We start from the raw sequence: 115,343 nt of genomic DNA on the forward strand, positions 1-115,343 counted from the left end.
CACTTCAGAATGAGGACGTGCTGAGCTGTCTGTATCGTTATAAAACCAATGATGTGACTAAAAATCATCCTTTGGCAGATGCAGTCAGTATCGTTCAGCATTTACTGGCTGACTGTAAACAGGCAAATCTGTTTACGGCAGATCAGGAATATCAGTTTAAAAAGAACAAGAAAAAGGCCATGCTGACTGTGAGTAAAAAAGCCTTTGGTGCAGCACCATCATCGAACCGTCCAGATCCGACTGTGCAACAGGGACATGACAGAACCAAACACCGTTATGTGGATCAGCAGAGTTATTTTTTACAGCCTTTAGGGATTACGGATGCTAAAGCACAGATCATTCCGAGTATGGCGCGTAAATGGAAGCAGATTAATAAGTTTGTAGAGATATTTTCAGGTGCGCTCAGCCAGATAGAGACTTCAGATGAGGCTCTGAAAGTGGTTGATTTTGGTTCCGGTAAGGGTTATCTGACTTTTGCACTGTATGATTATCTGGCAAAACAGGGGCAGACGCCGTTTGTGACCGGGGTTGAGCTGAATGAAAAAATGGTGGGCTTCTGCCAGGATGTTGCACAGCAGTCTGAATTTGCTCAGCTGGACTTTTTTCAGGGCGATGTCAGGACATATCATCCTGAAAAACTGGATGTCATGATCGCTCTGCATGCCTGTGATGTTGCGACAGATTTTGCGATCCATACAGGAATCCGCCTGAATGCACAGATGATCATGTGTGCGCCGTGCTGTCATAAGGAACTTCGCCCTCAGTTGCAGAGTCCGAAAGTGCTTTCTCCAATGCTTCAGTTTGGTATCCATGCTGGGCAGCAGGCTGAAATGCTGACAGACACAATCCGTGCGCTGCTGTTAAAAGCCTATGGTTACGACACCAAAGTATTTGAATTTGTGGCACTGGAACACACCAGTAAAAATAAAATGATCCTGGCAACAAAGCGTAAAGATTTTAAACAGGTGGATGAAACGGTTCTTGCTCAGATTCAGGCTTTGAAGGAAATGTATGGTATTCAGAAGCATTCACTGGAACTGTTGCTGAACGATGCCTGGGATATGCAGGGCATTGGATGTAAATGCTGAGCAGTACAGATCTGCTTGTGTGCTCTTAAGGCTGTCTGAATATGATATGGACAGTAAAGTGGTCTTATTTTTGGAGATGAATAAGTAATGAGCCGTGAAATCCGTGCAGGAAAGTGGTCAGATCTGGCACAGCATGCCATGCAGATCCGTGAAGCGGTATTTATTCAGGAACAGCAGATTGCTGCTGAAGATGAATGGGATGAACAGGATGCAGTTTCACTGCATTTTGTAATGTATGAAGATGAGCGGCCTGTTGCAACAGCCAGGTTGTTAATGGACAACAGTATTGGTCGTGTTGCGGTTCTGAAGTCCAGTCGTGGACTGGGACTGGGTAAGGTGCTCATGCAGGCTGTCATAGATCATGCCAGGGCTGAACAGCGTAAATCTGTCAGATTGTCTGCTCAGGTTTATGCGATTGCATTTTATGAAAGCCTGGGTTTTACAGCTTATGGTGAAGAATATCCTGATTGCGGTATTCCTCATCAAGATATGTCAATGGAACTCTGAGCATAGCCTGATCGGTTTGGGCTGAAAGTGAGTGAGGAATGAAGCAAATCAAAGCGGTTCTTTTTGATCTGGATCAGACCCTGTTGAATCGGACAGAGACGCTCCGCAGATTTCTGAACTGGCAGATCAATTTTTATCAGCTTGTTCCGGCTGTGCATAAAGATCAGTTTATCCACAGATTTCTTGAACTGGATGCCAATGGTTCAGTATGGAAAGATGTGGTTTATACACAGCTGATTCAGGAATTCAGTATTCGCCATTATTCAATGGCGCAGTTGCTGAAATGCTACATTGAGGATCTGAATAAATTTTCAGTCGCATTTGAGGGTGTTGCAGCAGTAGTTTCAGAGCTTTATCAGTCGGGTTATCAGATCGGGCTGATTTCCAATGGTAAAACTCCGTTTCAGGAACATAATTTTCAGGCTCTGGGATTAAGTGTGTTCTTTTCAGTCATACTGGTATCTGATGCTGTTGGACTGAGAAAACCTGACAGGGCTATTTTTCATAAAGCATGTCAGCAACTGTAACGGTCAGCAGAGCAGTGCGTATTTGTAGGTGACAATGACATTGCAGATATCCAGGGAGCGAACAGGGCAGGTCTGAAAAGTATTTTCTTTCACCCGGATCCGACTGTGTATTCCTCATGTGCAGATCTGAATATGCATCATTTCAGTGAGTTGAGTGCTTTAATTGATCTGCTGGGCTGAGTTGCTGGCTTTACTTTCCTGATTTGGTAGCGGTAGAAATTTAAAAAAATAAATGCGGTTGAATAAAGTAAAAAACCATGCAGTTATGCGTGAAAACCTCTTTGCTCTAAGCATGAATATTTCGGATAGTCTGAGTTTTTATCTGAAAATATGAAATACAGGGCAACAAAAAAGGGCATGACGCCCTTTTTATGTTTCAGCAGAAATCAGTGTGCATGTTCAGTATGCGCTTCGCCGCGCTGCATATTTTTCATTTCAGCATCAGACATTTTCATGTCTTCATGTGCATGTGTGGCAGCAGGTTGCTGGGAAGAATCAGTCTGTTTATTTTTCTGACTCGGCATATAGTCAGGTTCATTGCTTACTGCAAGATAAAAGAATCCGAGGAAAAATGCGCTGAGGATAAAACCGATCAGCAGACCTTTCCAACCTTTCTTTTCATTCGCAATTTTTTCAGATTGAGCAGCATCAGACATGGGAGTATTCCAAAGGAAAAAGAATCAGAACATGGTGCTTTTTATAACATGATTTTTGACTGTGAGTATAAAAAATATGTAAAAGCCATGAATATTTTATGGATTTAATCTCAGGCAGAAAAATGCAGAAAATCTGCATTATTCAGTCAGCTGAACTCACTGAACATCATTTTTAAAGCAAGCCCACTCATGATGAGTGCCACACTTTTTAAGAGTAGCCGTTGAATAAAAAGGTTGTTCATATACTGTTTGAACTGAAATGAGCAACCGATATAAAAACTACCAACCAGCACTAAGACGGCACAGGTGATGAGATAGATCTTGGCTGTGAGTTCAATGAGAATCTGATTGCCAAAACTGACAGGAACCAGTGCGAGGTAAAATGACATGGTTTTGGGGTTACACAGCGTCAGCCAGAGTCCGTGTATATAGCTGTTTTTCGATTGCTGTGCTGTTTCAGGCAGATCAGCAGGCAACAGGTTCTGGTTAAAGTGCCAGTATTTCCAGGACAGATAGAACAGATATAGACAACAGAGCATCATCAGCCCTTTAAAATAAATCCCTTGCAAAAAATCGCTGGATTGAAACAGACCGAACAGCGCTAAACTCAGATAGATGAAATCGCCCGTGATCAGCCCCAGCAACATCAGACAGCTTTGACGCCATCCACGACTGAGCGTACTGAACAGTAAAGCGGTCATGCCAGGCCCTGGAATGAATGCAGCAATACCGAGTGCCACTGCATACATAAAAAGTTGAGAAGCTGAGTCCATGAGAAATTACCGTAAATATTTTTACAGTATTGTTCAGTAAATCTCAGGGTGAAAATGGTCTGTTTTGATTGTATTTAAACAAATACAGGGTATATATTTTCTTTATTATTTAATAAAAAGGTTAAAACAACCCTTATGCAGACGGATAAAACAGATGCGAAAATTCTGGAGATATTACAGAAAGATTCGCGCAGTACCACACAGGAGATTGCCGATCAGATCGGAATGTCTGCATCGCCGTGCTGGCGTCGGATTAAGCGGCTTGAAGATGAAAAGCTGATTCGGGGGTATGGCGCTCAGCTGGATCGTAAAAAAATTGGTCTGGGTGTGATGGTGTTTATCAGGGTGTCTATAGACAGTCACAGTGAAGCTGAAGCACGAAAATTTGAAGAAAAAGTAGCGGAGCTGGATTTTGTGGTGGCATGTTACAGTATTGGTGGAGATGCAGACTTTTTACTTCAGGTGGTGTCTCCGAGCCTGGATACTTATGCTGATTTTTCCATGTCGGTCATTCGCAGGTTACCTGGTATTAAGGAAATGCAAAGCATGTTTGTGCTTAAGGAAATCAAACCTTTTACATCTTTTCCAGTGTCGGCTACGGCATAACATCAGGGTTAATAGTCTGAACATCTGACGATTGATTTAAAAAAATAAGGGGCAACAAGCCCCTTATTTGAATGACTGGAGATTAGGATCAGTCAATTTTACCGCTTGCAACTTTGTCTTTGAGTAATTGTGGTGCTTTGAAACGCTCACCATATTTAGCTTCCAGTGTATTGGCACGCAACAACGCTTTTTCTAAACCATACTGGTTTAAGAACTGAATCGCACCACCTGTCCACGGCGCAAAACCTATCCCGAAGATCGAACCGATATTGGCATCCACTACAGATTCTAATACATTTTCTTCATAGCAACGTAAAGTATCGAGTGCTTGAACAAACAGGATACGGTCAATCATTTCCTGTTCAGAAATATCTATATCTTTCTTCCAATGGCTCAAACCATCCCAAAGATGTTTTTTGCCACCTTCTGGATAATCATAGAAACCTGAACCTGCAGCTTTACCTTTACGTCCAAACTCATGAATCATGGTTTTCAACACATCTTCCGATGGTGAATGTGGTAAGTCTTTACCTTCAGCTTGCAGTGCCTTACGGGTTTCATTGGTCACATGCTCAGACAAGGTCAATGCAACTTCGTCCTGAATCGCCAATGGACCTACAGGCATACCTGCTTTAAGCGCAGCCATTTCGATACGTGCAGGGTGTACGCCTTCAGCAAGTAAACGTAGACCTTCATTCACAAAGGTACCAAATACACGGCTGGTGAAGAAACCACGGCTGTCATTCACCACGATTGGTGTTTTACCAATTTGTTGAACATAGTCATACGCTTTCGCTAAAGTTTCAGCAGATGTATTTTGTCCTTTGATGATTTCAACCAAAGGCATTTTGTCGACAGGGCTAAAGAAGTGTAAACCAATAAAGTTTTTGTCATCTTTAGAGGCTTTTGCTAAACCTGTAATTGGCAGTGTCGAAGTATTTGATGCAAACACACCACCATCAGCAAGGAATGCTTCTGCTTCCTGAGTCACTTTGGCTTTGAGTTCCTGATTTTCAAAGACTGCTTCGATAATCAGATCACAGCCTTTCAGATCAGCAGCATCAGCCGTTGCAGTAATCAGGCTCAAGACTTGATCACGCTTCTCAGCGGTCATGCGACCTTGAGACACTTTTTTGTCCAGGAGTTTTTGGCTATAGGCTTTGCCTTTTTCTGCATTTTCAACAGAAACATCTTTCAGAACAACAGCGATGCCTTTTGAAGCTGTTGAATAGGCAATACCTGCGCCCATCATACCTGCACCAAGTACACCGACTTTGCTTGCTTGCCATTTTGCAACATCTTTCGGACGGCTTGCTCCTGCTTTAATCGCATTCAGACCATGCCAGAAAGTACCGATCATGTTTTTCGCCACTTGCCCTGTTGCAAGATAAGTGAAATAACGTGATTCGATGGTCAGTGCTGTATCCACATCGACCTGAGCACCTTCAACCGCAGCAACCATGATCGCTTCAGGCGCAGGATAGCAACCTTTGGTTTTATCACGCAGCATTGCAGGAGCAATCGCAAGAATCTGAGCCACAGCAGGTGTTTTAGGATCACCACCAGGGATTTTATAACCTTTCACATCAAACGGTTGTTGTGATTTCGGATTGGTTTTGATCCATGCAATTGATTTTTCCATCAATTCGTCAACAGAATCCGCCGTATCATGGATTAAACCTAAAGATTTGGCTTTATCAACACCAAACTGCTTACCTTCCATCAGGAATGGGAATGCATTTTGTAAGCCCAACAGGCGCACCATACGCACGATCCCGCCACCGCCTGGCAATAAACCTAAAGTCACTTCAGGTAAACCAAACTTGGATTTTGGATCATTTAAGGCAATACGTGCATGACAACCGAGTGCGATTTCCCAACCACCGCCAAGCGCTGTACCGTTCAATGCTGCAACCACAGGTACACCTAAAGTTTCGATGTAACGCAGTTCTTTTTTCATCAGCTCAACGATTGCCATGAACTCTTTGGCATCTTCAGGACGAGCCTGAATCAAATCATCCAGATCACCGCCTGCAAAGAAAGTCTTTTTCGCTGAACGGAAAATCACACCTGTAACACCAGAATCCGCTTTAAATTTTTCTACAGTTTCAGTCAAGGCTTTTTGGAAATCTGCATTCATGGTGTTTGCAGATTGGTTTGGAGAATCCATAGTCAGAATAACAATGCCATCCGCATTTTTCTCAAATTGAATTGCGCTCATTCTTATTCTCCTTATACCAACTCAATAATGGTCGCAATACCCATACCACCACCCACACACAATGTTGCTAAACCACGTTTTTTGCCTTGACGTTCAAGCTCATCCAGTAAAGTACCTAAAATCATTGCACCTGTTGCGCCCAATGGATGCCCCATGGCAATCGAGCCACCATTTACATTGACTTTTTCCACAGGAACTTTTAATTCATTAATGAAACGCATTACCACAGAAGCAAAGGCTTCATTCACTTCAAATAGATCAATATCATCAATCGTTAAGCCAGCTTTCGCCAATGCTTTACGTGCAGCAGGCGCAGGACCTGTCAACATAATCGTTGGATCAGTACCGACCAATGCAGTCGCTAAAACTTTGGCACGTGGTTTTAAACCTTGTTCTTTCACCGCTTTTTCAGAAGCAAGCAGCACCACCGCAGCACCATCCACGATGCCTGATGAATTACCTGCATGATGTACATGATTGATCTTTTGCGCTTCAGGATATTGCTGTAATGCCACAGCATCAAAGCCCATGCCACCCATCATTTCAAAACTTGGGTTGAGTTTTGCCAAGCCTTCAGCAGTCGTCGTTGGTTTAATAAACTCGTCTTTGTCTAAAATCACCACGCCTGCTTTGTCTTTTACAGCCACGATGGATTTATCAAAATGACCTGCCGCTTGTGCAGCAGCTGCTTTGCGCTGTGAATTTGCTGCAAATTCATCCACATCGGAACGCGTATAACCATCCAGAGTTGCGATCAAATCTGCGCCAATGCCTTGCGGGACAAATTTTGATTTTAAATTAGTTTCAGGATCAAGCGCCCACGGTCCGCCATCTGAACCCATCGGGATACGTGACATGGACTCGACACCACCTGCTACAACCACATCTTCCCAGCCTGAACGGACTTTTTGAGCCGCCATATTTACAGCTTCAAGACCTGATGCACAGAAACGGTTGATCTGCACACCTGCAACATCATTGTCCCAGCCTGCGGCAATTGCAGCAGTTTTGGCAATATCCCCACCCTGGTCTGCAATCGGTGTCACACAGCCCAGTACAATGTCGTCGACTTTAGAAGTATCTAACTGATGACGATCTTTTAATTCATTGAGTAATGTTGTGAGTAGAGTAATCGGTTTGACACTGTACAGTGAACCATCTTTTTTTCCTTTTCCGCGTGGTGTGCGAATGGCATCAATGATGTAAGCCTCGCTCATAGCTGTTCCTTTTTATGACTTTAAATTTGTTATGGTGCTTCGAGTGTACTTCATAAAGTACAGAGTTCAATGACGAGAACGGGAGAGTCGCCTGATATTTTTGGTCAGTCGGGCAAATCAGTTTCAGTCAGCAGCAGGAGGGAAACAACAGGTGAATACGTATGGCTAAAAAGACTCTGCATTGGCAGTAAAAGGCATATTTATAATAATTTTATATTCCGCAAATAAAAAACAAGCCCAGTCATTATGACAGGGCTTATTTTTGTATACTGGAAACAGCTTGATTAATGATAGCCATGTAACTGACGGTACAGCCCAGGTGTAACCCCAGTCCACTTTTTAAATGCACGGTGGAATGTACTGGTTTCACTGAAACCGACCTGCTGTGCCACATCTTCAAGGGTCAGTCCTGGGTTGAGCAACAGGTGAATGGCTGCATCACGGCGTAAAGCATCTTTCACGCCCTGGTAGCTTTTCCCTTCAGCAGCAAGACGGCGACGCAGTGTCTGTGGTGACAGATACAGCATGGAGGCAACATCATTCAGTGTTGGCATTTCCTCACCAATCTGACTCTTCAGTACATCACGGATACGTGAAGTCAGGGAGTTGGTATTTTTAAATTTAACCAGTAACTGAGCAGGTGCAGCTTTCAGGAATTCTTCCAGTGCGGCTTCATCCTGACGGATCGGTAAATCCAGATAATCCGCTGCAAAGGTAATTTCTGTACGGGGAGCATCAAACTGCATCACGGGTGCAAAAAACAGTGCATCATATTCTTCTGCATGATTTGGGCGAGGGTAACCGAAGTGTACACGCTCAAGTGGCAGGCGGCGTTCAATCAGCCATGAGGCAAGACCATGCCAGATCATGAGCATACTTTCAGTAATGAAGTGATCAGGGTCCATGGATTTTGGAATCAGAGGCACCAGGCGGGCTTCATGTTTATCCCGTTCAAGGCTGACAGACCATTCATCACCAAAGAGCTTGTAGAACTGAGAAGACAGCTCCAGTGCATCTCCGAGCGTTTTTGCATGAATAATCAACTGACACATAATGGCAAAAGTGCCCAGGCGTCGAGGCTGAATGTCAAAGCCGACGTGTTCATCCTGGGTGACCATCCACAGCATTTTAATGAAGCGGGTATATTGTTCAGGAGAAATCCTGGCTTTAGGCTGGCGAAGTAATTCAGCTTCAATGCCAACATGGGACAGCAGGGTTTCTACATCCATGCCCAGGCGTTTAACCCCGGTAAGAGCTGCATTGACGAAATGGATACTGATCGTATCGCGGCTCATGTTAAATCCTTCAGACTCTTTTATATTCACTTGGGTTGACCTAAATGACGCTAAAAATAATTCAATTGGCAATTTACAATAAAGGTTTTGCCCTTTTTACATGTTAAATTGCCGAAATGATCAAGGTAAATGGCTGAACATGACATTGTTCAGCCTCATTTATATTTCTAATATGAGTAAAAAATCAACATTAAACGAGTGTAAATTAGTATGACATCGGCTTTAAACGGATTGAAAGTTCTCGATTTTTCTACATTATTACCAGGTCCATTTGCAACTTTATATCTGGCTGACCTGGGTGCAGAAGTGATTCATGTTGAATCGCCAACCCGCCCAGATCTCGTGCGTCTACTGCCTCCGTATGCAAATGGGCAGGCAACTTCACACAGTTATCTGAACCGAAATAAACAGTCTGTTGCACTCGATTTAAAAAATCCTGAAAGCATTGAACTGATTAAACAGAAAATATCTGAGTATGACATTGTGGTCGAACAGTTCCGTCCTGGAGTCATGCAGCGGCTGGGTCTGGACTATCAGACACTGGCAGAAATCAATCCACGACTGATCTATTGTTCCATCACAGGCTATGGTCAGTCAGGTTCCTATAAAGATAAAGCAGGGCATGACATCAACTATATTTCTCTGTCAGGAATAGCGGGGCACAGTGGTCGTAAGCAAAGTGGACCACCTCCTATGGGGATTCAGATTGCTGATGTTGCCGGTGGTTCTTTGCATGCAGTGATTGGAATTCTGTCTGCGGTGATTGAGCGTCAGATCAGTGGACAGGGGCAGTATATTGATATTTCCATGACCGACTGTGTTGTGACCATGAACAATATGGCAGCGTCTGCCAGTCTGGCAGGTGAACAGCATCAGCAGGTGGAAAATGAACACCTGAATGGTGGAACATTCTATGATTATTATGAAACTCAGGATGGTCGCTATATGTCAGTCGGCAGTCTGGAACCTCAGTTTATGGCGGGTCTGGCAACGGCACTGGAATTACCTGTTTTAATGGCAAAAGGGGCATCTTTTGATGCTGATGACCGAAAAGAAGTGAAACAGACAATAGCTGAGAAAATGAAAACACAGCCATTTGTCTACTGGCAGTCTCTATTTTCAGGACTTGATGTCTGTGTGGAACCTGTTCTGAAACTGGAAGAAGCGCTTGATTCACAATTGGCAAAAGAGCGTGGTTGGGTCGTGAATGTACCTTTGAGTGAAAATTCTGAGCAGACAGAAGCACAGCTGGCATGCCCGATCAAATTTTCAAGATCACGGTTAAATTATTCATTTATTGGACAAAAACTGGGCGAGTCAGAACTGTGATTTTTCTGTTCTGAGATCAAAGATACAAAGTGCAACAAAAAACACACTTTTAAACAAAAACATCGAGCGTAACCTGTATGTATTAACAGAATAATATATAGGTTGCGCTTTATGGATAGAGTATGTAGAAAATTCTGTTCGGTGATCAGCGTTCTTGCGATGAGCTGCAGTTTTCAGATTACTTTTGCTGCAAAACCATTTGATGTTCAAAGTCCCTGGATGTTGGGTGACTGGAACGGTAAGCGTACAGAATTACAAAAACAGGGATACGATTTCAGCCTGGGGTATACAGGTGAAATGGCAAGTCTGCTCGATTCAAAACATCATTCCAGTCACGGTACTGAATATACAGATCAGTTCGCTTTGGGTGCACATTTAGACCTCAGCACAATTCTGGGCTGGCAGGATACAGAAGCTCAGATCACCATTACAGAGCGTAATGGACATTCTCTTTCTCAGACCTCTGATGCACTCGCAGGACACCTCAGCTCTGCCCAGGAAGTGTGGGGGCGTGGTCAGACCTGGCGTCTGACTGATCTGTGGATCAGGAAAAAATTTCTGGATCAGAAACTGGATATTAAAGTGGGACGTTTCGGTGAAGGTGAAGACTTCAACGTTTTTGACTGCGATTTTCAGAACCTGGCACTGTGCGGTTCTCAGGTCGGCAACTGGGTGGGTGATCAGTGGTACAACTGGCCGGTGAGCCAGTGGGCTGCCCGGATCAAATACAATCTGCAACCTGACCTTTATGCACAGCTGGGTGTTTATGAATATAACCCTGAGAACTTAAGACGTAGTAAGGGATTCAACTTAAGTACAGATGGCTCACATGGTGCGATTATTCCTGCTGAAGTGGTCTGGCAACCGAAGTCCGCAATAGCACAACTGCCTGGTGAATATCGGTTGGGTTATTACTACAGTACCGCTGATGCAGCTGAAATAGAGCATCCTTCCAGAACTTCCCATAAGCAGGGAATGTGGGTTGTTGCAAAGCAACAGCTGACCTCACATGCAGATGATGTCCGCCGTGGACTGAGTGGTTTTGTCAATCTGACAGTACATGACTCAGATACCAATAATGTCAGCAATATGCAGAATATCGGTCTGGTCTATAAAGGGCTGCTCGATGCCCGCCCTGAAGATGATCTTGGCGTGGGTGTAGCACGTATCGCCATCAATGATGATGTCCGTGACCTGCAGGCAGCGAATGGGCTGGCACAGCAAAACGAAGAATACGATGCTGAAATTTATTACGGTATACATGCAGCAAACTGGCTGACGGTACGTCCAAATATTCAGTATATCCGTCATGTCGGTGCTTATAAAAATGGTGAAAGCGCCTGGGTGGGCGGTATTAAATTACAGACAGCATTTTAGTTTTTAGCTTGAAAGCCAGTGCTTTTGAGGGATGTGAATGCTGGAAAATGGGTGTATTCACAGTTTTGAAAAGAACATGGTTTTTTAACTGAAAATAATTAAAACAGCCTCATGGTTTCTATGAAAGAGCACTGAGGATTCAATACATTAAAATATAGGTGGTCATTATGAATTCTCCATCTTCGGCATCAGGCTTCCGGACACTGACCGTTGTTATTGCCGCAGTCGCTGGACTGGTTCTGTTTGCAGGCGGGATTTATCTTGCCGTACTGGGTGGCTCCTGGTATTACATCATTGCTGGATTACTCTTCCTTGCGACTGCATTTTTGCTTCAACAGCTGAAAAGCTCCGCCTTGCTGGTCTATGCTGCACTGGTACTGGGGACAGTGATCTGGGGGCTGTGGGAAGTGGGTTCTGACTTCTTTGCACTTGCCCCACGACTGGATATACTGGGTGTATTTGGACTGTGGTTGCTCATTCCTGCTGTGACCCGTGGTTTCAGGGACAGTAAAGGTGCAAAACTGGCACTGACAGGCACACTGGCAATCACAATTGCAGTCATGATCTATTCCATTTTTAATGATCCTCAGGAAATCCGTGGGACATTAAGTGCAGCACAGCCTGCGCCTGCACCGATTGAAGGAATTGCTGATTCAGACTGGCCTGCCTATGGGCGTACTCAGTCAGGGTTGCGCTATTCTCCATTGACTCAGATCAATGAGAAAAACGTTAAAGACCTGAAAGTCGCGTGGGAATATCACACCAATGACTTTAAAACAGATAAGGATTCAGGTGAAACAACCAACCAGGTCACGCCAGTTAAAATTGGCAATAATATGTATATCTGTACAACGCATCAGTTCCTTGTGGCACTTGATCCGGCAACAGGTAAAGAAAAATGGAAGTTCGATCCGAAGCTGAAAGCAGATCATACTTTTCAGCATCTGACCTGTCGTGGCGTTTCTTATTATGATGCTGCCAATACCACAGGTTTTGCTGCAAGTCTGGAAACAAAGAAATCGACTTCCACAGAATGTCCACGTAAGGTCATTTTACCTGTCAATGATGGACGTCTGGTTGCTGTCAATGCTGACACGGGTAAAGCCTGCTCTGATTTTGGACATAATGGTGAAGTGGATTTACAGAAAGACATGCCATTTCCGTATCCAGGGGGGTACATTCCAACCTCTCCGCCTGTGGTTACAGGAACGACTATTATTATTGCGGGTTCAACCACAGACAACTATTCAACTGAAGAACCGTCTGGTGTGATCCGTGGCTATGATGTCAATACAGGTGCATTATTGTGGGTGTTCGATACAGGTGCAGAAGATCCAAATAAAATTCCAGGACCAGGTCAGAAATATGTTCAGAACTCTCCAAATGCCTGGGCACCTTTAGCTTATGACGCTAAACTGGATATGGTTTATGTGCCGACCGGTGTGGGCACACCCGACATCTGGGGTGGAAACCGCACACCTTTGCATGAACGTTATGCAAACTCCATGCTTGCGATCAATGCAACAACAGGTCAGCTGATCTGGAATTTCCAGACCACACATCATGACCTCTGGGATATGGATGTGCCAGCACAGCCAACCCTTGCGGATATCAAAAACAAAGCAGGGGATACCGTTCCTGCTATTTATGTGCTGACCAAAACAGGGAATGCATTTGTACTGGACCGCCGTACCGGTGAGGCGATTGTTCCTGTGACTGAAAAACCTGTACCACAGACCGTGAAACGTGGTCCACAGACCAAAGGTGAGTTCTATGCTGCAACTCAGCCTTTTTCAGACTTCAATCTTGCACCGAAGGATAAGCTGACTGATAAACAGATGTGGGGTGCCACCATGTTTGATCAGCTGATCTGTCGCGTGGCATTCCATAAACTGAACTATGACGGTATTTATACACCGCCTTCAGAAAATGGAACTCTGGTTTTCCCTGGTAACTTAGGGGTGTTTGAATGGGGCGGAATGTCTGTCAATCCTGATCGTCAGGTTGCCGTCATGAATCCTATAGGCTTGCCATTTGTGACCAAGCTGATCCCAACTGATCCGAACCGTGAAAAAACTGCGAAAGGTGCAGGGACAGAATCAGGTGTACAACCCATGTATGGTGTGCCTTACGGTGTTGAAATCAGTGCATTCCTGTCACCATTTGGACTGCCTTGTAAACAGCCTGCATGGGGCTATGTTGCAGGTGTGGATCTGAAAACACATGACATTGCATGGAAACGCCGTATTGGGACAATCCGTGACAGTCTGCCAGGTATCCCATTACCGCCGTTCAAAATGGGTGTGCCAATGCTCGGTGGTCCTATTTCCACAGCAGGGAACCTGATGTTTGTGGGCGCAACACAGGATAATTATATCCGTGCCATTAACGTCACCAATGGTGATGAACTGTGGAAAGGTCGTTTACCGGCAGGTGGTCAGGCAACACCGATGACTTATGAAATCAACGGTAAACAGTATGTGGTGATTATGGCGGGTGGTCATGGTTCGTTTGGAACCAAAATGGGCGATTCGCTGGTGGCTTATGCACTGCCGGATTAAAAAATAAACCTGAAGAAAAAGCCTGATCCGTCAGGCTTTTTCTTTGTCCAGGCAAAATATTCAGCTTTCAGCAATAAAGACAATGAGCAAAGTGGCCCAGAAAAAGACAAGCCAACGCTTATATTAAAAAATATGATAAGTATTGAATAAATTCATCCATATAACAATAAACTGCTTTAAAAGAAGCTTAGGCATTGATAACAGCGTGACTGAAACATGCTTATCAATAAAACCGCTATTAAATATGTAAAAAACGCATTTCTTTGATACATCAATAGTCGTTATATTGTGCGTCGTTATAATGAATCTACTAGCTGTACGCCATGTATTTATATACTGATTTTGACCAGCAACTGGTTAATGAACGTGTTGCACAATTCCGTGATCAGACGGAACGTTATTTAGCGGGTAAACTCACTGAAGATGAGTATCGCCCATTACGCCTGCAAAATGGATTATATGTACAGCGTTATGCACCAATGTTGCGTATCGCTGTGCCTTACGGTCTGATGAACTCAAATCAGCTGCGTAAAGTGGCTGAACTGGCTCTGGAATATGACCGTGGTTATGCACATGTATCCACACGTCAGAATATTCAGTTCAACTGGCCTGCGCTTGAAAATGTGCCTGATATGCTGCAGGAGCTTGCAACGGTTCAGATGCATGCCATTCAGACTTCAGGTAACTGTATCCGTAACACGACAACTGACCAGTATGCAGGTGTGGTTGCAGGTGAAATTGCTGACCCACGTCCTACCTGTGAGCTGATCCGTCAGTGGTCAACGTTCCACCCTGAATTTGCATTCTTGCCACGTAAGTTCAAGATTGCAGTTTCTGCGCTTGAAGAAGTGGATCGTGCAGCAACTTCATTCCATGATATCGGTGTGTATCTGACACGCAATGAAGCGGGTGAGTTAGGTTATAAAATCAAAGTCGGTGGCGGTTTGGGTCGTACCCCAATTATTGGTTCCATGATCCGTGAATGGTTACCACGTGAAGAATTGATTGCTTATCTTGAAGCAGTTCTTCGTGTGTATAACCTGCATGGTCGCCGTGATAACAAATATAAAGCACGTATCAAGATCCTGGTAAAAGCTTTAACTCCTGCAGTATTTGCTGAGAAAGTTGAAGCAGAATTTGCCGAAACCATCAAAACATTAAAAGTTGATGCAGATACTTTGAAAAAAATGGATGAGAACTTCACGCCATTTGATTATCAGAACTATGCAGATGAAAACTTTGATGCTTTGTTTGCAGAGCATCCAAAATTCAAACAATGGTTCAATATCAACACCAATGCACATAAAGTTGCAGGCTATCGTATCGTGACGATTTCACTGAAACGTGCAGGTGTTGCACCGGGTGATATGACCACCGAAGAAATGAATCTGATTGCTGATCTTGCAGACAAATATACTTTCGGTGAACTTCGTACCACGCACGAACAGAATATTTCACTGGTCGATGTACCACAGAAAGATCTGTTTGAACTGTGGCAGACGCTTGATCAGAACAACCTTGCCCGTGCGCACATCGGTTTTATTACCGATATTATCTGCTGCCCTGGCGGTGATTTCTGTTCACTGGCAAATGCGAAATCCATTCCAATTTCAGAAGCGATTTCACGCCGTTTTGATGACCTGGATACTGTGTATAACCTGGGACATATTGACCTGAATATTTCAGGCTGTATGAATGCCTGTGGTCATCACCATGTGGGTAACATCGGTATTTTAGGTGTGGACAAAAAAGGCGCTGAATTCTACCAGATCACTTTGGGCGGAAATGCAGACCACGATGCTTCAATCGGTGACATCTTAGGACCATCATTCGCAGCTGAAGTTGTACCTGATATTGTGGATGAAATTTTAAATACTTATCTCGATCTTCGTAACGAAGGTGAAGAATTTATCGAAACTTATCGTCGTGTCGGTATCCAGCCATTTAAGGAGCGTGCATATGCTTAATACAGCACTTCAAGTCCTCTCTAAAGATGGCACAATTGCAGACAATACTTATCAGATCATTGGTGAAGATGGTGTGTTGCCACAAGGCGATGTACTGTTGACTGTTGAACAACTGGATCAGATTGCCAATGTTTCAGGTAAAAAAGCCTTATTCATCACCGTGGATGCCTCTCCTGAAGTGAACCAGTTTCCATTGGATCAGCTGGATGCAATCTTCATTGATTTTGCAGGCTTTAACGATGGTCGTGGTTATTCATTTGCTGCGTTGTTGCGTCGCCAGGGTTATCAGGGTGAACTTCGTGCAACAGGTGATGTATTTAAAGACGTTTTAAATTATATGAAGCGTTCAGGTTTCGATACTTTCGTGATCAAAGAAGGTAAAGATATTACTGAAGCTGCGGCAGGTCTTGGGGATTTCACCAATCCTTACCAGGCATCGACTGCTGTACCGAAAGCGCATTATCAGACAGGTGCATAATCCTGACTGAGTGCCGGGAGCCTGCATCATGCAGGCTTTTTTATTGTGTAAATGAATGGAAAATTAAAAATTATATCTGCATGTTTTATATTAACTTAATTTAATATGTTAAGGTATTTAGCGTTAAGTATCATTGATACAGATCAGTACTCATCTTTTTTCAGAAGCAAAATATCCGTCAGGGAAATGAACAGAATTATTTCCTTGGGTGGCATGGTATTCAGACTTTTTATTCAGAAGTGACATTGTTTTTATGCAAAATTCTATTCGTGTAGGTATTGCCGGTTACGGCAACCTTGGGCGTGGTGTTGAAACTGCGATTCAGAAAAATCAGGACTTACAGCTTGTTGGTATTTTCAGCCGACGTGATCCTGCAACAGTTTCTCCATGTTTTGCGACCACTCAGGTTTTTCACATGGATAGTCTGGGTGATTTTCAGGATAAAATTGATGTATTAATTTTATGTGGTGGCTCGAAAGATGATTTGCCACAGCAGGGTCCAATCTTGGCAAGCCAATTCAATACCGTAGATAGTTTTGATACCCATGCACGTATTCCTGAATATTTTGCGGCGGTGGATGCACCTGCATTAGCAAACAAGAAAACTGCGATGATTTCGATTGGTTGGGATCCAGGCATGTTCTCAATCAACCGTTTATTTGGTGAAGCATTATTACCTGATGGTGAAACTTATACTTTTTGGGGTAAAGGTTTAAGCCAAGGTCACTCGGATGCAATTCGCCGTGTGGATGGCGTGAAAGCAGGTGTGCAATATACCATCCCATCAACGGATGCGATTGAAAAAGTTCGCAGTGGCGCACGTCCTGTTTTAACGACCAAAGAAAAACATCAGCGTGAATGTTATGTGGTTCTTGCAGACGGTGCAGATGCAAAAGCGGTTGAGCAGGCAATCGTGACCATGCCTGACTATTTTGCAGACTACAACACCACTGTAAATTTCATTGATGAAGAAACACTGAAAAAAGATCACCAGAAGATGCCACATGGTGGCTTTGTGATCCGCAGTGGAAACACCAGTGATGAACAGAATCAGGTTGTTGAATTTTCATTAAAACTCGACAGTAATCCTGAGTTTACAGCGAGTGTGCTGGTTGCGTATGCACGTGCATGTTATCGCTTAAATCAGATGCAGCAGTACGGTGCGAAAACTGCATTTGATGTTGCACCAGGTTTACTCTCAATGAAAACACCTGAGCAACTGCGTAAAGAATTACTCTAAGACCTTTCAGTCTGTTGAGCAAAAAGGTGAATCATGGATTCACCTTTTTTTTATCACTGTAAATTGGTGTTCAAAGATGATTGAGATACAGGGCATGCTAGTGGTTTAAAGGCACTTGAGCTAAAATCCGCCCATGATCGGATAAATGAAAATAATCATGTCTTTATTGCTTGCAAAAATAAATCCAGGTGTGATCTGGCTGTTGATCGCAATTGCCACAGATGTACTTTCAACGTTTTATTCTGCCAAAGGCAATGGTCTGGTCAATAAAGCAGATCAGGGAGTTGCCCTGATTCTGTATATTATTTCTTTTGCCTGTGCCGCCTATGCACTCAAGTTTATGCAAGCGGGTATTTTATATGTGCTTTGGTCTGGTATCGGCGTGATTGCAACGGCATTGCTGGCAAAAGCATTTTTAGGGCAGCATATTGACCTGGCAGGGTGGGTCGGCATTGCCTTTATTACGGTTGGCTTGACCATTATTGCGCAGTTCTCAAATATTGATGTTTAAAGGCCACTAAAAATCAATGTTTTGCTTAAGTCTTTAAGAGAAAGGTGTTGCTAGAAACTTGTAAAAGAAAGCACGCCCTAAATCTGGTTCCAGCAATAAAGGAAATAAGAAACCATACACAGCACCTGTGATGTGAGCACGATGGTCAATCAGTGGAGAATGTCCAGAGCGAATAGCATACATGCTGTAACACAGGTAAATTGTGCCAAAGAGTATTGCAGGAATAGGGATAAAATAGATATAAATCATTCCCCATGGATTAAATAAAATCGAGCTGAACAGTACTGCATTCACAGCACCAGAAGCACCTAAACTTCGGTAAGAATTCAGATTTCGGTTTTGTAAATAACTGGGAATCGCAGCAATAATAACGGCACTGCAGTAAAACAGGACGAAGCCCATTCCATTTAAATAGTCACGGAAAAACCATTCAATACTGCGCCCAAAGAAATACAGGGTGAACATATTGAAAAACAGATGGATTCCATCATTGTGGATAAAACCATGCGTCAGAAAGCGATCAAATTGCCCATGTTTAATCGCTGAAATATTGAAAATCAAACGATTCATAATGTTCCGATGCTGCCACGCTGCCAACGATGTCAGAATCGTGATGATAATGATCAGAATGGTATGAGGTATGCCTGGAATCATTTCTTATCAATCGTATTTTTAATGAGTGCAATATAACCTGAATTGATTCAACAGGCTATATTGCATTTCCAGTATTCTGCTATTCAGTTTCAAGCTGACAGTTCACCATCCATCGTATCCCGAACTGATCGGTAAATGCACCATACAGCGCACCCCAGAAAGTATTTTCCAGCGCCATTTCAACCTGACCGTTTTCAGACAGAGCATCAAACAGGCGTCGTGCTTCAGCCTGCTCATCTGCATCCAGGTTGATGGAAATATAGTGGTTGGTACCTTTGCTGAAAGGCGCACTTTGCGGGGCACAGAACTGTTCAGTGGTATCCGAACCCATCAAAATGGTAAATGGATTAATTGGCAAAGAAACATGCAGGATATAATCTTTTTCTTTCTCTGAAATATGCGCATCTGGTAATTCTGAATAACGTTTGATAAAAGAAAACTCTCCACCAAAAACTGATCTGTAAAAGTGAAAGGCAGCTTCGGTTTCACCCTGAAAATTAAGATAGTGATTCAGTTGCATGACAGCAGTCCATTTTTGTTCTGAATATTTAATTTAGCAGTGTATTGCTTAATTTTTGCTGAAAAAATTGTAATGATCCGTGATAAAAAAATCCCTCAAAGCTGAGGGATTTTAAATTTACATTTTTTGAAATTTAAGGGGAGAGTGCTTTAAATTTTAAAGAATTTCAATGGCAACCGCAGTTGCTTCACCGCCACCAATACACAGAGCTGCAATACCTTTCTTACCGCCTGTACGTTTTAAAGCGTGGATTAAAGTCAGGATAATACGCGAACCTGTGGAACCAACAGGATGACCCAGTGCACATGCACCACCATTGATATTGACTTTTTCAGCATCCAGTCTGAAATCATCAATTGGGCACATCGTCACCATGGCAAATGCTTCATTGATCTCCCATAGATCAACGTCCTGAGCATCCCAGCCGGTTTTGTTCAGGACTTTCTGGATTGCGCCAACAGGGGCAATAGTAAATTCAGAAGGGTGCTGTGAGTTGGATGCATAAGCCACAATTTTTGCCAGTGGCTTTAAGCCTTTTTGCGCTGCAAGTTCAGCAGAAGCCAGTACTAAAGCAGATGCGCCATCTGAAATTGAGCTGGCATTCGCAGCTGTAATCGTACCATCTTTGGCAAAAGCAGGGCGTAGCGTTGGAATTTTTTCAATGTTGGCATTGAACGGTTGTTCGTCTTTATCAACAATTACATCGCCTTTACGACCCGAAACTGTCACAGGGACGATTTCATCTGCAAAATAGCCTTCGGTGATCGCAGTTTGCGCACGTTTCAGTGAACGGATTGCAAACTCATCCATCTGTTCACGGGTGTAGTTACGGGTATTTGCCATATCCTGAGCAAAAGACCCCATCAGGCGACCTGTTTCTGCATCTTCCAGACCATCAAAGAACATATGATCTTTGACTTCGCCATGACCCATGCGGTAGCCACCACGTGCTTTTGGTAACAGATACGGTGCATTAGTCATGGACTCCATACCGCCTGCAACAATCACCTGAGCTGAACCAGCTTTAATGGCATCGGCAGCCTGCATGACAGCTTTCATGCCTGAACCACACAGTTTGTTAATGGTGACAGCACCGGTGGAATCAGGCAAACCAGCCTGACGCATTGCCTGACGGGCTGGACCCTGTTTCAGACCTGCGGGCAGTACGCAACCCATAATGACTTCTTCAACATCTGTAGCCTGTAGACCCGCACGGGCAATCGCTTCCTTAATAGTGACAGCACCCAGTTCTGGTGCAGTGACAGTTGCCAGGCTTCCCTGGAAACCACCCATAGCGGTACGTGCGCCGTTTACAATTACGATGTCAGTCATTGTTTTCTCCATATTGGATTTATCAGAATTCCGGATTTAAGCAGTATATTGAAATTTGCTCAGGAATAAAGCATCCCCAGTCCCAAACTGTAGACTGCCAGGTTCTCAACAGCTCGATGGTCGTTCCTGTCGGGTCAGCCCCATATCATTCAGAATCACCTTATAGTGATTCTGTGATCCCACACTGGAGCAATAGGTAAATGTTCCATTACTACCGATTGGTAAACCATTGGGCTTTCTGAATGTCAGATACGCAACAGACCCGGAACCCGCCCAGGTCAGTGTGCCATATTTGAGTCCTGTCTTTTCTGACTGGATGACTTTTTCACCGCTATCCACTGCACCATTTTTATTTCTGTCCAGGAACAGAATATAGCCTGTTGCCCATTGGTTCGCCTGACAGCTGCTGCCATCAGCGCTGGAGCAAAGTACGGTATTTGTACGATGTGTAACAGATTGTGACTTTGCCAGCTGGATCACTGAATTAAGAATCTGGACATTTTTTTTAGCTTCCTGAGATGCCATCAGATTTTTGAATGAGGGAACGGCAAGGACAGCGATAATCCCAATAACGGCAATGGTTACGATCAGTTCAAATAAAGTGAATCCATTTTTTCTCTTTAAAAACATCATATTCCCCTTGTTTTTTTTAATAATTTGTACAGAATGCTGTGCTAAGGTTCTGTTTAGTCGATTATTCTTGTCACTAAGATTTTATTACTCAAGTGTTCAGAAAGCTGTTAAAATGAAAGACAAGAGTAAATAAGCTATTCATACAGCCACGTTGAGTAAAAATTTACCGAATTACAACGGAAATTGTAAGTAATTTTGTCAATAATTTACTTGATTAAAATTATCAAGCACTTGGAAAACAAATAAAGTGTTTGTATGATTCGAGGTGACTAGCTTAAAAATAGATCTGGGGTATTTATAAAGCCTATCTCAGGATAGCCAAAAATTTTAGGCTTGAGCTTGAACAACAATTGTTATCTCTGGAGGATAAATCCATGAAAATGAGTCGTATTGCATTAGCAATGCTGGTAGCTGCTCCATTAGCAGCTGCAAACGCAGGCGTAACTGTTACTCCGTTAATGCTTGGTTATACTTTCCAAGACACTAAACACAACAACAGCTATAAAGATCACCTTTATGGTGAAGAGCCAGAACTTCAGGACGACCTGTTTGTTGGTGCAGCGCTTGGTGTTGAACTGACTCCATGGTTAGGTTTTGAAGCTGAATACAACCAGGTTAAAGGCGATATCGAAGATAAAGCTTCTAACTACGGTGAATACAAACAGACTCAGATCAATGGTAACTTCTACGCTACTTCTGACCTGATCACTAAAAACTACGACAGCAAAATCAAGCCATACGTATTATTAGGTGCTGGTCACTACAAATACGAATATGACCTGAAAGAAGATTCATTGAAAGATGATGAAGGTACTTTAGGTAATGCTGGTATCGGTGCTTTCTGGCGTCTGAACGATGCTCTGTCTCTTCGTACAGAAGCTCGTGCTACTTACAACATCGATGAAGATTTCTGGAACTATACAGCTCTTGCAGGTCTGAACGTTGTTCTTGGTGGTCACCTGAAACCAGCTGCTCCAGTAATTGAAGTTGCTCCAGTTGAACCAGTTGCTCCAGTTCAGCCTGCTCCACAGGAACTGACTGAAGACCTGAACATGGAACTTCGTGTGTTCTTTGACACTAACAAGTCAAACATCAAAGATCAGTACAAGCCTGAAATCGCTAAAGTTGCTGAGAAGTTAGTTGAATATCCAAACGCTACTGCTCGCATCGAAGGTCACACAGACAACACTGGTCCACGTGCATTGAACGAACGTTTATCTTTAGCTCGTGCTAACTCGGTTAAAACTTCTCTTGTAAACGAATACAACGTAGATCCAGCTCGTCTGACTACTCAAGGTTTCGCATGGGATCAACCGATTGCTGACAACAAAACTAAAGAAGGCCGTGCTATGAACCGTCGTGTATTCGCGACTATTTCTGGTAGCCGTACTGTAGTTGTACAGCCTGGTCAAGCAGCTCAATAATTCGTTATTGACTTCTGACTTAAAAAAGCAGCCGTAAGGCTGCTTTTTTTATTTATGTTTCTGAAGATATTCAGAACAGTGCTGTAAATAGATACCTGAACCAAAAATGAATGCTCAGGTGAAATCTGTTTCCTGATACAGTCGCATGAAAGTGTCAGGTATTTTAAATTTTATAAAATTATAATTTAGATCAGGGAATCAGCCTGTATGATCCAGTCGCGAACCCAGTGTTTCAAGATGGATTTCAAAGTGACCTTTGTTGCGGTCTTCAAAATAATGTCTTAATGTCCGTTCAACACTTGGAAAAGCCAGTTCAGTCCATGGTATTTCATGTTCGTCAAACAGTCGGCACTCAATGCTTTCTTCACCTGCACCAAATTTTCCATCAATCAGCTGAGCTTTAAACAGCGCATAAATCTGACCAATACGGGGAATGTTGTACATACAGTAGAGCTGTTCGATTTTAATCTCTGCTTCGGCTTCTTCGCGTGTTTCTCTGGCAGCTCCCTGTTCCATGGTTTCAAAAAGTTCCATATAACCGGCAGGCAGTGTCCAAAGACCATAACGGGGTTCTATCGCACGTCTGCACAGAAGTACTTTATTTTCCCATAAGGCGAGTGCACCACAGATGACTTTGGGATTGACATAATGAATGTTGCCGCAATGTGTGCAAACCTGGCGAGTCTGATGGTCGCCCAAAGGGATTTTATCGGTTGTTTCATGGCCACAGTTTGCACAAAAATTCATAGTCATCATCAATGATCAGAGTGTTTGTCAGCATAACTGAAAAATTGAACTTTGGCATCATTTCTCACCGCATGGCTGAAAATTCGGCTATGATAAAATTTCATGAAAATGGATAAATAATCTATGGAAGATCGGTTGTTGACACATGTGCTGCAAAAAAATCTGCGTTTTTCAAAGCGGGTCAAAGAAGCTCACGCAGCTGTGTTGATTGCGATCACAGATGAACATGACCCAAAAGTATTGCTGACACGACGTTCTGTATATCTGAATAATCATGCAGGTGAGGTTTCATTTCCAGGTGGAAAGCGTGATCCACAGGATACCAGTAATATTGTTGTTGCATTGCGTGAGGCTCAGGAAGAAACCGCATTGAGTCCATTTGATGTGCAGCTGGTCGGGGATCTGCCCATGCAGAAAGCACGAAATGGAATGCTGGTAAAGCCAGTGGTTGGGCTGATTCCACCACAGGTTCAGCTGACTGCTCAACCTACTGAAATTGACCGGATATTTTTTGCATCATTGAAAAATCTGATGGATGCACCACCTGTTCCTTACGAAGTCCGTTTTGAACATCAGTCCCTGTATTTTCCAAGTATGCGGGTGGAAAATGAGGTGGTATGGGGTTTAACCGCAAGAATGCTGGTGTCATTGTTTCAGTATGGTTTGAATTATCAGAAAGACTGGCCATTTTTACTGAATTCACCTGCATTTAAAGTCAAAAATCACAGATAAGCTAAAGGATAAGGACGTTGCATCATGTTGTATAAGTTTAAGGAATTTACGCCACGCGCTTTAAATCAGCCCTGGGATGGATGGGTTGCGGATAATGCGACTGTGATTGGGCAGGTCGAAATGGGGACTCAGGTCAGTGTCTGGTTTGGTGCTGTAATCCGTGGTGATAATGCAAAAATTCATTTGGGTAATTTTACCAATGTGCAGGAAAACGCGGTATTGCATACAGATACCGGCATAGATATGCATATTGGAGATTATGTCACCATCGGGCATCAAGCCATGCTGCATGGCTGTACGGTGGGAGACAACAGCCTGATCGGGATTAATGCTGTGGTGTTAAATAATGCTGTGATCGGTAAAAACTGCATTATTGGTGCAAACTCCTTAATTCCTGAAGGTAAGGTGATTCCAGATAATTCTGTGGTGATGGGGTCACCGGGAAAAGTGGTCAAAACGCTGGATGAAAATGCGGAATTCCGACTGAAAATGAGTGCCATGCATTATGCAGAGCATTTTAAAAACTTTCAGCAGCTTGAAGCTGTAACCCTGTAACAGCAGAGAATATTCTGTTTTAAAGCCGGACATTGATCTGGCTTTATTTTTAATAACAGTTTCTGCGCTCGCGAACTGAGATTGAGTGGAGTATCATAGTCACCGTTTATTTATTTGAAAAATAGGTTGTGCATGAAATTGCTGGCACTGGAAACAGCCAATGAGCAGTGTTCTGTTTCTATCGTGGATGAAACTCAGGAGCTTTATTTTCAGCTGGATGCAAGAGCGAAAGCGCAGACACAAACTATTTTACCGCTGATTGAGCAAGGTTTTATCCAGACGGAAACTGCTGCTGCCGATTTAACGGCAATTGCATTCAGTCGTGGACCAGGTTCGTTCAGTGGAGTACGGATCAATGCTGCTGTGACACAGGCGCTGGCATGGGCAAATGATTTACCGGTTATCCCTGTTTCCACATTGCAGGCACTGGCGCAGGCGGCTTATCGGATTGCGGGGCTGACAGCGGTGACAGCAGTACTGGATGCACGTATGCAGGAAGTGTACATCGCCAGCTATCAGCTCAATGATAAGGGCATCATGCAGGCAGTTTCAGAAGAATATTTACTGGATTACGCCAGAGCTGCTGAACAGGTTCAGTTTCAGCTGGTGGGTTCGGGTTCAGATTTAATTAAGCAAGAACAAATACAATACAAAGACTTGAATGCAACAGCAAATGATATTGCTACCATTGCACGCGAGCATGCAAGCCAGAAAAAGTGGGTCAGTGCTGAGCAGGCATTGCCTGTCTATTTACGTGATAATGCCTGGAAAAAAATTCCAGAACAGGGCAAACCATAATCAGGATTTTCTATGGATCTTTTACTGCTGCTTAAAGCAGCAATCATGGGTATTGTTGAAGGTATAACAGAGTTTTTACCAATTTCCAGTACAGGACATTTAATTCTTGCTTCTGAATTAATGAACTTCTGGACCAAAGAAAAAAGTGATGTTTTTGTGATCGCAATTCAGATGGGTGCGATTGCTGCGGTTATTTATGAATACTGGGCAAAGCTTTGGGGTGCTGCAACAGGGCTTGTATCTGGTGAACCGAAAGGGCGTCAGTTAGGGATAGGCTTAATCCTGGCATCCATTCCAATCATGCTGGTTGGTCTGACTTTGGGGCAAACGGTAAAAGCATATCTGTTCAATGATATTTCGATTGCTTTAGGTCTGATTGTTGGTGGTGTGATCATCTGGTGGGTGGAGAAGAATCCGCCGAAAGTGAATGCGCAGGAAGTTGAAAATATTTCAATTAAAGAAGCCATTTATATTGGTCTGATTCAGGTTTTAGCTTTAGTTCCAGGAACTTCACGTTCGGGTGCAACCATTATTGGTGCAATGATGCTGGGTGTTTCACGTAAAGCAGCAACTGAGTTTTCATTCTTTCTGGGTATTCCTGTTATTGTGGGTGCAGGCTTACTGGACTTATATCAGAGCTATCATGTCTTTGAAAGTACGCAGGACTGGACCGTACTGGCTTTCGGTACACTGGTTTCATTTGTGTCAGCACTGATTTTAATCCGTGTTCTTGTGGCTTATGTGGCAAAACGTGATTTCATGGTTTTTGCATGGTACCGTATTGTCTCTGGACTGATTATTTTATTGTTTGCATTAACAGGCTGGAAATTATGGTAAGCGAAATACGCTTATATTCCGAGTCTGAATTTCAGGAAAAAGCACAGCAGTATTCTGCTGTGCTTTTTTCACGTGGGGTTCAGGTCAGTATGGTTCAGGTCGAAAAGCTGAATGCGCGATTTTTGCGTCTGAATCCTGAACTGGCTTTATGTGTGGATAGTTCAGGCTTATGGCTGTGTGCCAGTGGTATGAAAATGCAGCCCGACTGGGTCGCAGAAGTTCCACGTTTAAAAAGAGCATCCTTAAAATCGGAACTGATAGCCAGAGCCTGTAATCTTTCTGAGAAGCCTGTGCTGGTGGATGCAACAGCAGGTCTTGGGCATGACAGTCTGTTAATGGCTTGCCTGGGTGCCAGAGTGACCCTGGTTGAACGTCATCCTGTATTGTTTAGCTTACTTGAAGACAGTCTGAACAGAGCAAAAGAGGATGCTTATCTGAGTCAGGTGACGGCTTCCATTCAGCTGGTCTTTTCAGATTCAGCAGAATATCTGAAGCAGCTGAATGATCAGAACCAGACGGTGGATGTTGTTTATCTGGATCCAATGTTTCCACAGCGTGATCAGAATCAGCAGGCTGTTAAAAAACAGGCTCAGGTTAAAAAACAGATGCAGTTACTGCACATGTTACTGCCTGAAGATGGTGAAATGGATCTTGGTGATGCGCTGTTGCCACTGGCAAAGCAGATTGCAAAACGGGTGGTTGTGAAACGCCCAAGACTGGCAGTGTTTTTGAATAATGAATCAACCACTTATCAGTGGTCAGGCGATGCCTGTCGTTTTGATGCATATTTTCAGCCAGGACTTTAGGATAATTGCTGGTGAATGATTTAATAATCGGCAACGATTTGTTATATAGTTGAAAAACATCATTGCTAAAAACAGCATCAGGAATAAACTAAGAGAGCATTCAAGCAAGCTCTCAGCTGAACCGAAACCCCTATGATTGACTTCAAACCCTCCATCAATTTTTGGCATGATTTTAAAAGCAACCAGACGGCTGGGATGTGGCTTTTTCTTGGATCACGACGTTCATTACAGATTGTACGCCCATCCATTATGCAGCTTGTGTTCTGGGGGATTCTGGGTGGAAGTGCCAATACACTGTTCAGCTGGCTCAGCGCTGGTGAAGTGGGGGAGTTCAACTCTCAGGGATTGGTCAGTTATGCGCTGTGGCCGTTTATTGCTCTCATTGTCGGTATTTTCCTGTCCCAGCGGATTAACAATCCCCGCTTAATGCTTGTTCCGGCTTTATTGTGGCTGGTGCTGGATACGCATATTGCACTGCTGCAAAGCCTGATTCAGTACCTCGGTCTGCTCGATATTTTACCTTATGCTTTATATGACTATCTGCCGACCGTATTTATGGTGCTGTTTGTCTGGCAGAGTCTGGCTGTAGTCTGGGTGTTTGCACGTGAATTGCACTGGCCATGGTGGGAGCGTGCGTTGATTATTGCTGCGACCCTGTTTACCCTGGTGGTCTGGCAGATGTCCGTCAAAAACCAGCCTATCTGGAAAGTGGAGGAGTCTCCACCGGTTTTTGAAGAAGATGCATTTTATGCTCAGAACAGATTGCTGAATAAAGCCCTTGAAACCATTCAGCTGGGTGAGTTTGCCCAATCACACTGGTACTTTATGGGGGTGGCAGGTGCAGGTTATCAGGATGTCTTTATGTCCGAAATTGAACGGATACGGGAACAGTTTGATACCCGTTTTGGAACTTTCGGGCGTTCGATTGCACTTGTAAATAATCCGTCCACACGCTTGAGCCTGCCGGTTGCATCGACAACCAGTATGGAACTGGCACTGCGTAGAATCGGGCAGCAGATGAACCGTGAGAGTGATGTACTGTTTCTTTATATGACATCACATGGTCTACCGAACCGTTTTGAAATGGAAAATGCGCCCCTTGATCTGACTCAGGTCGATCCAAAGTGGCTTAAAGATGCACTGGACCGTTCAGGTGTACGCTGGCGTGTGATTGTAATATCTGCCTGTTATTCGGGTAGTTTTGTTTCTGCACTGCAGGATGACAATACACTGATCATTACAGCTTCAGCAGCAGATCGTGCATCCTTCGGCTGTTCAAATGAAGCGGATTATACCTATTTTGGACGGGCATTCTTTGATCAGGCAATGCGGGAGCAGCCAAGCATCCGTCAGGCTTTTGTTCAGGCAAGTGAAACGGTTGCAAAATGGGAAAAGGCGCAGGGTTTTGATCCATCAGAACCACAATGGTCTATGGGAAAAAATATGGAGCTGATGCTTCCTCAGCTGGAACAGCATCTGTTCCCATCCGCAAAGGTTGATGCTCCTGCAGCAGAAACACAACTGACATCACATGCAGCAGCAGTGCAGCACTGATCAAACATCACTATTTAAAGGACTGATCATGGAACTGGTACAAAATAATAAATGTTTCGATGGTGAGCAGCGAATTTACAGTTTCAGCTCAGAAACACTGAACTGTGAAAGCCGGTTTGGTATTTTTTTGCCACCTCAGGCACTTGATGGACAGAAGTGCCCAGCAGTGTTTTTCCTGGCGGGGCTGACCTGTACCGAAGAAACTTTTGCGATTAAGGCACATGCACAGAAAATGGCATCTCAGCTGGGATTGATTCTGGTGACTCCTGATACTTCTCCGCGCGGTGAAAATGTCGCAAAGGGTGATCACTGGGATATCGGTCAGGGGGCGGGCTTTTATATCAATGCAACAGAATCTCCGTGGTCAGCGCATTATCAGATGGAAAACTGCATTGCTTCTGAACTGTATGATCTGATTATCAGAAATTTTGCGGTACATGCTGATAAAACAGGAATTATGGGGCACAGCATGGGCGGTCATGGTGCTTTAACACTTGCCATGAAATATCCTGAAAAATTCAGTTCAGTTTCAGCATTTGCACCGATCTGTGCGCCATCTCAGTGTCCGTGGGGAATCAAGGCATTTACAAATTATCTGGGAAATGTCCAGGAAGTATGGGCGCAGCATGATGCTGTGGAACTGATCCAGTCCAAAGGTGCACTTTTCAGTGAAATTCTGATTGATCAGGGACTTGAAGATCAGTTCTATGCTCAGCTCAATCCTGCACTGTTCAAGGCAGCATGTGAAAAAGCAGGTCAGAAACTTACACTGCGTGAGCACGAGGATTATGACCACGGCTATTATTTCATTCAGTCATTTATAGATGAACATTTACAGTTTCATGCTGTACAATTGGGTGCTTAAAATTCCTGCATATTACACATGAATTTTATATGATATAAAGAACACGGGCTTCTCTGTTTCGACTGAGGAGCTTTTTTTTAAAAGATAAATCTGAATATTAAAAATTCAACCTAAAATAAATATTAAGGTAAAAAATGCAAAACACAGAACCCGGAATTATTCCTGTTGATCCATCAGTCACAACACCGCCAGTCATTCCTTCGTTTACTCATTCCTCAGGCAATGCAAAAACTTTGGGTTTTAAGTTTTATGGCAGTGCTTCTGAGTATTTCGGCATCTGGATCGTCAACATTCTGCTGACGATTGTTACGTTGAGTCTGTATGCACCCTGGGCAAAAGTCAGACGCTTACGTTATTTTTATGGCAATACTGAATTTTATAACCGTAAGTTTGATTTTACGGGTGTCCCACGCAAAATCCTGATCGGTCGTCTGATTGCGATTGGACTGTATATCGGTATTTCGCTTGCTGCGGGATATTCTCCTAAAATTGCCGGGATTGGTGCACTTTTAATCTATCTGGCTGTACCGTGGCTGTTAAGAGCAACCATCCGCTTTACTGCCAGAAACAGTAAGTATGGCAACAGCCGCTTCTACTTTGGCGGTTCAACGCTGAAAGCATATATTGTTTTCTTTTTGGCTTTATTGCTGACCATTGTGACGCTTGGGCTGTTTTTCCCTGTGGCTATCTGGTTGTATAAACGCTATACCTTCAACCACCTGTTTGCAGGTCAGCTTCCATTTACCATCCATACCAGATGGACGACTTTTATGGGAGCAGTTTATTTACCCCTGCTTGCATTTATCATTATTGTGGTGGCTTTGGTTGCTGTTTCAGGCATCTCCATGTCTTCAGGGCTTGAAGCCATTGGTTCAGGTGCAATGGCTGTTTTTGGTCTGATCTATACACTGGCAATTTTTTTCCTGTTTCCTCTGATTGCTGCACGAATTTATATTGCGACCTGGAAAAACGTGACCGTAGGCAACAGTAAGTTCGATACCAGCTGTAATCAGTGGCGCTATGCGTGGATTGAAGGGACCAATATCCTTGCCCGTATTGTTTCAGTCGGTTTTTTAAGTCCATGGGCAGCGGTTCGCAGTTATCGTTATAAGGTGGACAATCTGACCCTGAATATGGTGGATGATCCCGATCAGCTGTATAACATTGCTCAGCAGGATCACAGTGCGCTGGCAGAAGAGATCAGTGATATTTTTGATCTTGATATTTCTCTGTAAAAATGGAGCAAATGGATATGGTTTCATCTGTCGAAGCAGTTTTTTATGATGGCGTTGTATCCAGACCGCAGCCTGCACGGATCAGTCCTATAGATGCACAGTCTGTCCTGATCCGTTATGGTGATCAGTATGAAAAGCAACGGCGTTATATGTATGAAGATATGACGCTGATTGGTGCGCTTGGCAAAATAAAACCGATCATTGAAATGAAGGATGACGCAAGGCTTGAGCTTCAGCAGGCTTTGCCTGACTGGTTTATGATTGGAAATAAAAAGACCTATCATTCCATCTGGAAGCTTGAGCGTTCTCCCTCACTGATTCTGTTCAGTATCGTTTTTGTCGCTGTATTTGCCTTTGCTGTGGTGAAATGGGGTGTTCCTTTTGCATCCCATCACATAGCCCGTGTGTTACCTGTTGACACCATGAATCAGCTGGGTGAAGAAGCTGAAAAGCAGGTCTTCCGGATGACGGAAAAATCAACATTACCGGCTGCAAGACAGGAACAGATCCGTAAGCAGTATCTGGACAGTGTGGCAGAAGGGAAGCCGGCAAAACTGTTGTTTCGGGCTGGTGGTGAAATCGGTGCAAATGCCCTGGCATTGCCAAACAATACAATTATTCTGACCGATGAACTGGTCAAACTGACCAAAGATGACCGTGAAATACTGGGTGTGCTTGCGCATGAACAGGGGCATATCGTGGAACGTCACAGCCTGCAGCAGGCGATTGCCAGTCTGGGTTTCAGTGCAATTTTAATTGCTGTCACAGGTGACAGTTCCGATCTGTTCAGTTCACTACCGGTGGCACTTGTTGGCGCAGGTTATTCACGTGATTTTGAGTCAGAAGCTGACCTGTACGCATTGAAGCAGATGCATAAAAAGAATGTACCTGTGAAATATTTTTCAGATTTTCTACAGCGCCTGTCTGAAGAAAACAGTGAAGAGAAAAGCAGTAATGCAGTCACAGAATTTTTATCCAGCCATCCTGCAACAAAAGAGCGTATCGCACAGGTCAAAAAATTTGAAAAGCAACTGCAAACGCAGTAACAGGGCAAATCAGGTTCAGTCTGAGATAGCTTCATTCATTGATGGCTGAGTCTGTATTTACATTCTGACGGACCTGGTCTGATTTGTTATAATGGAATTTATCCGATAACAGCCAGCCAGGTTTTTTCATGTCCAAGCCATTCTTAATAGCCCCTTCAATACTCTCTGCCGATTTTGCCCGTCTGGGTGAAGAAGTCGACAATGTATTAGCAGCAGGTGCAGATGTTGTGCATTTTGATGTGATGGACAACCACTATGTTCCAAACTTAACTTTTGGAGCAGGTGTGTGCAAGGCTCTGAAAAAATATGGCATTCAAGCACCGATTGATGTGCATCTCATGGTGTCACCTGTAGATCGTATGATTGGAGACTTCCTGGAAGCAGGTGCGGATATTATTACCTTCCATCCAGAAGCAACACATCATATTGACCGTTCTTTACAACTGATCAAAGATGGTGGTGCTAAAGCAGGCTTAGTATTTAATCCTGCAACACCTTTACATTACTTAGACTATGTTTTAGATAAAGTCGATCAGGTGCTTCTGATGAGTGTGAACCCTGGTTTTGGTGGTCAGAAATTTATTCCTGGAACTCTGGATAAACTGCGTCAGGCACGCAAAATCATTGATGCCTCAGGTCGTGATATCCGTTTAGAGGTGGATGGTGGTGTAACACCGGCAAATATCCATGCAATTGCTGAAGCTGGTGCAGATATGTTTGTTGCTGGTTCAGCTATTTTTGGCAAGCCTGATTATAAAGCAGTGATTGATGAAATGCGTTCTGAACTGGCAAAAGTCGGTGCAGTGAGCGTTTAGAGTTTTTTGAATAAGTTATTCATAAATTGTGGATAACTTTGTAGATAACTCTATGGATAACCATGTTGATAAGCATATGGATAAGCTGAGTATAGATTAATCAAATAGCGATCAATCGTTTATCAACTCATCGTTTTATGTTTAAAAAGAGCTCAAATGGGCTCTTTTTTTATGATTTAAATATTGATCTGTACTGATGGATTGTTCAGCACAGCTATAAAAATATACTGGCTGGAAAGTATTCAGGTGTATCTGCTGTGTAAACCTGAATTACATTTTTGTAATTTGCCAATCACGGTATTACAGGATATGCTTAAAAGAGTTATTCATATTCGCGGATAGATTCTGACGTGTTCACACAACTCTGCAAACAGGCCTGGTTTGTTTGTCTTATGGTTTTCGCCATAGGGTGGAGCAGTGTGTCTGTTGCTTCTATAAAAACCATGCAGATCAGTATGCAGATGCAACATGAGCAGATACAGAATCAGACCAGTGTTGATCATGCAACCATGATGCAGCACATGTCGGTACAGGATATGAAACAGCATTGTGCAGATCTGGAAGCGCAGAATCAGCAGAATACTGATACGTCGCAATCTTTAACAGATTGTCATAATCAACTGATTCAGTCTCAGCACGTACAGCATGCTGACTGTCAGAACTGTGCCTTGTTCTCCTGTCAATCTTCTATTGTCTGGTTTAATACCGATATTCCAAAATTGACTGTTCCCCAGGACAATTCTGAACAGAACTCCCCTAAAATTCATTACCAGGCTCAGCATCTCGCAGGGCACTGGCAGGAAATTCTACGTCCTCCTAAAGCTTAATCTGATTTTCCGAAGCATTATTTTTTTAAATAAATTCAGAAATTAAGGTTGAGTTATGTCTATTCAATTTTCAAAAAGCATCGTCGTCGCTGTTGCTTTATTCTCGTCTACCTGGGGCTTTGCAGCAGTCAAGGAATATCATCTGACCATTGATGAAGGAATGGTCAATGTCACAGGTAAATCCCTAAAACGTATTACCGTAAATGGTCAGTTCCCTGCGCCTTTGCTCGAATTTGAGGAAGGTGATGATGCAGTCATTCATGTACATAATAATTTAAAAAATCAGGATTCTTCGATTCACTGGCATGGGCTGTTATTACCAGGTTTGATGGATGGAGTACCAGGATTTAACGGGTTTAATGGCATTAAACCGAAAGGCGATTTTGTTTATAAATTCAAAGTGCGTCAAAGCGGAACTTACTGGTATCACGCACATTCCAAAGGTCAGGAACAGGACGGTTTATACGGTGCTTTGGTGATTTATCCAAAGGACAAGAAACCACTTTCTGAGCATGAAAAAACTGAGCGTGACTATGTGGTGATGCTGTCGGATTTCCATGAAAAAACCAGCGACCAGATTCAAAAAGACCTGAAAATTTCCGCTGAATATTATCAGGATCAGCGCGAAACTTTGGGTGATGTATGGAAACAGGTGAAACGTGATGGTTTAAAAGCCACGTGGTCTGATCGCAAAATGTGGAATCAGATGCGTATGTTAAAAACTGACATGTCTGATGTTACGGGTTATACCTACTTGATCAATGGTAAAACGCCGGAACAGAACTGGACAGGTATGTTTAAACCGAATGAAAAAATGCGTCTACGTTTTATCAATGCCTCTGCGATGTCGTTCTTTGATGTGCGTATTCCGAACTTAAAAATGACAGTGGTGGCTGCCGATGGTCAGCCTGTGAAACCTGTACCTGTGGATGAGTTCCGCATTGGTACAGCAGAAACCTACGATGTCGTGGTTGAGCCGAAGACAGGACATTATCAGATCGAAGCCGAGTCGATTGACCGCTCAGGTTTTGCGATTGGCACATTACACAATGAATTGACGCCACAATCGCATGGTATTCACATGCCACAAGCGCGCCCACGTGCCATTTTAACCATGGATGATATGGGGCATGGTACTGAACATGCGGGCATGGATCATTCAAAAATGAATCATTCGAAGATGGATCAGGAAGCAGGAAATCATGCGAATACGCAAACTGCGGATCACACCACAATGGATCATTCACAACATCAGATGACTGTAGTAAAAACAGCAAAAACAGCGAAAAAATCTAATGTGGTTGTGGAAGGTTGGGCAAATGCTGCAACGCCACAAGGCGATAAAGCCCTGCAATACAGTGATTTAAAATCATTAACTCCACAACCTGATACCCGTGAAGCGACAAGTGAATTGGTTGTGCGTTTGGGCGGTACGATGGAGCGTTATATCTGGACAATTAATGGCAAAAAATTCAGTGACGCAGAGCCGTTAAAAGTCAAATATGGCGAGCGTATCCGAATTAAATTTATCAATGACAGCATGATGGCGCATCCGATGCATTTACATGGCATGTTTATGCAACTGGAAAATGGTCAGCCTGCCGTGGATATGCCGAACAAACACACCATCGTTGTGCCACCTGCAAAAACTGTGACGGCGTTGTTGACTGCCGATGAGTTGGGGGAATGGGCGATTCACTGTCACCTGCTGTATCACATGAGCGCAGGCATGATGAATAAACTGATCGTTGCCAATGTTTCAGAGGGTGAAACGACTACGACACCAATTCAAAACAATACTTCAAATAGCCAAACAAGCAATGTAGATAAAAGCAGCAATACAGTACAGCAGGGAGATCAACATGCACATCACTAAGTTATTTTCAAAAGCTGTATTGCTAAGTTCGTTATTTTTAATCAGTGCTTGGACGATGGCGCATGAAGGACATACACATGATATGCAACAGCAACATGCTGAACATCATCAAATGTCTAACCATCAAATGATAAATCAGCAAATGCCACAAGGTCATGCGATGAGTCATGCAACGATGTCAGAAGCAGAATGTACACAACATCGTCAGGGTGAGCATGCGCATATGAACCATGCTGAACATTCAGCGCACTGCCAAACAGCTCAACCTAAAAATCAAGCTGATCAAAAAGGCTCAACTGATTCGAAAAACCAAGACTTAAAAGGAGATAATCATGCACATCACTAAGTTATTTCCAAAAACAGTATTGGCAAGTTCTTTATTTTTAGTCAGCGCTTGGGCTGTGGCACATGAAGGGCATCATTCAGATCCATCAACTGAAACCCAAGAGATTGCGATGCCTGCAATGGATCATTCCAAAATGAACCATTCACAGATGAATCATGAAAATATGAATCACGCATCTATGAATCATGGCGCAATGGATCATTCACAACATCAGCAAAAAACAGTTTCTGCTCCCGAGGATCACACAGCTCATCAAGGGCATGATCATCGCAAAGAACATGGGGCACAAATCTATGCGATAACCACGGTGGATAATAAATGGTTGCTCAACGAAGATGGCAAGGGTGCTTTAAAGTCTGAAATAGAAACCCGTATCGGGACAGATGAAAACAAGGTTTTCCTGAAAGCACATATCGATAAGCATGAATCACACGATGCTGAATATGACTTTAAAATGCTCTACAGTCGGATGATCTCCGACTTTTGGGATGCGCAGATCGGTGTGCGCTATCGTGTGGAAAAAGTTGAACGTGATCAGCGCAGTACTGATACTGAAGAAAAGCTGGATGGTGTGATTGGCTTGCATGGTATGGCACCATATTTTTTTGAAACAGATGCTTATCTCTATGTAGGTGAGGACAATTATTCAGGCTTTAGTCTGGAAACTGAACGTGATTTATTGCTGACGCAGAAGTTGATTGTTCGACCGTATTTGAATGTCGATGTGGTATTTAATGATGAGTCTAAATATGCCAAAAAATCAGGTTTAAGTGCTGTCACAACAGGGATTGAAACCCGTTATGAGATCAGTAAAAAAGTCATGCCTTATATCGATATTGCTTATGAATATTCCAAAGGCAATGATGCAACGCCGTGGCAAGTTGAAAGTGATTCTGAAAAGGGTTGGCTCTATGGTGCAGGGATCAGGTTTAAGTTTTAGACCTGAACTTTGATGTTTTAAATAATGAACTATTTTAGGGCTTTAACAATTAAAGCCCTAGATTTTATAGGTGTATTTTGGGTCAAGTTTTGTAAATCATGCCCAAATATGTCGCAAAATCAGTTAGTATTTAATTATTCAAAGGAGGAACGACCTCCCTTCGTGCTTTATTTCTAAAAATTGCACCAAGAAAAATCGTCAGGACGACCTGACTCTAATTAAAATTTGGAGGTCGTCATGGCTTGGATCGTTCTTATTTTTGCAGGTGTCTTTGAAATCGTTTGGGCATATACCATGAAAATGTCCGAGGGTTTCACAAAGCTCACACCGAGCGTTATCACTATATTTTTCATGATCTTAAGTTTTGGTCTTTTGGCGTATGCCATGAAAACATTGCCGTTGGGGACTGCCTATACCATCTGGACAGGAATCGGAGCGATTGGTTCATTCTTGGTCGGGATCTTTATTTTAGGTGAACCAACCTCTGCCATGCGTATGCTCGCTGCTGTTTTGATCATTTCAGGTCTGGTATTGATGAAACTCTCATCTTCATAAGTTTAAATGTAAATTAATTTTGGACAGTAAGGTTGAATTATTCGCCTTACTGTTTTTCGTATGTAAGGAATAAATTATGGCTTGGGTGTTGTTGGTTGTTGCGGGTTTACTGGAAGTAGTCTGGGCATATTTTATGAAAGTGTCTGATGGATTCAGTAAACTGACACCAAGTATTTTGACCATTGTTTTCATGATTGCAAGTTTTGCATTATTGTCCTATGCCATGAAAACGTTACCGCTCGGTACTGCATATACTGTGTGGACAGGGATTGGCGCAGTGGGTTCATTTGCAGTCGGGATTTTCTTTTTAGGTGAACCTGCATCTGCTATGCGTATGTTGGCTGCGGTTTTAATCATTTCTGGGTTAATATTGATGAAACTCTCATCATCTTAATGCGTATTGGTTCAAGGAGAAGTCGATGAAATTATCGTTCATGGAGATGGCTTCTCTTGTCGGTCAGCTCAAGCTCGTAGCGACTGAAACAGCTTTAGTCGCTGTACTTTGGGAAAATGAAAATCCCAATCGTGTTCGTTTGGCGGAATTGATTGAAGATATACAGCATCCGATCTTGCTCGAAACACAAAAACAGTTGAATGAATATTTTGCAGGGCAACGTCAGGTTTTTGATTTGCCTTTAGATTTTGAGGGCACTGAGTTTCAGCAGAAAGTCTGGCAAGCTTTGTTGACGATTCCTTTTGGTGAAACCCGTAGTTATAAACAGATTGCAGAACAGGTTAGTAATGTCAAAGCGGTTCGTGCGGTGGGTGCTGCCAATGGTAAAAATCCGATTTCGATTATTGCGCCGTGTCATCGGGTTGTTGGAGCAAATGGGAAACTGGTGGGTTTTGCAGGTGGGTTAGAGAATAAGGATATGTTGTTAAAGTTGGAGGTGCGTTGATAGCATAATATTATCCAATGCTTTAGCCTTACCCTTAATATTAAATTTTGCTAATCGTAGTTCTGTTAATCTAATTTTTAAAGTTTCTTGTGAAACCATAAAGAAATTCGCAATAGGTATGCAAATTTTGTTGTAATTATCTAAATTACAAGGTTGCTCATCAACATATAGAAGTGTAAAACCTCTATAAGTTACATTATATTTATCTATCAGCGAGATAAAGGTGTTAGTAAGGGCTGTTTCAGGTAATAATAAACAGGCAGCAAAATAATTTGCTTGATATTCAATTCTATCTAAGTTTATTGGTAAAGAGTTTCTAAGCTCAATTCCTTTTGATATATTGAGAGTTTGGCGTTCAGTTTTTAAATATCTATCATGCCCTAGAAGAAAATGACCAATTTCATGAGCAAGTGCAAAATTTACTTGAGTTTCTGAAAAGTAATTTTTTCCAAAAAGAGTGATTTTCTTCTGACTGAAATTAATTTCAGCTATTGTAGCTTGATCTAAAATTTCTTCAGTTGAGAATACTGAAATATTAAAGCTATTTAAAATTTTAAAAATATCTAGTTTTCCATTGTTGAATTTATACTGATTATAAATATCTTCAGCGATTAATGAGATTTTAGATTTGGATAAATAAGGAACATTTATTTTCTGGTTATTAAAATTTTTTAACTGAATAGCTTTATCATTTTCATTTGAGATGATTTCATTAATATAGTCTTTAGGATAAAGTGTAAATTTTCTTGGTGTTTGAATGAAAGTATTGCCAAACTTCCAATCGCGATATGTGTTGTCTGTCAAAGCCAATTTTATCTCTTGTTCTAACAGTTTTATACGTTTTTTCTGGCGATTTAATACAATTTCAGGTTCTTGATTTTCATAAGCTTGTATAACTTTCCAAAGTGTAATTCCTCGATTTTTTGCAAAAGTTAATCCACCTGATTGGAAACCAACAGTAGTGATACATATAGGGCTGATTTTTTGAAATCGAATCTGATCAATTTTAGATGCAAATTCTTCAATATCATCAACAGGGACTTTATGGTTGTAATTCTTGCATTCAATTACAAATATTAAAAAAGGATCTAATTGTTGTGGTAAAAATATTTCCAATACAAGATCAAAAAAAATATTTTTCTCTCTATCTTTTGAATAAAATGGTTTTTGAGGTGTAAGTTGACATTGATTAGGAGGAAATCCGAAATATCGTTGTTCAATTAGCGCAGTAAAATAATTGAAAGCAAAATTTTCATATTCAGGACCTTTTTGCACCATTTTTTCATTAATATCATTAATTTGATTGCTTTAATTATAAATTATTTTGTTGAAAATGTAATCTATATTAATTTGAATACTCAAGTCTTTAAACTTTACAAAGTCATGGAAAACCAATCGTCAGCATGTACAGAATTTGAAAGATAGTCATGCAGATAAAACCATTTGATTAAAAATAGCTTAGTGACTAAGTAAGATACTTATTTCAATCAAGTAAATATCTTACTTTATCCAAAGAAGTTGTCTTTTGCTTTTTCAACTCTTTATCGGCAAACTCATAAATACTTTTTTCATGATTCAGCACATATTCAAAAAACATCTGAGTATTCTGATCAGCATGTTTACATAAGCGTTCAAAGGCTTGCATAAAAGGTTGAGTACCATCTTTGATTAAAAACATCGCCAGTTTCCACGGCATTTTAGCCAATGCAAAACCTGTGGTATTGCCTTGAACTTTGATATGTAAGCGAGATGTGGCTTTTAAGTTATTCTGTTTTAAAAATGCCTGAAAACGCTCAAGGGTCTGGGTTTCCAGAGCAGCTAAAGCCTGCCACTTTTGTTTATGTTCTCCTGATTTCTCATGTTTGGCAGCAGTAAGAAAAACAGCTTCACCAAAGATTTCAGACTCTAACAGCTTATTCAGGTCATCTTGATATTGTGAGTAATTCATCAGTCATTCCTTTTCAATTATTTTGTTCTTAACCTTGTTTTTACGACTTTTTATTCGCTGTGTTCAGCTTTGAATAATGGATAAAATTATTTTAGGGTAATTACTCTAATTATAAAAGTGTTATGAGATAAATAGCGAAAGATGTGAGGGCTTTGATTTTTGTATTTATTTAAGTGATTAAAAAATTTCTAACTTGAACCTAAGTTAATAATGAAAGCTCCTTCTCCCTTTGGGATGAGGAGGTAACTCGGCAAGAGGATGAGGGGCTATGAAACTCCTTCTCTTGCGGAGTTTCATTTCTCACCCGCAAGAGAAGGAGCTAAAAGCAATTCAACTCAAAACCGCTTTGGAATTTTCTGACCACCTTCAACAGGTGTTTCAGCATTTTTCAATACACCAAATAACCAAGCTTCTGCATGATTTACAGCAACTTGTAATGAATCACCTAAAGCCAATCGACCTGCAATAAAACTTGCCAATGAACAGCCTGAACCATGATATTCACCCTCTAAACGCGGGCATTTAGTTTCGGAAACCATTTCACCATTCACATAAAGCGCATTGCGGATATAGCCAGGTGTATCTTCATGTCCACCTTTGACCAGAACTGCTTTAGCACCCATTTCAAACAGTTTTGCAGTGGCTTTTTCCAGGTCCTGTTCACCTGTTAAAGCACGAAGCTCCACTGTGTTTGGAGTGAGTACTGTAGCCAAAGGAATCAGTTCTACAAAGGCTTTGACTAAAGTTTCCTGATTGCCCAGTGAACCACCGCTGTTTGCGACTAAAACAGGATCAAGTACATACAGATAATCTGAATGTTCCCGTAAAAACTCAGCCAAGGCTGCGATATTATCGGTAGTACCCAACATACCAGATTTGATCGCTTTAATTGGCAAATCACCCACTACAGCATTGGCTTGTGCAAGTAATAATTCTTTAGAAGTCGCTTCAAAGCCAAAGACCTGCTGAGAGTTCTGAACTGTCAGTGCGGTACAGGCGATGGCTGCATGTGCACCACTTTGCCCAATAGCTTCAATATCTGCCTGTATTCCTGCACCGCCAGAAGGGTCAAGACCTGAAAAACAAAGTACGGTTGGGCGCACAGCCATGTCCTTAAAATCACAATTTGCGTTAGTATAGGCAACTTTGAAGCAACTCTCGACACTGATTTCTGTAAAACAGTGTTTTCAGTAAAAGTCATATTTTCTGTAATGGCAGGATGAACTCATGATTAAGCATCTTTTAATTGATCTGGATGGGACTTTGACTGATCCCAAAGTGGGCATTACCACCTCTGCACGTTATGGGCTGAATAAAGTTGGGCATCCGATTCCTGACAGTGAAAATATTGACTGGATTATTGGTCCACCACTGAAAGCCTCTTTGGCAAAACTGTTGAATGTCGATGTAAATGATGTTCTGGCAGAGCAAGCTTTGCTTGGGTACAGAGAGCGTTTTGCAGTGACAGGGCTATATGAAAACCATGTTTTTGATGATGTTGCGGTAACGCTGGAGGCATTGAAAAATAAGGGCTATCGTTTGTTTTTAGCGACGGCTAAACCCGAAGTATATGCACGTCAGATTCTGGATCATTTTGATTTACTGAAATACTTCGACTACCCATACGGCAGTGAACTGACGGGTGAGCGTACCAATAAGGGCGAACTTATTACTTATATTTTAGAAAAAGAGCAGTTAAACCCTGAAGAATGCTTAATGGTCGGTGACCGTGAGCATGATATTTTTGGTGCTCGTAAAAATGGCATTGAAACCATTGCAGTAGAATATGGTTATGGTTCAAAAGAAGAACTGGATGAAGCACAGCCAAAAGCGAGGATTTCCAGGTTTTCAGAACTGTTGAACTGGGTTTGATGAAATGTGTAGAGATGGGTTTAAAAGTTCATCTCTACATTCTTATATTTACTGAGCAAGTCAAAAGTCATGATACTCAGTAATAAAATGAATATTAAAAGTCCTTTCTCTTACAGCATATATGGCTCAGGCATGAGGAGTGAAGACTCCGCAAGAGGATGAAAGGTTTTATTCTGAATAAATTTGCAGCAACAGCCTTTATTCCACATCCAGATACAAACATTCCTTAATCTCTTCCATCACAATATAACTATGTGAAGATGCGGAAGATGGGAGTTTCTTCAGTAGGTCACCCAATAGGCGACGATACGCAGTCATTTCTTTAAGTCGTGCTTTGACCAGATAATCGAAATCACCTGAAATCAGATGACATTCCTGTACTTCGGGAATTTCCACCAGGTCTTTGGCAACCTGCTCAAAAACATCCCCTGACTTTGCCGATAAACTGATCTCTAAAAATACCAGTAAATTGCGGTCTAAATGCTTTGGATTGAGTCGTGCGTGATAACCCATAATCACACCATCACGTTCAAGTCGTTTTACACGTTCTGAGCAGGGCGTAGTGGATAAACTGACTCGGGCAGCCAGTTCGCTGATGGCAATACGACCCTCATTCTGTAGAATTTCTAAAATCATCCGATCAATACGGTCTAATTTGCGCATGAATATTTTCCTCTTTTTGTTATTTTTTCACGACAAAAGATTAAAACACCTGAATTATAGCGCTAAAAATAGTGAAATAAACTATTTATCCACAAATATACTAGTTAAATAAACTGTTATGTGTGTAAAGGATAAGAAATGCGTGTAATCGTATTGGGTAGTGGTGTGATTGGTGTAGCTAGTGCATATTACCTCGCGCAGCAGGGAGCAGAAGTTACAGTTTTAGATCGTCAGGCAGGACCAGCTGAAGAAACCAGCTTTGGTAATGCAGGGCAAATTTCTCCTGGATACTCGACACCGTGGGCTGCTCCGGGTATTCCATTCAAAGCCGTGAAATGGATGTTTCAGCATCATGCACCGTTGGCAATCAATATTGATGGCAGTATGTGGCAACTGCAGTGGATGGCGCAAATGCTGAAAAACTGCAATGCAGAAAGTTATGCCATCAACAAAGAACGTATGACCCGTGTTGCAGAATACAGCCGTGATTGTTTACGTGAGCTACGTAAAGACACAGGCATCAGTTACGAAAACCGTTCAAAAGGAACACTACAGGTTTTCCGTAACGAAACACAACTTGAGATGGTACAACGCGATATTGCCGTATTAAAAGAATGTGGCGTTCCACATGAATTACTTCTCAAAGATGATTTAGCCAAAGTTGAACCAGCACTTGAACATGCAAAAGATAAACTGGTTGGTGGTTTACATTTACCAAATGATGAAACAGGTGACTGCTACTTATTTACCAATGCTTTGGCAAACCTCGCTAAAGATTTAGGTGTGGAGTTTAAATTTAACCAGAATGTTGAAAAACTGGTGGTTGAAGGTGATGAAATTAAAGGTGTGGTGGTCAATGGTGAAGTTCTGACAGCAGACCGTTATGTACTGGCTTTTGGTAGTTATTCACGTGATTTCTTAAAACCACTTGAATTGAACTTACCTGTTTATCCAGTCAAAGGCTATTCACTGACGATTCCTATTGTCGATGCAAACTATGCACCACAATCAACTGTATTAGATGAAACCTACAAAATTGCGATTACTCGATTTGATCAGCGTATCCGTGTTGGTGGTATGGCTGAACTGAGTGGTTTTAATCACGGCTTAAATACAGATCGTCGCGGTACACTTGAAATGGTCACACAGGATTTATTCCCAGGTGGTGATTTGGCTCAGGCTTCATTCTGGACAGGTTTACGTCCAATGACTCCTGACAGTACGCCAATTATCGGTGCGACACGCTTTAAAAATCTGTTCCTCAATACAGGTCATGGCACGCTCGGCTGGACGATGGCATGTGGTTCAGGAAAACTGATCAGTGATTTAGTCCTGAACCATAAAACAGACATCAGTACTGAAGGTTTATCAATCAAACGCTATCCGCACGCTGCTTAATTGATATTTACGACTACCATCTACTTATTCAGGGACGAATAAAATGCCTAGACCGATTTGTGCAGTGATTCATCAGGATGCACTGCAACATAACCTGAATATTGCCAGGCAATATGCACCACAAAGCAAAGTATTCGCTGTGGTGAAAGCCAATGCCTATGGACATGGTGTTGAACGTGTTTATGAGGCATTTAAATCAGCAGATGGTTTTGCATTACTGGATTTGGATGAAGCCAAACGACTTAGACAGTTGGGTTGGACAGGTGAAATTCTGCTTTTGGAAGGCATTTTTTCAGCGCAGGATTTACAGGTCTGTCTGGATTTAAATCTGAGTTTTACCATTCACAGTGCGCATCAGATTCAATGGTTGGCTGAATTTTCACAGCCTGCACAGTTTGATGTTTATCTGAAAATGAACAGTGGGATGAACCGTTTAGGCTTTCCACCTGAACAATACCGTGCTGCATGGGAAAAGCTCAATCAACTCAGCAATATCAAATCCATTACCCACATGATGCATTTTTCAGATGCAGATGGTGAGCGTCTTGGACAGTCCGGTATTGATTATCAATATGGCGTATTTGAAGAAACGGTTCGTGATCTTCCAGGTGATCGTACCGTATCCAACAGCGCAGCCATTTTAAGACATTCTCAACAGCTTCTATCCAATACTGTACGTAGTGGCATCATGCTCTACGGCAGTTCGCCCGATTTCCCAACACATTCCATTCAGGACTGGAATCTCAAGCCGACCATGAGCTTACGCAGTGAAATTCTTGCCATTCAAGAGATTCAAGCGGAGCAAACAGTGGGTTATGGTTCAAAGTTCACTGCGACAGAAACGATGAAAATTGGCATCGTGGCATGTGGTTATGCAGATGGTTATCAGCGTATTTCCATAGATGCCCCGATTTTAGTCAATGATGTTCTGACTAAAACCATCGGTCGCGTCAGCATGGATATGCTGGCTGTGGATTTAACCCATATCCCTGCAGCCGAAGTCGGCAGTGAAGTGGTGTTGTGGGGCAAATCTTCAAATGGTGTGGTGTTGCCTATTGATGATGTGGCAGCAAGTTCAGGCACAGTGGGTTATGAACTGATGTGTGGTGTGACTGCACGTGTCCCGTTCATGCTTGAAAATTAAAATTAAAAAATACGCATTGAGAATGCATTTTTTTAGTAAATCATTAATTGAAAAAAAGGAAGTCACAATGACTCAGCATAGCGATATACAAAAGATCAACAGCACAGAAGTGATGAGTGCTGTGACAATATTCAATAAAGTTGTGTATTTATCAGGACAGGTGCCTAAAAATACCGATGCCGATATTACAGGGCAGACTTTGGATATTTTAGCAACGATTGATCAGCTATTGGCTTCAGCAAATACTGATAAATCTCGCTTATTGTCTGCACATGTATATATTAAGAACCTTTCTGATTTCCAGACCTTTAATACCGTCTGGATCGATTGGTTAAAAGGTTGTGTAACGCCTTCACGTGCAACGATTCAAGCTGATTTGGTCAATCCAGACTGGTTGATTGAAATTGCAGTCACGGCAGCGCAGGCTTAATTTTTTGTAAATATAATTCGACTCGGCACTATGCCACCCATAGTGCTCAGTCGGTCTGGATCAAACACAGGAACGAGGATGTTCTGACGCCAAAAGCGGGTTTGATCTGAAAGAAATGTCAAAAAGGATATTTTTATGACAACTTCAAGCCATCCAGATGACGGACAATCGTCGCCACATGAGCTACAACGAAAACTTTCCAACCGTCATTTGCAGTTGATTGCGATTGGTGGCGCGATTGGAACAGGTCTGTTTATGGGATCTGGGAAAACCATCTCTCTTGCAGGTCCATCTATTCTGATCATTTACATGATCATTGGTGCAATGTTCTTTTTTCTGATGCGTGCATTGGGTGAAATTCTGCTTTCAAATCTACATTACAAATCTTTTATCGACATGGCACACGACCTGATTGGTCCTGGTGCTGGTTATTACATCGGTTGGTCATACTGGCTCGGCTGGATTCTGGTCGGGATTGCTGACCTTGCCGCCATTATTAATTATCTGAATTTCTGGCTACCCGAGGGAACGGCATTTACCCCCATGGGACAAGCCATGATCAGCGCAGGCTGTGTTTTACTGGTTTTGGGTATTAACTTACTGACCGTTAAACTGTTCGGTGAGATCGAATTCTGGTTTGCCTTGATCAAGATTTTAGCCATTATTGGTTTGATTTTGATTGGTGGCTTTATGGTGTTCAGCCATTTCCAGGCGCCAAGCGGTTCAGTGGCAAGTTTCAGCAATGTTTGGTCGCATGGCGGTATGTTCCCGCAAGGTGGCAGTGGTTTCCTCGCTGGTTTCCAGATCGCTTTATTCGCCTTTGTTGGGGTTGAGCTGATTGGGACTATGGCAGCTGAAACCAAAGATCCTGAGAAAAACCTACCGAAAGCAGTCAATGCGATCCCTACACGAATTATTTTATTCTATGTCTTAGCATTATTCATCGTGATGTCTGTGACGCCGTGGAATCAGATTCCTGCTGATCAAAGCCCATTCGTGACTCTGTTTATGCATGCAGGTATTGCTTCAGCTGCGATTATCATGAATCTGGTGGTACTGTCTTCAGTCATGTCGTCAATGAACAGCGGTGTGTTCTCGACCAGTCGTATGCTTTTCGGTTTGGCAAAAGAAGGTCAGGCACCTGAAAAATTAGCAGAACTATCTAAGCGTGCTGTTCCTGCAAAAGGCTTGTTGTTCTCTTGTAGTTTCATCATGGCAGGTGCTGCATTGCAGTATTTTGTGCCGAATACACTTGAAGCATTCACTTTGGCAACCTCATTATGTGTGATTTTATTTATCAGTATCTGGAGCATTATTATGGTGTGCTATATCCGCTATCGTAAATTGCGTCCTGAACTGCATGAAAAATCAAACTTTAAAATGCCTGGTGGCGTATGGATGTCGTATGTGGTACTGATTTTCCTTGCATTCACTTTGGTGATTCTGAGTTTAGAGCCTGATACTTTAAGAGCACTGATGATCAGTCCGCTTTGGGTGATTATCCTCGCAGTGACTTATCAGCTACTGTATAAACCACGTATGAAAAAGCGTAATAAACTCCAGTAAATCATTATTTTTATACAATATCAGGAGATACCGAAATGTTATCTCCTGAACATTTCCTCACAATTTGAATTGCAAAGCCTTCACAAATTATTATCAATCACTAAAAAAATCTATTTTAATACTCGCAGTTAAAACGAATACGAGCATTATGCGAAATTATAAAATAGATGTATTACGTGGCATTTCCATACTTCTGGTGTTGATTCACCATTTCAATATTCCATATAAATTGCATGATACTTTTTTAGGGATACAGGTTTTTGGTGAAAGCCTGAGTACGCTGATCGCTCGAAATGGTAATTATGGTGTCACCATGTTCTTTGTGATCTCGGGTTTTTTGATCACGCAACATACTTTGCAACGCAGTACTTCTTTAGCTCAGATCAATCTCAAAGATTTCTATATACGCCGTATTGCACGGATCATTCCCTGTCTGGTTTTACTGGTGGCAATGGTCACGGTGTTAGGCAGTTTCGGTTTAAAGCCTTTCATGAATCAGGCACCGAATGATATTGAAGTGTCTTATGGATTGACCGTATTTTCAGCATTTACTTTCTGGATGAATATCCTGATCATTGAAAATGGTTGGGTGAACTATGCACTGGGTGTGCTGTGGTCACTGTCTGTAGAAGAAGTTTTCTATGTGGCATTTCCAGTTTTGTGTGTACTTTTAGGTCGCGGTAAAGGATTTATTCTCTTTTTGCTCGCTGTGATTTGTTATGCACCGTATTTCCGTTCTTTGCATTTTGGTGAAGAAAGTGGGGCATATCTCTATCATTATTTTTCAAGTTTTGATGGTATTGCGATTGGCTGTATAACGGCACTCATCGTTCAAAAGTATTCAGGTACATTGCCCAATAAAAATCTGATCATTGGCATTGTTTCAGCCTTAATGATTGCATTGTATTTCTATGCACCGATTAAAGAAGTCAGCACATGGGGCATCAGTGCATTTGCTTTGTTGTTTGCAGTTTTAATATTCTGTTTTGCGCAGAATCCACAAGCTCAGACACAGTCATTCTTTGCAAAAATTATGGTGTGGATTGGTCAGCGCAGTTATGAAATGTATCTGTTTCATCTGATTATTCTTGGGATATTTAAAGTGTTTTATTTCCCCAAAGAAACCTTGCCTGCTGAAAAGTTGATGCTCTTACCGATTTATTTTATCTTGGTTTTTATCTTAAGTTGGGCAATTGAAAAGTATTATTCGACGCCGTTAAACAGGTCTATACGAAAAGGGTTTATTCAATCTGAATAAGTTTTACTCTGAAAGAATGTGGTCTAAGGCAGGAAAAACCTTGTTTTTAATTGAGCGAATACGGCTTGTCTTGGTTTAATTTTTCAGTTAAATTCTAAAAATGACGATTTTGATGAACCTTTCGACAACTGTTCTGAACCATGCATTCTGCTGTGGCGATCAGTTGTGGGTATTTCAGACAGAATCTAAACATAAGAAACAGTTGCTTATCTGACCGGGGCAACTGTTCCGTCAGATTGTGACGGAACAGTGTACAACCCCCTGCTTATTAAATACATTTTCCCTCCATCTGATTGAACTCAAAGACGGTCGTCTTTTTAAAGTGAGTAAAATCATGATGTTTGATTTTTCAGGTATCTGGCTTCCATTAATTACACCATTCAGCCAACAGGTTGTGGATGGCGACGCCCTTCAGAAACTGGTGACTGAATACCGTTCTACGGGTATTGCTGGATTTGTCAGTCTCAGTACGACTGGTGAAGCAAATCTGCTCAGTTCAGAAGAACAGGATCTGGTGCTAAAAACCACCATCGAAGCTGCAGATGGATTGCCTGTGATTGCAGGACTGACAGGAAGTAATTTTAATGAGATCCAACAGCGATTAGAGCAGTTATCACGTTTTAATCTGGCAGGGGTACTGGTGTCTTCGCCCGCTTATATTCGACCCTCTCAGCAAGGATTGATTGAGTATTTTCTGAAAATAGCTGAGTTGAGTCCATTCCCTGTGATTATTTATGAAATTCCTTATCGAACAGGTGTCCATCTTGAGCTTTCCTCTTTACTGACACTGGCTCGGCACCCCAATATTCAGGCAATTAAAGACTGTGCGGGTTCGCCAGAAATCACGCAGGCGCTGATCGCTGATGGTAACTTGCAAGTCTTGGCAGGTGAGGATTTTAATATCTTTCAGACATTATGTATGGGAGGAAGTGGTGCAATAGGTGCTGCTGTTCATTTCTATCCTGAACGTTATGTACAGATGGAAAAATATATTCGGGCAGGGCAGTTAGAACAGGCACAACGTATTTTCAGTTCTCTGACTCCTTTGATTAAATGTCTGTTCGCTGAACCTAATCCTGCTCCGATCAAAGGCTTACTGGCATCGCATGGAAAAATAAAAAATGAGTTCATGTTTCCTTTGCAACCAGCGAGTACTGCATTGATTCAAACTTTGGGAGATTTATATTTTCAGATTGGAAATAAACGGTAGATTGATAGTTAATACTGTAACTGACTTATACCAATATTTTAAATTAACTTAATTTAAAAGTTAAAGCTTTAAAGATTTCATATTCAGTGGTGCTATCGCGTTTGGCGACATGGATGTCGCCTGTTAGACTGGGGTAAAGGGACTTACCCTCAGTCTAACAAAGGATTTTTGTCACTTTTGATCCTTCAAAAGTGAGGCATCGACTACGCAAAGCAATTTAAACTTTTCAATGTAAGTCGAGTCTGTGCAAAGCTTTAATTTATATTATCTAACTTTAATAGAATGGTGTTATTTTATCCTAATCTTTATCTTGAAGTGGGCAATTGAAAAGTATTATTCAATGCCGTTGAATTCTAAAATTCGTAAAGCTTTTATCCGATCAGAATAAAAAAAACCTCCAACAGGAGGTTTTAAATTTTTGATAACACAATTTAAAAAGTCGGTTTAACCACCACTAAAATAATCACGGCAACTAAAATAAATGTCGGCATCTCATTGAAAAAACGCCAGAATTTGTGTGATTTGTAGTGTGCATTGCCAATCAGTTTTTTACGGTAATAACCACAGACAAAATGGTAAATCACCAGAAGACCAACCAAAGCAACTTTGAGATAAAACCACAAGGCTTCATGATAATGTCGGGTTGCATCACCCCAGTCGACAAGGAAATGTGCAGTGATTAAAGTTGCAATCATCGCAGGCCACATAATGCCACGATACAACTTACGTTCCATGACTTCAAAGCGTTGATGACTCACAGCATCATCACTCATGGCATGGTAGACATACAGGCGGGGGAGATAGAACAATGCAGCAAACCAGCAAACAACTGCAATGATATGAAGTGCTTTGACCCAAAGGAAAGCTTCTGAAGGAGCGTCCATCAATTTACCCTTTAAAGGGCAGTGTCAGAATTTGATCATTCACAGTCTGATACTGTGAATGATCAGAATTACTTAAATCAGCCTTCCCATTTTTTGAAAACGAGGCAGGCATTTACACCGCCAAAACCGAAACTGTTACTCATGACAGTATTCAGTTTTGTGTCGCGTTTTTCAAGTACGACATCATAGCCTTTTGTACCTTCATCAAGTTCAGTCACGTTGATGTTTGGTGCAATGAAGTCATTCTGCATCATCAGTACAGAGTAAATTGCTTCCTGTACACCTGCAGCACCCAGGCTGTGACCGGTCATGGACTTGGTTGAGCTGAGTGGTGGCACATTGCCTTCACCAAAAGCACGACCCATTGCCTGAAGTTCAGTCACATCGCCTGCAGGAGTAGATGTACCATGCGTATTTACATAGTCAATTTTTTCTACGCCATGCTGTTTTGCTTCTTCAAGTGCCATCAGGATACAGCGTGTTGCACCTTCACCTGATGGTGCAACCATGTCTGCGCCGTCAGAGTTGGCTGCATAGCCCACAACTTCAGCCAGGATGTTTGCTCCGCGTGCCTGTGCATGTTCAAGTGATTCAAGTACAACAAAACCACCACCGCCAGCGATTACGAAGCCGTCACGATCCGCAGAATAAGGACGGGATGCAGTTTCAGGAGTCTCGTTGTATTTAGAACACAACGCACCCATTGCATCAAACAGTAAGCTTTGTGACCAGTGATCTTCTTCACCGCCACCAGCAAGCATCAGATCCTGTTTGCCCAGCTGAATCAGGTTGTATGCATAACCAATTGCATCGGCAGAAGTTGCACATGCGCTGGTAATCGAGTGAGCTACACCCTGTAATTTGAATGCAACACCGACGTTAGCGGTAATGGTATTTGACATATTGCGCGGTACAAAGAAAGGACCTACTTTACGGGCACCCTTAGTTTCCAGCAGTTCTTTCATTTCAATCACGGAAGCTGTTGAACCACCACCTGAACCGCCTGCAATACCGTAACGTGGATTTCCACCGATCTGTTCAGCTGTTAAACCTGCATGTTCTACTGCTGCAACAGCGGCATTGTAGGCATACATTGCACAGACACCCATGAAACGTTTCAGTTTACGGTCAATGCCATCAAAGTTCTGTTCAGCAGCAGCGCTGACATGGCTTTTGAAATTTAATTCTTCATAAGTTGGATTATGGCGAGTACCTGAAATACCGTTTTTTAAAGAGTGAGTGACATCTTCCAATGTATTGCCGATACATGAGTTAATACCCATACCGGTGATGACAACACGTTTCATCTACAGTTCCCTTATATGGTGATTTTACAGAGTCTCAGCTGTATACAGATTGAAAAATCTGAGCTGGATTCCTGTTTTGAGCTGAACTCATGATAGCAGAAAGACTTTTGAATTCTTATGGCAAATGTTATGCCTATTTCGGTCTGTGGAAATTTACAACTGTATACAATTGGACAGGGATTAACACGCTACATTCAACTTGAGATAAACTAAGACAGCACCTAGTATTTATCAATAAAAGCAAGCATTGGGAACAGAGGGGTAAGGAATGGCAGATACTAAAAATAAACAATCAGGCGGAATCATCTCCAGTGCCTTTGGAGTGGCTAAAAAGCTCAGTTCTACAGGGATTCAGCTGTTGAATCAGGTTGCACCTGACAGTGTCACACGCATCACTCAGCCATTGGTGGGTCATCAGGTTGTAGAGGGCAGTGCCCGAAAAATGGGTGCTTTTGAAGCCCGGAAATATGAAGACCCGAAGCAGATGCTGAAAGATCATTTACCCCAGGTTTCACGGCAGGTGCTCGGCAGACATTATGGCAAAGTCAATCAGGTTGCACACTTTGTGTCACCTCAGTTGTCGGACCGTATTTCTGACTATTTTTTTGAACAGCTGAATACTTTCAGTTCAGATATCAGCTCTGTGGATGCATTGCTGGATGAAGCCGGCATCCGTGATCTTGAGGAGCTGACTCAGGATGTGGACCGTTCCCGCCGCATCAGTCAGGCATTTGCAGAGCAGAATAAATGGATTGCATCTGTGCAGGGTGCTTTAACTGGAGCAACAGGTGCGGTTGGATCAGCAGTTGATATTCCCGCATCCATTATTTTGGCACTCCGCACAATTTATCAGGTTGGGCGTTCTTATGGATTTGAGCTGAATAAAGAAACAGAGCAGGATATTGTGCAGTTTATTTTCAGACAGGTTGATCTGGGACTGATTGCTGAAAAACAGGCAATGCTGCTTGGGCTGAAAGCGGTGTCCAATGTGCTGAAAACTCATGATGTTCAACAGTTACAGCTTTTACTGGGGTCAGGTAATGATCTTGAAGCTCTGAAAAAATGGCTGACTACTGATGAAGGTGAGCTGAAATGGGCATGGCTGAACAATATTCCAAAAGTATCTGTGCTGGGGAAACTGACTCCGTTGATCAGTGCATCAGTCAGTGCTGTTTACAGCTGGAAACTGGTTGAAGATGTAAATACTAAAGCACAGCAGGTATTTTCAGGCGCAAGAGCCTATCTTATTGATCATAAAGATACAGGCCTGTCTCCTGTTGCTGCCTATGAAAAATCCCTGGAGCTGATCAGTCAGGCTGCCCCTAAACTGATTGGACAGATTGAAAAAGTGAAACAGGAAAAGAGCCTCCAGCAAGCCGAAACAGAAGTGACTCCTGACAGTGAATCCAGTGCAGTCACGCAGAAAAAAGCAGAGACAACAGCAAAAGATACGGTTGCAGAGCCTAAGCGATCAGTGCGGAAACCGGCAGTTACAAAGAATACTGCAGCTTCAGCTAAAGAAAAATCTGCTTCAGCTACAGTAGAACCTGTGAAAAAAAGTACAGCAGGAACAGCAAAAACCACCCGCCGAAGAACCGCTGCTAAAACAGTGAAAGACACGGATACTGAAAGCTGAAAAGGCTGAAATTTAAAACCGCCTAATCGATATGTGGTCAATCTTCTGGGTGCCAGGATATTGACCATTTTTGCATCCTGCTTTACAATTGTTTGCCCTCAAAAAGTGATAATTTTTTGAGGCTTTTTATTAACGGGAGAATTGCCATATGGCAACAACAAATCAGTTGATCCGCAAGGGTCGTACGACTTTGGTTGAAAAATCAAAAGTTCCTGCGTTGAAGGCTTGTCCACAGCGTCGTGGTGTTTGTACACGTGTTTATACAACTACACCTAAAAAACCTAACTCAGCAATGCGTAAAGTTTGCCGTGTTCGCTTAACTTCAGGCTTTGAAGTATCAAGCTATATCGGTGGTGAAGGTCATAACCTGCAAGAGCACAGTGTTGTTCTTATCCGTGGTGGTCGTGTTAAAGACTTACCAGGTGTACGTTACCATACCGTTCGTGGTTCTTTAGACTGTGCTGGCGTGAAAGACCGTAACCAGTCACGTTCTAAATACGGTACTAAACGTCCTAAGAAATAATTCGTTAAGAATTAGCTCTTAAGACTGTAGAACCGCAATCCTTTATCGTCTCGCTTGTCTGATTTCTGCATTAATTTTGTGAAATTCAAGCGACGTGTAGTAAGGCCAGCGAAAGCACATGACACTTTGTGCTACGGCTGGATTAACCTGAAGTGTCATATATATAGGTAGTTTAAAATGCCAAGACGTCGCGTAGTTGCTGCTCGTGAAATCCTTCCGGATCCTAAGTTCAGCAGCCAAACAATCGCTAAATTCATGAACCACGTAATGCAAGATGGTAAAAAATCTATTGCTGAAAGTATCGTTTACGGTGCTTTAGACCGCGTTCAGGAAAAAAATAAAGTAGACCCAGTTGAATTTTTTGAAGCTACGCTTGAAAAAGTTCGTCCAATGGTCGAAGTAAAAGCACGCCGTGTTGGTGGTGCTACTTATCAGGTACCTATGGAAGTGCGCCCATCCCGTCGTACTGCCCTGGCTATGCGTTGGTTAGTAGATGCTGCTGCTAAGCGTTCTGAAAAAACAATGGCTTTACGTCTTGCTGGTGAGTTGCTTGATGCAGCTGAAGGTAAAGGTTCAGCGATTAAAAAACGTGAAGATGTGCATCGTATGGCTGAAGCCAACAAAGCCTTCTCTCACTACCGTTTCTAAGCGGATAAAACAGCCCCTATTCAGGAGGGTGACAGTTCTGTTTTCACAGAACTGTCATCGAATCGCTTTAAGTTGCTATGCAGCTTAAAGCGTCCTGTTTTAAACAACAAAATTTAGGAATGCAAGAAATCATGGCTCGTCAAACCCCAATTTCTCGTTATCGTAATATTGGTATTTCTGCCCACATCGATGCTGGTAAAACAACTACGTCTGAACGTATTCTGTTTTATACAGGTGAAAGCCACAAACTCGGTGAAACTCACGAAGGTTCTGCAACTACAGACTGGATGGAGCAAGAGCAAGAACGTGGTATTACCATTACTTCAGCAGCAGTAACATGCTTCTGGTCTGGTATGGGTAACCAGTTTGAACAACACCGTATTAACGTAATTGACACCCCGGGACACGTAGACTTCACAATCGAAGTTGAACGTTCTATGCGTGTTCTTGACGGTGCATGCATGGTTTACTGTGCTGTAGGTGGTGTTCAGCCTCAGTCTGAAACTGTATGGCGTCAAGCAAATAAATATAAAGTTCCACGTATTGCGTTCGTAAATAAAATGGACCGTACAGGTGCGAACTTCTTCCGTGCTGTTGAACAGATGAAAACTCGCCTGGGTGCAAATCCAGTGCCTATCGTTGTTCCAATCGGTGCTGAAGAAAACTTCCAGGGTGTTGTTGACCTGATCGAAATGAAAGCGATTATCTGGGATGAAGCATCTCAAGGTATGAAGTTTGAATACGGTGAGATCCCAGCTGAATTGGTTGAATTAGCGCAAGAATGGCGTACGAATATGGTTGAAGCTGCTGCTGAAGCATCTGAAGACCTGATGGACAAGTACCTGGAAGAAGGCGAACTGACTAAAGAAGAGATTGTTGGCGGTCTACGTACACGTACTCTGGCGAATGAAATTCAGCCAATGATGTGTGGTTCTGCATTCAAAAACAAAGGTGTTCAACGTATGTTGGATGCTGTAATTGAATTCTTGCCTGCACCGACTGACGTAGAAGCGATCAAAGGTATTCTTGACGACAAAGACGAAACTGAAGGTTCTCGTGAAGCGTCTGATGAAGCACCATTCTCTGCGCTGGCGTTCAAAATCATGAACGACAAATTCGTTGGTAACTTAACGTTCGTACGTGTTTATTCTGGTGTTCTTAAAGCGGGTAGCCCGTGTTATAACCCAGTAAAAATGAAGCGTGAACGTGTTGGTCGTATCGTGCAGATGCATGCAAACGATCGTCATGACATCGAAGAAATTCGTGCAGGTGACATCGCAGCGTGTGTAGGTCTTAAAGATACTACAACTGGTGATACACTTTGTGATGAAAATCACGTAATTACATTGGAGCGCATGGAATTCCCTGAGCCAGTAATTGCACTTGCAGTTGAACCTAAAACTAAAGCTGACCAGGAAAAAATGTCAGTTGCTTTAGGTCGTCTTGCAAAAGAAGATCCATCATTCCGCGTTCGTACAGATGAAGAATCTGGTCAAACGATTATTGCCGGTATGGGTGAACTTCACCTTGACATCATTGTTGACCGTATGAAGCGTGAATTCGGTGTGGAAGCAAACATTGGTAAACCAATGGTTTCTTACCGTGAAACGATCAAAAAATCGGTTGAACAGGAAGGTAAGTTTGTTCGTCAGACTGGTGGTAAAGGTAAATTCGGTCACGTATACGTACGTCTTGAACCGCTTGCTGAAGATGCTGGTAAAGACTACGAATTCGCTGAAGAAGTTGTTGGCGGTGTAGTACCTAAAGAATTCTTTGGTGCGGTTGACAAAGGTATTCAGGAACGTATGAAGAATGGTGTACTGGCTGGTTACCCTGTTGTGGGTATCAAAGCGACATTATTCGACGGTTCTTACCACGATGTCGACTCTGACGAATTATCGTTCAAAATGGCAGGTTCTTATGCCTTCCGTGATGGTTTCATGAAAGCGGATCCTATCCTGCTTGAGCCTATCATGAAAGTTGAAGTAGAAACTCCAGAAGACTACATGGGCGATATCATGGGTGACTTAAACCGTCGTCGTGGTATGGTTCAGGGTATGGACGATTTACCTGGCGGTACTAAAGCGATCCGTGCTGAAGTTCCACTTGCTGAGATGTTTGGTTACGCGACTCAAATGCGTTCTATGTCTCAAGGTCGTGCGACATACTCTATGGAATTTGCTAAATATGCTGAAACTCCACGTAACGTGGCTGAAGGCATCATTTCTAAATTCCAAAATGGCGGTAAAAAAGGTGACGACGAGTAATCTTTCGATTACTATAAGCCCAAACTAATTCATAGTTAAAAAAACCAAGCTCATGGGTTTGCCCCCATGAGTAGTTTAAAAGGAAGATCTCATGGCTAAGGCTAAGTTCGAACGTAATAAGCCACACGTTAACGTGGGCACAATCGGTCACGTTGACCATGGTAAAACAACTTTAACAGCTGCTATTGCAACTGTATGTGCTAAAACTTTTGGTGGTGAAGCGAAAGACTACGCTGCAATTGACTCTGCACCTGAAGAAAAAGCACGTGGTATTACAATTAATACTTCACACGTAGAATACGATTCTCCAATCCGTCACTATGCGCACGTTGACTGTCCAGGTCACGCCGATTATGTTAAAAACATGATCACTGGTGCTGCTCAGATGGATGGTGCGATTCTTGTATGTGCTGCGACTGATGGTCCAATGCCACAGACTCGTGAACACATCCTGCTTTCACGTCAGGTTGGTGTACCTTATATTCTTGTATTCCTTAACAAGTGTGACCTTGTTGATGACGAAGAATTACTTGAATTAGTAGAAATGGAAGTTCGTGAACTTCTTTCTACTTATGACTTCCCAGGCGATGACACTCCAGTTATCCGTGGTTCAGCTCTTTCTGCACTTAACGGTGAAGACAACCAGTACGGCGTTCCAGCTGTTCTTGCTCTTGTTGAAGCGCTTGATACTTATATCCCAGAGCCAGAGCGTGCTATTGATAAAGCATTCCTTATGCCAATCGAAGATGTATTCTCTATCTCAGGTCGTGGTACAGTAGTAACTGGCCGTGTTGAGTCTGGTATCGTTAAAGTCGGCGAAGAAATCGAAATCGTTGGTATCAAAGATACAGTTAAAACAACTGTAACTGGCGTTGAAATGTTCCGTAAACTTCTTGACGAAGGTCGTGCGGGCGAGAACTGTGGTGTTCTTCTTCGTGGTACTAAACGTGAAGATGTTCAGCGTGGTCAGGTACTTGCTAAACCAGGTACAATCAAGCCACACACTAAATTCGATGCGGAAGTATATGTACTTTCTAAAGAAGAAGGTGGTCGTCACACTCCATTCCTTAACGGTTACCGTCCACAGTTCTACTTCCGTACAACTGACGTAACTGGTGCGATTGCACTTAAAGAAGGCGTTGAAATGGTTATGCCAGGTGACAACGTTGAAATGTCAGTAGAACTGATCCACCCAATCGCAATGGACCCAGGTCTGCGTTTTGCGATCCGTGAAGGTGGTCGTACAGTTGGTGCTGGTGTTGTTGCGAAAGTAACTGCATAATTTTGCACTGATGTAAAAAAAGCGCTCCTTTGGAGCGCTTTTTTTATGGAAATCAGATTTATAATTTAAGTGAATATTTTGTAGGACAATATTTATATAAGCTGTCCTTAACTGATATTTGCATGTCCTAAACTGCACTTATCGCATTTTAATAAAGCCGTAATATAAGAGTTAAGAAAAACAAGCATAAGATTTTATCTGCGTTCAGCAGATACAGGAGTAACCGCAATGAATGCAAAAGTAAATATTTCCAACCGTGCAGGTGCAAGCTTCCCAGTCCGCCGTATGAATTTCAGTTTTGATGATGTACCTGAATACTGGGCACGTGAATCTGCGGGTATCACACATTTCATGACTGCATTGTCTGCGCTGTTTCCTGATGGCGAAAAACTTTTTATTGATTCTGTACGGGCTGTACGTTATCACCCAAGTATTAAAGACAATGAGGCATTGCAGAAAGAGATCAGTGCATTTATTGGACAGGAAGCGATGCATACTCAGGAGCATGTGAACTTTAATGCTTCGGCAAAGAAATTTGGTCATAAGGTCGATCAATACGAGCGTGAAACAGGTCGTCTGATTCAATTTGCACGTAAATCATTTGCAAAAGTTGTTAAACCATTTGGAATGACGCAGGAAATGGTGGATTTAACAGCAACAACAGCACTTGAACATTTCACTGCAACAATTGCCTCACAGTTATTGATCAATGAACACATTCAGGAATTAATGACTGATCCGACCATGTCATATATGTGGTACTGGCATGCGGTTGAGGAAAATGAACATAAAGCAGTGGCTTTTGATGTTTATGAGGGTGTTTTTGGTAAAGGTTTAAAGGCGTACAGTTTACGTACCTCGGCTCTGGTTTTTGCTGTGACGCTAATTTTCCTGGCACAATCTTCATTTGTGATCCGATTATTAAAAGAAGATGGGAAACTGAATCTGAAAGAACTGGGAATGATTTATAAATATGCCTATAGTCCATCTAAAGGCATCATTGCAGGTATGACCAAAGAAATGCTGGCTTATTTTAAACCAGGCTTTCACCCGAATGATCTGGATACAGTTCAGTTGCTTGAAACCTGGAAAGCAAAACTGGGGCTGTAAAATCGGTTGACTCTTTGAGGTGATGAAAATCACCTCTTTTTTTGCCTGAAAAATAAAGATAAAGCGGATTTAAAGAGAGTCCTGTGTATGCATTATCCTGATTTTATTCTGCATATTGTGCTATTAAAAACTGTTGTTGCTACAGCGGTCTTTTATATTTGCCTATCAGAGTGAAATGCCTATAATTCAGCACATTGTTTCTTGAAAAGAAGAACGAAGATGGTTCGTTTAATGCAACAGGCTGATGTTTCAGCAGTGGTTAAAATTGAAAATCTGGTACAGAGCCATCCATGGACATACAAGCAGTTTCAGGAATCAGTTGATTCTTATCTCAGCACTGTGATTGAGAAAAATGGTCAGGTGGTGGGTTTCTGTATATTGCAGGCGGTGGTGGATGAAGCCAATCTGTTGCTGATGGCGATTGATCCTGACTTTCAGGGGCAGGGTCTGGGCTATGAATTGCTTGATCAGTCGGTTCAGATGCTGAAAAACAATCCCGTTCAGATTTTTCTTGAAGTCAGAGAATCCAATAAAGCTGCGATTGCTTTGTATGAAAAGGCACATTTTCATCAGATTGATCTGCGGAAAAATTACTACCCGAATACTGACGGTACCCGGGAGCATGCGATTATTATGGTGAAATCCTGCAGTGATGATTTTGCCAGTCTGTTCAGTTGACAGTAGGCATTTCAGGATAATTATTTAATAATAGGGTTGTTCCAGCCCGAGGGCAGTGTCGTCATCAGTGAATCACCCAGCTGAGTGATTTCAATTTTAGACAATGAATGATTCAGTCTGCGCCATTGCCCATCTATCAACAGTTCCAGGGGAATATACTGAGATTTGTAATTCATTTTTTCTGAGTGGGGCACCCAATAGCCTAGATATACATAATTCAGACCTGTACTGCGGGCATATTCAATCTGCTTGAGTATTGCAAATACACCCAGAGAACGACGGCTTTCATCCGGATCAAAAAAAGTATAAACCGCAGAAAGTCCATCATCGAGCAAGTCACAGGTGGAAACTGAAATCAGTTGTTCATCTTTCCATAATTCGAGAAAAAAACTGTCTGTACAGCTGTGAACCAGGAATTTTTCAAACTGATCCTGACTGGGCGGGAACATGTCGCCATCTGCATGTCGCTCATTGATGTAACGCTCATACAGTGCATAATGCTGATCTGTTGCATTTCGGGTGGATGTGATTTTAACGGTCAGATCCTGATTACGTTTCCATGATTTTTTCTGAATGCTGTTCATCTGAAATTCATGCACTGGAACACGGCTGGACAGGCACTGTCTGCAAAGGTGACATTCAGGACGGTAAACGAAGTCCCCACTTCGTCTGAATCCCATGCGTGACAGTTCCGACAGCGTCACCACATCAATGCGGTGAACCGGATCTAAAAAAACCATACGTGCAGATTTGTTTTCAAGATAACTGCAATCGTGTGGTGGCGTAATGTAATACTGTAAATCGTTCAGCAGGGATTTTGGGTGATATGAATTCATGTACAAGATCCCTCTCTTATTTTCATTGAATTAATCGCGAGTGCAACGCTATTGTTTTACTTGAAAATACACCTTCCTGATATTTTTTCCAATTGATGGAGGGCTGTTTTACAACATCTTGTAACGAATTAAGGTACTGATGGCGTGAAATTGTACAGGCACCCAGGCTTAAGAGGTGGTCATTGACCAGCTGGCAGTCAATCCAGGGGAGATTATTTTCCTGACTGATCAGCATAAGTGCATAAAAAGCCATTTTAGAGACATCAGTTTGTGTGCTGAACATCGACTCACCAAAGCAGCCTTGTCCAATGGTCACTCCATAAAGTCCCCCAATGACCTGATCTTTTTCCCAGACCTCTATACTGTAGGCATATCCTGCATGAAACAGTTCACAGTACCCCTGGATAATATCTTCTGAAATCCATGTTTCATTGGCATAACTGCGGGGGAGGGCACAGGATCGGATCACTGTTTCAAAAGCCTGGTTGACGGTCATCCTGTAGTCCATTTTTTTCATATTTCTGAGCAGGGATTTACTGGGATGATAATCCTGCGGACGAATAATGCAGCGGGGTTCAGGACACCACCAGCAGATGGGTTCTCCTTCTGAAAACCAGGGAAACAGTCCGTGTGTATAGGCTTCATACAGAGTGGATGGGTCAAGGTCAGCACCAATACAGATTAATCCCTGACCCTCTGGATCACTTTCGACAGGATCGGGGAAAATAAATTGAGACGGAGGAAGTGCAGACATTGTTAAAATTCCAGAACAGCTGTTTCTATCATACATAAAAAAGCCACCCAGGAAGGATGGCTTTTGATTCAGATGAACAGGATGTTCAGATCAGTCATTCAGTGAATCCAGATATTTATCTGCATCCAGTGCTGCCATACAGCCTGAACCTGCAGAAGTGATTGCCTGACGGTATACATCGTCAGCAACATCACCCGCTGCAAATACACCTGCAACAGACGTTGCTGTCGCATTACCGGCAGTTCCACTGTGCACCTGAATATAGCCGTTACGCAGTTCCAGCTGACCATCAAACATGCTTGTATTTGGTTTGTGACCAATTGCAACGAACAGACCTGAAACGTCAACAGTCTGTGTAGAGTCATCCTGAGTGGATTTTAAGCGTACAGCTGTAACACCTGAAGATGCTTCACCCAGTACTTCATCCACCTGATGGTTCCAGATAATACTGATTTTACCTTCTTTTTCCTTTTCGAACAGGTGATCCTGCAGGATTTTTTCAGAACGCAGGCTGTCACGACGGTGAACCAGGGTTACGTGGGCAGCAATATTGGAAAGGTAAAGCGCTTCTTCAACAGCTGTGTTACCACCACCAACCACCATGACATTCTGATTCTTGTAGAAGAATCCATCACAGGTTGCACATGCGCTGACACCCTGACCCATGTATGCAGCTTCAGATTCAAGACCCAGGTACTGTGCTGTTGCACCTGTCGCAATGATCAGTGCATCACAGGTAAACTCATCCATATCACCTTTCAGGACAAATGGACGGACACTCAGATCGACTTCATTGATATGGTCATAAACAATTTCAGTACCAAAACGTTCAGCATGAGCCTGCATACGTTCCATCAGGGCAGGTCCGGTCAGACCTTCTGGATCACCTGGCCAGTTGTCCACTTCAGTGGTTGTGGTCAGCTGTCCGCCCAGTTGCAGACCTGCAATCAGAACAGGCTTTAAGTTGGCACGTGCAGCATAGACAGCGGCGCTGTATCCTGCAGGACCTGAACCTAAAATAATCAGTCGTGAATGACGAGCGCTCATTCGCAGCATCCTTTTTTTATATCGAAATTTGTGAAATTATACGTGAAACAGCCATGCTGTTGGACGTGATTAATGTAGATAATATTGATGACATAAATCGGTTTGAGCTATATAGCATAACTTAACAACATACTTAAACAATCCTGCATCTTTTTTTTATGAACAGGTGCATAATATATGGTTTTAAAACACTTCTGCATCTGATGCAGGTTTCCAGTAAAAATATGAATGAAAAATTGGTTACAGGACAGTATATGACAGCGATGTCGGGTGCCTATGCACAGCGCTTAATCATGACATTATTTTTGATTTCGTTTGGAATTTATCTGTTCCTTGCGACCGTGACATATACGCCATTTGATCCGGGCTGGATGCACATTTCCAGTGATACCCAGCAGGTTTCCAATGCCAGTGGTGTCGCTGGTGCATGGATTGCAGATCTGCTGTTCGGTTTTCTGGGCTGGGCAAGTCTTCTGATACCGGTTTTTCTGTTTATGGAAGCCGTGCAGGTCTGGTGGCCACACAGTTTTCTGAATAAGCCGTTCCGTTATGCAGCACAGTTTTTTATTTTACTCGCTACAGCAAGTCTGTTGTTTCTGTTCTGGGATATGCCGGCAGATACACTGGAAAATGCATCAGGCGGTATCATTGGCTATGAACTGGGGCAGAGTCTGTCACAGATTCTGACGGTTTATGGCGCAGCGGTATTTTTGATTCTGTTCTGGGTGTTACTGTTTACACTAGCTTTTGGTGTCAAATGGAACAGAACATGGGCAACGCTGAAAGCAACTCCTGCTTATCTGCAGGATTTATTCTATAAAAATGTTCCTGTCAGTGAGTCTGCTTTTGACCGGACTACACCTGCTGTAAATACGCATGAACAGGCAGCTGTCACTCCTGTCTCAGATAAATCTTCCCTTGCTGAACATGAAGAAGCAGTTCCTGAGATCAGGGTATCCCGGCATCATCATGCGGCAGAACGTCTGTTTGATGATATGGTGGAGCGTGAGCAGAAATCTCAGCAGTTACAGTGGGATGATGAAGATGAGCAGGAACTTGAACAGACGATTGCAAAAGCACATCAGCTTGAGCAGGACAGTCAGAAAATTGTCGGTTCAGGTGAAGTCTGGCGTGCTCTGAAAGTTGAAGATGAAAATCATCATAAGAAAGAAATAGATGCATTGCTGCGTGCGGCAGAAGAAGATGATGCAATTAAACCTGGACATCATTTTGATGAAGTGGTTCATCCTGCAGCAGGTGTTCAGTCACAGACTCAAACAAAAGAGTCGATGGACTGGAATGATGACGCAATTTTTGATGAACTGCTTGCAGCTGTACCAGGTACAAAAACAGCAACCGATATTCATACACCGTTCAATTCTGAACGTACAGAAAATCCTGTACAGAACATCCAGGACAGTACTGCTGAACAGAGCCGAACAGTCAGCACACCTGTAATTCACAGTAATATTCCTAAAAATCAGATGCAGACTGATGAATTTGACGAGCTGGATGACCTGCTTGTTGAAAATATTGAAACAGAGCGGACTGCCAGCAGTTATGCCCAGTCTTCTGCATTTGTAAAAGCAGATATTCAGACGGACTTACAGACCTCAGCTGTTCCTGTATCCAGTTTCTCAGATGAAGAGAAACAGCGTGTTGCTTCAGATAAGGATGCGTTCAGGGATGCATGGCAGGGTACGGCAGGCGTTGCTGAACCAGAGCCTGAGCAACAGATTGAAGAAGATGATTTTGATCTGGATGCACCGCTGAAAGATGCTTTTGGTCGCCCAATGTCACGGGCAATGCAGGTTGCACGGAAACGTCTTGATCTGTCACCTCTGCCTGGACTGGATATTCTGGATAAAGTCGATCCAAATAAAAAGGTCAATTTTACTGCAGAGCAGTTAGCCCGACTTTCAGAGTTACTTGAAATTAAACTTCAGGAATTTAATGTCAAAGCGAAGGTCATCGAAGCACAGCCTGGACCGGTCGTGACCCGTTTTGAGCTGGATCTGGCACCTGGGGTCAAGGCATCTAAAGTCACTAATATTTCACGTGATCTTGCACGTTCCATGTCCATGGCATCGGTACGTGTGGTGGAAGTTATTCCTGGAAAACCTTATATCGGTATTGAAGTGCCGAACAGTACCCGTGAAATGGTGCGCCTGATTGAACTGCTGGAAACACCTGCGTACAGAGATCCAGATGCACTGCTCAGTATGGCGATGGGTAAAGATATTTCAGGGAATCCGGTTCTGGCCGATCTGGCTAAAGCTCCGCATATGCTGGTCGCAGGAACAACGGGTTCAGGTAAGTCAGTTGCGGTAAACGCAATGCTGTTGTCGATGTTACTGAAGTACACGCCAGAACAGCTGCGTCTGATCATGATTGATCCGAAACAGCTCGAACTGGCAAACTATAATGATATTCCACACCTGTTGACTCCTGTGGTAACAGATATGAAAGATGCAGTCAGTGCTTTGAACTGGTGTGTCAATGAAATGGAACGTCGCTATAAACTGATGTCGATGCTGAAAGTGCGTAAACTGACGGATTATAACCGCAAGGTTGAAGAAGCAATCGCCAACGGTGAAGACCTGATTGATCCAACCTGGAAACCTGAAGACACAGCGACTCAGAGTCGCGCGCCACGTCTGCAGCCTATGCCGCTGATTGTGATTGTTGCCGATGAGTTTGCAGACATGATCATGCAGGTGGGTAAAAAAGCAGAAGAAATGATTACCCGACTGGCACAGAAATCCCGTGCTGCTGGTATCCATCTGTTGCTTGCAACTCAGCGACCGACAGTGGATGTGGTGACAGGTCTGATTAAAGCCAATATTCCAACCCGTGCGGCATTGCGTGTAAACAGCAAGCTGGACTCACGGACGATTCTGGATGCAGGCGGTGCAGAAGATCTGCTGGGGCATGGTGATATGCTGTTCCTCGGGCCTGGTAAAATTGAACCGGAACGTGTACATGGTGCTTTTATTTCAGATGATGAAGTCAACCGCATCTGTGATGCCTGGCGTGAGCGTGGTGATCCGGATTATGTCGATGAAATTCTGACGCCGTATGATGAAGAACCGACTTCACGTGGTTTTGAAGATGGTGACAGTGATCCGAACAGGGATGCGCTGTATGATCAGTGTGTCTCCTTTGTACTGGAGACACGCAAAGTATCGGTTTCTTCCTTGCAGCGTAAGTTCAGCCTTGGATATAACCGTGCGGCACGTATTGTGGATCAGATGGAAGAGAACGGGATTGTTGGTGCCATGGGTGCCAATGGTAAGCGTGATATTCTGGTGTGAAATTAACAGAGGGCTAATTTATTAGCCCTCTGTTTTAATCAGTAACCGAGAATAAATACAGCATCTACATTAATATAATTATCCTCTTCAAAAAATGAAGCAAGTCTGTTGATGGTTCGGTCAAATATTTTCTGCTTTGAACCTTTCTGATTGGTTTTAAATTCAGGGATAATGAGAAAGAGATAGTTGGCATCCTTGCAGATATGACATTTCCATATATCAAGTAAATTCATATTGTTATCTAAGGTTTTTCCACGTTCAACCTCTACAATAATTCCATCATTTTCTGAAATTTTTTTGAAAAAATCAGGTCTCAAATTACTCGAAATATACTGTTTGAACAGTCCCTTTTTTTCACTTGTGAAACCTAGAGTTTCGAGCTTTATATTTAAAATATTTTGTATTTCGGTACTGGTTGCACCATGTATATGGGTTTTATTTAATAAATCAGATGTTTCATTAAGTTCAATAAAATCACAGATATTTTTAAATATAGACTCAACAATAGGATAACTGTGAGTAGTTTCTATGCCTTTTTTACAATAAATGTGCTGTTTCATTGATGAGTCTACTGGTGCAGAGAGGGGGTATTTTATTGAATTTAATAAAAAAACCTGCTTACGCAGGCTTTTTGTAGCATTGTATTTTATTATGCAAACTTTGCCAGGACTTCCAGGAACCCGTCTTTCTGACGTGGAAACTTAGCGATCACATCGTGAATGCGCTGTCCTTCAGGATCAGTGGCATTTACATCGCGTCCATCTGCAACAAACTTTGTTAAAAGACGTTCATAGTCAAACGGGCGCATATGTTTGAAAGCATGATACAGAACATGAAAATCTGCATTGACGCCTTCAGGAGGCAGTTGCTCTAAATAGGCAAATACACGCTCGTCTGACCATTCTTCATTGAACGTTGCTGGCTGTGAAAGTGCCATAACAGCATCTCCTCAAAAAAATTAACGGACATATTTTTCATTATAAAAAACTTCTGAGCTTTTCTTAAATAAGTAAAACTGCAAAGTCTGGCTGAAATCAGTCTACAAAAAAGGGCAAAATTCTGTGACATGGAAATACTGTATTTCCTGCTGCCGCATATTTTGCCCTGAATCAGTTCAGCTGACTAATCAATAATAAAATTATCGTTCTTCAGGTAAATTGATATTCATTTCAAGCATTTCAATATTTGCTTCTGAACGGACAGACATCTGAATGTGCTGTTCATCCACACCGCGGACATAGCGGTTGACCACCTGCATGATTTCTTTCTTCATCTGGTCAATTTTGTCCTGGCTCAGGCGTTTGCCCAGGCCATTTTCAGAAGCAACAATGACTTTTAAACGGTCTTTTGCGGTTTGAGCGCTTGAAGGTTTATCATCATTACTGAAAAGTTTACTCCAGAATCCTGCCATGTTTATGCTCCAAATAATCGTGCCAGCCAGCCTTTAGGTTTTACCGAGATATGACGGTAAGGACGTTCTTCACCAAGGAAGCGGGCAACCAGGTCATCATAAGCCTGACCAGCTTCTGATTCTGTAAACAGAATGACCGGTTTACCTTCGTTGGACGCCTGCAGAACGCTTGGGCATTCTGGAATGACGCCCATGGTTGGTACACGTAAAATATCTTTGGAAATGTCATCAATGGTCAGCATTTCCTGCTTGTCTGCACGTTCTGGGTTGAAGCGTGTGATACACAGGTGCTTACGGATGCGACCTTCATTGTTTTCCACTTTTTTGGTTTTGCTGTCCAGCATACCAATAATACGGTCTGAGTCACGTACAGATGAAATTTCAGGGTTGGTCACAATAATGGCTTCATCAGCATGATACATTGCCAGAATCGCACCGCGCTCGATACCCGCAGGTGAGTCACAGATAATGTAATCAAATTCCTGAGACAGTTCATCCATGACTCGTGCTACGCCTTCATCAGTCAGCGCATCTTTATCACGTGTCTGAGATGCAGGCAGGATATAAAGGTTTTCAATGTCCTTATCACGGATCAATGCCTGTTGTAATCTTGCTTCGTTATTCAGCACATTTACAAAATCATAAACAACACGACGCTCGCACCCCATTATTAAATCAAGGTTACGTAAGCCTACGTCAAAATCAATAACAACAGTTTTGTGGCCACGAAGGGCTAAACCTGTTGCAAAAGATGCACTTGTCGTAGTTTTGCCCACGCCACCCTTGCCTGATGTTACGACAACAATTTTCGCCACCGAATCCACTCCTGTTATGGTCGTCCCCTTAAATTAAATGGGGCTTTTGGTGTTTATTTATACATTAAAATTCGAGAGCTTCAAAGACAAGCTCCTGATGATCATTCAGGTAAATATGAACTGCTTTCTTTACTGCATATGCAGGAATGTCATCTGCGACACAATATGTTCCTGCAATCGAAACCAGTTCGGCTTCAAGGGAGTGGCAAAAAATGCGTGCTGCCCCGTTACCACCTGCACCTGCTATGACTCTACCACGGGCACTGCCATAAATATGTATATTTCCTGAAGCAATGACTTCTGAACCACTGTTGATGCCCGCTGTACTGATAATATCGCCGTGATCCTGGACAAGACACTGACCTGTACGCAATATTTCATTATGAAAAGAGGTAATATGACCTTGAGTCAGGCTGTTTTTAACAGGTTCAGCAGGGTTAGCGTTTTTCTTATCCTGCTGGTCTGTGGCAGCTACAGGTTCTGCTGCCTGTTCCTGGGTGGGTTTAATCCGCTGTAAAGGGCGGTCCGCAGGTAAAACAGGGAACTGAATGGCACGGGCTTCGTCACCAAGCAGTCCATCAATAACCGCCATAGGCTGTAAATCCAGGCTGATCAGTAACTGAATCAGGGCAATCAGCTCCTGTTCAACTGTACTGTCAATGATGACAGGTGTGCCTTGAGAACCGGTCTCCTGAAGCATCTGTGTAAGTTGCTGGCGGATGGCAGCATGATCATCTGTATCAAGGGTTAACCGTGTAAAGTTAACCATTCTGCCTGTTATCCGTATATCAGCCATAATTATTCCTTAGGATTTCTGACCTGTTCAGTAAGCTGTCAAAACAATATTGTAAATAGGGCAAATGCTAGAACAATTTGAGGGATTTCTCTACTGTACTGCATAACATTTTTATTCTGATGTTTATTCTTTGTCTTGCTCATGCTGTTCCATTTTTTCCATCCACTGTTTTACTTTGACCTGAGCACGGATTGCATCCAGACTTTCATAAACGACTGACTCAACCAGCTGTTCCAGAGCAGCATTATCAATGCTCAGATTACTGACCCTGTCGGCAATCAGTGTATAGGCTGCATTTGGCTGCTGTGGGCTGCCTGCAACGAACGGAGCAATCAGACCTTCAGTGATGTTTTCCCCTAAACGCTGACCAATACTTTGAATCTGCTGTTCAATACGACTGCCTACAATAGGAATAAGCCGCAGTAACTGAGTCAGTTCAGGTGTGTCTTCTATGGCCTGGTTGACAATATTCCCAACATTGGTCGAAATGTTGTACTGCTGTTTCTTCAGCTCAGTTGCCAGGGCTTCCTGCAGAATCTCGGTCAGTACCTGTGCAAACATGACACGGTGATGGTCAACCAGGTCATGAATGATTTTTTTATGCGTTGAACTGGTGGTAAGTTCATGTTTCACACCATCCAGCACAGTCAGAACAACACGGTCAGACAGTTCTTCCATCACAATGCTGTAGTAAAACAGAGCACGTTTCTGAATGGATGGAGGAACAACCTGATACCCCATTTCATACAGTCGGTAAGCAATAACGCCCGCACGGAACAGACGTAGAAAGCGCAGATGTGGAACAATCGCCAGGATTTCGTACCAGTGAATAAACGGAAAGAAAAACCAGCGACGATGATGTTTCTGAACAATAGCGATCGTCCATCGGATCAGTAATTCCGCAATCAGAAAAATAATAAACCAGGCTTCTGTCGTGATCACCCACGGATGCAGATGCTCTTTGTAAAAATCGAGAACAGCGGGCAGGTGAATTGCATGAAAAAACCAGCTCCCGATATTACTCATCAGGAAAAAGTTGGTCGCCAGACAGAACAGGTTAAATACAATAATAAACACCATAAAAATGTCATAAATCAGATAGATTCTGAATGACAGACTTTTAGGATCAAGATGCTGGTATTTTGATTTTTTTATTGTATCGTCTGGTTTCATACTTGCATTGCCTTCTGTGCTCATGATGGTTATGCCACGTTAGGCGTCTGATATTTTGCTTTTATGTCTGTGATCAGCTGATCTTTTTCAGTCCAGAGTTCATCCACCCATTGCTGAAAATGCTCACGGAACTCAGGATCATCTTCATAGTTGCCACCATGAACCCAGGCTGGAATTTCTATTTTTCTTAAATTGACAGCAATACGGGGAACTTCACCGAGCCAGAACTCGCCATAACCCGGCGCTCCATCAGGATAAACAATAGTCATATCCACCAGTGCATCAATCTGATCACCCAGAATATTCAATGCAAGTGCCAGACCACCTGCTTTCGGTTTAAGCAGATTTTTAAAAGGGGATTGCTGCTGTGCATGTTTTTCAGGGCTGAAGCGGGTTCCTTCGAGGTAGTTCAGCAAAGTAAAGGGCTGACTCAGCAGTTGCTCACAGGCTTTACGTGCTTCATCCATGTCTCTGTGTTTCAGCTCAGGATTCTTCGCAATCTGTTCCTTACTGTGGCGTTTCATCATAGGGAAACCCAGGATTTTAAATGCCTGACCGACAAAAGGAATAAAGATAAGCTCCCATTTGGTAAAGAAACGGGTCAGTGGCATACGGGTCAGACCAAAATACTGATTGACGGTGGTGTCCACCCAGCTCTGATGGTTGCAGGTCATCAGATAACGACCCTGCATACTGAGATTCAGATTTTCATCTATGCTGATATCCCATTTTGTATCAGGAAGAACATGATCAATCAGCCAGTTGTTGACACTCAGCCAGCTGTTGGTGATCTGAATGTTGGTTTCATCCACTTTTTTTGATTTTTTCACCAGTTTGGTCAGTCCCAGTGCCAGGACAGGTGGACCATGAAAGAAGGTGCTGCCTGTAATGACTGACCCGACAGTAAGACCACGTGAAATTTTTTTTAATAATGGTTCTTTATTTGATTGAGATGACATAAAGCGATCCCTGCATTAAACTCATAGACTTGTAATGGATTCCACTATAAAGACATCTGCGACTTTTAAAAAGTATTGAAGTGCAACTGTGAATAAATTGTGATGTACTAAGCGATAAATGTGGAATTAATTATTACAAAATGTAAGTTAAAGCTTTATTATTAACAAAAAATCAATGGTCTAACCATTTTTTTTAATTCATCATCTGATACATAAACAACAAGACTCATTCTTAAGGAGGCATGCAATGCGTGCACTTGCAGTTACAGCGGTCGTAGGGGCATTGGTTTTATCTGGTTGCCAGACTACAGGTAATAACATCGGTGGCGTTGAATACGACAAAGCAGCACTGGGTACTTTAATCGGTGCAGCAGCAGGTTATGGTGTATCTAAAGGTAATGCCAACACCAGCCGTCAGAACAACCGTGCAGCAGCAATCGGTGCTGTTTTAGGTGGTGCGACAGGTGTATATCTGGACAATAAAGAGAAGAAACTTCGTCAGCAAATGGCGGGTACCGGTGTTGAAGTTAACCGTAATCCAGATGGTTCTGTTGGTCTGATCATGCCAGGCAGCATTACATTTGATACGAACAAATCAAACATCAAACCTAACTTCTATTCAACGCTGAACAAAGTTGCGCAGACGCTGACTGAAGACAACAAGAGCGGTATTCTTGTAACAGGTTATACAGACAACACGGGTAATGACTCGATCAATATTCCTCTGTCTCAGGCTCGTGCTCAGTCTGTAGCAAGCTACCTTGCTGGTCAGGGGGTTTCTACTGCACGTATCAACACTCAGGGTCAGGGTTCTGCAAATCCTATCGCTGACAACTCAACTGCTGCGGGTCGTGAACAGAACCGCCGTGTTGAAATCAGCATCTACGCAGTACAATAATTCTGTACAGTTCAGTCTGAAAGGGCTGAACACAAAAAACCACCTCAGGGTGGTTTTTTTTATGAACGGGAAATCAGTTTTAGGGTTATGAAAGTCATGCATAGATGACTATAATCCTGCAAGGACAGAGAAGAGGAATAACTATGTCACTGGCAAGTCAGTTAAATGACAAGCAACTTGAAGCCATGAAATATACTCAAGGACCCTTGTTAGTACTTGCAGGGGCAGGTTCGGGTAAAACATCGGTGATCACCCGGAAAATTGCTTATCTGGTTCAGCAGTGTAGAATTCCTGCGCATCGTATTACAGCCATGACCTTTACCAATAAAGCTGCCCGTGAAATGAAAGAGCGGGTCGGTAAACTGCTGTCTCGTGAAGAAGCAAAAGGCTTATCGGTTTCGACATTTCATACTTTCGGTCTGAATATGTTGCGCCTGGAGCTGAAAAATACACCTCTGAAAGCCAACTTTTCTATTCTGGATGCAGATGACTGTAAACGTATCCTGATGGATCTGATGCATCGTGACAATCTTTCTGGTGCTGAAAGTAAAGAGCTGATTGCCAAAGCCATGAAGATGATTTCAGACTGGAAAAACGACCTGATCCCACCTGAGCAGGCACATTTAACCTGTGAAACAGCCGAAGACGTTCAGTTTGCACATCTGTATCAGCTCTATGAACGTAACTTGCGTGCGTACAATGCAGTGGACTTTGATGACCTGATCGTGATGCCAACCCGTTTGCTTCAGGAAAATGCAGAAGTACGGGACAAATGGCAGAACCGTGTACGTTATCTGCTGGTGGATGAGTATCAGGATACCAACACAGCACAGTATATTCTGGTCAAAATGCTGGTGGGGGTAATGGGACAGTTTACTGCCGTTGGGGATGATGACCAGTCCATTTATGCATGGCGTGGTGCAAAGCCTGAAAATATGGCATTGCTGAAAGAAGATTTCCCTAATCTGAAAGTGATTAAACTGGAACAGAACTATCGTTCAACCAGTCGTATTCTGAAAGCTGCAAACACGGTCATTGGAAATAACCCGCATATTTTTGATAAAAAATTATGGTCAGATAAGGGACATGGTGAGGTGATCCGCATCATTACCTGCCGTAATGATGACGATGAATCAGAACGCGTGGTAAAAGACCTTTTAACTCACAAGCTGATGAACGGGAAAAACTGGAAAGATTACGCGATTTTATACCGTGGAAACTTTCAGGCGCGTATTCTGGAAACACAGCTGCGTCAGATGCAGATTCCTTATAAACTTTCAGGTGGACAGTCATTCTTTGCCAAATCTGAAATCAAGGACATCATGAGTTATTTACGGCTCATCATTAACCCTGAAGATGACAGTGCATTTCTAAGAATTATCAATACACCTAAACGTGCGATTGGTCCTGTGACCCTTGAAAAACTGGGGCTTTTTGCTCAGGAAAATCATCTGGCACTGCTGGCGGCTGCAGCCGATCAGCGACTGACCATGGTCATTCCTAAAAAGGCGACGACGCAGCTGGCAGAGTTTGCAGACTTCATCACCACGTTCACCCGTGAGTTGCTTGAAGATGATGAACCTGTGCCCATTATCCGTAAGATGATGGTTGAAGCCGGTTATATTGACTATGTCAAAGAGTCTGCTGCAACGCCTGCGCAGGAAAAAACCAAACTGGACAATATTGAAATCCTTTACAGCAGTATTCAAAGCCTGATTAACCGGGCTGAAGATGTTGATGAACGGAACATTGAAAGTGTAATCCGCAAAATGGTGCTGCTGGATATGCTGGAGCAGCAGCAGGAAGAAGAAGATACCGATAAGGTCAATCTGTTGACCCTGCATGCTTCAAAAGGTCTGGAGTTCCCTTATGTCTATCTGATTGGGCTTGAAGAAGAAATTCTTCCGCATAAAAACTCAATTGCCGCTGAAACGGTAGAGGAAGAACGTCGCTTAATGTACGTAGGCATTACCCGTGCGCGTCAGGGGCTGACCATTACTCTGGCAGAACAGCGTAAAGCGGGCGGTCAGATGAAACAGATGACGCCTAGCCGTTTTCTGGATGAGTTACCGCAGGATGAACTGGATTGGCTGGGACGTAAGAAAAAACTGGCAGGCGATGTCGATCCGAAACTCCAGGCGCAGCAGTATTTAGAAAACTTACGCAATCTGATTAAACGCTGATTGAAAAATTTAACCAAAGGAAATTATTGTATGAAAGTTCAGGTAAAAGTACTTGATTCACGATTGGGTGGCGAATGGCCAATGCCTGCGTATGCAACTGCCGGTTCAGCAGGTCTGGATCTGCGTGCATGTGTGAATGAAGCGACTGTAATTGAACCGGGACAGACCGTACTTGTCAAAACAGGTTTATCTGTCTATATCGCAGATCCTGGTTTTGCGGGTCTGATTCTGCCTCGTTCAGGACTGGGTCATAAGCACGGGATTGTACTGGGCAATCTGGTTGGACTGATTGATTCAGACTACCAGGGTGAACTGATGGTGTCCGTCTGGAACAGAAGTCAGACAGCATTTACACTGGAGCCAGGTGAGCGTCTGGCTCAGTATGTACTGGTACCTGTGATGCAGGCACAGTTTGAACTTGTGGATGAATTCGTCGCAACTGAACGTGGTGCAGGTGGATTTGGTCACACAGGTCAGAACTGATCCTGAATCAGAAGCCTGATGGAACATTCATCAGGCTTTCACATCCTGTCTTAATTATAAAAAATACCCAGAACAGGGGATATTCTGTCAAATAAAAACATTGCAAAATAAATAAACATTTCTTTCCATTGCGAATAATTCTTTTATTAACCACCATTGAGTCATTGGTTTATATCAAATTTTTCTTATCAGGTGTTTTATTAAGTATTTATTGTTTGGTAAAATATTTTAAATATTCTGTTACGGTATTAAGATATTTTACAAATGTATAATACACATCATACTTTAGGCATTGAGGGCACGAGCTAAAGTATAGTGATAAATAAAACCTGATGAAATCATTTTTCAAAGCATGATTAAAGTGCTGTCATAAAGTAGAACATTGAATGACATTTTCAGAAAAGCCGTTTCCTTCGCATTTATTTCGTGCCTACGATATTCGAGGCGCAGTCAGTTCTTTCACTCCTGAACTTGTTCAGGCAATCGCTTATGGTCTTTGTCAGCAATATCTGCAGGCAGGGCAGAAAAAAATTGTCATCGGGTATGATGCCCGCCTGAGCAGTCCAGGATATGCGTGGTTACTGCAACAGATTTTTGAACAGCATGGATTTGAAGTCATCCCTTTGGGGTGCTGTTCCTCACCACTGATGTATTACAGTGCCCGAAATGCGGCGGGTAACGGCATCATGGTGACTGCAAGTCACAACGCCGTCAGTGATAACGGTATCAAGTGGATTATACAGGGGGAACCTCCAGGTCCTGAAATGATTCAGCAGGTCGCTGTTACAGCTCAGATGAAATTTGTAGCTGAACCAGTACCTGAAATTCCTCTGCTGCAACATGCACTGGTTGTTCCTTACTGTCTGGCGTATCAGCATGCACTTCTGCAGGATGTCAAACTGGAACGACCCTTTAAAGTGGTGCTGGATGGAATGAACGGCTCGGCTGGTCGCTGTGCTGCCCTGGTTCTGAAAAAAATGGGTTGTGAACTGACGGCGATCCGCTGTGAAGCAGATGGAAACTTTCCGGATCACGCACCAGACCCTTCTCAGGAAAAACATCTGGTTCAGATCCGTGATGCTGTATTGAAAAAAGGTGCAGATATCGGTATTGCACTGGATGGAGATGGTGACAGACTGGTCGTGATTGATGAGTGTGGAACAGTGATTTCTGCTGACCGTATGCTGTCGTTATTTGCTGAAATGTGCCTGAAAACGCATCCTGGTCATCAGGTGGTGTTTGATGTGAAATGCTCCACAATGGTGAAAAACACAGTGTCTCAGCTGGGGGGAACCCCCCATATGATCCGCACGGGCAGCACTTTCCTGCGCAAATATCTTGCTCAGTCAGGAGGGAGAGCTGTCTTTGGTGGAGAATATGCCGGTCATTATGTATTTAATGATGGGCGTGGATTTGGTTATGACGATGGTTTATATGCGGCACTGCGCATACTTGAATATCTGAGCCAGTCAGCTGATTTAACATTATCTCAGCTGTTTGCTGCTTATCCTGAACGTTGCAGCACAGAAGACACTTATATCAGTACGCACAGCATAGAACCGCGCGTTGTTTTAAGTGATGTTGAAATTAAATCTAAGCGTTATGGCGCTCAGTTAAGTAAAATTGATGGTGTACGACTTGATTTTGAGGATGGATTTGGCATTATTCGAGCATCAAATACTGGCGAATACTTTACAATCCGTTTTGATGCAGACAATCCAGCACGGCTGGATGATATCCGACACACATTTGTTTCCATGTTAAGTGATCGGTATCCGCAGATTGCACAAGACATTTTAAATGCTCAATAAGGAGAGACGTATGCCACATCAGCATACCGGCATAGACAAAGCACAGATTCTGACAGAGGCTTTGCCGTATATTCAACGTTTTGCAGGTAAAACGCTGGTGGTGAAATATGGTGGCAATGCAATGACTGATCCTGAACTGGAAAGCTCATTTGCACGTGACATTGTATTGCTCAAAACGGTAGGTCTGAATCCGATAGTGGTTCATGGTGGCGGACCTCAGGTTGACTCCTTTCTGAAGCAGCTGGGGCGTGAATCTGACCGTATTGATGGTATGCGGGTGACTGACCCTGCAACCATGGAAGTTGTTGAAATGGTGCTTGGTGGCAGTGTCAACAAATCCATCGTTAACCTGATCAACCAGCACGGTGGTCGTGCCATTGGTCTGACAGGTAAGGACGGCAATTTAATCCGTGCGCAAAAGCTGTTGATGTCAAAAACGGCTGAAGACGGTTCATTGCAACAGATCGACCTTGGCTTAGTCGGCGAAGTGGTGGGTGTAAAAACTGACGTCCTTGAAATGTTTACCCAGAGTGATTTTATTCCTGTTATTGCGCCATTGGGTGTGGATGAAGAAGGAAATACCTACAATATCAATGCTGATCTGGTTGCAGGTAAAGTCGCTGAAGCACTGGGCGCAGAAAAGCTGATTCTGCTGACCAATATCATGGGTGTGCTCGATGAAAATAAAAATCTGCTGACTGGACTCAGTACCCAGGAAGTGGACAGATTGATCGAAACCGGCGTGATTTATGGCGGCATGATTCCTAAAGTCGGCTGTGCGCTGGATGCTGTAAAAGGTGGTGTCGTCAGTGCGCATATTGTGGATGGGCGTGTTCCACATGCAACACTGCTTGAAATTTTTACAGATCATGGTGTTGGAACACTGATTACCAACCGTGCCCGTCACTGATTCTGATTAATAAAAAAGCCTCCTGTGATGGAGGCTTTTTTTATTCTTTATGATGAAATATCAATGCTTAAAAAACAGTCATTTTCCTGTCACATGTTTTGCCTACCTTAAAGAGAAGATAAACATAGAGCAGGATACTCAGATGCTGGCAAAGTTGAATCAGTACAGACAAAACCTCAGTTTTCCATTAAATAAAAAATCATCAGAACAGACTCAGTACCGCTTTGAATGGGCGGAAGACATTAAACAGATTCAGGAAGTTCAAAAGTTCAGAGCAGAGCAGTTTTCCCAGCAGTTTGGCATAGACTTTGAAAATGGTCTCGATCAGGACATTTATGACTTCGGTTGTGAACATGCGGTTTTACGCGACAGAATGAGCAATGAAATTGTGGCGTATACGCGACTCAAACTGTTCCAGGGGCATGAGCTGTCCAAAAGCTACAGTGCGCAGGAATTCAACATCACAGATAAATTTGCTCATCTGTCCAACATTGTGGAAATTGGTCGTACCTGTGTACATCCACGCTATCGTTCTGGTAAAGCACTGTCGGTTTTATGGTTGAACCTGGTACCTAAAGTACTGTGGGGCATGCGTGCAAAGCATCTGATCGGCTGTGTCAGCATCCGTATGGATGGTAATGAATCACGTGCTTACCATACTCATCAGTTTATGAAAAATATGCCAGCGCATAAAGCCAGCGATATTCAGGCAACAGAAGCGTATGAACCAGGATATCCTGAATACAGTTTTCCGCAGGATGAAAAGATTCCTAAACTGTTTGATGTCTATCTGAAAATGCAGGCTAAACTTTCACGTGAAGCTTATTACGATAAAGACTTTAACTGCCTGGATTATTTTGTTTTTCTTGAAGTGAATGAAATCGCTAAAAACTTTGTCCTGAAGAAAAATATCCACCGTTAATCCATAAAATAGTTAAGGGTATTGAATTTAGTGATTTACAGCGAACAACGGACTCATGCACAATAGTTACATCAGAATAAATGCTGTATGACAAAGATTATGTGCCAACTGCTTGGAATGAATTGTGCGACCCCTACGGATATTACGTTTTCATTCCGTGGCTTTTCACAGCGGGCAGGTGTGACCTCAGATCACTGTGATGGTTTTGGTATTGCTTTTTTCGAAGATAAAGCATGCCGTCTTTTTGTGGATAATCAGTCTGCGGTGGAATCTCCCATTGCAGAACTGATCCGTAATTATCCGATCAAAGCCCGAAATGTGATTGCACATATCCGTAAAGCAACTCAGGGCAAAATAAACCTGGAAAATTCACATCCTTTTATTCGTGAACTGTGGGGACGGCAGTGGATTTTTGCGCATAATGGCGATCTGCACGACTTTACACCTGAACTGTCAGGGCGTTATACCCCTGTAGGTAATACTGACAGTGAAAGAGCATTCTGCTATCTGCTGGATCATCTGATTGCCAGGTTCGGTTTTACTGAACCTTCACTGGAACAGATCTTTGATGCGCTGGCTGAAATTTCCCCATCTATTGCTGAACATGGAACGTTTAATTTCTGTCTTTCCAACGGTCAGGCACTGTTTACTTATGCAGTGACCAAACTGCACTGGCTGGTTCGTGAGTATCCGTTTAAACCGGCTCAGCTGATTGATCTGGATGTGGAGGTCGATTTCAGTGAAGTAACCACACCAGAAGACCGTGTTGCTGTTATCACAACTGAACCACTGACACAGAATGAAGTCTGGACCGCATTTCAGCCAGGCGAAATGATTCTGTTTCAGCATGGTCAGCCTGTAAAAAGAACCCTGACCCATATTGAGAGACTGGAACGGGAAAGATTAAATCCTGAACTGAAAAGGGTCACCCTTGCAGATAAGTATTAATTTCATATCTGAATTTATTTCGTAAAAAATAATATATAAAACATAAATATATTCATGTCTAATATTTAACATTGGTTAAAAAATAACTGATTCTTTTGGTTGGGTTTAATTAATTAAGTCATATAAATCATTGGCTTGTGGCTCTATTGTGTATTTATACTTAATCCCAGGTGTTTTACTAGATTTTTATTTGTTGTAAATCAATATATTATCTAATTATGTGATAGTTGAACTGAATCAGGGGTGGTCGTAATGAAAATGAAATGGATACCAGAATACAATACTGGCATCGATGTGATTGACGATCAGCATAAGCGAATTCTTGATTATATTAATGAAATTGATGATGTAAACGTGAACACTGACCGTGAGCGTGTTAAGCAGATTCTTGAAAATATTATTGATTATACTCAGTCACATTTTACTTTTGAGGAATCTCTTCAGGAAGAAGCCGGTTATAAATATCGTGTACCACATAAACGTGTTCATGATCTGTTTATTAAAAAAATTGAATCCTATCGTGACCGTTTTGAGATGGGGCATTCAATTGAAGCAGAACTGCATGAAGTGTTGTCTAAGTGGCTGATTAACCATATTCAGCACGATGATGCCGACTATGTGGGTGCCGTGAAAGAAAACATGATGGGCATCATTAAAGAGAAAGAAAAGAAAAAAGGTAAGAACTGGTTTGCTCGTTTCTTCTCATAAAAAGGATAAACGGGATTATAAAAAATAAAACAGGAATACACTAAGCGCAGCAAACTGTCTGAAAAGATAGTTTGCTTTTTCTTTATTAGCTTTGATTTTCAGCAATGACAAAGGCAAAATAGCAACAGATTTTAATTAGGAACACATCATGCAGGATATTGCAGTGTCACGATGGTTATCACCTCTGATGGCATTTTGTCTGTCTTTCATCATTATTGCTACGCTCGCACCTGTAACAGGAATTCAGGTTGAGCGCCAGATGGATTTCTGGTTGTTGTGGCTTGGAACGATGCTGATTCTGGCTTTGCCATTGTGCTACCTGGAAATTGCGCTGGCAAAACGTTCAAAAACAACTGCATTACAGGCTTTGTCAGGTTTAACCCGTGATGCTGATACTTCTCAGCGCTGGAGAATCGTTGGCTGGCTTGCGGTTGTCTTTATACCGTTTCTGGCAGGTGGCATGCTGAATTCTTCAGCGGTACTGCTGGAACAGTTTACTGCTCAGGGTGTTCAGCTCCCGATTTTGCTGGCAGGGGTGTCTGTTGCTGCATTTCTGCTGTCTTTTCTGTTAAGACAGTTACTGGTGCTGACAGGTGTGGTTGCGGTGATTGCTGCCGTGGTTTTATCCAAGATACTGGGAACACCTGTACAGGCATGGAAACTGACACCTGTAGAGTTCTCTGAATGGGGAAATGCAACGGTTCTTGCACTGGTCGCAAGTGGTCTGGGGATGGGGCTGTACTGGCAGTCTACTCTGGCACAGCTCAGTCAGCAGGATCAGGCAACTAAAACAGTACTTCCTATCTGGATTGCTCAGTTGCTTGCTGTAGTCGTATTCAGCTTTTTCGCAGCCAATGCACAGATTCCGGTGATTGTACTGACAGTTGCAGTGGTCATGACTGCAGCATTCTTACTGCAGATGGCACGTGAACAGTTGCAGCAGCGTCAGTTGAGCATTATTGTTCAGTGGCTGATTTTACTCGCAGCGGTTCTTGTGTGGTTTATTCCATTGGCATCATCGTTTTTCTATACACTGATTATGCTCTGGGGGCTGATTATCTGTCTGATCTATGCCATTTTTGTGGGGTGGATCATGAAAATCAGTCATTTACGTAAAGCAATGAATTTCAGCAGCGAAGCTTTTTATAATATCTGGCGTATTATGGTCCGTATTGTACTGCCACTCGCTATTGTGACTGCAATCATTGCAGTTGCAGGACAGCTGATCGGATGAGCGAGCCATTGAATGTGTGGGTGGCGTATGCTGCTCCACAGCAACAGTTTCTGATTTCAGTCCCTTTCATTGCAGGTATGACTGCAATGGATGCGGTAGAGCAAAGTGGTATCGGTGAACAGACTGAATTGCCTGAGCCATTAAAACTGGGCATCTTTGGTGTGCGGTTGCAGGATCTGTCACAACAGCTCAATGCAGGGGATCGGGTCGAAATTTATCGTAACCTGACCATCAATCCGAAAGACATTCGTCGGAAAAGGGCTGAAAAGCACCCTGTAGGACGCTTTGAAAAAGGTAATCGCTTTAAACAATTGAAGTAATTTGAAAAACCCCTGGAGCAGGGGTTTCTTTTTGTTTCAAACTGACTATAGTGGGGGCGCAGTCAGGATGGCTTCTTTGGAGCCTGGTAAGCCTGGTTGTGATTCTGGAATAGTTTCCAGCCCCTGAATTTCTTTTACAATACCGTTCTGGTCAAAGAAAACTTTCAGGTGCTGACCTTTTGCAGCAGGAATCTTCGCTTTTTTAGCATATGTGCCGGGGATATAATTGTAGACATAATCCCAGCGCAATGGATTCATCGGATCTGTAATTGTTGGGCTACCCAGTAAAAAGCGAACCTGCTGGTGACTCATTCCGACATGAATCTGTGCGGCCTGAGCCTGCGTCAGCGGAGAGCCCTGTGGGATATCCACTTTATATACGCCCAGGACTGAACATCCTGCGAGCAGTGAAGTGGCGAATAACGCCAACATGATTTTTTGCATTTTGCTACACTATCCCAAATTAATTATGATGCATTTGATCCAGGGATAGATCATACTGCATCTTAACTTTGTTGCATATTCCAACTTTAAATTTGTTGAGAGACCTTTTTTCATGCCTATTTCAAACCAAGATTTACGCAAAGCTGGACTTAAAGTTACGCTTCCTCGAATAAAAATATTGGAATTACTTGAAAATTCAAGACAACATCACTTAAGCGCGGAAGACATTTATAAGACTTTACTTGAACAGGGCGAAGATGTCGGTCTCGCAACTGTTTACCGTGTGTTAACACAGTTTGAAGCTGCGGGGATTATCCAGCGCCATCATTTTGAAAACAATCATTCTGTTTTTGAAATCATGCAGGAAGAACATCACGATCACCTGGTCTGTCAGAACTGTAATAAAGTGGTTGAATTCAGTAATGATGTTATTGAGCAGGAACAGCATCATGTTGCTGAAAACTATGGCTTTACCCTGACAGGTCACTCACTGAACCTTTATGGTTACTGTGATGCGGCTGAATGCCAGGAAGCTTTGCGTAAAAAATAATGTTTTATTGCGGTGAGATACTGATCCATTTCAGGATCTGGTATTGATCTGAAAATAAAAACAGGCTTCAATTGAAGCCTGTTTTTTTTATTCTGTTTTAAGGATTATTGTCCGTCATAGGTAATCTGAGAACCTGCACTCATCAGGCGGTCAGCACCTTCTTCAGAAAGTTTGATCTGTAAGCGCAGGTCATTTGGTGAGTCTGCATGTTTCAGTGCATCTTTATAGGTAATCTGCTTGGCTTTATACAGGTCATATAAGGCCTGGTCAAACGTCTGCATTCCCAGTTCACGTGAACGTTTCATCAGATCTTTAATTTCATGAATTTCACCTTTACGGATTAAGTCAGAAATTAAAGGTGAGTTAATCAGAATCTCAATAGCAGCACGTCTGGAGTTACCGTCCGGTGTTGGAATCAGCTGCTGTGCAACCATAGCTTTTAAGTTCAGGGACAGATCCATGAACAGCTGGCTGTGACGGTCTGCTTCGAAGAAGTGAATGATACGGTCAATCGCCTGGTTGGCGTTGTTGGCGTGCAGTGTAGCAAATACCAGGTGACCGGTTTCTGCGAATGCAATGGCATAGTCCATTGTTTCGCGGGAACGGATCTCCCCGATCAGAATCACATCAGGTGCCTGACGCAGTGTATTTTTCAGTGCAATTTCAAAAGAATCTGTATCAATACCGACTTCACGCTGCGTAATGATACAGCCAGCATGTTCATGAACAAATTCAATCGGGTCTTCAATGGTAATGATATGACCCTTTGAATTATGATTTCGGTATCCAATGATGGAAGCCAGTGATGTGGATTTACCTGTACCTGTCGCACCAACGAAAATGATGATGCCACGTTTGGTCATGGCAAGTTCTTTTAAGATCGGTGGAAGTTTTAGGTCATCCATGGTTGGAATCGTGGTTTCAATCCGACGTAAAACCATGCCAGGCTGGTCACGTTGCTGAAATGCACTGACACGGAAACGTGCAGTTTTATCACGGTTCATGATGGCAAAGTTACATTCGCGGGTATCTGCAAATTCTTTACGCTGTTTATCATTCATAATACTGTTGAGCAGCTGCCCAACAATATCTCCAGTCAGTTTTGTGTTTGCTACAGGCACAATCTGACCATTAATTTTCATTGAAGGTTCAACATCTGCTGTAATGAACAGATCCGAAGCTTTCTGCTGAATCATCAGGTTCAGTAAATCATTAAAATCCATATCAGTCTCCTAATCCCATGAATACTTACAGGAAGGATTCAGGCTGTTTCGCCATAGTACGGGCAGTCTGAGGACTGATAACACCTTTACTGACCAGTGTTTTAAGGCTTTGATCCAGTGTGGTCATACCGTAGTTGGCACCTGTCTGAATGGCCGAATACATCTGTGCAACTTTGTTTTCACGGATTAAGTTACGGATCGCAGGAATACCGATCATGATTTCATGAGCTGCCACACGTCCACCACCATTCTTTTTCAACAGGGTCTGAGAAATTACAGCCTGTAAGGATTCTGAAAGCATGGCACGAACCATGTCTTTTTCTTCAGCAGGGAATACGTCAATCACACGGTCAATGGTTTTTGCAGCAGATGTGGTGTGCAGAGTACCAAAAACAAGGTGACCGGTTTCAGCTGCGGTCAAAGCAAGACGGATCGTTTCAAGGTCACGCATCTCACCGACGAGGATAATGTCAGGGTCTTCACGTAGTGCGGAACGTAATGCTTCGTTAAATCCATGAGTATCACGATGGACTTCACGCTGGTTGACCAGACATTTTTTTGACTGATGCACAAATTCGATAGGGTCTTCGACCGTCAGAATATGGTCATAACGGTTATCGTTAATATAATCAATCATTGCTGCCAGTGTGGTGGATTTACCCGAACCCGTTGGTCCAGTCACCAGTACAATACCTCGCGGATAGTCACAGATTTCTTTGAAGATATGACCCATACCGAGATCTTCCATCGTCAGAACTTTGGATGGAATGGTACGGAATACAGCACCTGCACCACGGTTCTGGTTAAATGCATTCACACGGAAGCGGGCAACGCCTGGAACTTCAAAAGAAAAGTCAGTTTCAAGATTTTCTTCATAGTCACGACGCTGTTTATCATTCATGATGTCATAAATCAGCTTGTGAACTTCTTTGTGTTCCAGGGGAGGCAGATTAATGCGGCGGACTTCACCATCCACACGAATAAGTGGCGGCATGCCTGAAGACAGGTGTAAGTCTGAAGCCCCGTTTTTCGCAGAAAATGCCAGTAATTCTGTAATATCCATGAGTTCCCCGATATGAATAAATCTTAATTATTTTGATAGAATAATAAGGCTTTCCATTCGCTTAACCAACACTTAGTTGAATCACAAAGCAAAAAAAGATGAATGAAATGAGAAACCCGTCAATGAATACGCTTCAAGCAGCAAGAAACCAGGTGCTGGAACAGATTGAACATGCATGTCAGCAGGCAGGCAGAAAAGCTGAGGAGGTCTCATTGCTTGCGGTGTCTAAAACGCATCCGGCAGAGATACTCGCGCAGATGTATGCGACAGGACAGCGATCTTTTGGTGAAAATTATTTACAGGAAGCGCTGGATAAAATTGAAGAACTGTCTGATCTTGAGATTGAATGGCATTTTATTGGGCATGTGCAGCGTAATAAAACCAGGCATCTGGCGGAAAAATTTGCCTGGGTGCATGGTGTGGACCGTCTGATTATTGCTGAGCGTCTTTCAAATCAGAGAACAGCAGATCAGGCTCCTTTAAATATCTGTATTCAGGTCAATATTGACGCACAGGACAGCAAAGATGGCTGTCAGCCAGCAGACGTTGCTGAACTCGTTGCTCAGATCAGCCGCCTGGAAAATTTAAAGCTGCGTGGTCTGATGGTGATCCCTGCACCAGGACATACGCAGGCATTTTCTGATGCCAGTACTTTGTTTAAACTGGTGAAATCACAGCATCTGCATCCAGAGGACTGGGACACACTGAGTATGGGAATGTCGGGAGATATGCAGCAGGCGATTGAGGCTGGCTCAACCATGGTTCGTGTGGGAACTGCTTTATTTGGAGCCAGGGATTATTCTGGTTAAGCGGTGAAAATTCATGAGTTGACTGTGCCATGACCCAAAGCAGGACTGAATGCAAATCTGAAAACCCATGAGGTCAGATTTCACGGGAATCGTGGACTTTGCCACTAAAGTTCAGTACAAAAATAACCCGGACTGGTTAGTTTATTATTCACGTACTGAAGCCACAGGGAAGTTTATGTCTGCATATTATCAGCTTATTCACCGCGAAACAGATGATCAGGGATGCGTGACCGCCCGTTATCATTCAACACTCAATGCACAGGGTGCATGGAATCCGAATGAACAGCACATGGCACCGGCCACCGGCATTATCTGTGCTGAACTGGAGCAGTTTTCGCCGCGTGAAAACATGCGCATCGGACGCATCAGTCTGGATATTTACGGTCTGATTGAACTGGGTGAAATTGAAATCAGAACCCGTGTGATCCGTGCCGGTAAAACGATTGAACTGCTTGAATCCACCATGCAGGGCAAAGGTAAAACCTTAGTGGTTGCACATACATGGCGTATGCTGACTTCTGATACCTCAGCGATTGCCGGACTGGAAGACAGTGTGGTGGAAACGCCTGAAAATATGCCTGTATTTGACGGTGTACATCAATGGCGCGGTCAATATACCAAAACCCTTGAAGCACGTTCGAATCTGCAAAGAAATGGTAAAGGACTGGTGTGGTTAAGGACTGAAGTGGATATGGTTGAGGGACAGTCAACATCGCCTTTTGTCCGACTGGTGAGTATGTCAGATATGGCAAACGGTATTGTACCGAGACAGGAAAGACCATTTGACTGGGGCTTTCCAAATCTGGATTTACAGATTCATCTCTATAGAATGCCTGAGGGCGAATGGCTGGGTATTGAAGCTGTACAGCAGTATGGTTCAGATGGGATCGGGCTGTCGAGTGCGATACTGCATGATGTGAATGGTCCGTTTGGGCGCAGTGAGCAGATTCTGACATTAAGACCTATGTCAGGGTCATAAGATATTTTTAAAATAAGCGTCAGAACAGGCTCTTATTTTAAAGTGTTATATTATTACAAATATATAAAAATCATCCCTGGTATGTCTGTGTGCTCAGGGATATTCTGCATCTGATGCTGTTCAGAAAAGCCGTCCTGTTCAGTCATTTATAAAATCAAAAAATGAATATATGGACTTTTACAGGTCTGTCTATTGAAGAGGTAAGCATGATGAAAATAATCAGTATTTTATTCAGCCTGTTGTTCAGTATTTTTCTGGTTGCCTGCAGTAAACAGGAAAGCAGAAGTGAAATCTCCAGTTCGAAAGCCGTTTCTGCCGAGGCTGGAGCTCAGCTTGCCAACAGCTCAGTCAGAGCAGATGAAAAACTCGGAACAAAGTGGGGAGATGAAATTGACTCCCATGTCACTCAGGTCGATTTAAAGCGAAAGTCATATACTCCTGTTGATGAAACCTTGGTGCGTTATGCAGACAAAAACTATCAGGGCAAAGTCATCAACTCCATTTCGATTGCTGCCGGAAAAATCAGTTTCTCTGTTGTGGATGATCAGGGGAATCGAATAGCCCTCTACCGTGTTGGACAGAATTATTATCTGGCAGGTCGTCAGGGGCAGAGTTATCAGCTGCGTTATGAAAATAATACAGGCAAGACTTTTGAAGTGGTGACCAGTGTTGATGGCGTTGATGTGATAAATGGCAGTCAGGCTTCACGCAGAAATGCAGGTTATGTCTTACATGCTCACAACACACTGAAAATTGAGGGTTTCCGTAAAAGTAACAGTGCTGTGGCTTCATTTACATTCAGTAAACCTGAAGATGCCTATGCTGCCAATACAGCCAGTGGATCTATTCAAAATACAGGTGTTATTGGAACTGTCGTGTATGAACTGGAAGCACCTACGGAAAAGGCAAGACCTGTCAGTAAATATGCTTCACCACCCAATGCTTTTCCTGCAGATCGTTGATTTAGATCATTTGAGAAGCACTTCATTTGAGTGCTTCTTTTATTTTATGTTGAGAGAATATAATGAAAATTTTTAAATCTATATTGATGTTAGCTGTAATGTTTAGCGCTTTTGTTCAGGCGAATGCTTCTGACCTTGATCATGTGGATACTTCAGAACAACAGACATATCAAGATTTTAGGGAAAATTTTCAGTACGGATTAGACTTCATGCTCGCAGAAAGGAGTTCAGTATCGAATGGTGATACTGAAAGTATTGATACCTATATGTATTTGCGCTGTGTGATTAATCATAAATTAATTCAGATGCTTAAAAATAATGAAAAACATAAGGATGAATTTAATCAAGAGCTTCTTAAAGAACAAAGCAGTTATGATGCACTATTAACAAAAATGCAAAATTTTGAACAGGAACAAAAAGCAAGTTGTAAAGTTGCCCAAGCTGAATATGACAAAATTCAAAAAGAAAGTGGTCAGTTATAATTAACTCATCACTTCAATGGTACTTGCGCCTGCACCCAGTGGACGTACCTGAATCTGTACAGGAATCCGTTCATGCATGTCCTGAATATGGGAAATGAGCACAACTTTACGACCCTGATTCTGCAATTGATCGAGCGCATTCATGACCATGTGCAATGAGGAAGCATCCAGGGTGCCAAAGCCTTCATCAATAAATAACGATTCTATTTTCATTGAACCTGATGCCATATTGGCAATTGCCAGAGACAAGGCGAGAGCAGTCAGGAAAGATTCACCACCTGACAGCGAAGCAACGGAACGGGTTTCACCATCCATGTCATGGTCAATAATCGCCAGGCTTAACGAGTTATCCAGACGTTTTAATGTATAACGTTGCGATAACATCGCGAGTTGTTGATTGGCATGTTCAAGTAAAATATCGAGGTTAAACTGCTGAGCATAATCACGGAATTTTTTCCCAGTCGAATCGCCCAGTAAGCCTGAAATTTTGCTCCAGCGATGTTCTTCTTGTTGCACTTCTAAAATCTGATCGGCAAACTGTTTTTGCTTTTGCACATTACTTTCATGTTTTGCCAGATCAATTTTAATCTGATCACGAATCTCAGACTGCACTTTGAGTGCTTCAATATTATCTGCAATTAGTTGCTGTAATTGTGCAAAATCAATCTCAGGCTGTTGTAATACATGCTCCGCCAGTTGTGCTTGAATAGTTTTAAGTACAGAACTTGCTTCATGTAATAAGCGTTCGGTATTTTGCAAATTCTGCCGAATCTGTTGTTCCTGTGCAGACGTGATCTGTGCCAGTTCAAGCAGATCATTCACCTGAAAATCTGTATGAACATTCAACCAGTTTTGAATGTCACGATTTACTTGAGTCAGGCTGTTCTGGCTTTGTTGTTGCTGAGCCTGTAATTGTTCTACACGACTTTTTTGTTGATCATATTGGCTGCGTGATTGGTCAAACTGCTGTTTCAGTTGCTGATAATGCACTTGTGAATTTTGGCGTTTGGCATCATGTTCAGCCAACCATTCATTTGGTTTAATATCACTGAACCCAGTCATGTCTAAGATCAGTTGATTGGCTTTTTCTGTATTCTGTTGTCCTTTAGCTTTGATTACATTGAAATTTTCAGTCATTTCAGCAATTTGCTTCGACGTATTTTCAAGATTTAATTGTGTCGAGTGAAGCTCTTGTGATGCTTGATCAAGCTGTTGTTTTAATAGTTCAAATTGCTCAATCTGTAGTAAGCGGTTTTTAAGTTGCGCATGTAAATGCTGTGCTTGAGCAGTCGTCTGTTGTTGCCATTGCAGTTTTTCAGCATCAGATAAACAGGTGACTAGGTGTGAAACTTGCTGTTGTAGATTATGTGCATTTTGCAGTAAATATTCAGCCTGTTGGATATTTTGTATCAATTGTTGCTGTTGTTTAATATTCACAATCGATTGATTGGTCTGTGTTTCAAGATGCTGTAAATCGAGCTGATTTTGCTGAATAGATTGTTGGATTTTTTTTGTGATTTCAGCAGGAGATAAACTCAAATCCAGTTGAATATTCGCTGTTTGAATCTGCTCATTTAAAGCATTTACAGTTAGCGCAGTTTTCTCAGAATTGCTTTGAATCACAGCTTTTAACTGTTCATGTTCAGCAGAGAATTTACTTAAAGATTGCTGTGATTGTTGCCAATTTTTTAAAGCCTCTTGCTCTTTAATCAGTGCTTGCTGTTCCTGTTGCTGATGCAGATCGAACAAGGCTTTAGACACCGCAGAATCATCGACTTTATAGGGATGTGAAGTACTGCCGCAGACCAGACACGGTTCGCCATCGCTCAGTTCTGCACGTAAATGTTCTACATTTTCAGTATGAAGTAAGCGTTGTTGTTGCAGAATTTCCTGTAATTTTAAGCGTGCATCTTTTGCAGATTGATAGTCTTGTTCTGCAATTAAGGTACTTTTTTCACTTTGCTGTAATTGCGCCGTAATATTTTGAAATTTCGTTTGAATTTGCTGAGATTCACTGTGTAAATCAAAGTATTGATTAAGCTTTTGCTGAATCACATCCAGTTGATTACGTTGATTAATCTTTAAATCACGTTGCAGTCGTCCTTGCTCAACCTGTTGTTCAAGGTATGAAATATTTCCAGACTGTGCAATGGCTTGTTGTAATTCAGTTTTTTGTGCATTGAGCTGTTTTTCGGCTTGTGCAGGATTACCAAGTTGATTTTCAATACTTTGATATTGCTGAATAAATTGTGTGAGTTGCTGTAGATGTGCAGATAAGCCTTTATCCAGATTTACAAACTGCTGAGTGAATAACAGTTGCTCATTTACCTGAGTTTGCTGTTGCTGAATCTGCGTAATCTGTTGTTCAAGTTTCTGTTTTTGTTGTATATAAGGTTGTTGAGCTTGTTCTAATTCACCAAGCTTTGCCTGAATTTTCTTAAACTCAATCACGATACGATCACGCTCAGTATTACAGTCACGTACCGAATTGATTTTGTCTAAGTTTAGATTTTCAAAGTTCTGAATCTCAGCCAGTGCAGTTTCAGCGTTTAGATATTGGCTTTTTTGAGCTTCAAACTGAGTTGATAACTCATTAAAGATACTTTGCTGTTGCTGAATTTGTGGCGCAAGTTCCTGTTCAGCTTTGATCAGCTGCTGTTGCTGAAACACATGCGGACGAATTTCTGAAAATACTTCCAAACGTGTTAAACGCTCACGTTCAGGTGCTAAGTTTTGTTGTTCTTGAAGATGAGTATCAACTGTTTGCTGTTTTAAAACAATCTCTTGATCAAACTTTTGCTTACGTTCAAACCAGAGACGTTGCTTTTCAAGTTGTGATTTTTCAGCATCCAGTTTTTGATATTCTGCATCAACTACTTGAAACTGATTGGACAATTCAGTGACCTGTTCATCTGACAGTATTTCGATATGTCCAAGCAGGTTTTCAAGTTCTTTACGTTTTACTGCAACGGCTTTGGTGCGCTCAAAAGCCAGTTGACCGATCCTGGCAAAGATTGAAGAATTGGTTAAATATTCGAGTAATTCGCCACGTTCATTGTCACGGGCTTTTAAGAATGCGGTGACTTCAGACTGTGCCAAAAGTACGGCACGGGTGAACTGTTCAAAAGTGAGTTGGGTGATTTGATGGATACTTGCATCGACAGCTTTGGCTTTATCCGCAACCACCACGCCATCAGTCAGGCATTTTAAGTAACGCTGTACACTTTGCAGTTTTCCATCGGCTTTTTCACGTGAACGTTTCAGTTCCCAGCGAGCTAAATAATGCTTCTGATCCTGTGCGATAAAGGTGAGTTCAGCAAAACCATGCGCCGTACCACGACGCAAAACCGTCAGTGGTGAATTGGTTAAAAGTTCTGAACCATCGACATCGGTAAGTTTGCCATCACTGTCTTTTAAACGTGGGATTTTATTAAACAGGGCAAGACACATCGCATCTAAAATGGTGGATTTACCTGCACCTGTTTTGCCGACAATCGCCACTAAACCTGCCGAAGCCAAAGGTTCAGATTCAAAATCAATAAAATGCTCACCTGAAAGAGATGCCAGATTTTTAAGTCGAATGGATAAGATTTTCATGGCAAGTCCTTATGCTTTGTGTTCATCTTCAAGTGATTTTTCAGCTTCATGAACGAGGCTTAAAAAATCTTTCAGCACAGCATCATCATTGGTATAACCATTTTTTTCCCAGATCTGTTGAAACAGTTTTTCAGGTGTTGGTGGCTCTAAACTGATTTGAACTGCATCATCCCCATTTTTTTCTGTGGTTAGATACTGTCGGGAAATACGCACCAGACGGTAGCGATTCGGTGGTAAAGCATCTTCAAACTGTTGTCTTAAATTGGGCTGTGGCGGAACATGGGTATGGTACTCAATATCCACATATTCACGCTGATCAATATCGTCAATTTCACCACTTGCTAAGGCTTTTAACTGCGTAAACACTTCATTCAGTTCGCCTTTGATTTTATGTAGTTTGATACTGCGTGGAATCGCAATGGCTTCATATTGAAAACGTGATTGATCATTTTTGGCTGGATCAATCGTGACTTCAACAATCTGATGTTTATAGTTTATTTCACTGAACGAGAGCGGAATTGGTGAACCACTATAACGAATATGTTCCTGACCAACTTTCTGCGGTTTATGCAAATGTCCAAGTGCAACATAGTCAATCACATCATCAAAAAGTGCAGTCGAAAGTGCTTCTTCATTGCCAATAATAATTGGGCGTTCTGAATCTGAAGTTTCACCACCTTGCATGTGGGCATGTGACATCAGAATCAGCGCTTGATCATCGGTTTTACGTTGTTTAGCTGCTGAAATCAGTTGCTGATGCAGATAGGCAATCGCATTTTGACTATTCGTTGTATGTTCATTTATCCCTGTAATTTCCGCAGGGCGTAAAAAGGGCAGGGCTAAACACCATGCGACTGTATTTTTATTTTCGTCATAAATAGGGATCAGTAAACGGTCTAAATCAATAGAACCTTCATGATTCTTATGGATGATACCGACTGTTTTAGCATGGTATTTTTCAAGTAAAGGTTCAACCTGTTCGATACGATAACCTGAGTCATGGTTACCTGCGATCATCAAAGTTTGCATGTGCGGTGCAAGGTCATGGGCATCTGCAAGGAACTGATAAAGCTGTTTCTGTGCCGATGATGCAGGATTGATCACATCAAAAACATCACCTGCAATGAGTAAAGCATGTGGCTGTTTTTCTTTAATCTGTGTGAGTAACCATGCTAAAAACTGTTCATGCTCATACTGTCTGGAATGGTTATAGAAAAATTGCCCTAAATGCCAGTCCGAAGTATGAAAAAAGCGTACAGTCATGTGAACTCAAGTCTTTGAAATGCCCTGTGTAATTTAGCATGTTTTAAAACTGAAAAGATCAGATTCATCGTTATGGCGACATGGTTAGTCGCTATGAAGCCCGCTCATGATTCAGGGGCATGTGCCTTCAGCTAAGCCGCTCTCATATTCTGTAATATTACAGCCATTTTTATCGGTATATGTTTTTTTAACTTTATCTTTGGTATCTGAGTCAGGGATTTCTTGGCAAACTTCAGTATCGTTTCCAGTACAGGGTTTTACGACAATAGATTCTACATTTTCTGTTGTATTGAGTGTTTTGTGGGGTTGAGTCTGGCAGGCGGTTAAAATGATTGCGATGAATGATATAAATATTGATTTTTGCATATTATTTTCCTTTATTTAAAGGTTTTTCCATGTTTATTCTGCATTAGGATCGATTTGTACCAGTCCAAAGGTGTTGTGATCTGCATCAAGAAAATAGCCTTGCCAGCATTTCCCTGGAATGGCGAATTTTTCCATTGCAATCTGTCCGCCCAGAGCCAGAATTTTTTCTGCTGTTGCATCAAAGTCAGCCACTTCAAAAGAACAGGTAAATGCATTGGTTCCACAGTGAGTCGGTGGAGTCTGTGCAGGTCGTGCAAGTAAACCTCCACTGAGGGTCGCAGTCTGAATCTGATAATAGTCAATCGGCAGACCGTCCACCTTGGTAAAAGACCAGCCAAACACCTCACGATAAAACCGGACATCCCGTTCAGGATCTGAAGACTGGATTTCAAAATAGCTCAGAGTATTCATTATTTTATTCCATGTTTTTTTCTATCAGTGAAGAAACAGTTTTGTCGATACTGTACCGATATTGAAAAATTAAGATATTTTAAACAAGTGACCATTTGTAAAACTGTCACTGCTTCAGCTTTGGATTTGAATACTCATGCCGTTTCAGCTGCCTGATATATAAAATAATGAGCAGAATTTTAAGTGGGTTTTTTCAGTGATTAAAATTCAAAAATAGAGGTTGATTTTTGCTCAATAAAGACATACTTTTATTATGGGATTTTTGAAACACATAATTTTTATAAGGTTTTATATCCTTTGTTTTTTTATATTTTTCAGGGGACTAGAAATGGATAGATTTATTATCAATCAGAATACTCAGGCAAATGGGGATCATGAAATTCATAATGCAACGCAAGGCTGTGAACATATGCCTGCTACGGAAAACCGTTTTGAACTGGGCTTTTTTGCAAATAGTGAACTGGCGTTTAAGCGTGCAAAAATGAACTGGCCGGGTGAGAAAATTAGCCGCTGTCGTAGCTGTTGTGCTGAATAATCATACAATATTACTTAAACCTTTCATTGGTGTTCCTGAGAACAGGGGCACCAGACCGGCTTTATATATTCAGCTCTCAATGAGCAGCAGTTGAAGAGAGTTGTGAAAATAATTCTCTGAAAATTAGTTTTTACGCAATGAAAAATCAGAATTAGGCTAAATAGGGGAGTAAATTTCATTAAAATTAAAAAATGTGAAAATTATTTTTAAAATTTAAAATAAATTGCCTGATTTTAGGGAACTCATTCCAGCCGTATTTTACTAATATATGTTTCAAGGGTGAACGGGATCAGAAAAGAGTAGCTTGCTGCCAGTTGTGTATAACGCGAGTGCAGTACTTACCCAAAAGGTCTCAATTCGGCTTGGAACACTAAAGATTATCCATCTTTATTGAAATTCAGAACTTACAAAGTACTGATGGTTGAAGTCATTCCCACCACCTTTTAAAAATTATAATGATCAGCTTTTTCAGTACTTTTAATACCGCATCATATTTTCATTTAAAGTTGTGAATTCTGTCTATAAAAATGGTGATTTTTTTATAATCATCAGTCACTTAAATTCCAAAAATCACATGTTATGTTTCTCTTATATTGATAAAATCATGAGGTTTTATTGGACTATGAGTTTCAGGCAATGACAAAATTCGAACTGGAAATCCGTTACCCGCAGCATCTGAATGCCAGTGATGCGGAGCAGCTCGGAATAATGACTGCTGAAGATGTGCTGTCACAGTTTGATGCAGTTCCATGGCGTCGTTTACAGATGCAACAGTTGCGTATGGAAGGTTCAAGTACTTCTTTGACAATAACGGGGCAACAACCCCGACAAAGCGTGCGCCTGACCATGAATGCCTATACGGATTCGGATCAACTCGAATTCCGTATGGAAAGTGATATTGAAATCGTGACATCAAAGAAAGATATGTTTGGTCTGCTGAACCGAAAGATTAAAGATTATGTGGCATTTAAGAAACTGAACCAGGATCAGGCTCGTGAATATCTGAAAAATTTTGTGGATGGACAGGTGGAGCTTTTAACTCAAAAATATCAGCAGAATAAGTAAAGCGGATCTGTTCAGTCTCTGAAGATACCGTATATTTATAAATGCGATGTAATTAATGAAATATTAGAAAAAGTTGTTTCATTGTTTAATTTTTATGAAGTTCTCGGTTCATTTTTCTTTCTGGAAAAGCATAATTTGTATCAAAATCTGAAATTCAGACTAAAGAATCAGGTGTTTTTGTGATCTGCTTATTGTTTTTGTCTGGAAGTGTTTTTTGGTTCATATTGTGCTTAAAAAATAATCTTATTTTCAGTAAAAACAGCTGTTAATATCTGAATATCACATTTGGACGTGAGACGATAATAATGAAAAATTTTGAGTTGGAAATCCGTAATCCGCAACATTATGGAGCAGGGGAAGCAGCAGAGAAAGATGTTGTTCAGGTGGAAGGCGTATTGAACAGTTTTGATACGGTTTCCTGGAAAGAAAAGCATGTTTCACAGCTGCAGGATGTAAAGGGGCAGATGGATTTTACTGTGACAGACTGCGAAACGGATTACAGTTTAAGGCTGATCCTGGATGCCGAAAGCATCAGTGAGCAACCTGAGTTCCGTCTGGTCAGTGATATTGAAATTGTTATTCCGCAGAAGCTGATGCTCGGACTGATTACCCGCAAGACGCGTGAATATATTTCCTTTAAACATTTAAGTCTGACCAGAGCCCGTGTTCTGTTGAAAGCTTTTACAGAAGGTGATCTGGAATATATCCGGAACTGTTATCTGTATGAACCTGAACATGCCATCATGCATACCGCTTATGATATGCAGGTGCATCGGACTTAGTTGCAGTTGTAGAAAAAGGGCAGTCATGCCCTTTTTTAATGCCAAAGATATTGTGAACCCATCAGAAAAAATTCCCGGAATCATGTGTTTTATGCAATAAAAATTCGGAAAATTTATCCATTTGGGAAATAATCCTTTTTATGGCGGGATCTATGGAAATTTTTTCTGCTATCGCTGGAAAAAACTGAATCTTAGGAAAATAATTCCGGAGCCAACTGGTTAAAGTATGTCTCAAGGGTGTGAAAGGGATCGAAAAGAGTAGATTGCTGTCAGTTGCGTACAACGTGAGTACAGTACTTACCCAAAAGGTCTCGATTCGGCTTAGGACGCTATAAACCAGAAGTTTATAGGCAATAGGGTTAAAATTTATCAAGTTTTAACAGTTGAAGTAAACCAGTGCTGTTTTCCCTGCTCACCCTGAAAAATTCTGTACTGCTGCATAAAATAACAACGAAAATCATAAAAATCTTCTTCAGTCTTCCTGTTTATCCAGTCCCCGGTAATTCTTCAGTTTTATATTCCTGATCTGTCCGATCTCTGTTAATTTTGCTGAACACATTTTGAATGTCATGAATATGATATGTTTCAGGGAAAATAATCACTTATGAAAAAATTGATAATGGGGTTGTGTCTGAGCTGTGCATTACTTACACAGTATTCATTTGCAGGTCAGACAGCTGAAGACGTTACAGCGCAGTATTTAACGGCGGTGAATCAGAAAGGTCTACCGGGTACGGTTCAGTATTTTCATCCGGATGAACTGAATAAATTTAAATCTGCATTTGTGAGTACTTTTGAAAGTACACAGAACAAAGAGATGATTCAGGCTTTTTTCGGAAAAAATATCTCGGTAAGCGAACTGAAAAAGATGCCGGCAGATCTGTTTACGGAGCAGATGTTTGGCACACTTTCAAAAATACTGAAAACTGAAGATATTCATTTTGATGACTCTAAAATTCTGGGCAGTGTGCAGGAAGGAGAGCTGAAACATTTACTGGTCAGACAGTTTGCGCATATGAACAGTATGGAATTCAGCTCTGTTCAGATTGTGACATTAAAGCCTTATCAGGATTCATGGAAACTGATGTTTTCAGACAAACTGGATACGATGGTGAAAGCGATGCAGGCGGGTCTTGCAGCAAAAAACTGATTTAAATACTGCAAAGCTGGAGCAGCAGTAAAAGTCAGTCGGGGGAATTGACACGCCTGGGTTCCCTTGTTATTTTCCGCGTTTTATTGCACTGCTGTCTGCTATGTCCTCCAAAGTCCCATTTGTTTATATGCCTCCACAGGAAAAACTGGTGATCGTTTATGAAGACGAGGATCTTGTGGTGATTGATAAACCTGCAGGTCTGCTTTCTGTACCCGGTCGGTTGCCGGAACATCAGGACAGTGCATATCTGAGAGTGCTGGCACAGTATCCACAGGCCAAAATTACGCACCGGCTGGATATGGCAACTTCTGGTATTCTGATGTTTGCCAAACACAGAGATGCTGAAGTGGCAGTCAGTAAAATGTTTCAGGCAAGAACGGTTACCAAAAATTATGTAGCCCTTGTTCAGGGTAAACTGGATGAGGAGGGCAGTGTGGATGTGCCCTTGATTACCGACTGGGAAAACCGTCCGCGTCAGATCGTGCATTTTGAACTTGGGAAATCTGCAAAAACGCTGTACAGACGGATGGATTATGATGCAGTTCAGGACGTTAGTCGTGCGCTGTTGATTCCAGTCACAGGACGTTCTCATCAGTTACGGGTACACATGATGCATATCGGGCATCCGATTACAGGTGATCAGCTTTATCACCCTGATGCTGCTCAGAGTACACTCGGCAGAATGGCTCTGCATGCATCTTTTCTGTCGTTCAGACAGCCTTTAAGTGGTATTGATGTTGAAATAAAAGGCAGTATTCCATTTTAACCCATGCGGTGCTGATGAAGGAAAAACAGAATGTACCGGATCACTGCAGGCTGTTGGATACAGCTGAACTCTGAAGCCCAAAGCTCGCTGAAAGCATTGTTGCTGACAGCAGATCCGTCATGGGAACAGATACAGTCGTATGTTGAAGACAGTCTGATTTTTATACTGCATTCCGAGCACCAGCAAATAGTTGCGCAGTTATGTCTTTTTCGGCAGGCAGATACAGCTGAAATAAAAAATTTAAGCGTAGATATGGCTTTTCAGAAGCAGGGACTGGCAAAAAAGCTACTGATACATGTCATTGAATGGACCTGTCAGCAACAGCTTCAGACTTTGACTGTTAAGACAGGAAACTCCAGTCTGGATCAGCTGGCGCTGTATCAGAAAGTGGGTTTCCGCATGACCACTATTGAACAGGATGCATTCAAAGACTATCCCAAAGAAATATATGAAAATGGTATCCGTTGTCTGGATCAGGTGGTTTTGACCATGAATTTCTCCATTGCTTAAAAAAACTCCAAACTGAAACAAAATTAAGTTAAGCTGAATTTGAAAAGAACAGAAAATGGACTGGAAGGATATTCACATGACACGTAATTATGAACTGTTTCCTGATGATGATAACGGTGATGTACTCTGGCAGATGCATGAAGATGGTGATGATCTGACCGAATTGCATGATATTGAATATTCAATTGCATTCAGCTCACAGGAGCAGGCAGAACGCTGCGCATTGTATCTACTCCATGAAGAGCAGAAAATCACCCTGTTTGCAGATGAAGAAGTGGAACCTGCGGAATGGATCGTGACCATATTTGTAAATATGGAACCTGAATATGCAGATGTTGTGGACCTGGAAGAGTGGTTTACTAAAATCGCTGAAAAATTTGGGGGTGAGTATGATGGCTGGGGCTGTATGACTTACGTGTATGACATTGAAGACGAAGAAGATGACTGAAATAACAGCATCACTGAAAGCCTGAACTGATTCAGGCTTTTTTTTATATGGAACTGAAAAGTTGTTGCATCTGTTCAGGTCACTCCGTCATGCTGTTATGAAATATATACAGACAGATTCTGAGGTAGGCGTAAACTGAAATACAGGGTGCTTTCCTGCATTAAGACATCTGTCTGTGCTGAACCAGGTATGAAAAAATAAAGCAATTTGCTCAATAATTTCCTGTGAAAAATAAAAAAACGGAGAATAAAATGACCAGTCAGGTTCGCTTACATCGGGTGTTCTGTGCACCTGTAGATCGTGTTTATAAGGCATTTACAGATGCGGATGCACTGGCAAAATGGATGTCACCTTATGGTTTTACCGCAAAGGTACATCATCAGGAAGTTCGGGAGGGTGGAACCTATCGGATGTCATTTACCAATTTTTCAACAGGAACTCAGCACGCATTTCATGGTGTGTACAACGAAGTCATACCTGAAAAACTGCTGAGATATACCGACGAGTTTGAAAATCCGGCATTGCCTGGAAAAATTCAGGTTACTGTTGAGTTCAGTGCTGTTTCGGTTGGAACTGAAGTTTTTATCACTCAGTCTGATCTGCCGGATGTGATTCCTGTGGATGGTTGTTATCTGGGATGGCAGGAATCTTTGCAACAACTGGCTTTACTGGTTACACCGAATATACCGGATGAATAATGGACTGGATCTGCGAAGAATAAGCTGGATTTTTGTCTGTTTATGGTTGATTTTAAATGATTTTGATTGCGAAATCGGAAGCCGGAAAGGTTTTCAGTCAGCGTCTGTTTCGGGTGGTACAAAATGATGAATATCCAGCAAAAAAGAATATACGATGCGCCATCTGAAACGGATGGTCTGCGGATTCTTGCAGATCGTCTATGGCCCCGTGGTATTAAAAAAGAAAATGCAAAAATCGATCTGTGGTCGAAAGAAATTACACCTTCCAGTGAGCTCCGGAAGTGGTATCACGAAGATATGGAAAACCGCTGGGAAGAATTCCGACAGCGTTATACAGCAGAATTAAAGCAACAGACTGAAGCCTTAAATGAACTGAGGCAGCTTGCATCAAAGCAGACGCTGACCTTGCTGACATCGGCTAAAAATGAGGGGTTGAATCACCTGACTGTGCTTAAACAGGTGCTCGAATCAGGCGGATCTGAATAACACAATGGCAGCTTAAAATGAGTGATCAGCAGATCAGTGAGGATTTTTCCTTACAAAGTTTATGTGATTTAACTTTATGAAATTTATATAAATGCTATAGTGCATTTTTTGATTTTTATCTGAGCTTTTTATGTCTTTACCAAATTGCCCTGAATGCCAGTCAGAATATACTTATGAAGATGGAGAGCTGCTGATCTGTCCTGAATGTTCTCATGAATGGAAACAGGGTGAATTATCGGATGCAGAAATTTCAGCCGTGATTAAAGATGCTGTGGGTAATGTGCTTACAGACGGAGATACCGTGACTGTGATTAAGGATCTGAAAATTAAAGGTTCATCGTCAGTTGTGAAAGTCGGTACCAAAGCAAAAAACATCCGCCTGTTAACAGATGCAAGTGATGGTCATGATATTGACTGTAAAGTGGATGGCTTTGGTGCAATGAAGCTTAAATCTGAATTTGTCCGTAAGGCATAAGGCTGTATTGCTTTCAAAGTGTTAATACGGTCATGCCGAATTCAGCATTATCGAATGAGCTGATTATGCTATAACCTCTAACAGTTGAATTGCTCAAGAGTTAAAGTCATGCCACATATTCACCTTGAATATTCCGATAACCTGCAGAATCTGCAACCTGAAAAAGTCTTAAAAGCCATCAATCTATGCATGTTTGATGGGGGCTATGTCAGTGCTGCCAGTGATGTAAAAAGCCGCGCTGTCGCACAGTCCGTCTATATGGTGGGACTGGGTGAGGAACCCCAGGCATATCTGCATGCCAAAGTTTCGCTGCTGTCGGGTCGCAGTAATGAAATGAAGCAACAGATCTCTCAGCAGATTTTACAGGTATTACAGCAGAATCTGCCTGTACAGACAGGATTGACCGTGCAGGTCTGTGTCGAAATTATTGAAATGCCAAAGGAAAGTTATTCCAAGGCTGTGATTGCCGCACACTGACCTGTTTAAAGATTTTTTCAGATCGGTTTCAGTATAAAAAAGCAGGTGAATCAGCCTGCTTTTTTTATTTCAATATTTGCTTTTTGTTTGTGGATGTTTGCATAAAATATCAATTTTGTTATTTGCATGAAAACCATCTTTTTAATTGTATGAAACTCATTTATATTCTTAATTATCAGCGTAATTTTTAAACAGTTACGGTCTTATAAGAACTGAAAACAGATGAGGGGTGTTCAATATGTCAGGATGGTATGAAATTTCACAAGCCAAAGATGGACAGTACCGTTTTGTACTGAAAGCAGGTAATGGAGAGATCATTATCAACAGTGAGCTTTATAAGGCAAAAGCATCAGCTGTCAATGGTATTGAGTCGGTACAGAAAAACAGTGGAGAAGATGGTCGTTACGAGCGTTTAACTGCAAAGAACGGCAAACCATATTTTAACCTGAAAGCAGCAAACCATCAGATTATTGGAACCAGTCAGTTTTATGCCAGTGAGCAGTCAAGGGATAAAGGCATTGAGTCCGTAAAAAACAATGGTGCATCTACAACCATCAAGGATCAGACCGTCTGACACTTTTATATTGAATACTGATAAAGCATGTTGTCATACATGCTTTATTTTTATCTGTGCTTTTCAGATAACTGACTGGTTTTTCCGAAACTGAAACGTGCGCTGGTCAAAGTATCGTGATCAATATCTGTATCTGAATTAAAAAATAACAAAAATAAACAAAGTTGCCTTTGATTAGCCAGTCTTTATAATGGGTGCCCCATTCCAGCATGTCTGGCAGGTGATTCAGGATTACACATGAATAAAGTGAAGTGGCCTTTTATTGTATTTTCGGTTGTTTTTCTTTTTAGCTGGTTTGTTTCACCTTACTGGGTGGTCTATCAGATTCAGCAGGCTGTTGATCAGAATCAGCCTGGGAAAATTTCACGATACATTGATTTCCCAGCGGTACGCTCCAGTCTGCAACCTCAGGTGGAGGCGATGCTGAATCAGAAACTGGGAACAGCTCAGCCTGATAACTTTATTGAAAAATTTGGTGCACGGCTGAATGAACAACTCAGTAAACAGCTGGTTGAACAGATTGTGACGCCTGACGGTGTGGTTTTTTTAATGCAGGGAAAAGCATTGACCAAAGGGCTTCAGGATTCACTGGCATCGGGCAAAAATGCAGTGCAGACTGAACTCAGAATACGGGATCAGTCTCAGCCTGCGAATTTATCTGAATCCACAAAAACGACAGTGAACTCTCCTCAGTTTCATGCCTCTTACCGTTCATTCAATCGGTTCGTTATTCAGATTCCAGCGCACCCAGGTACTTTTACTGAATTTGAACTGAAACGTGATGGTCTAAGCTGGAATATTGTTACCATTCATCTGCCGAAAGTGTCGTGATCTTCTCTGTCAGTTTTTTTAAGTGTATAGTTTAATTGAGATAAATATCCCTTTATTTGGTTTATTTGATAAATGTATCACTTTAATAAGCATCATCAGTTTTATGTAATCAGTAGACCTCAGATCTGGCTTTTTTTCATTCAGGCAGAAAGTCCTGACATTTCTCCAGCACTGAAATGAACAGAGAAATGCAGGTGAAACAGGAGACAGTGATGACAGTTGAAATAACCGGAGATGAACAGTCTGCTCAGGAAGTGCTGTTTAAAATTAAGCAGTGGGATCATGCGATCTGCCGAATGAATATTGAAGAAATTATTCAGTTGTGCGAAAAAGACGTGACCTTGTTTGATGTTGGTTCACAGCTTGAAGGTGTTATGGCATATCAGGAAATGTGGGAAAGGTACCGTCCCTATTTTCATGACAATATCCGGGTCTACCGACGGGAAATCAAAGTATATGCTCAGCCGAATCTTGCATTTCTGCGCTGTTACTCAAAAGTGGATAAGATCGAGATAGAACAGGACAATCAGGTTCCCTGGTGCAGAACAACATTGTGCTTTGAAAAACTGGATGGGAAATGGAAAGTCGTACATCAGCATATTTCAATGCCTGTTGATTTTCATACTCAAAAAGCCGTGATGCTGCATTTTTAAATGCAGCATGGCTGAATGATCAAAAATGCAAAAAGCAGACAGAATCAGACGTCTGCTTTTTTTATCATTCAATTTAAGCTTCAAAAGATAAAATGAATAAAAAGAGAATACTCAGATGCCTTTTTTAAGATTTCCGCAACACTGGATCAAACCATTATTACCCAGGGATTCCAGGCAGTCACATCGGGCTGCAACACCCCTTGAACTGCTGTTTGACCTGATTTTTGTGATTGCAATAGCAACGGCTGGGCAACAGCTGCATCACAGCCTGGTCGAAAATCATATCGGTGTGGGCTTGCTCAACTATCTGATGGTGTTTTTTGCATTGTGGTGGGCGTGGGTCAATTTCAGCTGGTTTGCATCGGCTTATGACAATGACGATGCATTTTACCGCATCATGACTTTTGTTCAGATTATTGGTTCACTGGTAATTGCAGCGGGTATTCCTGCTGTTTTTCAGCATCATGATTTTGACGTCATTATTGCTGGCTATGTCATCATGCGGATGGGAATGGTCGTTCAGTGGGTCAGGGTTGCCGTGGATGATCCTGGGCGAAGAAGCACAGCTTTGCGTTATATCACCGGTATTGTTGCAGTTCAGTTTGCCTGGATCATGTTCCACTTTATTCCTGTTCAATGGGGTGTGATGACTTTTCTGGCGCTGGTCGTGGCTGAACTGGCTGTTCCCGTCTGGGCAGAAGCAGCTGCAAAAACGCCGTGGCATCCGCATCATATTGCTGAACGATATTCACTGTTGACCATTATTGTACTTGGAGAGTCTGTTGTTGGATGTTACTCCGCTATTACGGATGCACTGAGTAATCAGTTGTTCAGTATTGAACTGTTGTTTCTGATGGTGGGGGGGCTGACTTTAATGTTCACAATGTGGTGGGCGTATTTTGATCATGAAATTGCAGAGCGGCTGGAACAGAAGAATATTGCTTTCAGCTGGGGTTATGGACACTATTTTATTTTTGTCAGTATCGCGGCTATAGGTGCCAGTTTATCTGCAGCAGTTGATGTGGCAACAGGTCAGGCAGAAATTTCTGATCAGCTTTCCGGATGGCTGGTGGCGATCCCACTGGTCGTCTATACCGCCAGTTTATGGATTCTGCACGAAGCTCATCATTTGCATGGCATAAAAAAATGGCTCTATCCACTGACTACAGTCGTGGTGCTGAGTATTCCTGCGCTCGGATTCAACATTGGTTACAGTGTTTTTGCCATGTCCATTGTGTATGCTTTACGACTGTTTTTTTCAAAGTGCTATCTGGCACGGTAGGGGTAAATCATGGGTTTTCACGACTTTTATCGGATGAGCTCACATGCCGTGATCAGCAATGATCAGGGGCAGATTCTGTTGTTGAAAGCCACCTATGCTGACTGTGCATGGGGGCTGCCTGGCGGTGGGCTGGATCTGGGGGAAACCATTCATGAGGCTTTACAGCGCGAATGCCGTGAAGAACTGGGTTGTGATGTGCAGATAGATTATCTGTCGGGTGTTTATTTTCATTCAGCTGTGACATCGCATGCTTTTATTTTTAAGTGTCATCTGGCTACGGATGCTCAGATTACATTAAGTGATGAGCATTCTGAATACCGCTGGTTTAATATGAATGAGTTATCCCATGTACAGAAAATCAGGGTTCAGGACTGCCTGAGTTTTGAGGGGCAGGTACACAGTCGGGCATTTTAAATTTTTTTCAGAACAGCAATATCAGAGAATAATGAGATGTATCAGATAAAACTTATGGGACTGGCGGGTCTATGTGCCAGCCTGATAACGCCGTGTGTATCAGCTGCTGTTCAGGGGCAGACATTCAGTCATGGTGACTGGGAGTTGAGCTGTGACAACACAGGAACATGCCGTGCAGCAGGTTATCAGTCTGACGATGATTTTGAAAATATGGTCAGTGTTTTACTGACCCGTAAAGCTGGTGCGGGAACACCAGTACAGGGTGAATTTGCAATGACGGTTGATAATGAAAAAACCGTGATTCCTAAGCAATATACCCTAAAAATCAATGGTCAGTCCTATGGCAAAGTTTTGAATGATCGGGATGATACAACTGTTTTAAATCCCCAGCAGGTACAGGCTTTAATCAAAAGTGCAAAAGCAAACACTAAGATTGTTTTTGATGCAGGAAAGAACAGTCGAGTGCTTTCAGATCAGGGGTTAAGTGCTGTACTGTTAAAAATGGATGAATTTCAGAAACGGATTGGAACACCTTCGGCTTTGATTAAAAAAGGGAATAAGTCTGAGCAGAATGTTCTGAAAGCTGTGCCGATGCCTGTGGTAGTGCATCAGGCAGCAATCAAAGGAAAAAAGACGGAATATAAACTGCAGAGCACTGAAGCAAAGCGTATACAGTCAGTTTTAAAAAGCTCAACCCATGAAGATAACTGTCCGATACTGTTTGGTGGAGAATCTTTTGAAAGTGACCGCTTAACCGTGACACCCTTAACTCGGGATAAAAGCCTGGTCACTTCACCTTGCTGGAGTGGTGCTTATAACTTTGGCTCTGGTGCATGGATTGTGAACCGTGAGCTGACCAAAGTGTTGCAGATGGTGAGTGAGTCTGTCAGTGAAGATGAAACGACTGTTTTATATGCAAACCATAAAGGGCGTGGTATAGGTGACTGCTGGTCAATGGAGAGCTGGGTCTGGAACGGTCAGCGTTTTGTTCAGACACTGGATGCAACGACAGGCATGTGCAAAGGTTTTGCAGGAGGTGCCTGGAATTTACCGACTGTAATTGCTGAAGTAAAAGGCTTGGCGCGCTAATGTATTTCAGACTGAAAGTTTAATGAATGGACAGGTTGAGTCTTTCAACCACTTCATCAATTTTTTTCAGTCGCTTAACTTCATCCCACAGTGCTTTTGCTTCAGGATAGTGCTTGGACATCATTCCAAGCCATTGTTTGTAGCGACCGACCATATTGATTTCTTTTTTATATGGACCGCTTAAAAAACGGAGTTGTAAAACCTGCAGTTCATTCCAGTTCATCAGCGGCTGATCTGTATTCTGACGGATACACTGGGTCAGATCAGGTGTGGTCACAGCACCGCGACCAATCATCAGATCTTCACAGCCAGACTCCAGCTGACACTGTTTAGCATCGGCATTGGTCCAGATTTCACCATTGGCAATGACATTGATTTTAATGCTTTCACGGATCGGATGAAGCAAATCCCAGAAGGCAGGAGGTGTGTAGCCATCTGCTTTGGTTCTGGCATGTACAGTGACCCAGGATGCACCGGCATCTTCAATGGCATGTGCATTTTCAAGCGTAAAGTTTCTGTCCATATAGCCTAAGCGCATTTTTGCAGAGACAGGAATGTGCTCAGGAACTGCATCACGAACAGCTTTCACCAGTTCATGCACCACTTCTGGTTCATCCAGCAGCACTGACCCACCACGGTGTCGGTTCACTGTTTTTGCAGGACAGCCGAAATTCATATCAATCGCAGGGGCGCCAAGTTCCACAGCACGGACAGCATTGGCTGCCAGCATCTCAGGATTGTTCCCTAAAAACTGCACATGCACAGGTGTTCCGGCTGCAGTTTTGCCACCATGCCAAAGTTCGGGACAATAAGTCTCATAGACATGGTCAGGCAGGACCGTATCGGTAATACGGATAAACTCAGTCACACACCAGTCAAAGCTTCCGACATGAGTGAGGACATCACGCATAATTGGGTCGGTTAAACCTTCCATAGGGGCAAGAATGAGTTTCAAGTGCGCAGCTCAGTTTTTATAAAAATTGCGTTATACGCATTTTTAAAGAACTTGTCCAGTAAAAGCAGGAATGGTGTAAAGCTGTATTAAAATTCAAACTAGTTATCTTAATATTGATATTGTGTTGATTTGAGCATATTTTAATAATAATGTGGTGAATAAATATACGAAAAATAACAATTTAAAAATGTTTAAAAATAAATATAAATATCATGGGAAATATTATTTTAAATATCGTTGTAATTATTGGATTGTGATTTATATTTTTATTAAAAATTCAAAAATAAATATTAACTAATTGATTGAATATTACTTTTTATTATTTGAATCATGTCAGTAGTGTGATTGATTAATAAACTTTTTAGACAGAATATGTTTGAAAGTGATTTATGTTTAGCTTTTAACTTTACTTAATGCAGATTACATCACAATAAAACAAACAATGCCTGATTTACACTGGATGTAATTTGTAAAATCAGAGGATGAAATAATATGAAAAAGAATTCTGGATTGATTGGGGTGGCTTTGCTTACGGGGTTTCTTACTGCCTGTGGTGGTGGGGGAGGTTCTGATAAAGCGACTGAAACAACCCCACCAAATGTGCCATCAGACACAATTTCTCCTGAGTTGTCAGAGGAGTTTGTACCTTTTGAAGATCAGAACATCATTGATAAAATCAAAGACCTGATCAGTGGTGAAACTAGTAATGGTACCGACTATAACGTTGCTTTAGGGCATATGATCGGTGAGGTGTTTGCTGACTATCCTGTGGGGCGAACGGGGAGGATTGTACAGATTTACAATCTGGGAAATAACAGTGTCAGATATCCAAATTTACTGTGTTCTGAAGTGAAGACCGCTGGAAACATCCAGACACTGACGCTTAAGGCAGACAGGGAAAACTGTATTGTACTGGATAAGACTTACAGAAAAGGTTCTGTGATTACAAAGAGTGTCAGTGGTGATAACACGACACTGACTTTCAGTAATGTCCGCTATGGTTCCAATCTCGACTTCAGTCTGACAGATGATTATCTGATATCAGGCAGCATTACCTATACCTCCACCCAGAGTCCCGCGGGTAAGTCTGTCAGTTATTTTGTGGATAAACTTGAGTTCCAGCGCATTGCTGAACGTCAGGATGCACCGGCGGGAAGCACCGCTTATGATGCCCTGAGTAAGGAATACCTGCAGGTTCGCAATTATGTCTATAGTCTGGTGGACGATTACGGCAGTGGCAGTAATGGAGTCAGAACATTGAGCAGTGCAGGCATGGTGATTGGTCAGCCTTATATGGCGGGCTTCCGTTACAGTTTTAATTTTAATACGACTGCACCATTTAAAATGGATGAGACGCTGATGAATGCCTATAAACATCTGCCTTCAGAAGGAACACTGCAGATTACTGATGGGTTTAAACAGAAAATTGAGGTGAAACAGACCACGCCTGGTGCTTTGAGCGCGACAGTTTATCTGAACGGAAAAGAGCTTTCGACACTTCCATGGTCAACCATTATTGGCAGTAAATAATTTAGTCAAAAAAGCCCGAATCATTCGGGCTTTTTTGTGGATATACGATCAGGTTTTATTGTTGCAGAAACAGTTGATCAGCTGTTTCTGTAAACTTCTGGATACAGAGGCTGTTTGATGTGAGTTGCGGACTCTGATGATATTGTATAAGACAGTACTCAGGTTGAAAAATTAACGGTTTAAAATCATTTCCAGTACGAACTTGGAGCCAATAAAACCGACTGCCAGCAGGAAAAAACCGGTAATGGTAAAACGGATGGCTTTCTGACCACGCCAGCCAAATTTGTAATGACCAATCAGCAGGGCACCATAAACAAACCAGGACACAATACTGAAAGCTGTTTTATGTGCCAGATGCTGTGCAAAGAAGTTGTCAATGGTAAAGAAGCCAAAACCCAAAGCCACTGTAAGCAGAAGGAAACCTGTGATGATCAGATCAAATAAAAGAGTTTCCATCGCTTGGAAAGATGGTAACAGATTGACCCAGAAACGGGTTTTCTGTTTCTTTTTCAGTTCTCTGTCCTGAAACCATAAAATGACAGCCTGAATAGTTGCCATCAACAGTACGGCATAAGCTGAAAGTGACAGAATAATGTGAATATCCAGACCAATGGAATGCTGTTCAATAAACTGATTCTGTCTGCTGAATGCAAAACCCAGAATCAGTCCGGTTGCTGCAACAGGGATACCCAGCAGGTTCAGCGCAAGTACCGGGCGGTAAGTACTGAACAACAGGCTCAACAGCAGCATCAGTCCTGATGTGAATGACATCATGTTAAAAACATCATAATTCACACCGGAAGGCGTCAGCATATCGCTGTAAAGCACACCTGCATGCAGCATAAGCCCTAATGCCAGCAGAATGCCAATAAACCAGTGGTTTGCATCTCTTTTTGACATTAAGTGCATGAACAGATACCAGAATGAGGTGGTATAAGCAACTAATGAAAGGATGGTGTAAACCAGGGGAAGACTGATCATGTCAAACCTTTTTCAGGATGATGAATATTCATTTATATAAATTCAGCGAGAACTACAGTATCCTATAGCATCTTATGCATAAATTTTCTATTTTAAGAAAGATTTTTTTGCAACTGGCAATTTTAAGCGGATTTTGCAATGTTTGATACCTTAACGGAACGACTCACGCAGAGTTTAAGAAATGTTACTGGCTCTGGGCAGCTAACCGAAGACAATATTAAAGATACCTTACGTGAAGTACGTATGGCACTTCTTGAAGCCGATGTCGCATTACCTGTAACTCGTGAGTTTATCGCGAAAGTTAAGGAAGAGGCATTGGGCCAGGAAGTCATGACTCAGTTATCTCCGGGTCAGGCATTTGTTAAAATCGTGCATGACGAATTAACAAAAATGATGGGCGAGGCAAATGAAAGCCTTGATCTTGCAGCGAAACCTCCTGTTGTTGTCCTGCTTGCAGGCTTACAGGGTGCAGGTAAAACAACAACTGCTGCAAAACTTGCCCGCTTTTTACAGGAACGCCAAAAGAAAAAAGTAGCGATGGTGTCTGCCGACGTTTACCGTCCAGCCGCAATCAAACAGCTACAGACTGTTGCTGGTGAAGTCGGTGCGATTTTCTTTGAATCGAGTGCTGATGAAAAACCGATTACCATTGCAACCCGTGCAATTGAACAGGCTAAAATTCAGTTTGCTGATGTTCTGATTGTCGATACGGCAGGTCGTTTACATGTCGATGACGACATGATGGATGAGATCAAAGAACTTCATGCGGCAATCAAGCCAACTGAAACCTTGTTCGTGGTTGATGCCATGACAGGTCAGGATGCGGCAAATACAGCCAAAGCCTTCAATGATGCACTGCCTTTAACCGGTGTGATTCTGACCAAAACTGATGGTGATGCGCGCGGTGGTGCAGCACTTTCTGTCCGTGCCATCACAGGCAAGCCAATCAAATTCCTGGGGATGGGTGAAAAACTCGATGCCCTGGAGCCATTCCATCCTGAACGTGTTGCACAGCGTATTCTGGGGATGGGTGACGTACTTTCTCTGGTCGAAGAACTTGAACGTAAAGTCGACAAAGAAAAAGCCGAAAAAATGGCGAAAAAACTGCAGAAAGGCGGCAGCTTCAACTTTGAAGACATGCTGATGCAGTTTGAGCAGATGAATAATATGGGCGGCATGATGGGCTTCCTGGACAAGTTGCCGGGTATGAGCAATGCAGGCATCCAGGATGCCATTGCTCAGGCAAACCCAGAGAAGCAGGTCAAAAAGATGGAAGCGATTATCCAGTCGATGACCATCAAGGAACGCCGTAACCCTGACCTGATGAACCCGAGCCGTAAAAAACGGATCGCAGCAGGTTGTGGTATGGATGTGTCTGAAGTGAACAAGCTGATTAAACAGCATGCTCAGATGGCAAAAATGATGAAAAAATTTGCCAATCCATCAGGTATGGCAAAAATGATGAAATCACTGGGCAATATGCAGAAGCAGTTCGGTGGTGGCGGTGGTATGGGACCATTGTTTGGAAACAGTGATCAGAAAAAATAATATCTGAAGATGCTGTTCCATAAAAAAAGACCCTGCCTGTTCAGGGTCTTTTTTTATTGCTTGTTTTATTTTTCTGATCAGAAAGTCAGGTGTTATTCCTGGAACTTAGGATCAAGCAGGTCATAAATCTTTTTGAAAACACCTTCGATATCTTCATTGTCAGAACCGTCTTCATTCCACGCCTGAGCGCTGGTGGTTTCCTGGTCTTTGTTCAGGGTATATTCGACCGCTTTTTTACCTGAGGCATACCATAGACGATATTCAGAGTTCCCCTGATCATCTGTTTTAAATAATGAGCCCAGCTGACCGTTGGTATAATAGTCTTCACCCTCAATAGCTTCACCGTCTTTATTGGTAAATTTTGCAGCGACTTTACCATCAGGATAATACAGGGTGACAGGACCTTCCACGTCACTGCCATCAAAACTGAACAGTTTCAGTGGATCTGTGACCCAGGCAGGAGATGACTGAGCATGTCCCGTTTTCTGGTAAAAATCCTGTACCAGGAAATCACCTTTTGCGTTGCGTCCAAGCAGTACACGGTAGTAACCGTCTTCTACCGGTGTTTTTGAATAGGTGGAGTCTATCTGTGATGCACAGCCACAGTCTTCCTCATTTTTTGTGCGGCTGAAATAACCCACAATTGCCTGCTGGCTGCTCAGCTGGGATTTTAACTCCGTCGGGATCTGTCCAGATTTCAGTCCTTGAGTTGTAGAGCATCCACTGAGAAACAGGAGTGAGGAAATAACAGATAAGCAAAAAATATTTTTAAAGTTCATAAAGCATCCTGACTGTTAAAATTGTTATCGGGAAAATGAAAAATGTACTGGTCTGAGTTTAAGGGAATTTTAAAATTCAGCAAAACATTCTTTGTTGTCATTTTTTGATTAAAATGTCGATTGAAACATGGATCATGTTCATAAAAAACAGTACCGACTACAAAAACACTATATCGTTTTATTCAGAAAAAACAGTAGTTTTAAGAGAACTCATTTTATATTCTGAATGCAATGAAAAAAATGGAAGTCTATATTGTTCACGGTTATCGGGCTTCGCCAAATGATCACTGGTTTGCCTGGTTAAGCCAGAAAATTCAGCAGGCAGGACACTTTTCCAAACGTGTGGTCATGGCACATTCAGCAGCACCTGATTTTCAGACCTGGCAGGAGTGTCTGAAAATGCAGATCCCGAACCTGAATGAAAATACGATTATTGTTGCTCACAGTCTGGGTTGCTGTGCGACATTGCACTATCTGAACAGTACTTTTAAATCGCGCTCAGGAAGAATCCGAGCCGTTTTTTTTGTGGCGGGGTTTCTGTCACCGTTGCCTGCGATTCCAGAACTGAATGATTTTATCCGACAGGTCAGAGTGGAGGGCAGTATTCTTCAGAACTGCCTGCCGGCATCGGTTCAGTTTATTTCCAGTAATGATAGCTATGTCCCACCACCACTGGCATTGCAGTTTGGACATTTTTTGAATGCACAGATGAAAGAAGTCAGGCAGGCGGGACATTTTATGAAAGAAGATGGCTATGCTGAATTTCAGCAGTTATGGGAACTGTTGCAACCCTTACTGAACAGTGGTGTGACTGAGGATAATCAAAAAGTCGAATGAGAGGTGATCCACTTTGATGGATCACCTTTTGTATTTTAACTGATCAGGGGTGTTCAGCGGCATGAGCAATATAATGCTGCAAGCCTTTGAGCAGAAGATCTGACTCCACTGTCGGATTAAACTGCTGAAGATGCTGTGCAAACAGGGGAGCATCGCCACCCGTCAGAATCAGCTGACGGGGAGTCTGTTGCATGACTTTTTCAATGGTGCTGATCAGCCCGAGTAAAATACCATGATGAACTGCATCAATGGTGTTTCTGCCGGGGCTCAGTTCACTGAAAGCTGCGTCAGGGATTTTAATGCCTTTGGTGTTCTGAATCAGGGAGTCTCTTTGCAGATAAAGATTAGGCAGAATATAGCCTCCCAGATGCTGAAATCCATCCGCCAGGTCTATGGTCAAAGCGGTTCCACAGCTGATCACACAGTAATTCTGATCATTCGAGTTCACCACTGCAAGTACCTGTAACCATCGGTCAATCCCGAGCTGAGATGTTTCCTGATAGCCACATTGCAGTCCTGCATATTCAGCATGTACCTGTGCAAAGATGACAGGTATTTCCAGTTTTTTCAGAATCTCACGGATACGCTGATTGCTTTTTTTATCCTGTACAGAGGAAACCCCAGCCTGACTGAGCTTCAATGCCTTGAAATGATGAATCAGACCCAGCAGTAAGTCGGCAGGAGACTGCAGATGCAGTTCAGCCGCATGTTCAATGATGTCACCATCCTGAGTAATCCAGTACTTTAAGCGTGTATTACCAATATCCAGCCATAGTTTTTTCATTGATTTACTCTGCATGTCCGGACAGTTTAAGGCTTCCCTGATAATAAGGAACAGTGCCGTTTACTGTTTCAATCAGTACTGCACCATCATTCTGTATGCCCTTAAAGGTACCTGTGGTGATTTCACAGTTCTGGGTAAATGCAACTGCACGATCCATAAATGCAGCATGGTGGTTAAAACGTTGAGCAAGATTGGCACTGTTGTGACTGAACCATTCTCCTGCCTGCTGTATAGCCAGATACAGTTCAGCAATCAGCTGGATACGGCTGATATGCTGCAGTCCCAGTTCAGCCAGTGAAGTGACATGCTGGTCAATCTGTTCTTTAGGCACGGGAGCGAGGTTGATTCCGACCCCAATCACAGCCTGAGTGCTGTTGATGGGTTCTATTAAAATACCGCCCCATTTTCCTTGAGGGCTGTACAGATCATTTGGCCATTTGACCTGAATATCCAGGTTTTGTAGTCCCGGCATCTGTAGAATATTTAATGCTGTTTCCAGGGCGAGACGTCCATCAAGGGCTATTCTGGTATTTACGACTGTGCTTAAATAGATGTTTCCTTCCGGAGATACCCAGTGCCGCTGGCGCTGTCCTCGCCCCTGAGTCTGTCTCGTACTGCATACAAGTACACTCTGTACACCTTTCAGTGCAATTTCCCTGACATCATCATTGGTTGACTCAGTGACGGGTTTAAGAAGCAGAACTTCAGGCTGTTGACCGGCTTCCGAAAGGAGTTGCTGCAACTGTCGGGTTTCTATGTCCATCTGTATTTAAGCGTAGTGGGATAATGTTTATGGAGTTAATCATATATCTGGTGATCGGTGCAATCGCAGGTTTTGCCGCAGGACTGTTTGGCGTTGGTGGTGGTCTGATTATTGTTCCTATTCTGTATATTGTGTTCACCCAGCTGAATTATGATCCATCGGTGATTATGCATCTGGCACTGGGAACGTCGCTGGCAACGATTATTGTCACCTCATTCAGTTCGGTCAGTGCGCATCATAAAAAAGGGGCTGTGCTCTGGCAGGTGGTGCAGAATCTGGCACCTGGGCTTGTGATCGGTGCATTTCTTGGGGCAGGCATAGCGGACTATCTGTCAGGACAGGGTTTACAGTTGCTGATCGGGTTCTTCGCGGTCTGGGTGGCATTTAAAATGTTTAAAGGTGCTGCGGTCGCTGTCGATACGGCTAAACAGTTACCATCTACAGGAATGCAGATGCTTGCAGGCGGGGGAATTGGTATAGCCTCCGCTATTTTTGGTATCGGTGGCGGAAGTCTGACGGTACCTTATCTGAACAGAAATGGCGTAGTGATGCAGAAAGCTGTGGCAACTTCAGCGGCCTGTGGCATGCCTATAGCCATTGCAGGCGCACTGGGTTTTATGTGGTTCGGCAAACAGTCGGATATCAGCATTCCCGGTACGATCGGCTACGTACATATTTATGCCTTTATTGGAATCAGTGTCATGAGTTTCATTACAGCAAAGCAGGGAGCAAAAGTGGCACATAAACTTTCACCTGCTATGCTGAAAAAATGCTTTGCCTGTTTGCTGACAGTGGTCGGAATTTATTTTATTTATCAGGGATTCAAAGTATTTTTATAACAGCCTGGATTGTCTGATCGCCTGTGGGTACTGACTGTAAAGACAGTAAATTGTCCGACAATGACATGGTATTTTTTTGCAAAACTGAGTAAAAAGAAAAAAATGAAAGACCGGATGTTGAGTCAATCCTATAAAAACAAGACAGGTACAGTATGCAACAGGAAGATACAGACAGTTTGTCGGAGCAGATTGCACGACATATCAGTGAACAGATTATCAGTGGTGAACTGGTTGAGGGCGAGCGT

Annotated in this window: 117 protein-coding genes and 3 pseudogenes (2 of these 120 cut by a window edge); 82 read left to right on the top strand and 38 right to left on the bottom strand. The window is 42.4% G+C overall.

Translation table 11 applies throughout. The features are described 5' to 3' along the window. The 3 genes and pseudogenes from CDG61_RS03795 to CDG61_RS03805 form a co-directional block, all read left to right on the top strand. A protein-coding gene (locus CDG61_RS03795) for a class I SAM-dependent methyltransferase (RefSeq protein ID WP_087551600.1) crosses the window boundary here: on the top strand, positions 1–1,088 show its 3' portion. The gene continues 151 nt to the left of window position 1, outside the view; the window shows 1,088 of its 1,239 coding nt (coding positions 152–1,239); its start codon lies beyond the left edge, outside the window; its stop codon occupies positions 1,086–1,088. An 87-nt stretch (positions 1,089–1,175) separates the two neighbouring features. After that, positions 1,176–1,595: a GNAT family N-acetyltransferase gene (locus CDG61_RS03800; RefSeq protein WP_087551599.1), complete on the top strand. Its 420-nt coding sequence runs from the start codon at positions 1,176–1,178 to the stop codon at positions 1,593–1,595. Positions 1,596–1,633: 38 nt separating this feature from the next. After that, positions 1,634–2,302: pseudogene (locus CDG61_RS03805) on the top strand (HAD family hydrolase). A gap of 206 nt (positions 2,303–2,508) precedes the next feature. Here CDG61_RS03805 and CDG61_RS03810 read toward each other — a convergent pair. Both CDG61_RS03810 and CDG61_RS03815 read right to left on the bottom strand, forming a co-directional pair. Continuing rightward, positions 2,509–2,778 carry a hypothetical protein gene (locus tag CDG61_RS03810; protein ID WP_087551598.1) on the bottom strand — a complete coding sequence of 90 codons (270 nt, stop codon included), beginning with the start codon at positions 2,776–2,778 and terminating at the stop codon, positions 2,509–2,511. Positions 2,779–2,924: 146 nt separating this feature from the next. Beyond that, a complete protein-coding gene (locus tag CDG61_RS03815) occupies positions 2,925–3,551 on the bottom strand; it encodes a LysE family translocator (RefSeq protein WP_087513800.1) in 627 nt (208 codons plus the stop codon). A 135-nt stretch (positions 3,552–3,686) separates the two neighbouring features. On the opposite strand from CDG61_RS03815, the gene CDG61_RS03820 reads away from it, so the two are divergent. Then, on the top strand, positions 3,687–4,157 hold the full coding sequence (locus CDG61_RS03820) for an Lrp/AsnC family transcriptional regulator (RefSeq protein WP_087551597.1): 471 nt from the start codon (positions 3,687–3,689) through the stop codon (positions 4,155–4,157). A gap of 88 nt (positions 4,158–4,245) precedes the next feature. Here CDG61_RS03820 and CDG61_RS03825 read toward each other — a convergent pair whose 3' ends face one another. The 3 genes from CDG61_RS03825 to CDG61_RS03835 form a co-directional block, all read right to left on the bottom strand. Next, positions 4,246–6,378 carry a 3-hydroxyacyl-CoA dehydrogenase NAD-binding domain-containing protein gene (locus CDG61_RS03825; protein ID WP_087551596.1) on the bottom strand — a complete coding sequence of 711 codons (2,133 nt, stop codon included), beginning with the start codon at positions 6,376–6,378 and terminating at the stop codon, positions 4,246–4,248. Positions 6,379–6,389: 11 nt separating this feature from the next. Beyond that, complete coding sequence (locus CDG61_RS03830; protein WP_087551595.1) at positions 6,390–7,595, bottom strand: acetyl-CoA C-acetyltransferase; 1,206 nt, start codon at positions 7,593–7,595, stop codon at positions 6,390–6,392. Between the two features lie 284 nt (positions 7,596–7,879). After that, on the bottom strand, positions 7,880–8,890 hold the full coding sequence (locus CDG61_RS03835) for an AraC family transcriptional regulator (RefSeq protein WP_087513796.1): 1,011 nt from the start codon (positions 8,888–8,890) through the stop codon (positions 7,880–7,882). Positions 8,891–9,100: 210 nt separating this feature from the next. Here CDG61_RS03835 and CDG61_RS03840 point away from each other — a divergent pair, with 210 nt between their 5' ends. The 7 genes from CDG61_RS03840 (at position 9,101) to CDG61_RS03870 (ending at position 18,353) form a co-directional block, all read left to right on the top strand. Beyond that, positions 9,101–10,219 carry a CaiB/BaiF CoA transferase family protein gene (locus CDG61_RS03840; RefSeq protein ID WP_087551594.1) on the top strand — a complete coding sequence of 373 codons (1,119 nt, stop codon included), beginning with the start codon at positions 9,101–9,103 and terminating at the stop codon, positions 10,217–10,219. Positions 10,220–10,330: 111 nt separating this feature from the next. After that, entirely contained in the window at positions 10,331–11,596 is a 1,266-nt protein-coding gene (locus tag CDG61_RS03845) for a carbohydrate porin (RefSeq protein ID WP_087551593.1), read from the top strand. A gap of 167 nt (positions 11,597–11,763) precedes the next feature. Continuing rightward, positions 11,764–14,157, top strand: coding sequence for a glucose/quinate/shikimate family membrane-bound PQQ-dependent dehydrogenase (locus CDG61_RS03850; protein WP_087551592.1), 2,394 nt, complete (start codon positions 11,764–11,766; stop codon positions 14,155–14,157). Between the two features lie 323 nt (positions 14,158–14,480). Then, positions 14,481–16,124 (top strand): nitrite/sulfite reductase, encoded by a 1,644-nt coding sequence (locus CDG61_RS03855; protein WP_087551591.1) that lies wholly within the window; start codon positions 14,481–14,483, stop codon positions 16,122–16,124. Next, positions 16,117–16,602, top strand: coding sequence for a DUF934 domain-containing protein (locus CDG61_RS03860; protein WP_087551590.1), 486 nt, complete (start codon positions 16,117–16,119; stop codon positions 16,600–16,602). Before CDG61_RS03855 ends, CDG61_RS03860 begins: the two co-directional genes overlap by 8 nt. 253 nt (positions 16,603–16,855) lie before the next feature. Further along, positions 16,856–17,842: a diaminopimelate dehydrogenase gene (locus CDG61_RS03865; protein ID WP_087551619.1), complete on the top strand. Its 987-nt coding sequence runs from the start codon at positions 16,856–16,858 to the stop codon at positions 17,840–17,842. A 157-nt stretch (positions 17,843–17,999) separates the two neighbouring features. Next, positions 18,000–18,353: a DMT family transporter gene (locus CDG61_RS03870; protein ID WP_087551589.1), complete on the top strand. Its 354-nt coding sequence runs from the start codon at positions 18,000–18,002 to the stop codon at positions 18,351–18,353. Positions 18,354–18,386: 33 nt separating this feature from the next. Here the strand turns inward: CDG61_RS03870 and CDG61_RS03875 are convergent, their stop codons facing one another. From CDG61_RS03875 to CDG61_RS03890, 4 genes are all read right to left on the bottom strand, one after another. Then, positions 18,387–19,007, bottom strand: coding sequence for a rhomboid family intramembrane serine protease (locus tag CDG61_RS03875; protein WP_087551588.1), 621 nt, complete (start codon positions 19,005–19,007; stop codon positions 18,387–18,389). 79 nt (positions 19,008–19,086) lie between these two features. After that, a complete protein-coding gene (locus CDG61_RS03880) occupies positions 19,087–19,527 on the bottom strand; it encodes a VOC family protein (RefSeq protein WP_087551587.1) in 441 nt (146 codons plus the stop codon). Positions 19,528–19,683: 156 nt separating this feature from the next. Continuing rightward, positions 19,684–20,859, bottom strand: coding sequence for a thiolase family protein (locus CDG61_RS03885; RefSeq protein WP_087551586.1), 1,176 nt, complete (start codon positions 20,857–20,859; stop codon positions 19,684–19,686). A gap of 105 nt (positions 20,860–20,964) precedes the next feature. Then, positions 20,965–21,492 carry a GspH/FimT family pseudopilin gene (locus CDG61_RS03890; RefSeq protein WP_227542925.1) on the bottom strand — a complete coding sequence of 176 codons (528 nt, stop codon included), beginning with the start codon at positions 21,490–21,492 and terminating at the stop codon, positions 20,965–20,967. Positions 21,493–21,866: 374 nt separating this feature from the next. Between CDG61_RS03890 and omp38 the strand changes: the two genes are divergently transcribed. Next, complete coding sequence (gene omp38 / locus CDG61_RS03895) at positions 21,867–22,916, top strand: outer membrane protein Omp38 (protein WP_087551585.1); 1,050 nt, start codon at positions 21,867–21,869, stop codon at positions 22,914–22,916. A gap of 198 nt (positions 22,917–23,114) precedes the next feature. On the opposite strand, the gene CDG61_RS03900 is transcribed toward omp38, so the two are convergent. Beyond that, on the bottom strand, positions 23,115–23,663 hold the full coding sequence (locus CDG61_RS03900; RefSeq protein ID WP_087513829.1) for an NUDIX hydrolase: 549 nt from the start codon (positions 23,661–23,663) through the stop codon (positions 23,115–23,117). 123 nt (positions 23,664–23,786) lie between these two features. Between CDG61_RS03900 and CDG61_RS03905 the strand changes: the two genes are divergently transcribed. From CDG61_RS03905 to CDG61_RS03985, 17 genes are all read left to right on the top strand, one after another. Further along, entirely contained in the window at positions 23,787–24,395 is a 609-nt protein-coding gene (locus CDG61_RS03905) for a CoA pyrophosphatase (protein ID WP_087551584.1), read from the top strand. 24 nt (positions 24,396–24,419) lie between these two features. Continuing rightward, positions 24,420–24,950: a gamma carbonic anhydrase family protein gene (locus tag CDG61_RS03910; RefSeq protein ID WP_087551583.1), complete on the top strand. Its 531-nt coding sequence runs from the start codon at positions 24,420–24,422 to the stop codon at positions 24,948–24,950. 132 nt (positions 24,951–25,082) lie between these two features. Beyond that, a complete protein-coding gene (gene tsaB, locus CDG61_RS03915; protein WP_087551582.1) occupies positions 25,083–25,748 on the top strand; it encodes a tRNA (adenosine(37)-N6)-threonylcarbamoyltransferase complex dimerization subunit type 1 TsaB in 666 nt (221 codons plus the stop codon). Positions 25,749–25,760: 12 nt separating this feature from the next. After that, positions 25,761–26,585 (top strand): undecaprenyl-diphosphate phosphatase, encoded by an 825-nt coding sequence (locus tag CDG61_RS03920; RefSeq protein WP_087551581.1) that lies wholly within the window; start codon positions 25,761–25,763, stop codon positions 26,583–26,585. Next, positions 26,579–27,391, top strand: a complete 813-nt coding sequence (locus tag CDG61_RS03925) for a class I SAM-dependent methyltransferase (RefSeq protein WP_087551580.1) — start codon at positions 26,579–26,581, stop codon at positions 27,389–27,391. Before CDG61_RS03920 ends, CDG61_RS03925 begins: the two co-directional genes overlap by 7 nt. A gap of 132 nt (positions 27,392–27,523) precedes the next feature. Next, positions 27,524–28,945, top strand: coding sequence for a C13 family peptidase (locus CDG61_RS03930; protein ID WP_087551579.1), 1,422 nt, complete (start codon positions 27,524–27,526; stop codon positions 28,943–28,945). Positions 28,946–28,973: 28 nt separating this feature from the next. Further along, positions 28,974–29,810, top strand: a complete 837-nt coding sequence (fghA, locus tag CDG61_RS03935) for an S-formylglutathione hydrolase (RefSeq protein ID WP_087551618.1) — start codon at positions 28,974–28,976, stop codon at positions 29,808–29,810. Positions 29,811–29,944: 134 nt separating this feature from the next. Beyond that, a complete protein-coding gene (locus CDG61_RS03940) occupies positions 29,945–31,045 on the top strand; it encodes a YjgN family protein (protein ID WP_087551578.1) in 1,101 nt (366 codons plus the stop codon). A gap of 17 nt (positions 31,046–31,062) precedes the next feature. Beyond that, complete coding sequence (locus CDG61_RS03945) at positions 31,063–32,091, top strand: M48 family metallopeptidase (protein WP_087551617.1); 1,029 nt, start codon at positions 31,063–31,065, stop codon at positions 32,089–32,091. A gap of 128 nt (positions 32,092–32,219) precedes the next feature. Beyond that, the gene (gene rpe, locus CDG61_RS03950) at positions 32,220–32,906 is read left to right on the top strand and encodes a ribulose-phosphate 3-epimerase (protein ID WP_087551577.1); all 687 of its coding nucleotides are present in this window, start codon (positions 32,220–32,222) and stop codon (positions 32,904–32,906) included. Between the two features lie 419 nt (positions 32,907–33,325). Further along, on the top strand, positions 33,326–33,733 hold the full coding sequence (locus tag CDG61_RS03955; protein WP_228199610.1) for a hypothetical protein: 408 nt from the start codon (positions 33,326–33,328) through the stop codon (positions 33,731–33,733). A 55-nt stretch (positions 33,734–33,788) separates the two neighbouring features. Beyond that, the gene (locus CDG61_RS03960) at positions 33,789–35,609 is read left to right on the top strand and encodes a copper resistance system multicopper oxidase (protein ID WP_087551575.1); all 1,821 of its coding nucleotides are present in this window, start codon (positions 33,789–33,791) and stop codon (positions 35,607–35,609) included. Beyond that, a complete protein-coding gene (locus CDG61_RS03965) occupies positions 35,596–35,955 on the top strand; it encodes a hypothetical protein (RefSeq protein ID WP_147387767.1) in 360 nt (119 codons plus the stop codon). The genes CDG61_RS03960 and CDG61_RS03965 overlap by 14 nt, the downstream gene beginning before the upstream one ends. Then, complete coding sequence (locus CDG61_RS03970; RefSeq protein ID WP_087551573.1) at positions 35,942–36,895, top strand: copper resistance protein B; 954 nt, start codon at positions 35,942–35,944, stop codon at positions 36,893–36,895. The genes CDG61_RS03965 and CDG61_RS03970 overlap by 14 nt, the downstream gene beginning before the upstream one ends. Positions 36,896–37,132: 237 nt before the next feature. After that, positions 37,133–37,450: a quaternary ammonium compound efflux SMR transporter SugE gene (sugE, locus tag CDG61_RS03975; RefSeq protein ID WP_087551572.1), complete on the top strand. Its 318-nt coding sequence runs from the start codon at positions 37,133–37,135 to the stop codon at positions 37,448–37,450. A gap of 76 nt (positions 37,451–37,526) precedes the next feature. Further along, positions 37,527–37,844: a quaternary ammonium compound efflux SMR transporter SugE gene (gene sugE / locus CDG61_RS03980; protein ID WP_087551571.1), complete on the top strand. Its 318-nt coding sequence runs from the start codon at positions 37,527–37,529 to the stop codon at positions 37,842–37,844. A 25-nt stretch (positions 37,845–37,869) separates the two neighbouring features. Continuing rightward, positions 37,870–38,349, top strand: a complete 480-nt coding sequence (locus tag CDG61_RS03985) for a methylated-DNA--[protein]-cysteine S-methyltransferase (protein ID WP_087551570.1) — start codon at positions 37,870–37,872, stop codon at positions 38,347–38,349. Here CDG61_RS03985 and CDG61_RS03990 read toward each other — a convergent pair. The 3 genes from CDG61_RS03990 to CDG61_RS04000 all read right to left on the bottom strand — a co-directional run bounded on the left by CDG61_RS03990 (position 38,329) and on the right by CDG61_RS04000 (position 41,400). Next, positions 38,329–39,627, bottom strand: a complete 1,299-nt coding sequence (locus CDG61_RS03990) for an ImmA/IrrE family metallo-endopeptidase (protein WP_087551569.1) — start codon at positions 39,625–39,627, stop codon at positions 38,329–38,331. The two genes, CDG61_RS03985 and CDG61_RS03990, sit on opposite strands and share 21 nt — an antisense overlap. A 205-nt stretch (positions 39,628–39,832) precedes the next feature. Then, complete coding sequence (locus CDG61_RS03995; protein ID WP_087551568.1) at positions 39,833–40,297, bottom strand: hypothetical protein; 465 nt, start codon at positions 40,295–40,297, stop codon at positions 39,833–39,835. A 335-nt stretch (positions 40,298–40,632) separates the two neighbouring features. Next, complete coding sequence (locus CDG61_RS04000; protein WP_087551616.1) at positions 40,633–41,400, bottom strand: hydroxymethylpyrimidine/phosphomethylpyrimidine kinase; 768 nt, start codon at positions 41,398–41,400, stop codon at positions 40,633–40,635. A 124-nt stretch (positions 41,401–41,524) separates the two neighbouring features. On the opposite strand from CDG61_RS04000, the gene CDG61_RS04005 reads away from it, so the two are divergent. Beyond that, entirely contained in the window at positions 41,525–42,169 is a 645-nt protein-coding gene (locus CDG61_RS04005) for an HAD-IA family hydrolase (protein WP_087551567.1), read from the top strand. 198 nt (positions 42,170–42,367) lie between these two features. Here CDG61_RS04005 and CDG61_RS04010 read toward each other — a convergent pair whose 3' ends face one another. Continuing rightward, the gene (locus CDG61_RS04010) at positions 42,368–42,832 is read right to left on the bottom strand and encodes an Lrp/AsnC ligand binding domain-containing protein (protein WP_087513766.1); all 465 of its coding nucleotides are present in this window, start codon (positions 42,830–42,832) and stop codon (positions 42,368–42,370) included. Positions 42,833–42,970: 138 nt separating this feature from the next. Here CDG61_RS04010 and CDG61_RS04015 point away from each other — a divergent pair, with 138 nt between their 5' ends. From CDG61_RS04015 to dapA, 6 genes are all read left to right on the top strand, one after another. Next, positions 42,971–44,230: a D-amino acid dehydrogenase gene (locus CDG61_RS04015; RefSeq protein ID WP_087551566.1), complete on the top strand. Its 1,260-nt coding sequence runs from the start codon at positions 42,971–42,973 to the stop codon at positions 44,228–44,230. A gap of 43 nt (positions 44,231–44,273) precedes the next feature. Beyond that, positions 44,274–45,374: an alanine racemase gene (gene alr / locus CDG61_RS04020; protein WP_087551565.1), complete on the top strand. Its 1,101-nt coding sequence runs from the start codon at positions 44,274–44,276 to the stop codon at positions 45,372–45,374. A 67-nt stretch (positions 45,375–45,441) separates the two neighbouring features. Continuing rightward, a complete protein-coding gene (locus tag CDG61_RS04025; RefSeq protein ID WP_087551564.1) occupies positions 45,442–45,804 on the top strand; it encodes a RidA family protein in 363 nt (120 codons plus the stop codon). Between the two features lie 135 nt (positions 45,805–45,939). Beyond that, a complete protein-coding gene (locus CDG61_RS04030; RefSeq protein ID WP_087551563.1) occupies positions 45,940–47,370 on the top strand; it encodes an amino acid permease in 1,431 nt (476 codons plus the stop codon). 148 nt (positions 47,371–47,518) lie between these two features. Beyond that, positions 47,519–48,628, top strand: coding sequence for an acyltransferase family protein (locus CDG61_RS04035; RefSeq protein ID WP_087551562.1), 1,110 nt, complete (start codon positions 47,519–47,521; stop codon positions 48,626–48,628). Positions 48,629–48,962: 334 nt separating this feature from the next. Continuing rightward, a complete protein-coding gene (gene dapA / locus CDG61_RS04040) occupies positions 48,963–49,838 on the top strand; it encodes a 4-hydroxy-tetrahydrodipicolinate synthase (protein WP_228199611.1) in 876 nt (291 codons plus the stop codon). Between the two features lie 431 nt (positions 49,839–50,269). On the opposite strand, the gene hemJ is transcribed toward dapA, so the two are convergent. Next, the gene (hemJ, locus tag CDG61_RS04045) at positions 50,270–50,722 is read right to left on the bottom strand and encodes a protoporphyrinogen oxidase HemJ (RefSeq protein WP_087551561.1); all 453 of its coding nucleotides are present in this window, start codon (positions 50,720–50,722) and stop codon (positions 50,270–50,272) included. A gap of 77 nt (positions 50,723–50,799) precedes the next feature. Next, positions 50,800–52,029, bottom strand: a complete 1,230-nt coding sequence (locus tag CDG61_RS04050) for a beta-ketoacyl synthase N-terminal-like domain-containing protein (protein ID WP_087551560.1) — start codon at positions 52,027–52,029, stop codon at positions 50,800–50,802. Between the two features lie 268 nt (positions 52,030–52,297). Here CDG61_RS04050 and CDG61_RS04055 point away from each other — a divergent pair, with 268 nt between their 5' ends. From CDG61_RS04055 to rimI, 7 genes are all read left to right on the top strand, one after another. Then, the gene (locus CDG61_RS04055; protein ID WP_087551559.1) at positions 52,298–53,665 is read left to right on the top strand and encodes an EcsC family protein; all 1,368 of its coding nucleotides are present in this window, start codon (positions 52,298–52,300) and stop codon (positions 53,663–53,665) included. A gap of 148 nt (positions 53,666–53,813) precedes the next feature. Continuing rightward, positions 53,814–54,188 (top strand): 30S ribosomal protein S12, encoded by a 375-nt coding sequence (rpsL, locus tag CDG61_RS04060; RefSeq protein ID WP_002050319.1) that lies wholly within the window; start codon positions 53,814–53,816, stop codon positions 54,186–54,188. 177 nt (positions 54,189–54,365) lie between these two features. Next, positions 54,366–54,836 (top strand): 30S ribosomal protein S7, encoded by a 471-nt coding sequence (rpsG, locus tag CDG61_RS04065; RefSeq protein ID WP_004862749.1) that lies wholly within the window; start codon positions 54,366–54,368, stop codon positions 54,834–54,836. Between the two features lie 131 nt (positions 54,837–54,967). Beyond that, positions 54,968–57,103: an elongation factor G gene (fusA, locus tag CDG61_RS04070; protein ID WP_087551614.1), complete on the top strand. Its 2,136-nt coding sequence runs from the start codon at positions 54,968–54,970 to the stop codon at positions 57,101–57,103. A 91-nt stretch (positions 57,104–57,194) separates the two neighbouring features. Continuing rightward, positions 57,195–58,385 (top strand): elongation factor Tu, encoded by a 1,191-nt coding sequence (gene tuf / locus CDG61_RS04075; protein WP_118998476.1) that lies wholly within the window; start codon positions 57,195–57,197, stop codon positions 58,383–58,385. Positions 58,386–58,613: 228 nt separating this feature from the next. Further along, positions 58,614–59,495 carry a metal-dependent hydrolase gene (locus tag CDG61_RS04080; protein ID WP_087551298.1) on the top strand — a complete coding sequence of 294 codons (882 nt, stop codon included), beginning with the start codon at positions 58,614–58,616 and terminating at the stop codon, positions 59,493–59,495. Positions 59,496–59,714: 219 nt separating this feature from the next. Beyond that, complete coding sequence (gene rimI, locus CDG61_RS04085; RefSeq protein WP_087551297.1) at positions 59,715–60,173, top strand: ribosomal protein S18-alanine N-acetyltransferase; 459 nt, start codon at positions 59,715–59,717, stop codon at positions 60,171–60,173. A gap of 20 nt (positions 60,174–60,193) precedes the next feature. On the opposite strand, the gene CDG61_RS04090 is transcribed toward rimI, so the two are convergent. From CDG61_RS04090 to trxB, 3 genes are all read right to left on the bottom strand, one after another. Continuing rightward, complete coding sequence (locus CDG61_RS04090; protein WP_087551296.1) at positions 60,194–61,009, bottom strand: arginyltransferase; 816 nt, start codon at positions 61,007–61,009, stop codon at positions 60,194–60,196. 22 nt (positions 61,010–61,031) lie between these two features. Continuing rightward, positions 61,032–61,763 carry a leucyl/phenylalanyl-tRNA--protein transferase gene (aat, locus tag CDG61_RS04095; protein WP_087551295.1) on the bottom strand — a complete coding sequence of 244 codons (732 nt, stop codon included), beginning with the start codon at positions 61,761–61,763 and terminating at the stop codon, positions 61,032–61,034. Between the two features lie 90 nt (positions 61,764–61,853). Next, positions 61,854–62,810: a thioredoxin-disulfide reductase gene (gene trxB, locus CDG61_RS04100; protein ID WP_087551294.1), complete on the bottom strand. Its 957-nt coding sequence runs from the start codon at positions 62,808–62,810 to the stop codon at positions 61,854–61,856. Positions 62,811–63,064: 254 nt separating this feature from the next. Here trxB and CDG61_RS17790 point away from each other — a divergent pair. Together CDG61_RS17790 and CDG61_RS04105 are read left to right on the top strand one after the other, a co-directional pair. Then, positions 63,065–63,673 (top strand): annotated as a pseudogene (locus CDG61_RS17790) (DNA translocase FtsK 4TM domain-containing protein); the annotation flags it as partial. Between the two features lie 105 nt (positions 63,674–63,778). Next, positions 63,779–66,124, top strand: a pseudogene (locus CDG61_RS04105) (DNA translocase FtsK); the annotation flags it as partial. Positions 66,125–66,162: 38 nt separating this feature from the next. Here the strand turns inward: CDG61_RS04105 and CDG61_RS04110 are convergent. From CDG61_RS04110 to CDG61_RS04140, 7 genes are all read right to left on the bottom strand, one after another. Continuing rightward, positions 66,163–66,684: a hypothetical protein gene (locus CDG61_RS04110; protein ID WP_087551293.1), complete on the bottom strand. Its 522-nt coding sequence runs from the start codon at positions 66,682–66,684 to the stop codon at positions 66,163–66,165. Between the two features lie 89 nt (positions 66,685–66,773). Then, positions 66,774–67,061, bottom strand: coding sequence for a PA4642 family protein (locus CDG61_RS04115; protein ID WP_087513370.1), 288 nt, complete (start codon positions 67,059–67,061; stop codon positions 66,774–66,776). Between the two features lie 201 nt (positions 67,062–67,262). After that, a complete protein-coding gene (gene minE, locus CDG61_RS04120; RefSeq protein ID WP_087513371.1) occupies positions 67,263–67,535 on the bottom strand; it encodes a cell division topological specificity factor MinE in 273 nt (90 codons plus the stop codon). A gap of 2 nt (positions 67,536–67,537) precedes the next feature. After that, complete coding sequence (gene minD, locus CDG61_RS04125) at positions 67,538–68,350, bottom strand: septum site-determining protein MinD (RefSeq protein ID WP_087551292.1); 813 nt, start codon at positions 68,348–68,350, stop codon at positions 67,538–67,540. Between the two features lie 64 nt (positions 68,351–68,414). Beyond that, positions 68,415–69,146: a septum site-determining protein MinC gene (minC, locus tag CDG61_RS04130; protein ID WP_087551291.1), complete on the bottom strand. Its 732-nt coding sequence runs from the start codon at positions 69,144–69,146 to the stop codon at positions 68,415–68,417. Between the two features lie 123 nt (positions 69,147–69,269). Continuing rightward, positions 69,270–70,319 carry a hypothetical protein gene (locus CDG61_RS04135; RefSeq protein WP_087551306.1) on the bottom strand — a complete coding sequence of 350 codons (1,050 nt, stop codon included), beginning with the start codon at positions 70,317–70,319 and terminating at the stop codon, positions 69,270–69,272. A 29-nt stretch (positions 70,320–70,348) separates the two neighbouring features. Then, positions 70,349–71,278: an acyltransferase gene (locus tag CDG61_RS04140; RefSeq protein WP_087551290.1), complete on the bottom strand. Its 930-nt coding sequence runs from the start codon at positions 71,276–71,278 to the stop codon at positions 70,349–70,351. 247 nt (positions 71,279–71,525) lie between these two features. On the opposite strand from CDG61_RS04140, the gene CDG61_RS04145 reads away from it, so the two are divergent. The 10 genes from CDG61_RS04145 to CDG61_RS04190 all read left to right on the top strand — a co-directional run bounded on the left by CDG61_RS04145 (position 71,526) and on the right by CDG61_RS04190 (position 81,695). Further along, the gene (locus tag CDG61_RS04145; protein ID WP_087513375.1) at positions 71,526–72,176 is read left to right on the top strand and encodes an OmpA family protein; all 651 of its coding nucleotides are present in this window, start codon (positions 71,526–71,528) and stop codon (positions 72,174–72,176) included. A gap of 143 nt (positions 72,177–72,319) precedes the next feature. After that, positions 72,320–74,359 carry a UvrD-helicase domain-containing protein gene (locus CDG61_RS04150; protein WP_087551289.1) on the top strand — a complete coding sequence of 680 codons (2,040 nt, stop codon included), beginning with the start codon at positions 72,320–72,322 and terminating at the stop codon, positions 74,357–74,359. Positions 74,360–74,389: 30 nt separating this feature from the next. Beyond that, the gene (gene dut, locus CDG61_RS04155) at positions 74,390–74,842 is read left to right on the top strand and encodes a dUTP diphosphatase (protein WP_087513377.1); all 453 of its coding nucleotides are present in this window, start codon (positions 74,390–74,392) and stop codon (positions 74,840–74,842) included. A 386-nt stretch (positions 74,843–75,228) separates the two neighbouring features. Then, positions 75,229–76,653: a phosphomannomutase/phosphoglucomutase gene (locus tag CDG61_RS04160; RefSeq protein WP_087551288.1), complete on the top strand. Its 1,425-nt coding sequence runs from the start codon at positions 75,229–75,231 to the stop codon at positions 76,651–76,653. 10 nt (positions 76,654–76,663) lie between these two features. Beyond that, entirely contained in the window at positions 76,664–77,563 is a 900-nt protein-coding gene (argB, locus tag CDG61_RS04165) for an acetylglutamate kinase (protein WP_087513379.1), read from the top strand. Between the two features lie 142 nt (positions 77,564–77,705). Continuing rightward, positions 77,706–78,485 (top strand): GNAT family N-acetyltransferase, encoded by a 780-nt coding sequence (locus CDG61_RS04170; protein ID WP_087513380.1) that lies wholly within the window; start codon positions 77,706–77,708, stop codon positions 78,483–78,485. A 99-nt stretch (positions 78,486–78,584) separates the two neighbouring features. Further along, positions 78,585–79,433 carry a class II glutamine amidotransferase gene (locus CDG61_RS04175; protein ID WP_087513440.1) on the top strand — a complete coding sequence of 283 codons (849 nt, stop codon included), beginning with the start codon at positions 78,585–78,587 and terminating at the stop codon, positions 79,431–79,433. 252 nt (positions 79,434–79,685) lie between these two features. After that, positions 79,686–80,141: a bacteriohemerythrin gene (locus CDG61_RS04180; protein ID WP_087513381.1), complete on the top strand. Its 456-nt coding sequence runs from the start codon at positions 79,686–79,688 to the stop codon at positions 80,139–80,141. A gap of 148 nt (positions 80,142–80,289) precedes the next feature. After that, positions 80,290–81,375 (top strand): hypothetical protein, encoded by a 1,086-nt coding sequence (locus CDG61_RS04185; protein WP_087551287.1) that lies wholly within the window; start codon positions 80,290–80,292, stop codon positions 81,373–81,375. Continuing rightward, on the top strand, positions 81,372–81,695 hold the full coding sequence (locus CDG61_RS04190) for an RnfH family protein (protein WP_087551286.1): 324 nt from the start codon (positions 81,372–81,374) through the stop codon (positions 81,693–81,695). Before CDG61_RS04185 ends, CDG61_RS04190 begins: the two co-directional genes overlap by 4 nt. Before the next feature lie 45 nt (positions 81,696–81,740). On the opposite strand, the gene CDG61_RS04195 is transcribed toward CDG61_RS04190, so the two are convergent. After that, positions 81,741–82,139: an outer membrane protein assembly factor BamE gene (locus CDG61_RS04195; RefSeq protein ID WP_087513384.1), complete on the bottom strand. Its 399-nt coding sequence runs from the start codon at positions 82,137–82,139 to the stop codon at positions 81,741–81,743. 112 nt (positions 82,140–82,251) lie between these two features. Here CDG61_RS04195 and fur point away from each other — a divergent pair, with 112 nt between their 5' ends. After that, entirely contained in the window at positions 82,252–82,689 is a 438-nt protein-coding gene (gene fur, locus CDG61_RS04200; RefSeq protein WP_087513385.1) for a ferric iron uptake transcriptional regulator, read from the top strand. Between the two features lie 104 nt (positions 82,690–82,793). On the opposite strand, the gene CDG61_RS04205 is transcribed toward fur, so the two are convergent. Then, on the bottom strand, positions 82,794–83,912 hold the full coding sequence (locus tag CDG61_RS04205; protein ID WP_087513386.1) for a PilT/PilU family type 4a pilus ATPase: 1,119 nt from the start codon (positions 83,910–83,912) through the stop codon (positions 82,794–82,796). Between the two features lie 25 nt (positions 83,913–83,937). After that, positions 83,938–84,975, bottom strand: a complete 1,038-nt coding sequence (locus CDG61_RS04210) for a type IV pilus twitching motility protein PilT (RefSeq protein WP_087513387.1) — start codon at positions 84,973–84,975, stop codon at positions 83,938–83,940. 122 nt (positions 84,976–85,097) lie between these two features. Between CDG61_RS04210 and CDG61_RS04215 the strand changes: the two genes are divergently transcribed. The 4 genes from CDG61_RS04215 to CDG61_RS04230 all read left to right on the top strand — a co-directional run bounded on the left by CDG61_RS04215 (position 85,098) and on the right by CDG61_RS04230 (position 88,207). After that, positions 85,098–85,784 (top strand): YggS family pyridoxal phosphate-dependent enzyme, encoded by a 687-nt coding sequence (locus CDG61_RS04215; protein WP_087551285.1) that lies wholly within the window; start codon positions 85,098–85,100, stop codon positions 85,782–85,784. Between the two features lie 175 nt (positions 85,785–85,959). Then, entirely contained in the window at positions 85,960–86,763 is an 804-nt protein-coding gene (locus CDG61_RS04220; protein WP_087551305.1) for a thioesterase family protein, read from the top strand. A gap of 209 nt (positions 86,764–86,972) precedes the next feature. Then, the gene (locus tag CDG61_RS04225) at positions 86,973–87,725 is read left to right on the top strand and encodes a hypothetical protein (RefSeq protein WP_087551304.1); all 753 of its coding nucleotides are present in this window, start codon (positions 86,973–86,975) and stop codon (positions 87,723–87,725) included. Between the two features lie 62 nt (positions 87,726–87,787). Continuing rightward, positions 87,788–88,207, top strand: coding sequence for a hypothetical protein (locus CDG61_RS04230; RefSeq protein WP_087551284.1), 420 nt, complete (start codon positions 87,788–87,790; stop codon positions 88,205–88,207). Here CDG61_RS04230 and CDG61_RS04235 read toward each other — a convergent pair whose 3' ends face one another. The 4 genes from CDG61_RS04235 to CDG61_RS04250 all read right to left on the bottom strand — a co-directional run bounded on the left by CDG61_RS04235 (position 88,208) and on the right by CDG61_RS04250 (position 93,844). Further along, a complete protein-coding gene (locus CDG61_RS04235; protein WP_087551283.1) occupies positions 88,208–91,804 on the bottom strand; it encodes an AAA family ATPase in 3,597 nt (1,198 codons plus the stop codon). A 9-nt stretch (positions 91,805–91,813) separates the two neighbouring features. Next, a complete protein-coding gene (locus CDG61_RS04240; RefSeq protein WP_087551282.1) occupies positions 91,814–93,067 on the bottom strand; it encodes an exonuclease SbcCD subunit D in 1,254 nt (417 codons plus the stop codon). A gap of 111 nt (positions 93,068–93,178) precedes the next feature. Continuing rightward, complete coding sequence (locus CDG61_RS04245; RefSeq protein WP_087513391.1) at positions 93,179–93,433, bottom strand: hypothetical protein; 255 nt, start codon at positions 93,431–93,433, stop codon at positions 93,179–93,181. A 33-nt stretch (positions 93,434–93,466) separates the two neighbouring features. After that, positions 93,467–93,844 (bottom strand): VOC family protein, encoded by a 378-nt coding sequence (locus tag CDG61_RS04250; protein ID WP_087551281.1) that lies wholly within the window; start codon positions 93,842–93,844, stop codon positions 93,467–93,469. A gap of 328 nt (positions 93,845–94,172) precedes the next feature. On the opposite strand from CDG61_RS04250, the gene CDG61_RS04255 reads away from it, so the two are divergent. The 17 genes from CDG61_RS04255 to CDG61_RS04335 all read left to right on the top strand — a co-directional run bounded on the left by CDG61_RS04255 (position 94,173) and on the right by CDG61_RS04335 (position 106,082). Then, positions 94,173–94,379, top strand: coding sequence for a hypothetical protein (locus CDG61_RS04255; protein WP_087513393.1), 207 nt, complete (start codon positions 94,173–94,175; stop codon positions 94,377–94,379). A 636-nt stretch (positions 94,380–95,015) separates the two neighbouring features. Beyond that, positions 95,016–95,444: a hypothetical protein gene (locus CDG61_RS04260; RefSeq protein WP_087551280.1), complete on the top strand. Its 429-nt coding sequence runs from the start codon at positions 95,016–95,018 to the stop codon at positions 95,442–95,444. Between the two features lie 305 nt (positions 95,445–95,749). Beyond that, positions 95,750–96,226 (top strand): hypothetical protein, encoded by a 477-nt coding sequence (locus tag CDG61_RS04265; RefSeq protein WP_087551279.1) that lies wholly within the window; start codon positions 95,750–95,752, stop codon positions 96,224–96,226. Between the two features lie 604 nt (positions 96,227–96,830). Then, positions 96,831–97,376, top strand: a complete 546-nt coding sequence (locus tag CDG61_RS04270) for a hypothetical protein (RefSeq protein WP_087551278.1) — start codon at positions 96,831–96,833, stop codon at positions 97,374–97,376. A 103-nt stretch (positions 97,377–97,479) separates the two neighbouring features. Continuing rightward, positions 97,480–98,145 (top strand): pseudouridine synthase, encoded by a 666-nt coding sequence (locus tag CDG61_RS04275; RefSeq protein WP_087551277.1) that lies wholly within the window; start codon positions 97,480–97,482, stop codon positions 98,143–98,145. Positions 98,146–98,175: 30 nt separating this feature from the next. After that, positions 98,176–98,655 (top strand): GNAT family N-acetyltransferase, encoded by a 480-nt coding sequence (locus CDG61_RS04280; RefSeq protein WP_087551276.1) that lies wholly within the window; start codon positions 98,176–98,178, stop codon positions 98,653–98,655. A 76-nt stretch (positions 98,656–98,731) separates the two neighbouring features. After that, on the top strand, positions 98,732–99,103 hold the full coding sequence (locus tag CDG61_RS04285; RefSeq protein WP_087513445.1) for a ribonuclease E inhibitor RraB: 372 nt from the start codon (positions 98,732–98,734) through the stop codon (positions 99,101–99,103). 251 nt (positions 99,104–99,354) lie between these two features. Beyond that, a complete protein-coding gene (locus tag CDG61_RS04290; protein WP_087551303.1) occupies positions 99,355–99,801 on the top strand; it encodes an SRPBCC family protein in 447 nt (148 codons plus the stop codon). Between the two features lie 126 nt (positions 99,802–99,927). Then, complete coding sequence (locus CDG61_RS04295) at positions 99,928–100,287, top strand: DUF488 domain-containing protein (RefSeq protein ID WP_087513446.1); 360 nt, start codon at positions 99,928–99,930, stop codon at positions 100,285–100,287. 130 nt (positions 100,288–100,417) lie between these two features. Continuing rightward, positions 100,418–100,762 (top strand): zinc ribbon domain-containing protein YjdM, encoded by a 345-nt coding sequence (locus tag CDG61_RS04300; protein ID WP_087513399.1) that lies wholly within the window; start codon positions 100,418–100,420, stop codon positions 100,760–100,762. A 108-nt stretch (positions 100,763–100,870) separates the two neighbouring features. Beyond that, positions 100,871–101,239, top strand: a complete 369-nt coding sequence (locus CDG61_RS04305; protein ID WP_087551275.1) for a 5-carboxymethyl-2-hydroxymuconate Delta-isomerase — start codon at positions 100,871–100,873, stop codon at positions 101,237–101,239. A gap of 238 nt (positions 101,240–101,477) precedes the next feature. Beyond that, positions 101,478–101,813 carry a YegP family protein gene (locus CDG61_RS04310; RefSeq protein ID WP_087513401.1) on the top strand — a complete coding sequence of 112 codons (336 nt, stop codon included), beginning with the start codon at positions 101,478–101,480 and terminating at the stop codon, positions 101,811–101,813. 237 nt (positions 101,814–102,050) lie between these two features. After that, positions 102,051–102,644, top strand: coding sequence for a DUF2939 domain-containing protein (locus CDG61_RS04315; protein WP_087551274.1), 594 nt, complete (start codon positions 102,051–102,053; stop codon positions 102,642–102,644). A gap of 212 nt (positions 102,645–102,856) precedes the next feature. After that, positions 102,857–103,297 (top strand): YybH family protein, encoded by a 441-nt coding sequence (locus CDG61_RS04320; protein ID WP_087551302.1) that lies wholly within the window; start codon positions 102,857–102,859, stop codon positions 103,295–103,297. A gap of 115 nt (positions 103,298–103,412) precedes the next feature. Continuing rightward, the gene (locus CDG61_RS04325) at positions 103,413–104,579 is read left to right on the top strand and encodes a low temperature requirement protein A (RefSeq protein WP_087551273.1); all 1,167 of its coding nucleotides are present in this window, start codon (positions 103,413–103,415) and stop codon (positions 104,577–104,579) included. Between the two features lie 9 nt (positions 104,580–104,588). Continuing rightward, complete coding sequence (locus CDG61_RS04330; protein ID WP_087551272.1) at positions 104,589–104,993, top strand: NUDIX hydrolase; 405 nt, start codon at positions 104,589–104,591, stop codon at positions 104,991–104,993. 36 nt (positions 104,994–105,029) lie between these two features. Then, on the top strand, positions 105,030–106,082 hold the full coding sequence (locus CDG61_RS04335) for a DUF1176 domain-containing protein (RefSeq protein WP_087551271.1): 1,053 nt from the start codon (positions 105,030–105,032) through the stop codon (positions 106,080–106,082). 19 nt (positions 106,083–106,101) lie between these two features. Here CDG61_RS04335 and CDG61_RS04340 read toward each other — a convergent pair whose 3' ends face one another. Beyond that, on the bottom strand, positions 106,102–107,037 hold the full coding sequence (locus CDG61_RS04340; RefSeq protein ID WP_193853169.1) for a tRNA dihydrouridine synthase: 936 nt from the start codon (positions 107,035–107,037) through the stop codon (positions 106,102–106,104). Positions 107,038–107,529: 492 nt separating this feature from the next. On the opposite strand from CDG61_RS04340, the gene CDG61_RS04345 reads away from it, so the two are divergent. After that, positions 107,530–108,567: a hypothetical protein gene (locus tag CDG61_RS04345; protein ID WP_087551270.1), complete on the top strand. Its 1,038-nt coding sequence runs from the start codon at positions 107,530–107,532 to the stop codon at positions 108,565–108,567. Positions 108,568–108,738: 171 nt separating this feature from the next. On the opposite strand, the gene CDG61_RS04350 is transcribed toward CDG61_RS04345, so the two are convergent. Continuing rightward, a complete protein-coding gene (locus CDG61_RS04350; protein WP_087513408.1) occupies positions 108,739–109,548 on the bottom strand; it encodes a cytochrome C assembly family protein in 810 nt (269 codons plus the stop codon). 138 nt (positions 109,549–109,686) lie between these two features. On the opposite strand from CDG61_RS04350, the gene ffh reads away from it, so the two are divergent. After that, positions 109,687–111,096 carry a signal recognition particle protein gene (ffh, locus tag CDG61_RS04355; protein ID WP_087513409.1) on the top strand — a complete coding sequence of 470 codons (1,410 nt, stop codon included), beginning with the start codon at positions 109,687–109,689 and terminating at the stop codon, positions 111,094–111,096. A 92-nt stretch (positions 111,097–111,188) separates the two neighbouring features. Here ffh and CDG61_RS04360 read toward each other — a convergent pair whose 3' ends face one another. After that, entirely contained in the window at positions 111,189–111,875 is a 687-nt protein-coding gene (locus CDG61_RS04360; RefSeq protein ID WP_087551269.1) for a toxin-antitoxin system YwqK family antitoxin, read from the bottom strand. Between the two features lie 231 nt (positions 111,876–112,106). Here CDG61_RS04360 and CDG61_RS04365 point away from each other — a divergent pair, with 231 nt between their 5' ends. After that, positions 112,107–112,712 carry an RBBP9/YdeN family alpha/beta hydrolase gene (locus CDG61_RS04365; protein ID WP_087551268.1) on the top strand — a complete coding sequence of 202 codons (606 nt, stop codon included), beginning with the start codon at positions 112,107–112,109 and terminating at the stop codon, positions 112,710–112,712. A 43-nt stretch (positions 112,713–112,755) separates the two neighbouring features. Here CDG61_RS04365 and CDG61_RS04370 read toward each other — a convergent pair whose 3' ends face one another. Next, a complete protein-coding gene (locus CDG61_RS04370) occupies positions 112,756–113,496 on the bottom strand; it encodes a type III pantothenate kinase (protein ID WP_087551301.1) in 741 nt (246 codons plus the stop codon). Between the two features lie 4 nt (positions 113,497–113,500). Then, the gene (locus tag CDG61_RS04375) at positions 113,501–114,259 is read right to left on the bottom strand and encodes a biotin--[acetyl-CoA-carboxylase] ligase (protein ID WP_087551267.1); all 759 of its coding nucleotides are present in this window, start codon (positions 114,257–114,259) and stop codon (positions 113,501–113,503) included. A gap of 29 nt (positions 114,260–114,288) precedes the next feature. Here CDG61_RS04375 and CDG61_RS04380 point away from each other — a divergent pair, with 29 nt between their 5' ends. Both CDG61_RS04380 and CDG61_RS04385 read left to right on the top strand, forming a co-directional pair. After that, positions 114,289–115,098 carry a sulfite exporter TauE/SafE family protein gene (locus CDG61_RS04380; RefSeq protein WP_087513449.1) on the top strand — a complete coding sequence of 270 codons (810 nt, stop codon included), beginning with the start codon at positions 114,289–114,291 and terminating at the stop codon, positions 115,096–115,098. A 152-nt stretch (positions 115,099–115,250) separates the two neighbouring features. Continuing rightward, positions 115,251–115,343: the beginning of a GntR family transcriptional regulator gene (locus tag CDG61_RS04385; protein WP_087513413.1), read on the top strand. 603 nt of this gene lie beyond the right edge of the window; the window shows 93 of its 696 coding nt (coding positions 1–93); the start codon lies at positions 115,251–115,253; the stop codon falls past the right edge of the window.

It is taken from the genome of Acinetobacter sp. WCHAc010052 (assembly GCF_002165295.2).
Lineage (GTDB): Bacteria > Pseudomonadota > Gammaproteobacteria > Pseudomonadales > Moraxellaceae > Acinetobacter > Acinetobacter chinensis.

Coding starts and splice junctions, on each gene's coding strand:
- CDG61_RS04265 (WP_087551279.1), top strand. CDS start 95,750: ATGAAAAATTTTGAGTTGGAAATCCGTAATCCGCAACATTATGGAGCA.
- CDG61_RS04055 (WP_087551559.1), top strand. CDS start 52,298: ATGGCAGATACTAAAAATAAACAATCAGGCGGAATCATCTCCAGTGCC.
- CDG61_RS03900 (WP_087513829.1), bottom strand. CDS start 23,663: ATGAATTTTTGTGCAAACTGTGGCCATGAAACAACCGATAAAATCCCT.
- CDG61_RS03920 (WP_087551581.1), top strand. CDS start 25,761: ATGGATCTTTTACTGCTGCTTAAAGCAGCAATCATGGGTATTGTTGAA.
- CDG61_RS03965 (WP_147387767.1), top strand. CDS start 35,596: ATGCACATCACTAAGTTATTTTCAAAAGCTGTATTGCTAAGTTCGTTA.
- CDG61_RS03875 (WP_087551588.1), bottom strand. CDS start 19,007: ATGATTCCAGGCATACCTCATACCATTCTGATCATTATCATCACGATT.
- minE (WP_087513371.1), bottom strand. CDS start 67,535: ATGGCAGGATTCTGGAGTAAACTTTTCAGTAATGATGATAAACCTTCA.
- argB (WP_087513379.1), top strand. CDS start 76,664: ATGCCACATCAGCATACCGGCATAGACAAAGCACAGATTCTGACAGAG.
- fusA (WP_087551614.1), top strand. CDS start 54,968: ATGGCTCGTCAAACCCCAATTTCTCGTTATCGTAATATTGGTATTTCT.
- dut (WP_087513377.1), top strand. CDS start 74,390: ATGAAAGTTCAGGTAAAAGTACTTGATTCACGATTGGGTGGCGAATGG.
- CDG61_RS03885 (WP_087551586.1), bottom strand. CDS start 20,859: ATGACTGACATCGTAATTGTAAACGGCGCACGTACCGCTATGGGTGGT.
- fghA (WP_087551618.1), top strand. CDS start 28,974: ATGGAACTGGTACAAAATAATAAATGTTTCGATGGTGAGCAGCGAATT.
- CDG61_RS04160 (WP_087551288.1), top strand. CDS start 75,229: ATGACATTTTCAGAAAAGCCGTTTCCTTCGCATTTATTTCGTGCCTAC.
- CDG61_RS04350 (WP_087513408.1), bottom strand. CDS start 109,548: ATGATCAGTCTTCCCCTGGTTTACACCATCCTTTCATTAGTTGCTTAT.
- rpe (WP_087551577.1), top strand. CDS start 32,220: ATGTCCAAGCCATTCTTAATAGCCCCTTCAATACTCTCTGCCGATTTT.
- CDG61_RS04330 (WP_087551272.1), top strand. CDS start 104,589: ATGGGTTTTCACGACTTTTATCGGATGAGCTCACATGCCGTGATCAGC.
- sugE (WP_087551571.1), top strand. CDS start 37,527: ATGGCTTGGGTGTTGTTGGTTGTTGCGGGTTTACTGGAAGTAGTCTGG.
- CDG61_RS04220 (WP_087551305.1), top strand. CDS start 85,960: ATGTCTGCATATTATCAGCTTATTCACCGCGAAACAGATGATCAGGGA.
- CDG61_RS04190 (WP_087551286.1), top strand. CDS start 81,372: ATGAGCGAGCCATTGAATGTGTGGGTGGCGTATGCTGCTCCACAGCAA.
- CDG61_RS04365 (WP_087551268.1), top strand. CDS start 112,107: ATGAAAAAAATGGAAGTCTATATTGTTCACGGTTATCGGGCTTCGCCA.
- CDG61_RS03850 (WP_087551592.1), top strand. CDS start 11,764: ATGAATTCTCCATCTTCGGCATCAGGCTTCCGGACACTGACCGTTGTT.
- CDG61_RS04360 (WP_087551269.1), bottom strand. CDS start 111,875: ATGAACTTTAAAAATATTTTTTGCTTATCTGTTATTTCCTCACTCCTG.
- CDG61_RS04315 (WP_087551274.1), top strand. CDS start 102,051: ATGAATAAAGTGAAGTGGCCTTTTATTGTATTTTCGGTTGTTTTTCTT.
- CDG61_RS04325 (WP_087551273.1), top strand. CDS start 103,413: ATGCCTTTTTTAAGATTTCCGCAACACTGGATCAAACCATTATTACCC.
- CDG61_RS04270 (WP_087551278.1), top strand. CDS start 96,831: ATGAAAAAATTGATAATGGGGTTGTGTCTGAGCTGTGCATTACTTACA.
- CDG61_RS04145 (WP_087513375.1), top strand. CDS start 71,526: ATGCGTGCACTTGCAGTTACAGCGGTCGTAGGGGCATTGGTTTTATCT.
- CDG61_RS04080 (WP_087551298.1), top strand. CDS start 58,614: ATGAATGCAAAAGTAAATATTTCCAACCGTGCAGGTGCAAGCTTCCCA.
- CDG61_RS04295 (WP_087513446.1), top strand. CDS start 99,928: ATGAATATCCAGCAAAAAAGAATATACGATGCGCCATCTGAAACGGAT.
- CDG61_RS03860 (WP_087551590.1), top strand. CDS start 16,117: ATGCTTAATACAGCACTTCAAGTCCTCTCTAAAGATGGCACAATTGCA.
- CDG61_RS04015 (WP_087551566.1), top strand. CDS start 42,971: ATGCGTGTAATCGTATTGGGTAGTGGTGTGATTGGTGTAGCTAGTGCA.
- CDG61_RS04050 (WP_087551560.1), bottom strand. CDS start 52,029: ATGAAACGTGTTGTCATCACCGGTATGGGTATTAACTCATGTATCGGC.
- CDG61_RS03995 (WP_087551568.1), bottom strand. CDS start 40,297: ATGAATTACTCACAATATCAAGATGACCTGAATAAGCTGTTAGAGTCT.
- CDG61_RS03840 (WP_087551594.1), top strand. CDS start 9,101: ATGACATCGGCTTTAAACGGATTGAAAGTTCTCGATTTTTCTACATTA.
- ffh (WP_087513409.1), top strand. CDS start 109,687: ATGTTTGATACCTTAACGGAACGACTCACGCAGAGTTTAAGAAATGTT.
- CDG61_RS03970 (WP_087551573.1), top strand. CDS start 35,942: ATGCACATCACTAAGTTATTTCCAAAAACAGTATTGGCAAGTTCTTTA.
- CDG61_RS04115 (WP_087513370.1), bottom strand. CDS start 67,061: ATGGCACTTTCACAGCCAGCAACGTTCAATGAAGAATGGTCAGACGAG.
- CDG61_RS04150 (WP_087551289.1), top strand. CDS start 72,320: ATGTCACTGGCAAGTCAGTTAAATGACAAGCAACTTGAAGCCATGAAA.
- CDG61_RS04320 (WP_087551302.1), top strand. CDS start 102,857: ATGACAGTTGAAATAACCGGAGATGAACAGTCTGCTCAGGAAGTGCTG.
- CDG61_RS03815 (WP_087513800.1), bottom strand. CDS start 3,551: ATGGACTCAGCTTCTCAACTTTTTATGTATGCAGTGGCACTCGGTATT.
- CDG61_RS03905 (WP_087551584.1), top strand. CDS start 23,787: ATGGAAGATCGGTTGTTGACACATGTGCTGCAAAAAAATCTGCGTTTT.
- CDG61_RS03800 (WP_087551599.1), top strand. CDS start 1,176: ATGAGCCGTGAAATCCGTGCAGGAAAGTGGTCAGATCTGGCACAGCAT.
- CDG61_RS04235 (WP_087551283.1), bottom strand. CDS start 91,804: ATGAAAATCTTATCCATTCGACTTAAAAATCTGGCATCTCTTTCAGGT.
- CDG61_RS04025 (WP_087551564.1), top strand. CDS start 45,442: ATGACTCAGCATAGCGATATACAAAAGATCAACAGCACAGAAGTGATG.
- omp38 (WP_087551585.1), top strand. CDS start 21,867: ATGAAAATGAGTCGTATTGCATTAGCAATGCTGGTAGCTGCTCCATTA.
- CDG61_RS04245 (WP_087513391.1), bottom strand. CDS start 93,433: ATGCAAAAATCAATATTTATATCATTCATCGCAATCATTTTAACCGCC.
- CDG61_RS04305 (WP_087551275.1), top strand. CDS start 100,871: ATGCCACATATTCACCTTGAATATTCCGATAACCTGCAGAATCTGCAA.
- CDG61_RS03820 (WP_087551597.1), top strand. CDS start 3,687: ATGCAGACGGATAAAACAGATGCGAAAATTCTGGAGATATTACAGAAA.
- trxB (WP_087551294.1), bottom strand. CDS start 62,810: ATGAGCGCTCGTCATTCACGACTGATTATTTTAGGTTCAGGTCCTGCA.
- CDG61_RS04180 (WP_087513381.1), top strand. CDS start 79,686: ATGAAAATGAAATGGATACCAGAATACAATACTGGCATCGATGTGATT.
- CDG61_RS03925 (WP_087551580.1), top strand. CDS start 26,579: ATGGTAAGCGAAATACGCTTATATTCCGAGTCTGAATTTCAGGAAAAA.
- CDG61_RS04170 (WP_087513380.1), top strand. CDS start 77,706: ATGCTGGCAAAGTTGAATCAGTACAGACAAAACCTCAGTTTTCCATTA.
- CDG61_RS03825 (WP_087551596.1), bottom strand. CDS start 6,378: ATGAGCGCAATTCAATTTGAGAAAAATGCGGATGGCATTGTTATTCTG.
- alr (WP_087551565.1), top strand. CDS start 44,274: ATGCCTAGACCGATTTGTGCAGTGATTCATCAGGATGCACTGCAACAT.
- CDG61_RS04345 (WP_087551270.1), top strand. CDS start 107,530: ATGAAAAAGAATTCTGGATTGATTGGGGTGGCTTTGCTTACGGGGTTT.
- CDG61_RS03870 (WP_087551589.1), top strand. CDS start 18,000: ATGTCTTTATTGCTTGCAAAAATAAATCCAGGTGTGATCTGGCTGTTG.
- CDG61_RS04185 (WP_087551287.1), top strand. CDS start 80,290: ATGCAGGATATTGCAGTGTCACGATGGTTATCACCTCTGATGGCATTT.
- rimI (WP_087551297.1), top strand. CDS start 59,715: ATGGTTCGTTTAATGCAACAGGCTGATGTTTCAGCAGTGGTTAAAATT.
- CDG61_RS04255 (WP_087513393.1), top strand. CDS start 94,173: ATGGATAGATTTATTATCAATCAGAATACTCAGGCAAATGGGGATCAT.
- CDG61_RS03855 (WP_087551591.1), top strand. CDS start 14,481: ATGTATTTATATACTGATTTTGACCAGCAACTGGTTAATGAACGTGTT.
- CDG61_RS03880 (WP_087551587.1), bottom strand. CDS start 19,527: ATGCAACTGAATCACTATCTTAATTTTCAGGGTGAAACCGAAGCTGCC.
- CDG61_RS04285 (WP_087513445.1), top strand. CDS start 98,732: ATGACACGTAATTATGAACTGTTTCCTGATGATGATAACGGTGATGTA.
- CDG61_RS04290 (WP_087551303.1), top strand. CDS start 99,355: ATGACCAGTCAGGTTCGCTTACATCGGGTGTTCTGTGCACCTGTAGAT.
- aat (WP_087551295.1), bottom strand. CDS start 61,763: ATGTCTGCACTTCCTCCGTCTCAATTTATTTTCCCCGATCCTGTCGAA.
- CDG61_RS04370 (WP_087551301.1), bottom strand. CDS start 113,496: ATGAAAAAACTATGGCTGGATATTGGTAATACACGCTTAAAGTACTGG.
- CDG61_RS04005 (WP_087551567.1), top strand. CDS start 41,525: ATGATTAAGCATCTTTTAATTGATCTGGATGGGACTTTGACTGATCCC.
- CDG61_RS03985 (WP_087551570.1), top strand. CDS start 37,870: ATGAAATTATCGTTCATGGAGATGGCTTCTCTTGTCGGTCAGCTCAAG.
- CDG61_RS03940 (WP_087551578.1), top strand. CDS start 29,945: ATGCAAAACACAGAACCCGGAATTATTCCTGTTGATCCATCAGTCACA.
- CDG61_RS04090 (WP_087551296.1), bottom strand. CDS start 61,009: ATGAATTCATATCACCCAAAATCCCTGCTGAACGATTTACAGTATTAC.
- fur (WP_087513385.1), top strand. CDS start 82,252: ATGCCTATTTCAAACCAAGATTTACGCAAAGCTGGACTTAAAGTTACG.
- CDG61_RS04380 (WP_087513449.1), top strand. CDS start 114,289: ATGGAGTTAATCATATATCTGGTGATCGGTGCAATCGCAGGTTTTGCC.
- CDG61_RS04010 (WP_087513766.1), bottom strand. CDS start 42,832: ATGCGCAAATTAGACCGTATTGATCGGATGATTTTAGAAATTCTACAG.
- CDG61_RS03890 (WP_227542925.1), bottom strand. CDS start 21,492: ATGATGTTTTTAAAGAGAAAAAATGGATTCACTTTATTTGAACTGATC.
- CDG61_RS03910 (WP_087551583.1), top strand. CDS start 24,420: ATGTTGTATAAGTTTAAGGAATTTACGCCACGCGCTTTAAATCAGCCC.
- CDG61_RS04110 (WP_087551293.1), bottom strand. CDS start 66,684: ATGAAACAGCACATTTATTGTAAAAAAGGCATAGAAACTACTCACAGT.
- CDG61_RS03835 (WP_087513796.1), bottom strand. CDS start 8,890: ATGAGCCGCGATACGATCAGTATCCATTTCGTCAATGCAGCTCTTACC.
- CDG61_RS04135 (WP_087551306.1), bottom strand. CDS start 70,319: ATGAAACCAGACGATACAATAAAAAAATCAAAATACCAGCATCTTGAT.
- CDG61_RS04030 (WP_087551563.1), top strand. CDS start 45,940: ATGACAACTTCAAGCCATCCAGATGACGGACAATCGTCGCCACATGAG.
- CDG61_RS04215 (WP_087551285.1), top strand. CDS start 85,098: ATGAATACGCTTCAAGCAGCAAGAAACCAGGTGCTGGAACAGATTGAA.
- minC (WP_087551291.1), bottom strand. CDS start 69,146: ATGGCTGATATACGGATAACAGGCAGAATGGTTAACTTTACACGGTTA.
- sugE (WP_087551572.1), top strand. CDS start 37,133: ATGGCTTGGATCGTTCTTATTTTTGCAGGTGTCTTTGAAATCGTTTGG.
- CDG61_RS04210 (WP_087513387.1), bottom strand. CDS start 84,975: ATGGATATTACAGAATTACTGGCATTTTCTGCGAAAAACGGGGCTTCA.
- CDG61_RS04310 (WP_087513401.1), top strand. CDS start 101,478: ATGTCAGGATGGTATGAAATTTCACAAGCCAAAGATGGACAGTACCGT.
- CDG61_RS04240 (WP_087551282.1), bottom strand. CDS start 93,067: ATGACTGTACGCTTTTTTCATACTTCGGACTGGCATTTAGGGCAATTT.
- CDG61_RS04260 (WP_087551280.1), top strand. CDS start 95,016: ATGACAAAATTCGAACTGGAAATCCGTTACCCGCAGCATCTGAATGCC.
- CDG61_RS04035 (WP_087551562.1), top strand. CDS start 47,519: ATGCGAAATTATAAAATAGATGTATTACGTGGCATTTCCATACTTCTG.
- hemJ (WP_087551561.1), bottom strand. CDS start 50,722: ATGGACGCTCCTTCAGAAGCTTTCCTTTGGGTCAAAGCACTTCATATC.
- CDG61_RS03945 (WP_087551617.1), top strand. CDS start 31,063: ATGGTTTCATCTGTCGAAGCAGTTTTTTATGATGGCGTTGTATCCAGA.
- CDG61_RS04300 (WP_087513399.1), top strand. CDS start 100,418: ATGTCTTTACCAAATTGCCCTGAATGCCAGTCAGAATATACTTATGAA.
- CDG61_RS04195 (WP_087513384.1), bottom strand. CDS start 82,139: ATGCAAAAAATCATGTTGGCGTTATTCGCCACTTCACTGCTCGCAGGA.
- CDG61_RS03845 (WP_087551593.1), top strand. CDS start 10,331: ATGGATAGAGTATGTAGAAAATTCTGTTCGGTGATCAGCGTTCTTGCG.
- CDG61_RS03830 (WP_087551595.1), bottom strand. CDS start 7,595: ATGAGCGAGGCTTACATCATTGATGCCATTCGCACACCACGCGGAAAA.
- CDG61_RS04175 (WP_087513440.1), top strand. CDS start 78,585: ATGTGCCAACTGCTTGGAATGAATTGTGCGACCCCTACGGATATTACG.
- tuf (WP_118998476.1), top strand. CDS start 57,195: ATGGCTAAGGCTAAGTTCGAACGTAATAAGCCACACGTTAACGTGGGC.
- dapA (WP_228199611.1), top strand. CDS start 48,963: ATGATGTTTGATTTTTCAGGTATCTGGCTTCCATTAATTACACCATTC.
- CDG61_RS03960 (WP_087551575.1), top strand. CDS start 33,789: ATGTCTATTCAATTTTCAAAAAGCATCGTCGTCGCTGTTGCTTTATTC.
- rpsL (WP_002050319.1), top strand. CDS start 53,814: ATGGCAACAACAAATCAGTTGATCCGCAAGGGTCGTACGACTTTGGTT.
- CDG61_RS04280 (WP_087551276.1), top strand. CDS start 98,176: ATGTACCGGATCACTGCAGGCTGTTGGATACAGCTGAACTCTGAAGCC.
- rpsG (WP_004862749.1), top strand. CDS start 54,366: ATGCCAAGACGTCGCGTAGTTGCTGCTCGTGAAATCCTTCCGGATCCT.
- CDG61_RS03810 (WP_087551598.1), bottom strand. CDS start 2,778: ATGTCTGATGCTGCTCAATCTGAAAAAATTGCGAATGAAAAGAAAGGT.
- CDG61_RS03865 (WP_087551619.1), top strand. CDS start 16,856: ATGCAAAATTCTATTCGTGTAGGTATTGCCGGTTACGGCAACCTTGGG.
- CDG61_RS04230 (WP_087551284.1), top strand. CDS start 87,788: ATGAAAATTTTTAAATCTATATTGATGTTAGCTGTAATGTTTAGCGCT.
- CDG61_RS03930 (WP_087551579.1), top strand. CDS start 27,524: ATGATTGACTTCAAACCCTCCATCAATTTTTGGCATGATTTTAAAAGC.
- CDG61_RS04250 (WP_087551281.1), bottom strand. CDS start 93,844: ATGAATACTCTGAGCTATTTTGAAATCCAGTCTTCAGATCCTGAACGG.
- CDG61_RS04140 (WP_087551290.1), bottom strand. CDS start 71,278: ATGTCATCTCAATCAAATAAAGAACCATTATTAAAAAAAATTTCACGT.
- CDG61_RS04275 (WP_087551277.1), top strand. CDS start 97,480: ATGTCCTCCAAAGTCCCATTTGTTTATATGCCTCCACAGGAAAAACTG.
- CDG61_RS04205 (WP_087513386.1), bottom strand. CDS start 83,912: ATGGATTTTAATGATTTACTGAACCTGATGATTCAGCAGAAAGCTTCG.
- CDG61_RS04375 (WP_087551267.1), bottom strand. CDS start 114,259: ATGGACATAGAAACCCGACAGTTGCAGCAACTCCTTTCGGAAGCCGGT.
- tsaB (WP_087551582.1), top strand. CDS start 25,083: ATGAAATTGCTGGCACTGGAAACAGCCAATGAGCAGTGTTCTGTTTCT.
- CDG61_RS04335 (WP_087551271.1), top strand. CDS start 105,030: ATGTATCAGATAAAACTTATGGGACTGGCGGGTCTATGTGCCAGCCTG.
- CDG61_RS04225 (WP_087551304.1), top strand. CDS start 86,973: ATGAAAATAATCAGTATTTTATTCAGCCTGTTGTTCAGTATTTTTCTG.
- CDG61_RS03990 (WP_087551569.1), bottom strand. CDS start 39,627: ATGGTGCAAAAAGGTCCTGAATATGAAAATTTTGCTTTCAATTATTTT.